Consider the following 108,088-nt stretch of genomic DNA (forward strand, 5'->3'; position numbering starts at 1 on the left):
TGTCAGCACGTACCGTACGGCGACGGGCCGGTATGGGCCGCGACAAGGCCGGATGGGCTGTGGGCGCCGTGGAAGGGACAGCTCCGTGAGCACGTACGCACGGCAGACGGGACGCACGGTGACGCTGCCCGCCTCGCTCGACGAGGCGGTGGCGGCGCTCGCCGCGCTGCCCACGGCCGTGCCGGTGGCCGGTGGCACCGATCTGATGGTCGCCGTCAACTCCGGTCTGCTGCGCCCCGCGGGACTCGTCGGACTGGGCCGGATCAGCGAGATCCGCGGCTGGCAGTACGCCGACGGGCACGCCCTGCTCGGCGCCGGACTCACCCATGCCCGCATGGGACGGCCCGACTTCGCCGCGCTCATCCCCGCCCTCGCCGCCGCGGCGCGCGCCGCCGGTCCGCCGCAGATCCGCAACGCCGGGACGCTGGGCGGCAACATCGCCACCGCCGCGCCGACCGGTGACGCGCTGCCGGTGCTCGCCGCGCTGGAGGCCAGTGTCGTCCTGGCCGGTCCGAGCGGCACCCGGGAGGTCCCGGTAAGCCACCTGCTGACCGGAATGGATCCGCTGCGCCCCGGTGAACTCCTGGCGTTCGTAAGGGCTCCGCTGCTGCACGCCCCGCAGGTCTTCCTGAAGGCGACCGCGCGCACCGGCCCCGGCCGGGCCATGGCGTCGGTCGCCTTGGTGCTCGACCCGGCGCGCCGCGGGGTGCGGTGCGCGGTCGGCGCGGTGGCGCCGATGCCGCTGCGCCCGTTGGAGGCCGAGCGGTGGGTGGCCTCGCTGATCGACTGGGACGGCGCACGCACCCTGGACCCGCGGGTGTGCACCGCGTTCGGCGATTATGTGGCCATGGCCTGCATCCCGGACCCGGCGGGCGACCCGGCGGATCCGGCGGGTCAGGACGCGGGCGCGCTGCCGCCCGCGGTCGCGCATCTGCGGCGTACGGTGGCCGCACTGGCCCGTCGGGCACTGGGGAGGGCACTTTCGTGAGCGATGACGGGACGACGGGTGCGGGCATGAACGGACAGCCCGAGCACGGCTTCGCGCCGGGGGACGGCGTGTGGCAGCCGCTGGCGCCCGGCGGTGAGTACGACGCCGACGCGACCATGCACGTCTCGTTCGCCGAGCGGTTCCACGACCTGGCGGCCACACCGTCCGGCACGGATCCGCTGGCCGCCCCCGGCCACGGCTACGTTCCGCCGCAGGAGGCGGCCGGTTGGGCCGCGCCCACGGACGTCACCGGTCCCACCGGGTCCGGTGAGTGGCCGATGCCGTTCGCGCCGGACGCCGGACAGGGCGCCGCCGACCCGGTCGCCACCCAGCAGTGGACGATCCCGTTCGCGGACGACCCCGGTGACGAGTCCGGCGAGTACTCGGTCGGGCAGATGGTGGCCACCCCGCGCGAGCCCGCACACGTCGCGCTCGACGAGTGGCCCGACCAGACCACCACGGAGGAGGCGGAAACCGGCCCGGTCCCGGCGGCAGTTGACGCTCCGGCCGAGCCGCACACCGCGCCGGAGGCCGAGGCGTACACCGCGCCGGAGGCCGAGGCAGCGCCGCCCGCCGCCGAGGCAGACCCGCACAGCGAACACCCCGTCACCTCCTACGTGCTGCGGGTCAACGGCGCCGACCGGCCGGTCACCGACGCCTGGCTCGGCGAGTCCCTGCTGTACGTGCTGCGCGAACGGCTCGGCCTCGCCGGCGCCAAGGACGGCTGCGAGCAGGGTGAGTGCGGCGCCTGCTCGGTACAGGTCGACGGACGGCTGGTCGCCTCCTGTCTGATGCCCGCGGCCACCGCCGCCGGCTGCGATGTGCGCACCGTCGAGGGTCTGGCCCGGGACGGCCGGCTCTCCGACGTACAGCAGGCGTTGGCCGACTGCGGCGCGGTGCAGTGCGGCTTCTGCGTTCCCGGCCTCGCGATGACCCTGCACGACCTGCTCGCGGGCAACCACCGGCCGACCGAACTGGAGACCCGGCAGGCGCTCAGCGGCAACCTGTGCCGCTGCTCGGGCTACCAGGGCGTGCTCGACGCCGTGCGGCAGGTGGTCGCCGCCCGCGCCGCGGCGGACGAGGACGAGGAGAGCCCGGCCCCGGCGCCGGAGAACGTGACTCCGCTGATCCCGCACCAGGCCTCTGGCGCGGCGGACGACGGAGGACTGGTATGACGCCCGCCAGCGGCAGCGGCGAGATCGGAGACAAGTCATGACAGCGGCGCGTGGCGCCTCCGTTGAGGGTGGTGGTGGGCGACAGGAGGGAATGAGCGGCGTGCGTGGCACCTCCGCCGGGGACGCGGCGACCGGACCCGGCGCGGCGACCGCGCTGCCCACCGTGGCCGTTCCGTCCATCACCGTGGAGAGCCAGCACGGCCTCGGCGCCTCCCTGCTGCCGGCCGACGCGGCGGCGAAGACCCAGGGTGTCTTCCCGTACGCCGCCGACCTGTGGGCCGAGGGCCTGCTGTGGGCCGCGGTACTGCGCTCCCCGCACCCGCACGCCCGCATCGTCTCGATCGACACCACGCACGCCGCCGAGATGCCCGGCGTCCGCGCGGTCATCACGCACGCGGACGTGCCGGGCGACGCCATGCACGGCCGCCGGGTCGCCGACCGCCCGGTCTTCGCGCACGACATCGTCCGCCACCACGGCGAGCCGATCGCCGCGGTGGCCGCCGACCACCCCGACACCGCGCGGCTGGCCGCCGCCGCGATCACCGTCGAGTACGAGGTGCTGGAACCGGTCACCGACCCCGAGAAGGCGTTCGCGGCACCGCCGTTGCACCCGGACGGCAATCTGATCCGGCACATCCCGCTGCGCTTCGGCGACCCCGCGGCGTCCGGCGAGGTGGTGGTCGAGGGTGTCTACCGGGTCGGCCGCCAGGACCCGGCCCCGATCGGCGCCGAGGCCGGACTCGCCGTGCCTCGCCCGGACGGCGGGGTCGAGCTGTACGTGGCCTCCACCGACCCGCACGCCGACCGGGACATGGCCGCCGCCTGCTTCGGACTTGAGACCGACCGGGTCAAGGTGGTGGTCACCGGGGTGCCCGGTGCGATGGCCGACCGGGAGGATCCCGGCTTCCAACTGCCGCTCGGACTGCTGGCGTTGAGGACCGGCCACCCGGTCAAGCTGGTCGCCACCCGGGAGGAGTCCTTCCTCGGGCACGCCCACCGGCATCCGGCGCTGCTGCGCTACCGGCACCACGCCGACGCCGAGGGCAGGCTCGTCAAGGTCGAGGCGCAGTTGCTGCTGGACGCGGGCGCCTACGCGGACGCCTCGTCCGACGCGCTGGCCGCCGCGGTGGCGTTCGCCGCCGGTCCCTATGTCGTCCCGCACGTCTTCGTCGAGGGCTGGGCGGTGCGCACCAACAACCCGCCGTCCGGGCATGTGCGCGGTGAGGGCGCGATGCAGGTGTGCGCCGCTTACGAGGGACAGATGGACAAGCTCGCCGCCAAGCTCGGCCTCGACCCGGCCGAACTGCGGATGCGCAACGTCATGGCCACCGGCGATCTGCTGCCCACCGGTCAGACCGTGACCTGCCCGGCACCGGTGGCCGAACTGCTCAAGGCGGTACGGGACGCCGAGCTGCCGCCGCTGCCGTCCGCCGAGGACGAGGCGGAGTGGCTGCTGCCGGGCGGCCCGGAGGGCGCGGGTGAGCCGGGCGCGGTGCGCCGCGGGGTCGGTTACGCGCTGGGCATGGTGCACATGCTGGGCGCCGAGGGGCACGACGAGGTGTCCACGGCGACGGTCCGGGTGCAGGACGGCGTCGCGACAGTGATCTGCTCGGCGGTGGAGACCGGCCAGGGCTTCGCCACCCTCGCCCGGCAGATCGTGCAGGAGGTGCTCGGGGTGGAGGAGGTGGCGGTGCTGCCCGCCGACACCGACCAGCCGCCCGCCGGACCGTCCGCCCGCGGTCGGCACACCTGGGTGTCCGGCGGCGCGGTGGAGCGCGCCGCGAAGATGGTCCGCACCCAGCTGCTGCAGCCGCTGGCCGCCACGTTCGGGATGTCGGTGGAGCTGCTGACCATCGCCGACGGCAAGATCACCTCGTACGACGGGGTGCTCAGCACCACTGTCGCCGAGACACTGCAGGGCAAGGAACTGTGGGCCACCGCACAGTGCCGCCCGCACCCCACGGAGAAGCTGGACGAGACCGGCCAGGGGGACGCCTTCGTCGGACTGGCCTTCGCGGCGATCCGGGCCGTGGTGGACGTCGACATCGAGCTGGGCACTGTCCGGGTGGTGGACATGGCCGTCGCCCAGGACGTGGGCCGGGTGCTCAACCCCCGGCAGGTCGCGGCCCGCATCGAGGCGGGGGTCACACAGGGCGTTGGCATGGCGCTCATGGAGGACCTGCGCACCGCTCAGGGCGCGGTCAGGCGGCCGTCGCTCACCGGCTACGCGCTGCCCACCGCGCTGGACGCGCCGCCGGTGCGGATCGTGAAGCTGGTCGAGGAGCGGGACGTGGTGGCGCCCTTCGGGGCGAAGGCGGTGAGCGCGGTACCCGTGGTGGTCTCGCCCGCGGCGGTCGCGGCGGCGGTACGGGCCGCCACCGGCCGGCCGGTGGGACGGCTGCCGATCCGCCCGCAGACGGCGGCGGCCCGGCAGGCGTGAGAGCGGCCGTCGGACTTGGTCCGGTTTGCCCGCCGGGGCCCTGAAATGCGTCATGGTCGTGATACTGACGGTGACGAGCGGGTGCCCCGCGTGTGAGCCTCCGCATAGGGCGCAGGTCACTTACGAAGGCGTGTAGTGGACGCATAAAGGTGCCGTCAACAGGGCCGCCACGGGCTGTGGCGGCCCTTTTCGCGCCCGCTGGCCGACCCCGTTTCCACTAGTGCGGATAGTAGGTCACATCTTTGCCAGCGGATTTTCCGGTCGCTAAGAATTGCCGAGCCGCAGGGCGCCGTGGGACATGAACGCGGCGCCTATCGCCGAAAAAGCGAAGGCGTCGCCCGGACTATGTGCCGGACGGGCGACTGCGGCTCAGCGACCTGGAAGAGGAACCAACTCAGCCATGCCCATGCCCGCCTTTCCCGCTCTCAACCGCATGACCCGGACGACCCTGACGCACCTCGACGGCCTGACCCGGAAGCACAAGCTCTCCGCGGCCGGTGTCGCCGTTGCCGGCGCCTCAGTCCTGGCCTTCACGGTCGCTCCGGGATCGGCGCACGCAGCCAACCTCAGCAACCCGGTGATGTCCGCCGCCATGGCGTTCAGCACGTCGGACGCCGGCTCCGCCCCCCAGAGCCAGCAGGCCAGCATCTCGCAGCAGGTCGCCGAGGCCGTCAAGCCGGTCAAGGACCACGCCTCGGCCCAGCACCAGGCCGCGCGGAACAAGGCCGACGAGGCCCGGCGCAACGAGCCGCAGGCCGCGAACCGCTCGGAGTCCCGCCCGGCCGCCCCGGCGCAGGCCGCTCCGGCCCAGCCCGCCCCGGTGTCGTACCCGAACAACCTGGACGGCTGGATCCGGCAGGCGCTGGACATCATGCACAAGAACGGCATCCCGGGTACCTACGACGGCATCAAGCGCAACATCCTGCGCGAGTCCAGCGGTGACCCGAACGCCATCAACAACTGGGACATCAACGCCCGGAACGGGATCCCGTCCAAGGGCCTGCTCCAGGTGATCGACCCGACGTTCAACGCGTACCACGTCGCCGGAACCTCCCACAACATCTGGGACCCGGTCGCCAACATCGTGGCCGCGTGCAATTACGCCGCGAACCGCTACGGCTCGATGGACAACGTGAACTCGGCCTACTGACGGGTCCCATGGCGCCAATAAACGCGGTGCCGGTAGTGAATTCACTACCGGCACCGCGTTCTCCGCTTTTCGCGGGGATTGCTCCAGCCGCTTCCCCGGCCGCATTTCACGGAGGCCGTGGCGGGAATCGAACCCGCGTAACTCGCTTTGCAGGCGAGCCCCTGAACCACTCGGGCACACGGCCGTGTTGATGCCCTAGACCATAGGCCCGCGCCCCGGGGCGGGGTCAACGGTCGCGCGCGGGGCGCAACGTGACCGCCACACCGCGTTCACGAACCGGCGGCGGGCCTACGACGATCGGACGACGAGGAACCCGACCACGGCCAGGCGCCGCCGAGCCCCTGGCGACCTACGCTGCCGCCATGACCGCGCTGAACGGACCTCTCAACGAGCAACGCACACCGCCCATATCGGGCACCGACGACCGGGCGGAGACGGTGCTGAGCCGCCGCTACCGCGCGTTGACGCTGGGGATCGTCTCGGTCGTGCTGCTGGTCGCCTTCGAGGCGACCGCCGTCGGCACCGCGATGCCGGTCGCCGCCCGCGATCTGCACGGGCTGTCGCTGTACGGCTTCGGCTTCTCCGGCTACTTCACCACCAGCCTGTTCGCGATGGTGGTCTCCGGCCAGTGGTGCGACCGGTCAGGACCGCTGGCACCACTGAGCACCGGTATCGCCTGTTTCGCCGGCGGACTGGTGGTCTCCGGCACCGCGCGGGCCATGTGGCCGTTCATCGCCGGGCGGGCCGTCCAGGGCGTCGGAGGCGGGCTGTTGATCGTCGCGCTGTACGTGGTGGTCGGCGGTGCCTATCCGGAGCGGCTGCGGCCGTCGGTGCTGGCCGCGTTCGCCGCGTCCTGGGTGGTGCCGTCCATCGTCGGGCCGCTGGTCTCCGGCGCGGTGACCGAACAGCTGGGCTGGCGCTGGGTGTTCCTCGGCATCCCGGTCCTGGTGGCCCTGCCGGTCTCGGTGGCGCTGCCCGCCCTGCGCCGGGCGGCGGTCGCGCGGCACCCGGACGCCGCGGCCGCGCCGCGCGACCGGCGCCGCGTCCCGCTGGCGCTGGGCATCTCGGCGGGCGTGGCGCTGCTCCAGTACGCGGGCCAGGACGTACGCAGCTGGTGGTCGCTGCTGCCCGCGGTCGCGGGGGCGGCGCTGCTGGTGCCGTCGGCGGTGCGGCTGCTGCCCAGGGGGACGTTCCGGGCCGGGCGCGGGCTGCCGTCGGTGGTGCTGCTGCGCGGTATCGCGGCCGGGTCGTTCCTGGCCGCCGAGAGCTTCGTGCCGCTGATGCTGGTGACCCGGCGCCAGCTCTCCCCGACACTGGCCGGTCTGTCGCTCGCCAGCGGCGGCGTGACCTGGGCGCTGGGCAGCTATCTGCAGTCCCGGCCGCGCCTGGAGCCGTACCGGGAGCGGTTGGTGCGGGCCGGGATGGGGCTGGTGGTCACGGCGGTGGTCGGCGCGGCGCTGGCGCTGGCACCGGTGGTGCCGGCGTGGATCGTGGCGGTCGCGTGGTGCGTGGGCGGGCTCGGCATGGGGATCGTGATCGCCTCGATGAGTGTGCTGCTGCTGAGGTACTCGCCGCCGCGGGAGGCGGGCGCCAACTCGGCGGCCCTCCAGGTGTGCGACGCGCTTTCCAACGTGGTGCTGGTGGCTGCCGGGGGAGTGCTGTTCGCCGCGCTGGGCGGCGGTACGGTCGCCGCCACCGGTGGCCCGGCGGCCGGCGCCCATTCCCATCCGGCGGCCTTCGCGGCGGTGTTCTGCCTGGCGGCGGTGGTCGCGCTGGCCGGTGTCGGGGTGGCGGGCAGGCTGCGTCCCGAGCGGTAACGGCCGTTATCGGTACCGGACTTGGCGCGGGGGGCGGCAGCCGGGCCCCGGGAGCGGAGAGCGGCGGGGCGTGCTGTGAGGTGTGTCGCACCCCGGCGTGGACTCGCCGCGTTCGGCGCGGGGCGGTGAGGAGGCGCCGGTAAGCTGTCACGGTTTTCGTATCCGACCGACGTGACCGACAGATCCGACGGACCCGCCCGGAGACCGTGACTACCACCGCCTCGCACCACCTCTCACCCGCCTTCCCCGGCCGTGCCCCGTGGGGTACGGCCGGGAAGCTGCGTGCCTGGCAGCAGGCCGCACTCGACGCGTACATCCAGTCCCAGCCGCGTGACTTCCTCGCCGTGGCGACGCCGGGCGCGGGCAAGACCACGTTCGCGCTGACCCTCGCCTCGTACCTGCTGCACAACCATGTGGTGCAGCAGGTCACGGTGGTCGCGCCCACCGAGCACCTGAAGAAGCAGTGGGCCGAGGCGGCGGCGCGGATAGGCATCAAGCTGGATCCCGACTACAGCGCGGGCCCGGTGTCGAAGGAGTACCACGGCGTCGCGGTGACCTACGCGGGCGTCGGGGTGCGGCCGATGCTGCACCGCAACCGCTGCGAGCAGCGCAAGACGCTGGTCATCCTGGACGAGATCCACCACGCCGGCGACAGCAAGTCCTGGGGCGAGGCGTGCTTCGAGGCGTTCGAACCGGCCGCCCGGCGGCTGGCGCTCACCGGTACGCCGTTTCGTTCGGACACCAATCCGATCCCGTTCGTCTCCTATGCGGAGGGCACGGACGGCATCCGGCGCTCGGTGGCCGACTACACCTACGGGTACGGCAACGCGCTCGCCGACGGTGTGGTGCGGCCGGTCATCTTCCTCTCCTACAGCGGCAACATGCGCTGGCGCACCAAGGCGGGCGACGAGATCGCCGCCCGGCTCGGCGACCCGATGACCAAGGACGCCATCGGCCAGGCCTGGCGGACCGCGCTGGCGCCGACCGGTGAGTGGATCCCCAACGTGCTGCGCGCGGCCGATCTGCGGCTGACCGAGGTCAGAAAGAGCATCCCGGACGCGGGCGGTCTGGTGATCGCCTCCGACCAGGACGCGGCCCGCGCCTACGCCAAGCTGATCCGGGAGATCACCGGGACCAAGGCGACGGTGGTGCTCTCCGACGACACCGGCGCGTCCAAGCGGATCGACGACTTCAGCAACTCGGAGGACCGCTGGATGGTCGCGGTCCGCATGGTGTCCGAGGGGGTGGACGTACCGCGGCTGGCGGTGGGCGTCTACGCGACGACGATCTCGACGCCGCTGTTCTTCGCGCAGGCGGTCGGGCGTTTCGTACGGTCCCGGCGGCGCGGGGAGACGGCGTCGGTCTTCCTGCCCACCATCCCGATGCTGCTCGGCTTCGCCAACGAGATGGAGGTCGAGCGCGACCACGTGCTCGACAAGCCGAAGAAGTCGGGCGAGGACGACATCTACGCGGAGGAGGACAAGCTCCTCGCGGAGGCCGAGAAGACGCAGGACGAGGTCACCGAGGAGCAACTGCCGTTCGAGGCACTGGAGTCGGACGCGGTCTTCGACCGGGTGCTGTACGACGGCGCCGAGTTCGGCATGCAGGCGCACCCCGGCAGCGAGGAGGAGCAGGACTACCTGGGCATTCCGGGACTGCTCGAACCGGACCAGGTGCAGTTGCTGTTGCAGCGGCGGCAGGCCCGGCAGATCGCGCACAGCCGCAGGAAGCCGGACGCCGAGGCGGACCTGGTGGAGCTCCCGGCCGAGCGGCGCCCGGTGGTCAGCCACAAGGAACTGCTTGAGCTGCGCAAGCGGCTCAACACCATGGTCTCCGCCTACAACCACCAGAGCGGCAAGCCGCACGGGGTGATCCACAACGAACTCCGCCGCGCCTGCGGCGGTCCGCCGAGCGCGGAGGCGACGGCGGGCCAGATCCAGGAGCGGATCAAGAAGGTCCAGGAGTGGGCCACCCGCCTGCGCTGACCTCGCGCTGGGCGTTCGGCGCAAGGGCCCTTCCCGGGTGTGGCCCGGCCCGCGCCCGGGGGTTTACGGAAGTCAAGGTTCCGCATCTGCAATGCGCGTAAAACTCCGCGATCCGGCGTAGCCGATCGGGGAAAGGTAAAGAGCTGTGCCCGGATTGTGGACGAGCTCTTTCGCTGAGCGGTACCGCTCGCTACTGTCCCGCTCACGCACGCGCCGTGGCAACGCCGCCGCGGAGCGCAGCCGGGTTCCACGCGACCGGCGGCCTCTGCGCGCGCTGCCGCGCCGTCGGCAGTGGTTCCGTCGCGCCGGGCCGCCACTCACCTGAGGAGGGGGCGTCGTGACCGCGGAGACCTCACAGACGCTCGACCGGGGACTGCGGGTCCTCAAACTGCTGGCCGACACCGACCACGGGCTCACCGTCACCGAGCTCGCGGCAAAGCTCGGCGTCAACCGCACCGTGGTGTACCGGCTGCTCGCCACGCTCGAACAGCACGCCCTCGTGCGCCGCGACCTGGGCGGCCGGGCCAGGGTCGGGCTGGGCGTGCTGCGGCTGGCGCACCAGGTGCATCCGCTGCTGCGCGAGGCCGCGCTGCCCGCGCTGCGCTCGCTCGCCGAGGAGATCGGCGCCACCGCGCACCTGACGCTGGTCGACGGCAACGAGGCGCTGGCCGTCGCCGTGGTGGAGCCGAGCTGGACCGACTACCACGTCGCGTACCGCACCGGCTTCCGCCACCCGCTGGACCGCGGCGCGGCGGGCAAGGCGATCCTGGAGGGCCGACTGTGGAACGCCGCCCGCCGCAACGTACCCGCCCCCGCCTGCGCCGGCGGCCCGGCGCCGCAGGCGGAGCAGAACGGGGCGCCCGGCTACGTCCTCACCCACAGCGAACTGGAGGCGGGCGCCAGCGGCGCCGCCGCGCCGCTGCTCGGCGTCACCGGCATCGAGGGCAGCGTCGGCGTGGTGATGCTCGCGGACTCCGTACCGGAACGCGTCGGCCAGCGCGTGGTGGCCGCGGCGCGGGAGGTCTCGGAGGCACTGCGGTAACGGCTGGGGAACCGGAGACGGCGGGACACCGCAGAAGTGTTGTAATGCCAGTGTGTCTTCTCGCGCCAAGATCCTCGCCGTCTGCTCCGCCGTCGTCGTCGCGCTGCTCGCGGTGGCACTGTTCGCCCCGCTGCCGATCACGATCGCCTATCCGGGCATGACCGCGAACGTCCTGGGCGCGAACAACGGACAGTCGGTGATCACCGTGACCGGTACGAAGACCCGTCCCACCAGCGGACAGCTGCGGATGGTCACCATCGCCGCCACCGCGCCCAACGCGGACGTGCACTTCAGCGACGTGTGGAAGGCGTGGTGGTCCAGGAGCGAGGCGGCGATGCCGCGCAGCGCCGTCTACCCGGGCGGGGGCAGCGTCCAGCAGGTCACCCAGCAGAACCTCAACGAGATGAAGCAGTCCCAGCAGGCGGCCACCGCCGCCGCCCTCAAGCACATGGGACTGTCGCCCTCGCAGGTGAAGGTGGACCTCAAGCTCGCGGACGTCGGCGGCCCAAGCGCCGGACTGATGTTCACCCTGGGCATCATCGACCGTGTCCAGGGCGACGGAAAGGGCAACGACCTCACCGGTGGCCGCACCATCGCCGGCACCGGAACCATCGACCAGAGCGGCGCGGTCGGCGCGGTCGGCGGGGTACCGCTCAAGGAGCAGGCGGCCAAGCGCGACGGCGCCACCGTCTTCCTCACCCCCAAGGACGAGTGCTCCGACGCCAAGGCGGAACTCCCGGCGGGCCTGAAGCTGATCCCGGTCAACACCCTGGACGACGCGCTCAGCTCCCTGGCGGCGCTGCGCTCCGGCGCACCGCTGCCGAGCTGCTGACCCCAACAGGGCCATGTTCAACCGGACTTGATGAACCCCTCGCGAACCAGCCAGTCCTTGGCGACCTCGCGCGGGTCCTGGCCGTCCACGTCCACCTTGGCGTTGAGCCGCCGCTGGTTCTCGGTGGTGAGCTTGGCCGTGATGGGTTCGAGCACGGTGGCGATCGCCGGATGGGAGCGCAGCGAGCGGCTGTTGATCTCCGGGGCCGCGTTGTAGTCGGGGAAGAAGTGCCGGTCGTCCGCGAGCACCCGCAGGTGCCTGGCGGCTATCCGGCCGTCGGTGGTGAACACCTCGCCCAGCGCGCAGGAGGTGCCCTGGGAGACCTGGGTGTAGACGATTCCGCTGTCCATGATCCGGATGTTCCTGACCGGGATGCGCATGCCGTACGCCTTCTCCATGCCGGGCAGGCCGTCGTCACGCACGTCGAACTCGTTCTCCACGCAGAGGGTGACCACGCCCGGGTCCGACCGCGACAGTGCGGCCACGTCGGACAGCGTGGAGTAGCCGTACCGCCTCTGGTTGGCCTGGTTCGACGCCAGCGCGTAGGTGTTGTCGAGGGTGGCAGGCGGCAGCCAGGTCAGGCCGTTGCGGGCGTCCTGGTCGCGTACCGCCTGCCACTGGGCGTGCGGGTCGGTGATGGGTCGGGTGTGTCCGAGGTAGGTGATCCAGGCGGTGCCGGTGTACTCGTACATGGCGTCCGCCGTGCCCTTGAGCACCGCCTGGCGGGCGCCGATGGAGCCCTGGATGTTGGTCTTGTCGATGACCGTGGCGCCCGCCGCCTTGAGCGCCAGGCCCATCATCTCGCCGAGGATGATCTGTTCGCTGAAGTTCTTGGAGGTGACCGTCAGCGTCACTCCCCTGAGTGGTTTCCCCTGGCCGATCGAGCCGGGCTGCACCGGGTCGGCGATGGCCTGGCCGCTCCTGAGCCCGCAGCCGCAGAGCGCGGCCGTGCCGCACAGGGCGAGGGCCGCGCAGAGCGCCACCGCGCGCACCGCGTTCACCGGCGCAGGAAGCCCTGGTCGATCAGCCATGACCTCGCCACCTCCCGCGGGTCCTTGCCCTCCACGTCGACCTCGGCGCCCAGCCTGCGCGCCTCCTCGGTGGTGAGCCTGGCGGTCACCGGGCCGAGCAGCCCGGCGAGTTGGGGGTAGCGCCGCAGCGTTGCGCCGTAGACGACCGGGGCCGCGTTGTAGTCGGGGAAGAAGTGCCGGTCGTCGGTGAGCACGGTCAGCCGGTCCGCCTCGATCCGTCCGTCGGTGGCGTACACGTCGCCGATCAGGCAGGGACTTCCCGCCGCGATCTGGGTGTAGATCAGCCCGGCGTCCATCGTCATGATCCGTGATTTCGGCACCGAGACGCCGTATGCCCGCAGCACGCCGGGCAGCCCGTCGTCGCGCACCGCGAACTCGTTGTCCGCGCAGATGGTCAGGGCCGACGGCGAGCGCCGGGCCAGCGCCGCCACGTCGGAGAGCGTCCGCAGCTTGTAGCGCGCGGCGTTGTCCCGGTTGACGGCGAACGCGTAGGTGTTGTTCAGCCGCGCCATCGGCAGCCAGGCCAGTCCGTTGCGGGCGTCCTGGTCGCGTACCGCCCGCCACTGGGCGTGCGGGTCGGTGATGGGTCGGGTGTGGCCGAGGTAGGTGATCCAGGCGGTGCCGGTGTAGTCGTACATCGCGTCCGCCGCCCCGCTGAGCATCGACTGGCGGGCGCCGATCGAGCCGCTGATGCCGGTGTGGTCCCGTACCGTGGCGCCCGCCGCCTTGAGCACCAGGCCGGTGATCTGGCCCAGGATGCGCTGCTCGGTGTCCTGCTTGGAGGCGACCGTCAACCGTGCGCCGGACAGCGGGCGGCCCGCGCCGACGGAACCCGGCCTGACGGTGTCCGCGATCTGCCCGCCGCTGTGCAGCCCGCACCCGGAAAGCGCCCCCAGCAGGGCCAGCACGGCGCACAGCGGACGGCTCACCCCGCCTCCAGCCCGTGCGGGGTCATCCGCAGCTCGGCCAGTGACGCCAGCCAGTCCACCAGCAGCGCCAGCGCCACCGCGAGCACCGAGCCGACGATCAGCACCCGGGTGCGCTGGGTGACGATGCCGTTGGTGATGATCGTGCCCAGCCCGCCGCCGCTGACGAACCCGGCGAGCGTGCCGGTGCCCACGTTGAGCACCAGCGCGTTGCGCACCCCGGCGAGGATCAGCGGTACCGCCAGCGGCAGTTCGACCTTGCGCAGCACGCCCCAGCCGGACATGCCGATGCCGCGCGCCGCGTCCACCAGGCTCGGGTCGATGGCCCGCAGCCCGCTCATGGTGTTGCTGAGCACCGGCAGCACCGCGTACGCCACCATGCCGACCAGCGCGGTGTGCGGGCCGATGCCCAGCCAGAAGGTGAGCAGCGCCAGCAGGCCGATGGACGGGATGGACTGGCCGAGGTTGGCGACGGCGGTGGCCAACGGGGCGGCGCCGCGAAGTCGTTGACGGGTGAGCGCGATGCCCAGCGGGATGGCGATCACCAGCACGAAGAAGGTGGAGTACGCGACCAGCTTGATCTGCTGCCACAGCGCCTGGCGGACCGCGCCGCCGTTCAGCGAGTTGCGTTCGATGGAGTCCAGCTGGATGTTGCTGATCCACAGATAGGTGGCGACCAGCGCCAGTGCGACCACGATCGGGGTGAGCACCAGCCGCTTGGCCGAGACCCTGCGGCCGGGGGTGCTGGGCAGCATTGAGACGACCGGCTGTTCCGGCTCGCCGCCCGGGTCCTGCCGTTCGGCCAGCCGCTCGTGCTTCTCCGGGCCGCCGGTCATGGCCGCTCGCCCCCGGCGAAGCCGGTCTCCAGCCGCTGCTGGGTCTGGTGGGCGCGCGCCTCCTCCAGGTCGTGCCGGTGCTCAAGGGCGGCCATCCGGTCGGCCTCCAGCAACCGGTGCACCGAGTTCAGCAGCGTCTCCATGTCGACCACACCGACGTACTCCCCGCGCCGCCCGGTGACCGGCACCCGGCCCGCGCTGTCGGTGAGCACCGCCTCCAGCGCGTCCCGCAGCGTGGCGTCCCGGGTGACGTGGTGGGTGACCAGCGTGCCCGCCCTGGCCAGCGAGCCCTTGGCGCGCATCAGGTCGCCGCGCCGCAGCCACTTGTACGGGCGCTGCCGCCGGTCGAGCAGCAGCAGTTCGTTGCCGCCGCGCTCGCGCAGCTTGTCGAAGATCTCCTGGAGCGGGTCGTCCATGGTGACGGTGGGGACGTCCTCGATCGTCACGTCGCGCACCCGGGTCAGGTTGAGCCGCTTGAGCGCCGCGCCCGCGCCGACGAAGCCGGAGACGAAGTCGTCCGAGGGGTTGGTGAGGATCGCCTCCGGGGTGTCGAACTGGGCGATGTGCGACTGCTCGCGCAGCACCGCGATGCGGTCGCCGAGCTTGATCGCCTCGTCGAAGTCATGGGTGACGAAGACGATCGTCTTGTGCAACTCGTGCTGCAACCTGATCAGTTCGTCCTGCAGGTGGTCGCGGGTGATCGGGTCGACCGCGCCGAACGGTTCGTCCATCAGCAGCACCGGCGGATCGGCGGCCAGCGCCCTGGCGACCCCGACGCGCTGCTGCTGGCCGCCGGAGAGCTGGCGCGGGTAGCGGTGGTGGAACTCGCGTGGGTCGAGTCCGACCAGGTCCAGCATCTCCTCGACCCGCTCCCTGATCCGCGCCTTGGGCCAGCCGATCATCTTCGGCACCTGCGCGATGTTCTCCGCGACCGTCATGTGCGGGAAGAGACCGGAGGACTGGATGGCGTAGCCGATCCGGCGGCGCAGCCGCACCGGGTCGATGTCGGTGACGTCCTCGCCGTCGATCCTGATCCGGCCGGAGCTGGGCTCTATCAGCCGGTTGATCATCCGCAGTGTGGTGGACTTGCCGCAGCCGGACGGGCCGACCAGGATCACCGTCTCACCGGCGGCGATCTCCATGTTGACGCCGTCCACCGCGGGCTGCTGGCTGCCCGGGTAGCGCTTGGTGAGGTCGTCCAGCTCTATCACCGCGCCGGTGACGGCCCGCTGGCGGTCAACCACGGATCCCCCTTGAGGTGGTCAGCCGTCCGATCAGCGCCAGGGCGAAGTCGAACAGCAGGGCCAGTACGACGATGCCGAGCGTTCCGGCCAGCACCTGGTTGAGCGCGTTGGCGCTGCCCAGGCTGGAGATGCCGTTGAAGATCTCGTTGCCCAGGCCGGGGCCCGAGGCGTAGGCGGCGACGGCGGCGATGCCCATCAGCATCTGGGTGGCCACCCGGATGCCGGTGAGGATGGACGGCCAGGCCAGTGGCAGTTCGACCTTGAGGATCTGGGCGGTCCGGCTCATCCCGATGCCCCGGGCGGCGTCCACCAGCGTGGGGTCGACTCCGCGCAGCCCCACGATGGCGTTGCGCAGGATGGGCAGCAGCGCGTAGAGCACCAGCGCCGTCACGGTGGGCGGCACGCCCAGGCCCAGTACCGGGATCAGCAGGCCGAGCAGCGCGTACGACGGCACGGTCATGATCGTCACGGTGGTGGCGATGGCCAGCCGTCCGGCCCGGTCGTTGCGGTACGTCAGCACGCCGATGCCGATGCCGACCGCGGAGGCGACCACCATGCACTGGAACACCGCGCTGGCGTGCTGGTACGTGTCCGTCAGCAACTGCTGACGCCGGTCGCTGACGAAACTCCAGAAGTCCACGTCGGCCTCCTGACGCATCACCGTACTGACGGCCACACAAAGGCGTCTACCAGGCGTCTACGCCCCGTCCCGCGCTGTTCCGTCCTGCGATGCCTGCTCCACCAGCGGGATGATCCGGTACGGAACCGGATTTTCCATGACGATCGCCGTGGAAGCTCGCACGATGCCATCAAAACCCACGACCCGGTCGATCACACGTTGGAGATCGGCGTTCGAGCGGGCCACCAGACGGCACAGCATGTCCCCGTGCCCGGTGGTGGTGTGCAGTTCCAGCACCTCGGGCACGGTCGCCAAGTGGGCCCGTACGTCCGGGCCTTGGCCCTGCTTGATCTCCAGCGTGGCGAAGGCGGTGACCGGGTAGCCGAGCGCCGCTGGATCCACCTGGGGGCCGAAGCCCCGGATCACCCCTTTGGCCCGCATGCGGTCGAGCCGCGCCTGGACCGTGCCGCGCGCCACCCCCAGCCGTCGGGACGCCTCCAGTACCCCTATCCTCGGCTCCCGCTCCAGCAGCTTGATCAGCCGCCCGTCGAGCGGATCGATGCCCATAGCGCCTCCTCGATGGTCATCATGCACAGATTGACCGGTGAATCCGGGCTAGTGCTGCACAGCATGTCCAGTGATTTCGCAAACTATTGCGCACTATGAAGCGTGGCGGGAGGCTTTCGCCATGACTGAGACCCAGGACAAGACCAAGGACGCATTCCCGGTCAAGGGCATGGACGCCGTCGTCTTCGCGGTCGGCAACGCCAAGCAGGCCGCGCACTACTACTCCACCGCCTTCGGGATGAAGCTCGTCGCCTACTCGGGCCCGGAGAACGGCAGCCGTGAGACCGCCAGTTACGTCCTGGAGTCCGGCGGCGCCCGCTTCGTGTTCACCTCCGTCATCAAGGCGGAGACCGACCGCGGCCACTTCCTCAGCGAGCACGTCGCCGAGCACGGCGACGGTGTCGTGGACCTGGCGATCGAGGTGCCGGACGCCCGCGCCGCGTACGAGCACGCCGTGGCGCACGGCGCCACCGGCCTCGACGAGCCGTACGAGCTGAAGGACGAGCACGGCACGGTCGTGGTCGCCGCCATCGCCACCTACGGCCAGACCCGCCACACCCTCGTCGAGCGCACCGGCTACGACGGCCCCTACCTGCCCGGCTTCGTGGCCGCCAAGCCGATGGTCGAACCCGGCGCCCGCCGCTTCCAGGCCATCGACCACTGCGTCGGCAACGTCGAGCTGGGCAAGATGGACGAGTGGGTGGCCTTCTACAACAAGGTCATGGGCTTCACCAACATGAAGGAGTTCGTCGGCGACGACATCGCCACCGAGTACTCGGCGCTGATGTCCAAGGTGGTCGCCGACGGCACCCGCAAGGTGAAGTTCCCGCTCAACGAGCCCGCCATCGCCAAGAAGAAGTCCCAGATCGACGAGTACCTGGAGTTCTACGGCGGCCCCGGCGTGCAGCACATCGCGCTGGCGACCAACGACATCGTCTCCACGGTGCGGGCGATGCGGGCGGCCGGTGTGGAGTTCCTCGACACGCCCGACTCGTACTACGACACCCTCGGCGAGTGGGTCGGCGAGACCCGGGTACCGATCGACACACTGCGCGAGCTGAAGATCCTCGCCGACCGCGACGAGGACGGCTACCTGCTGCAGATCTTCACCAAGCCGGTGCAGGACCGGCCGACGGTCTTCTTCGAGATGATCGAGCGGCACGGCTCCATGGGCTTCGGCAAGGGGAACTTCAAGGCCCTCTTCGAGGCCATCGAGCGCGAGCAGGAGCGCCGCGGCAACCTGTGAGCCGGGGTCCGGGGCGTCGCCCCGAAGATCCTCCGCCCTCGGCCGGCGGCCGCGTGCTTTCGCTCGCGGCCGCTCGGTGCGACGCTGAGGGCATGACGGATCTTGTGGAACGGCTGCGTGCGGGACTGCCGGACGAGGCGGTGCTGACCGACCAGGACGTCACCACCTCGTACGCCCGGGACATGGCGAGCTTCTGCGATGCCGGGGCACCGGCTGTCGTCGTGCTGCCGCGCACGGTGGAGCAGGTGCAGCACGTCATGCGCACCGCGACCGAACTGCGCGTCCCGGTCGTCCCGCAGGGCGCCCGCACCGGCCTGTCCGGAGCGGCCAACGCCAGCGAGGGCTGTGTGCTGCTCTCCCTGGTCAGGATGGACCGCATCCTGGAGATCGACACCGTCAACCGCATCGCGGTGGTCGAACCGGGCGTGGTCAACGCGGTGCTCTCCCGTGCCGTCAGCGAGCAGGGCCTGTACTACCCACCGGATCCGTCGAGTTGGGAGCAGTGCACCATCGGCGGCAACATCGGCACCGGCTCCGGCGGGCTGTGCTGTGTGAAGTACGGGGTCACCGCCGAGTACGTGCTCGGCCTCGAAGTCGTCCTGGCCGACGGGCGGTTGCTGCGCACCGGGCGGCGCACCGCCAAGGGCGTCGCCGGCTACGACCTCACCCGGCTGTTCGTCGGCTCCGAGGGCAGTCTGGGCGTCGTCGTCAAGGCGGTGCTGGCGCTCAGGCCCACCCCGCCACGGCAGTTGGCGCTGGCGGCCGAGTTCCCGTCGAACGCCACCGCGTGCGAGGCGATCTGCGCGATCATGTCGGCCGGACACGTGCCGTCGCTGCTCGAACTGATGGACCGCACCACCATCCGGGCGGTCAACGAGATGGCGCGGATGGGGCTGCCGGAGACCACCGAGGCGCTGCTGCTGGCCGCCTTCGACACCCCCGACCCGGCGGCCGACCTGGCCGCGGTCGGCGAACTGTGCACGGCCGCCGGGGCGACCACGGTGGTGCCCGCAGAGGACCCGGCCGAATCCGAACTCCTCCTGCAGGCCCGGCGGATGTCGCTGCCCGCCCTGGAGCGGATGACCGGCACCACCATGATCGACGACGTGGCGGTACCGCGCTCCCGGCTGGCCGCGATGCTGGACGGGGTCGCCGCCATCGCCGACCGGCACGACCTGGTGATCGGGGTGTGCGCGCACGCGGGAGACGGCAACACCCACCCCGTGGTCTGCTTCGACGCGGCCGACCCCGACGCCACCCGGCGGGCCCGCGCCTCCTTCGACGAGATCATGGCGCTCGGCCTGGAGCTGGGCGGAACGATCACCGGCGAACACGGCGTCGGGGTCCTGAAGAAGGACTGGCTGGCCCGCGAACTCGGCCCGGTGGGCGTGGAGTTGCAACGCGGCATCAAGCAGGTCTTCGACCCGCTGGGCCTGCTCAATCCCGGCAAGCTGTTCTGAACCACGGCGGCGCTAGGCCCCCGCCTCCGGGCTGTCGTCGCCCGGCCAACCCCCGTGCGGCCACAGGTCGTCCAGCGTGGTGGGGGCGAGCAGCCGGCTCAGTTCGTCCTCCATACCCAGCTGTTCGTGCTCGGTGCCCGGCGGGACCACACGCAGCGTGCGCTCCAGCCAGGCGGCCATCGGAGACGACGGTGCCTCCAACAGCGCGCTGCCGTCCGGGGAGTTGAGCGCCAGGCAGATCACACTGCGGCCCTCCACCTTCGTCGGCCAGATCCGCACATCGCCGTGGCCGGACGGCCGGAACACCCCCTCGACCAGCAGCTCCCGGGCGAACGTCCAGTTCACCGGCGAGTCGGAGCCGATATGGAAGGTGATGTGCACGGCGAACGGATCGTCGGTCCGGTAGGCCAGCCGGGCCGGTACGCAGACGCTGCGCTCGGGCGACAGCACCAGGGTCAGTTCCAGTTCGCGTTCCACGACGGTGCGCATGAAGACGACGTCCTTTCCTCGGCAGCCCCTGGCGGAGTGACGCAGCGGGCGCTGCGGGGGGCCGCACCGGGAGAGAGCGCATACCTCCCACACCATTACGCGACTTCGGGCCGCGATGTTGGGATTTTCCGGAACGGCTGCCCTCGTGGGCCCCGAGCGGCTAAAGAAGACCGGTGAGCGGGGTGCGTCCGCACGGACGTGCGTCGCACGTGTTCGCGGTGTTCGGGCCCGTGTCCACGGGCGTCTTCCGAGGTCCGGGTTCTTCGTTAGTGTCTTCGCTAGTGTCCTTCCCGGGGGTCTCGCACCCGGGCACGTCGGCCAGGATGGGAGTTGGGGGCTGTGGTGTCCTCCGGTGGCGGTGGTGAGCAGGTGCCGCGCGAAGGCTATTACCCAGACCCGTCGATTCCGGGATACGTCCGGTACTGGAACGGTGCGGCGTGGGTCCCCGGAACCAGCCGCCCTGCGCCCGCGCCGGGCGAGACGCTCGCCCCGCCTCCTACCGCCGCGACGGCCGTGCCGCCCTCGGTCACCCCGCAGGCCCCGCCGCGCACCCCGGCGATCGACGAGTCCGGGCCGATGTTCCTCGACGAGGATCCGGGCGCGCCGGTGGCGGAGACGTCGGGGGCCTCCGGGATGTCCTGGAAGGCGGATCCGGCCCGGCAGGCCGGGGTCGGCGAGGCAGCCCGCAAGGTGAGGTGGGGGTCGGAGGGAGACGCCGCCGGGGCGGACGCGGCTGGTTCCGGGACCGACAACCCTCGGGACGCGGCCGTCGCCGGTACGGGTGGTTCCGGCGCGCCGGGACCGGGGGCCGGTGCTCCCGCGGGTGCGGGCGGTTTCGGCCCGCCGGGGTCGGGGGCGCCGGCGGCGGAGTTCGGTGTGCCGGGCTTCGGGGCGGCCCCCGCTGTGCCGGGTACGGCTGCCAGCGGCACGCCGGGCGCCGCTTCGGCTGTCCCGGGTGCGCCGCACGCGTCCGGGGGTCACCCGTACCCCCAGGGCGCCGCGAACGGCGCTCCGGCCGCCCCCGGCCAGGCCGCCTACGCCTATCCGCCGCAGGCCCCCGTGCCGGGCGGCTACGGGTTCCCCCCGCCGGGCGGCGAACCGCTGCCGGGCGGCTACGGCTACCCCCAGGCGGGCGGCGACCCCGTGCCGTGGCAGCGGCAGGTGCAGGAGCTGGCCGGTGACAGCGGCGCCGCCGGGCCCGCCCTGCCGTGGCGCCCGCCGGTCGCCAACCCCTTCCTCCAGGCGCAGGAGCAGGCCCGCCCGGCCGGTACCGGACGCCGCCTGGCCGCCCGGCTCATCGACAGCGTGCTGGTCCTCGCGGCGGTCGCGGCGGGCGCCTTCCCCCTGGTCAGCGCCTCGGTACGACACATCCAGGACAAGATCGACGCCGCTCGGCAGAGCGGTGAGAACGTCCAGGTCTGGCTGATCGACGGCACCACCGGCCTGTACCTGGGCATCGTGCTGGCCGCGCTGCTGCTGGCCGGGCTGCTCTACGAGGTGCTGCCCACCGCCAAGTGGGGCCGGACCCTGGGCAAGAAGCTGCTCAAGCTGCGGGTGCTCGACATCGAGTCGCAGCTCACCCCCGGCTTCGGCCAGGCGCTGCGCCGCATGCTGGTGCGCCAGCTGCTCGACTTCGTCGTGGTGGGCGTCGTCAACGCCCTGTGGTGCCTGTTCGACCGTCCTTGGCGGCAGTGCTGGCACGACAAGGCAGCCCGTACCTTCGTCGCGGGCGGCAGCTGAGCCCGTACCCTGGCGTCGCCCGAACGGGTGCGACCAGGGGCGCGCGGCGGGTGGCCGGGTTTGACTCGGTCTATGAGTACCGATCAGCCGACGCCCGGCTCCGGCGAGGAGCCCCCGGAGGGACCGTCCCAGCCGCGCGAGGACGATCCGTTCCGGAAGCGCCCGCCGCATCCCACGCCGCCCGGCGGCTCCGGTGAGCCCAGCGCCGCTTCCGGTGGTGAGCCCGGCCGCCCGTTCGGCGAGCCCAGCGGCGCCGGCGGCGAGCCGCCCTACGGCCGGATGCCGCCACCGCCGGCCGGCGGCCGTGCCGGGAGCGATCCGCTCGCCGGGATGCCGCCGCTGGCCAACCGGTTCAAGCGGCTGGTCGCGAGGATCATCGACGCGCTGATCGTCGGCATCCCGCTCGGCATCATCCTGGGCTTCGCCTTCGGCGGCTACAACTACAACCGGGCGGGCCGCAGCTTCTGGCAGGAACTCATCTACGCCCTGGTGTACTTCGCCTACGACGGCTACATGCTCACCACCCGCGGCCAGACCTTCGGCAAGCAGTTCATGAAGATCCGCGTCGCGATGCTCGACAACGGCGCGCTACCGGCCGGTCAGCCGGGCTGGACCCGCGCGGCCGTCTACGCGCTGCCGCCGATCGTGCCGTGCTGCGGTTCGCTGTTCTGGCTGGTCAACGTCCTGTGGCTGCTCTGGGACAAGCCGTACCAGCAGGCGCTGCACGACAAGGCCGCGAAGACCGTGGTGGTCGCCGCGCAGTGACCGGAGGTGTCCGCGTTCAGTGGCGCAGCGAGTGATCGCTGAGCACCGGCTCGGCCGCACGGCCGGTACGGGCGCGGGGCACCCGGTGCGGACGCGCCGGGGCGGCCGGCCGGGCCGGTCGGGACTGCCGGGTGGTGTGCGCTCCCCAGGGCAGGGTGAAGGTCAGTGCGACGAGCACCCCGAGCGCCAGCCCGGCGAGCGCGATCACGATGACTCCCGCACCCGAACTGGCCCGGGAGAGCAGCAGCATGGCGATGGTGGAGAAGACGACGGTGGCCGAACCATAGGCGAGCTGTGCGGGGGTCGGGCGCGGCATGTCGGAATCCGTCCTCGATGCGGGGTACGTCAGTCGGTCGGGCGTTGTCCGTTCTCAGTCGTTCGCGTGTTTGATGTGTCGCTCAATGACTCTACGAGTCCGCATGCCCGATGGGAACGTCCGGTAAGCGTGACCTAACCGACCGTACGGAGCACAGGGGGCGCACGGATTTCACAGTGCGCCTCTCGGAACCGGTCGTACAGGTGTCGCGCCGGACAGTGTCAGATGACCCGCGAGTGGGACCACCGCCATCTGGCGGAGGCACACCCTTCGGCCTGATCATCGTTCTTGTCGGTATGTCCCACCCGTGAGGAGGTGTCGTGGCCGCCGGTGGTTTCGCCAAGCTGCCCAATGGCAACGTTGTCGTGGCGCTGACCCTGCCCCGCCCGGGCGATGGGCACGCGGGGGCCGCCGTGCGGGTGCTGGTACACGCGGTCAACCGGCAGCGCGCCCTCACCAGGGTCCGGAACCTTGGCTTCCGCGCGGTTCGGCTGAGCGGCAACGCGGAGCCGCCCACCCCGGACGAGATCAGCGCCGTGCTCCACCATCCGGACGGCCTGGTCTGGCGGTCCCGGCACGCCGATGACACCGAGCTGTGGCATCCGCTGCGGGCGTTGCGCAGACTCGGCGCGGTCGGCTGAGCCTCAGTCCGTCACCACCGGCTTGCCGCCCGCCATCGGCGTTCCGCGCAGCTGCACCCCGGCGTGCCGCATCTCCTCCAGGGCCCGCTCGGTGGTCTCCGGCAGCACGCCCGCCGTCAGATCGAGCAGCACCCGGGTGGTGAAGCCCTCGCGCGCCGCGTCCAGCGCGGTGGCCCGCACGCAGTGGTCGGTGGCGAGGCCGACGATGTCGACCTCGCCGACGCCCCGGTCGCGCAGCCACGCCGCGAGGCCCATCCCGTTCTCGTCCACGCCCTCGAAGCCGCTGTACGCGCCCGAGTACGCGCCCTTGTCGAAGACCGCGTCGATCGCGCCGGAGGCCACCGCCGGTGCGAAGTTCGGATGGAAGCCCACGCCCTCGGTGCCCGCCACACAGTGCGGGGGCCAGGTCGCCCGGAAGTCGGGGTGGTCGGAGAAGTGGTCTCCGGCGGCGATGTGGCAGTCCCGGGTGGCCGCCACGTGCCGGTACACGCTTCCGGCGGCGCCCACCAGATCGGTGATCGCGGCGGCCACGTCGGCGCCGCCCTCCACCGCCAGGCTGCCGCCCTCACAGAAGTCGTTCTGTACGTCAACGACGATCAGTGCCCGGTGCATTGTGCACGCCTTTCGTAAGGCCCCAAGCGTAGTACCGGATCGGGGTGTTGCCCCATCTGTCAGTACCCACCGGGTTATCCGTCACACGAACTCGGTGGGCAGTACGGGCTCGCCGCGCGACAACTGGGTTGCCGACAGCGGCAGTCCGGCCCGGGCCTGGATGTGCCGGGTGCGCGCCGCGTCCAGCGGCTCGCGGGCCACCACCTCGCCGCGCAGTACCAGCGGGGCCAGCAACTGCCGGTCGGCCAGCTCGGGCGGCACCGGCCCGGTGCCGACCACCTCGGCCTCGGCGACGCCGTCCGCGTCCAGTCGGCGCGCCGCCCACTTGCGGCCGCCGGTGCTGGCCTTGCCGCCCAGCGACTTCTTCGCCACCGGCACCAGCGGGCTGTCCGGGGCGTCGGCGTCGTGCCGGGCGCGGGCGACCAGCTTGTAGACCATCGAGCAGGTCGGATGGCCGCTGCCGGTGACCAGCGAGGTGCCCACGCCGTACGCGTCGACGGGGGCGGCGGCCAGCGAGGCGATGGCGTACTCGTCGAGGTCGGAGGTGACCACGATCTTGGTGTTCTTCGCGCCCAGCGAGTCGAGTTGCTGGCGGACCCGGTGGGCGTGCAGCAGCAGGTCGCCCGAGTCGATCCGGACCGCGCCCAGCTCGGGGCCGGCGACCTCGACGGCGGTGCGTACCGCCTCGGTCAGGTCGTAGGTGTCGACCAGAAGGGTCGTTTCGGCGCCGAGGGCGTCCACCTGGGCGGTGAACGCGTCGCGCTCGGTGTCGTGCAGCAGGGTGAAGGCGTGGGCGCTGGTGCCGACGGTGGGGATGTTGTAGCGGAAGCCCGTGGCCAGGTCCGAGGTGGTGGCGAAGCCGCCCACGTACGCGGCGCGGGCCGCGGCCACCGCGGCCAGTTCATGGGTGCGGCGGGCGCCCATCTCGATCAGCGGGCGGCTGCCCGCGGCGACCGCCATCCGGGACGCGGCGGCGGCGACCGCCGAGTCGTGGTTGAGGATCGACAGGACCAGCGTCTCCAGCAGGATGGCCTCGCCGAACGTGCCCTCGACCCGCAGGATCGGCGAGCCCGGGAAGTAGACCTCGCCCTCGGGGTAGCCGTGGATGTCGCCGGTGAAGCGGAAGTCGGCCAGCCAGTCCAGGGTGGCGCGGTCCACGACCTTCTCCCGGGCCAGGAAGCTCAGTACGTCGGCGTCGAACCGGAAGTTCTCCACGGCGTCCAGTACGCGGCCGGTGCCCGCGACGACGCCGTAGCGGCGGCCCTCCGGCAGGCGGCGGGTGAAGACCTCGAAGACCGAGTGTCGACGGGCCGCGCCGCTGCGCAGGGCGGCCTGCAGCATCGTCAGCTCGTACCGGTCGGTGAACAGGGCGGTCGACGGCACCGCCACCGGCAGCCCGAGAGCCGACCCGGCCAACATCGCTGGAGTGTCCATGACTCGGATGCTACCCCGTAATCGTCATCTTGACGATTACCAGTGACGTGATCTCCGTCGCTCCCGCGCCGGACCTCCGGCCCGCCCGCCGGGTCCCCGGCGACTCGCCGCCGTCGAACGGCCGGTCCTCGGCACGCCGCCGGAACCCGGCGGTGCCGCACGACCCCTCAGCGGCCTCCACCGCGGGCGCCGCGTCCGTAACTCCGGACACACCGTCACTGGTGGAACCGACCGCCTCGGGGCGTCCGGTCCGCGCGGCGAGACGCGCACCCCGGCCAGGGGTGCGCCGCGCCCGGGGTGGGCGCCCCCCGGCGCGAGTTGGGGGGCGGGAAGTGGCAGCATGGGAAGGGTGAGTGTCGCACCCGTGGAGATCGAGCGGACCGAGTCGAGCGAGGCGGTATCCGAGGAGCCCAAACCCGACGTCCCCTGGGTGACGATCGTCCACAACGACCCGGTCAACCTGATGAGCTACGTGACCTACGTCTTCCAGGCCTACTTCGGCTATCCGAAGGACAAGGCCAAGAGGCTGATGCTGGACGTCCACCACAAGGGCCGCGCCGTTGTCTCCAGCGGCACCCGCGAGGAGATGGAGCGCGACGTACAGGCCATGCACGGCTACGGTCTGTGGGCCACGCTCAGCCAGGACCGCTGACCCCCCTTCGACTACCCGGAGACATACGGGCCTCATGGCCGGATACTTCGAAGCCGCCCCCGACGGCGGAGCCGCGATCGCCCTCGACGAGGTGGAGATCTCCATTCTCCGCAGCCTCGCCGTCCAGCTCCTCGAACTGATCGGCCCCGGACCCGGCGGGTCCGCGGACGACAGCGACCCGCTGGCCGCACTGCTCGCCGACGGCCCCACCCAACCGCCGTCCGATCCCGCGCTCGCCCGGCTGTTCCCCAACGCCTACTGCGACCCGAACAAGGCGTCGGACGCCGCGGCCGAGGCGGCCTCCGCCGAGTTCCGCCGCTACACCGAGAACGACCTGCGGTCCCGCAAGCGCGAGGACGCGCTCGCCGTGGTGCACGCGCTCGACGCGCTCACCCCGGCCGGTGACCGGGGCGCGGTGCTCAGGGTGGACGGTGACCAGGCGCAGCGCTGGCTCGGCACGCTCAACGACCTGCGGCTGACCATCGGCACCCGGCTGGGGGTGGACGAGGATCCGGACAGCGAGTTGTACCGGCTGCCGGACGAGGATCCGCGCAAGCCGTTGATGATGGCGTACATGTGGCTCGGCGGCCTCCAGGAGTCGCTGATCGAAACCCTGCTGCCGTAGCGCCGTACCTGGCTGTTCGCCGGGTGTTCGCTCAGCGGACGCTCAATTCCGCATAACGATCGCGTTACCCGCGATACGCGTTTCGTCCGTAAGTGCACCTTTTTGCGGCAGTTTTCCGTGATCTAGGCCACATTCGTATGCGCGGATCATCCTCGCACTCGTGATAGGAATCCACGACCAGCCGTAGGACGCCACCCATGTCCACGCGGCGGCGCTGTGCCGACCGATCGTCGGCGTGCGACTCCATCCGGGGGAATCGGTACCCGGCCCGGTCACGTAGTGCCGGCCGGGCGTGCAGACGTGGAGAAAGGCGCACACCACCATGGCCTCAGAGCAGGTCAAATCAGTGATCGACGGCGGCGCGGAGGAATCCTCGGAAGAGGGTTACCACCGGGGACTGGGAAACCGTCAGATCCAGATGATCGCAATTGGCGGCGCGATCGGCACCGGTCTTTTCCTCGGTGCCGGCAAGGCGATTTCCAAGGCCGGTCCGAGTCTCATCCTGGCGTATGCCGTCGTCGGCATCATCATCTTCCTCATCATGCGGGCGCTGGGCGAACTGCTCATGTACCGCCCGGTGTCCGGAAGCTTCTCCGAGTACGCCCGGGAGTTCCTCGGCCCGTTCTTCGGGTATGTCACCGGCTGGACCTACTGGCTTTTCTGGGTGGTCACCGGCATCACCGAGGTGACGGCCGCCGCCAGCTACGTCCAGTACTGGTGGCCCGGTGTTCCGCAGTGGACGTCCGCGCTGGTCTTCACCGTCGCCCTGTACTTCGTGAACCTCATCTCCGTGAAACTCTTCGGTGAGTTGGAGTTCTGGTTCTCGATGGTCAAGGTGACGGCGATCATCGGCATGATCCTGATCGGCATCGGGGTGCTCACCCTCGGCTTCTCCAAGGCCGGTGACACCGCGTCGATCAGCCACCTCTGGAATGACGGCGGATTCTTCCCGAAGGGAATCGGCGGCACGCTGATGACCCTACAGATCGTGATGTTCGCCTTCCTCGCCGTGGAGTTGGTGGGCGTCACCGCGGGTGAGTCCAAGGACCCGAAGACCGTGCTGCCGAAGGCCATCAACACGGTGCCGTGGCGCATCGGCCTCTTCTACGTCGGCGCGCTCGTCATCATCATGGCGCTGGTGCCGTGGACCGAATTCCAGCCCGGCGTAAGCCCGTTCGTCGCCGCCTTCGCGAAGGTCGGTCTGCCGCTCGGCGCCGGAATCGTCAACTTCGTCGTGCTCAGCGCCGCGTTGTCGTCCTGCAACTCCGGCATGTACTCGACCGGCCGTATGCTGCGCGACCTCGCGCTCAACGGCCAGGGCCCGAAGGCCTTCACCAAGCTCACCCGCAACGGCACACCGCTGCTGGGCACCACCGTCTCCGGCGCTTTCATGCTCGTCGGTGTGTGGATCAACTACCAGTGGCCGTCGAACGCGTTCAACTACGTGGTCTCGTTCGCGACCATCTCCGGTATGTGGGCCTGGATCATGATCCTCTGCTCCCATCTGCGGTACCGCCGGGCGGTGCGCCTCGGCCGTCTGCCCGCCTCCGACTTCCGGATGCCGGGTTCGCCGTGGACCAGTTGGATCGCGCTCGCCTTCATCGGCCTGGTGGTCGTGGAGATGGGCATCGACAAGGACGCCCGGGTCTCGCTCTACTGCGCCCCGGTCTGGGCGGTGATCATGATCGTCTCGTACTTCGGGATCCGGGCCCGCCGTCCGGAGGTCTTCGCGAAGAAGGACGTCGCGGTCGAGCGTCAGGCCGAGCGCGTCAAGGCGTGAGGGTGTGAAGAGGGCCGCTCCGACTGCTCGGGGCGGCCCTTTTCCTGTCCTCTGCGCTCTCCCGCCGCCCGCCGCCACCCTCGAACGAGGTCCTCCGGGCCACTCTTATGCTTCTTGCCATGCTCACCATCACCCAGGCCCTTTACGACGAGATCGTCGCCCACGCGCGGGCCGACCACCCCGACGAGGCGTGCGGGGTCGTCGCGGGACCGGCCGGGGCCGGCCGCGCCGAGCGGTTCATCCCGATGCTGAACGCGGCCCGCTCGCCCACGTTCTACGAGTTCGACTCCACGGACCTGCTGAAGCTCTACCGCGAGATGGACGACCGGGACGAGGAGCCGGTCGTGATCTACCACTCGCACACCGCGACCGAGGCCTATCCGTCCCGTACCGACATCTCGTACGCCAACGAGCCGGGCGCCCACTACGTCCTGGTTTCCACTGCCGAGTGCGGCAATGACGAGGGGCCGGTCTCGTTCCGCTCGTTCCGCATTGTGGATGGCGAGGTCACCGAGGAACCGGTGGAAATCGTGACAAGCTACCCGGCGTAGCCTGTGTGCGCCCCTGGTGACCACACCCATGTCCGCATGCTGGGACGGCGCGCTGGGGCTGAGGAGGGGAATCGATACCATGTCCGCATGGTTGTCCACGACGTGAGCGACAGCGAGAAGGCGCCGGGCACACTGCTCGTCGCGCGGCTGCACGTCGACCTGTGCCGTCTTGCCAGCGCCATGTGTACCCGCGCGGCGCATCGTCCGGCCTGAGCCCGTACAGCTCCGCCGCACCCTGCTCAGCCCGCTGCCCGGCGCGGCCCCGCGGCCGTGCGTCCCCTGTCGTCCTTCCGCACTGGAGTGCATCCATGGCCATCGAGGTCCGTATCCCGACCATCCTCCGCACCTACACCGGCGGCGAGAAGTCCGTCGAGGGCACCGGTGAGACCCTCGCCGAGCTGTTCTCCGACCTCGACACCCGGTACGCGGGCATCCGCGAGCGCGTGGTGGACGGCGAGCAGCTGCGCCGGTTCGTCAACGTCTACCTCAACGACGAGGACGTGCGGTTCCTCGACGGCATCCAGACGAAGCTGTCGGACGGCGACAACGTGACGATCCTTCCTGCCGTGGCGGGCGGCGCCCGCTGATGCGGTACGACAGCCCGCTCGCCGCGGTCGGCAACACCCCGCTGGTACGGCTGGCACGCCTGTCCCCGTCGGACAACGTGACGCTCTGGGCCAAGCTGGAGGACCGCAACCCCACCGGTTCGATCAAGGACCGCCCCGCGCTCCACATGATCGAACAGGCCGAGCGGGACGGGACGTTGACTCCCGGTTGCACCATCCTGGAGCCGACGTCCGGCAACACCGGCATCTCGCTGGCGATGGCGGCCCGGCTCAAGGGCTACCGCATCGTCTGCGTGATGCCGGAGAACACCTCGCGGGAGCGCCGCGAACTGCTGGCGATGTGGGGCGCGGAGATCATCTCCTCGCCCGCCGCGGGCGGCTCCAACACCGCGGTACGGGTCGCCAAGGAACTGAGCGCCGAGCACCCGGACTGGGTGATGCTCTACCAGTACGGCAACCCCGCCAACACCGCGGCGCACTACGCCACCACCGGCCCCGAGATCCTCGCCGACCTGCCGACCATCACCCACTTCGTGGCGGGCCTGGGCACCACCGGCACGCTGATGGGAGTCGGCCGCTACCTGCGGGAGAAGGTGCCCGGCGTGCAGATCGTCGCCGCCGAGCCGCGCTACGACGACGTGGTCTACGGCCTGCGCAACCTCGACGAGGGGTTCGTCCCCGAGCTGTACGACGAGTCGGTGCTGACCACCCGCTACTCGGTCGGCAGCGAGGACGCGGTGCGCCGCACCCGTGAACTCCTGCGCGAGGAGGGCCTCTTCGCGGGCATCTCCACCGGTGCGGCGCTGCACGCCGCCCTGGGCGTGGCCAACAAGGCGCTGCGCGTCGGCGAGAGCGCCGACGTGGTCTTCGTGGTCGCCGACGGCGGCTGGAAGTACCTGTCCACGGGCATCTACACCGCCCCCTCCACCGAGGCCGCGATCGAGGCGCTGCACGGCCAACTCTGGGCGTAGCGCCACCGCGCCGACGGAATCAGGAGCGGCTCGGCCGGCAACCGGCTTGGCGGAACACGGACTGGTGATTCCGCCCACAACCGCGCCTGGCTAAGGCGCGCCGACGGTCACCCCGCCTTACCCTCGACTGCACAATGGCGGGCTATGGAAATCCGCACCACGCACCCGGCGGCGCGCTCACGACGACGTGACGCCTCCGGGTGGGTGACCGTACGCGACCGCGCAAGACTCCCGGACGCAACCCTGGAGGCTCCTGCATGAAGCTCACCGTCGTCGGCTGCTCGGGGTCGTTCCCGTCCGCGGACTCGGCCTGTTCGAGCTACCTCGTCGAAGCCGACGGCTTCCGGCTGCTCCTCGACATGGGCAACGGCGCCCTTGGCGAACTGCAGCGCCACATCGGCCTGTACGACCTGGACGCGGTCCTGCTGAGCCATCTGCACGCGGACCACTGCGTCGACATGTGCGCCTACTTCGTCGCCCGCTACTACCGCTACGACGGCGGCATGCCGGACCCGATCCCGGTCTACGGACCCGAGGGCACCGAGACCCGGCTGGCCACCGCGTACGGCGAGGAGCCGGACGACAAGTCCATGAGCGAGGTCTTCGACTTCCGCACGCTCACCCCGGGGACGTTCGGCGTCGGCCCGTTCACCGTGCGCACCGACCGGGTCAGCCATCCGGTGGAGGCCTTCGCGTTCCGGGTGGAGCACGGCGGCCGGTCGCTGACGTACTCCGGGGACACCGGGCCGTGCGAATCGCTGCTCGGGCTCGCCGAAGGCGTCGACCTGTTCCTGTGCGAGTCGTCGTTCACCTACGGCAAGGAGGACGTGCCCGGGCTGCACCTGAACGGCCGCGAGGCGGGCGAGCACGCCGCCCGCGCGGGGGTCCACCGCCTGGTGCTCACCCACATCCCCCCGTGGACCGACCCCCAGGTCAGCCTGGTCGACGCGCGCGCCACGTACTCCGGCCCGGTGGAACTGGCCCGCAGCGGCGCGGTGTACGAGCTGTAGGCCCGCGAAACGCGGAAGTGCCCCCGGAACCGCGGTTCCGGGGGCACTTCGCTCGCGGCTACGCCTTGGTGAGGTCCTCGACCTCTTCCTCGGGCTCGCGTCCCGGGGTGGGAATGTTGAACTTGGTGATCGCGAAGCGGAAGACCACGTAGTAGACGGCCGCGAAGCACAGGCCGATCGGGATGATCAGCCACGGCTTGGTGGCCAGGTTCCAGTTGAGCAGGTAGTCGATCAGACCGGCCGAGAACCCGAAGCCGTCGTGTACGCCCAGGCCCCAGGTGACGGCCATGGATATACCGGTGAGCACCGCGTGAATGGCGTACAGCGCCGGGGCGATGAACAGGAAGGTGAACTCGATCGGCTCGGTGACACCGGTGACGAAGGCGGTCAGCGCGACCGAGATCATCATGCCCATGACCGCCTTCCGGCGCTCCGGACGTGCGCAGTGCGCGATCGCGATCGCGGCGGCGGGCAGGCCGAACATCATGATCGGGAAGAAGCCGGACATGAACTGGCCGGCGGTCGGGTCGCCGGCGAAGAACCGCGGGATGTCACCGTGGAAGACCTTCCCGGCGTGCGTGTAGGTACCGACCTGCTGCTGGAAGAAGGTGTTCAGGAACTGGTGCATGCCGACCGGGATCAGCGCCCGGTTGAAGACGCCGTAGATACCGGCGCCCGCCGCGCCCAGACCGGTCAGCCAGTCGCTGAAGTGACCGAGGCCGGTGCCGATCGGGCCCCACAGCAGACCGAACAGCACACCGAAGCCGGTCCCGATGAAGGCCATCAGGATCGGCACCAGACGGCGGCCGTTGAAGAAGCCCAGCCAGTCCACCAGCTTGGTGCGGTGGAAGCGCTGCCAGACGATGGCGCTCACCAGGCCGATGACGATGCCGCCGAGTACTCCCGGGTTCTGTGGGGTGCCCTGCGGAAGCGCCTGGGTGACGGAACCGGCCACCGGGAACGCGGTCAGTACGTTGTGGTAGACCAGATAACCGACGAGAGCGGCCAGTGCGGTGGAACCGTCGGCCTTCTTCGCGTAGCCGATGGCGACACCGATGCAGAACAGCAGCGGCAGGTTGTCGAAGAGGGCACCGCCCGCGGTGGCGAAGACCGTGGCGACCTTGCCCCACTGCAGTCCGGTCTTGCCGAACACGTCGTCCTGGCCGAGCCGGAGCAGGATGGCGGCGGCGGGCAGGACGGCGACGGGCAGCTGCAGGCTGCGGCCGACCTTCTGCATACCCTGCATGAAGCCGGCGCCCCGCTTTTTCGCGGGCGCGGGCGCCGCCGAAGCGGTGGCCGTACTCATCAGATTCCTCCTGGTGAGAGGCGGGCTCTGAAGGGGGGACGGCCCGCGGCTCTGGTCTACACCACCCAGTGGTGTAGACCTGTTGTAACACGTCGGAGCCGCATAAAGGAATCCATGATTTCAGGCAACGCCGACACGCCGCCAATCCGTTATGACACCCGCCATGCCCCCAGGTTCTAAGCCTTGGTGGTGTCCTCCACGTCCTCCTCCGGTTCGCGGCCCGGGGTCGGGAGGTTGAACTTGGTGATCGCGAAGCGGAAGACCACGTAGTAGACGGCCGCGAAGCACAGCCCGATCGGGATGATCAGCCAAGGCCTCGTCGCCAGGCTCCAGTTGATCACGTAGTCGATCAGTCCGGCCGAGAAACTGAAGCCGTCGTGCACGCCAAGACCCCAGGTGACCGCCATCGAGACACCGGTGAGCACCGCGTGCACCGCGTACAGCAGCGGCGCGATGAACAGGAACGAGTACTCGATCGGCTCGGTGATGCCGGTGACGAACGAGGTCAGACCGACCGAGAGCATCATGCCGCCGATGTCCTTGCGCCGGTGCGGTCTGGCGCAGTGCGTGATCGCCAGCGCCGCGGCGGGCAGCGCGAACATCATGATCGGGAAGAACCCGGAGGTGAACTGCCCGGCCGTGGGGTCGCCCGCCAGGAAACGGTTGATGTCACCGTGCACCACCGTCCCGTCCGGCTTGGTGTAGCTGCCGAACTGGAACCACACGAAGGTGTTCAGAAACTGGTGCAGCCCGATCACCAGCAGCGCCCGGTTGGCCACCCCGAACACCCCCGACCCGATCGCGCCCAGATCGCTGATCCACTTGCTGAACGTGGTCAAACCGGCACCCACCGGCGGCCAGACCCACAGACACAGCACCGCGAAGACCAGCGCCACGAACGACATCACGATCGGCACCAGACGGCGGCCGTTGAAGAAGCCCAGCCAGTCCACCAGCCGCACCCGGTGGTAACGCTGCCAGAAGAAGGCGGTCAGCAGCCCGAGCACGATGCCGCCGAAGACGCCCGGGTTCTGGTACGTGGGCACGGTGGCGTTGGCCCCGGCCAGGCAACTCGCCGCGGTGAACCTCGCGCCCGCCGGGCACTGCGGGAACTGGTGCAGGATGCCGAAGTAGACGAGGAACCCGGCGACCGCGGCGAGCGCCGTGGAGCCGTCCGCCTTCTTCGCCATCCCGATCGCCACGCCGACACAGAACAGCAGCGGCAGCCCCAGCGAGGAGTCCAGCAGCGCGCCGCCCGCGCCCGCGAACACCTTGGCCACCGGGGTCCAGCCGAGTCCGCTGCGGCCGAACACGTCGTCCTGGCCGAGCCGGTTGAGGATGCCCGCCGCGGGCAGCACGGCGATCGGCAACTGAAGGCTGCGGCCCATCTTCTGGGCGCCCTGGAACAGCGACACCGTCCACTTCCGACCCGGCGCCCGACCGGTGGCGCTCTCCGCACTCATCGGCGACCTCCTGGTGGGCTGTTGCCAGGTTTGGCGGGCACCGCAAAATGGTGTAGACCAGTCACAGTGCGGGTGTTGGACTGCCCCAGCGGGTGCGGCACCAGTGATCGTCATCATTGGGCAGAAGGCTGGCGACCGCTCGCGAAGGTGGGCCAAACGTGCGTTAACGTGTGGATTCCTCACGGCGCGCGCGGTACGCGAACGCGGGCTGCCGATGGCCTGAGACAACAGGAGTGGACATGGCCAGCAAGGCTGAGAAGATCGTCGCCGGGCTCGGCGGGCTTGACAACATCGAAGAGGTCGAGGGCTGCATCACGCGGCTGCGCACCGAGGTCAACGACGCCTCCCTGGTCGACGAGGCCGCCCTCAAGGCCGCCGGCGCGCACGGCGTGGTGAAGATGGGCACCGCGATCCAGGTCGTCATCGGCACCGACGCCGACCCGATCGCCGCCGAGATCGAGGACATGATGTAAGGCGCCGCAAAGCGCCTGCGCGGGGTCCGTTCCACACCCGGAGCGGACCCCGTCCGCTTTGTCGATAGGGTCGTGCGCATGTCTCGTATCGACGGCCGCACCCCAGAACAGCTCCGCCCGGTCACCATCGAACGTGGATGGAGCAAGCACGCGGAAGGCTCCGTACTGGTCTCCTTCGGCGACACCCGCGTGCTGTGCACCGCCAGCGTCACCGAGGGCGTACCGCGCTGGCGCAAGGGCAGCGGCGAGGGCTGGGTCACCGCCGAGTACGCGATGCTGCCACGCGCCACCAACACCCGCGGCGACCGCGAGTCCGTCAAGGGCCGCATCGGCGGGCGCACCCATGAGATCTCCCGCCTCATCGGCCGCTCCCTGCGCGCCGTCATCGACTACAAGGCGCTCGGCGAGAACACCGTGGTGCTCGACTGCGACGTACTCCAGGCCGACGGCGGCACCCGCACCGCGGCCATCACCGGCGCCTACGTCGCACTGGCCGACGCCATCGGCTGGGCCCAGGAGAAGAAGCTGGTCAAGGCCAAGGCGCAGCCACTCACCGGCGCCGTCAGCGCCGTCAGCGTCGGCATCGTCGACGGCGTCCCGCTGCTCGACCTGTGCTACGAGGAGGACGTGCGCGCCGAGACCGACATGAACGTCGTCTGCACTGGCGACGGCCGCTTCGTGGAGGTCCAGGGCACCGCCGAGGGCGCCCCCTTCGACCGCACCGAGCTGAACGCCCTGCTCGACCTCGCCGCCGCCGGCGCCGCCCAGCTCGACGGCATCCAGCGCGCCGCGCTCGCCCAGCTCCGGGGCTGACGCACATGCGTACCGCGCTGACCGCCACCGCCACCGCCGCCCTGGCCCTCGCGCTGCTCACCGGCTGCGGCGGCCAGAGCGGCAAGCACGACTGCGCCTCGGTCGCGGACGCGGTCAACGGGAACGTCAAGGACCTGCGCGCCGCCGTCGCCAAGGGCACCGGCAACCCGCGCGACGCCGCCACCGCGCTGCGCAAGCTCCAGCTCAACCTCGACCAGCTCACCAGCGGCGGCAACAGCTCCGCCACCAGCAAGGCGGTGGCCGACCTGTCGCTGGCCGCCTCCAACGCGAAGAACTCGCTCGACAAGGGGGAACCCGTCGACCTCCGCCCGGTCACCACGGCGGCGGGCGCGCTCACCTCCTCGTGCGGAAAGGGATGATCCAGACCATGCAGCGGCTCGTGCTCGCCACCCGCAACGCCCACAAGGTCTCCGAACTGCGGGCCATCCTCGCCGACGCCGGACTGGACGTGGAACTGGTCGGCGCCGACGCCTTCCCGGAGGTCCCGGACACCAAGGAGACCGGCGTCAGCTTCGCCGAGAACGCGTCGCTCAAGGCGCACGCCCTCGCCCAGGCCACCGGACTGCCCGCCATCGCCGACGACTCCGGCCTGTGCGTGGACGTGCTCGGCGGCGCCCCCGGCATCTTCTCCGCCCGCTGGGCCGGACGGCACGGCGACGACCGGGCCAACCTCGACCTGCTGCTGGCCCAACTCGCCGACATCGACAGCGAACACCGCGCCGCCCACTTCGCCTGCGCCGCCGCCCTGGCCATGCCGGACGGCACCGAGCACGTGGTGGAGGGCCGCCTGGACGGCACGCTGCGGCACGCCCCCGAGGGCGACGGCGGCTTCGGCTACGACCCGATCCTGCAGCCCGAGGGTGAGACCCGCACCTGCGCCCAGCTGACGCCTCAGGAGAAGAACGCCATCAGCCACCGCGGAAGGGCGTTCCGCGCGCTGGTGCCGGTGATTCGGGAGGCGCTGGGGTGAACCGAGAACGCAGGAAGGCCCGCCCCGTCCGGGGGCGGGCCTTCCTGCGTTGGTGCGGCCGGAGGGACTCGAACCCTCAAGGGATTTCTCCCACAGCATCCTAAGTGCTGCGCGTAGGCCAATTCCGCCACGGCCGCTAGCCGCCCACCATGGTAGCGGGTGCCGTCGCCGAACGCGCGGGCGCATGGACGCGGGATCTTGGCCTGCCACCTCTACACCAAGTGGACGTGATGGCATGACAGTTGGGGCACAGTAGCCGCAGATTGGTAGGCCGGTCGTCGAGAGCGTCGCCGTTGACGTGATCGATCTCCAGCGTCATGGGATTCCCGAGCCACTGGGGGCCTGTTCCACACTCCGCGCACTCTTCGGGTACGCCGATTTCACGCAAGGCTCTGCGTAATACGACGGTCTTCGTGCGGCGGCCGCTCTCGCGTTTGACGAGCACTTCTTGTGCGGGTTTCTTCTGCGCGCTCTGCTTGCCGCGCCCGTGCCTTTGGCCCAGGAAGTGGGACGTATCGATCCCATCCTCAGCTATCCACCGGCGGAACAGGGCGCGAGTGCGGGTCCTGTCGGGCACATGCAGATTCCGCAGTGCACTCGCGATGGAAGTGGATTCCGCTACTGCGCTGAGCAGCTCCTTTCGCGTCGGGCGGGGAATGGCTCCTCGCCGTACTCTGCACGGAAAGTGCGACACGTCGATTCCGAAGTGAGCGAATCGCTTGAGCAGATAGGCGGGTAAGCGCGAATAGGGGCGCGTACCGAGGAACGCGGCGACCTCCTCGATGTCCGCGCATCGAGCCGCCGCTTCAGCCAGTACTTCGTGCGTGTACCGCTGTGTCTCGCTCATCGGCGTACCAACTGCTGTGGAATGGCCTGGCTGTTGTGGGGGCGTCCTTTGGCGCGACCCCGGTAGGTGTCAGTAGCCGAATGGCAGTTGGGACAGAGAAGTCGCAGGTTGTCCAGGCGGTTCCTCCGCCAGTTGCCATCGATGTGATCCACCTCAAGAGGTAGTGGCTTACCGCGCCACCAGGGCCCGGTGCCGCACAGCGCGCATCTGTCGGCCACTCCGAGTTTGAACATCGCCCGCTTGAGCCGCTCGCTGGGGACCCGGCGGGCTTGATCCGGTGCTTGATCGACCAGCAGTTCCTCTGAGGTCCTGCGGCGGCGGTTGCTGGGAGCACCTCTGCCGCGTGCTGTCCCTTCGAAGTGGGATGTGTCGATGCCCAACTCCCTGATGCGGCGGGTGATATGGGCATGGTGGCCCCCAACAGCATCAAGTCCGAGATACCGCAGCACCTCGCACATGTTCGTCGAAGCCGCCACCGCCTCGGTGAGCACGTCCCGCGTCCACCGGATGCCTTCACGCTCGAAGTGTGAGATGTCCACCCCGAGTTTCTTCATGCGCTCGCGCACATACCGCCGGCTCGAACTTCTCGGATCCACCCCAAGCTTCGTCAGTGCCTCCGACAACGTGCGCGAAGTTGTCGCTGCTTCCCCCAGACGCTGGCGGGTGTACGGACTTGGCACGATTCCCCCTCCCCGATCCGGTCAATCGTTGCGACCTCGTACAGACGAACGATGCAAACGGGTGAGCGGTTACGCGGGGCGGAGGAAAAAGTGAGGTCCCGCGTCGGATGACGCGGGACCTCGCGAGAAAAACAGCCGTTCAGATCCCCAGATCCTTGATGATCTTGGCGACGTGGCCGGTCGCCTTGACGTTGTACAGGGCGCGCTCCACCTTGCCCTGCTCGTCCACGACGACGGTGGAGCGGATCACGCCGGTCACCGTCTTCCCGTAGAGCTTCTTCTCGCCGAAGGCGCCGTACGCCTCCAGTACCTTCTTGTCCGGGTCGGCGACCAGGGTGACCTTGAGGCTCTCCTTGTCCCGGAACTTCGCCAGCTTCTCCGGCTGGTCGGGGGAGACGCCGATGACGTCGTATCCGGCGCCCGCGAGCAGGTCGAGGTTGTCGGTGAAGTCGCAGGCCTGCTTGGTGCAGCCGGGGGTGAGGGCGGCAGGGTAGAAGTAGACGATGACCTTGCGGCCCCGGCGGTCGGCGAGGGAGATCTGGTTGCCGTCCGCGTCCGGCAGGGTGAAGTCGGGGGCGGTGTCGCCGGGCGTCAGGCGCTCGCTCATGGCTGGGGCTCCTCGTCGTGTGCGGCTCGGTATCGCTACTCGACGAGCCTAATCGGGGTGCCAAGCGGCGCGTCGTAAGGGGAGCTGACAAACTGATCGGCAAGGAATGTCGGTTCTATCGGCCTAGGTGACGGAGGCAGCGCGGTGTCGGAGGGCAGGACTCCCGCTCAGATCGAGGCGGACATCGTCCGCAGGCGGCAGGAGCTCGCCGTGACGCTGGACGAGATCGGGGTGCGGGTGCATCCGAAGACCATCGTCGGCAACGCGTCGGCTTCGGTGCGTCAGACGGTGGACCGCACCGCCGGACGCGCCTACGTGGCGGTGAACCGGGCGGTGACGAGTGTTCGCGGCGAGCTGTTCTCCGCGGACGGCGCACCCCGGATGGAGCGCATCGTGCCGGTGGCGGTCGCGGCGGTGGCGTTGGTCGTGGTGTTGTCCGGCCGGTCGTCCAAGCGCAAGGGCAAGCGGAAGTAGCGTGCTTTGGCCCGTCCTGTGCGTTACGTAGCGGTGTATCACGGGCGCCGGGGAGCGACATCCCCCGGACGCCAGGTAACGTCGTGCCCGTGAGCTCGAATACGTCCCTCGACGGCGGCGCCGCGCACGACGCGCGTACGCACGACAAGCTGCCCATCCGCATGCTGCATGACCGGGTGCTGGTGCGCACCGACATCCCGGAGGGTGAGCGCCGCTCGTCCGGCGGCATCCTCATCCCGGCGACGGCGGCCGTGGGCCGTCGGCTGGCCTGGGCCGAGGTGGTCGCGGTCGGGCAGAACGTACGGACCGTGGAGGTCGGTGACCGGGTGCTGTTCGACCCGGAGGACCGGGCGGAGGTCGAGGTGCGCGGTGTGGGGTACGTGCTGATGCGTGAGCGCGATCTGCACGCGGTGGCCGCTGAGCGGCTCCAGGGCTCGGAGGACTCCACGGGCCTGTACCTGTAGAGGTGTTTCGCGGGGAAGCGGGCGGTGATCCGGGTCACCGCCCGCTTCCGTGCGTTTTGCTACGGTCGGCGGTACCCGACGAGACGCGCCGTACCGGGATCCGCAAAGACGACGCACCCCGTAGAGACATCCGCCACGGAGGTGCCGTCATGGCCTGGGTCCTGTTGTCGTTGGCCGGTCTGCTGGAGATCGCCTGGTCGATCGGCATGAAGTTCAGCGAGGGGTTCACCCGGCTGTGGCCGAGCCTGTGCACGGTGGCCGGGATCGTGCTGAGCATGGTCCTGCTCTCGCTCGCGGTGCGCCGGCTGCCGATCGGCACCGCCTACGGGGTCTGGGTGGGCATAGGCGCGGTGGGCACCGCGGTGCTGGGCATGGTGCTGTTCCACGAGCCGGTCACCCCTGCCCGGATCCTCTTCGTCTGCCTGCTGGTCGTCGCCGTACTGGGTCTGGAGGCCACGTCCGGTCACTGAGCGGCTACGGCGTGAAGGTCCCCGGCGGCCCGCTGGTCGCCCCCGGCCCGCCGCTCGGTGTCCCGCTCGTGCCGCCCCCGGCAGCGCCCGGCCCTGAGCCGCCGGATCCGGCGCCGTCCGAGGTGCCGGCCGACGTGCCGCCCGCCGCGCCCGTCGACGTACCGCCGGAGCTGGGGCTGCCCGTGCCGCCGCTGGGGCCGCCGTTGCCCGTGCCGCCGTCCGGGCCGCCGATGGTGCCCTGGTCGAGGCCGCCGTTGAGGCCGCCGGTGACGGGGCTCATCTGCGGCGGTGAGGGGGGCGGGGAGTCAGGCGGGCTGCTGTCCGGCGGTCCGCTGTCGGGCGGTGAGCTGCTCTCCTGGGGCGGGGCGCTGGAGTCCGGCGGCGAGTCGCTGGGTGACGGGCTGGCGCCGCTTTGCAGTTGCAGGTCGAAGTCCGGTACGGAGTCGCCGTGTTCGGCCGCCGCGGTGTACTGCGCCCAGATCTGTGCCGGGAAGCCGCCGCCGTTGACCCGGTCCAGGCCGGTGGCTCCGTAGAGCTTCATCTGCTGTCCGGTGTCGGAGTTCTGGCCCATGACGGCGACCACGGTGACGAGTTTCGGGGTGTAGCCCGCGAACCAGGCGGCCTTGTCCTCCTCCGCGGTACCGGTCTTGCCCGCGGAGGGCACCCCTGAGGCCTGCGCGGCGGTGCCGGTGCCGTCGGGGGCGTTGACCACGTTCTGCAGCATGGAGGTGGTGGTGTCGGCGGCCTCCCGGGGGACCGCCTGGCGGTGGTCGCGTCCCGGCAGCGGCACCGGGTTGCCGCCCTTGACCACATTGCTCACCAGTGTGTACGGGATGTACGTGCCGTGGTTGTCCAGCGTCGCGTACGCCTGCGCCATGTCCAGTGGGCTGGCGGTGGCCACGCCCAGCGCGATGGACGGGTACGCGCTCAAGTCCGGTGTGGTGGACGGGAGTCCGAGGCTTGTGGCGGTGGCCTTCACCTTGTCCGGGCCGACGTCCTCGGCCATCTGCGCGTAGACGGCGTTGACCGACTTGTTGGTCGCGGTGGAGACGTTGATCTCCCCGTAGTCGACGTCGTCCTCGTTGGCGGGCGCGTAGTTCACCGGGCCGTCCGGCCCCTGTACCGGGCGGTGGTTGGTGCCGTCGTAGACGGTGTTCGGGGTGATCTGCTGGCCGTCCTGGGTGGTGGAGTTGTTCTGCACCGCCGATGCGAACACGAACGGCTTGAAGGTGGAGCCCACTTGGTAGTCGCGCCGGGTCGCGTTGTTGACGTACTGCTTGGTGAAGTCGAGGCCGCCGTACATCGCCACCACGTCGCCGGTGGCCGGGTCGACGGAGACGCCGCCGGCCCGTACGTACTTGTCGGTGGGGTTGGCGGACGGGTCCAGTCTGCTGATGAGTTGGTCCTGGGCGGCCTTGACCAGGGCGTCCTCCTTGCCCTTGTCGATGGTGGTGGTGATCCGGTAGCCGCCCGAGGCCAGCGTCTGCTCGTCGAGGATCTTGTTCTCGGTGAGGTAGTTCTTCACCGCCTCCACCAGGTAGCCGCGCTGCCCGGAGAGGCCGGAGCTGGCCTTGACCTTGCCGGGTGTCGGGAAGGACATCCTCGCCCGTTCCGACTGGGTCAGCCAGTGCTCCTTGACCATGCCGTCCAGCACGTAGTTCCAGCGGGCCACTGCCCGGTCCTTGTTCTGGGGGTCGGCCACCACGTCGAAGGCGCTGGGCGCGTTGAGCAGTGAGGCCAGGTAGGCGCCCTCGGCGGTGCTCAGTCTGCTGGCGTCCTTGCCGTAGTACGCCTGGGCGGCGGCCTGGATGCCGTAGGCGTTGCGGCCGAAGTAACTGGTGTTCAGGTAGCCTTCGAGGATCTCGTCCTTGGACTGCTCGCGATCAAGTTTGATCGCGATGAAGAACTCCTTGACCTTCCTGCTGACCGTCTGTGCCTGGTTGAGGTAGTAGTTCTTCACGTACTGCTGGGTGATGGTGGAACCGGACTGCGTGCCCTTGCCGCTGACGGTGTTCCAGGCGGCCCGCACCATCGCCTGCGGGTCGACCGCCGACTCGTGGTAGAAGCCGCGGTCCTCGGCGGCCAGCACCGCGTGCTGGGTGCTGCGCGGCACCTGGCTGAGCGGGATCTCCTCCCGGTTGACCGTGCCGCTGCGGGCCAGTTCGGTCTTGCCGTCCGAGTAGAGGAGGACGTTGCTCTGCGCGGTCGCCATGGTGTTCGCGGCCGGAATCCGCACCAGCAGGTACCCGGCGATGAACGCGCCGCACACCGCGATCAGGAACACCAGCACCGCACCGAGCGTGAAGCGCCAGGTGGGGACGAGACGGCGCCAACCGGTCCGCTGGGGGCGCGCCGCCCCGTCCCCCATGCCGCGTCCCTGACGCTCCGGCTGCTCGTCGCTCATGTCTGTACGGACTCCTCGGCCGCCATGGGGGTTGTGCCGCGGCGCGACGCGGCGGAAAGGCGATGTCCCGCGGGACACTCTCGCACCATCGGGTACCCCGCCCACGGCGGGCGCACCCTGACGACCGTCCCACGGCCCGAACGGCTGTGTCGTTCCACTGGAACGGATGACAAAACCTGTGGCAGCGGTTCGATCTGCGCCCGTACACTGCGGAATTTCCGCCGCGCGGCGAATCGCGGGTGGTCGAACCGGTAGTGGCCGAGGAGCGGGCGATGGGGGTGCGTGGGGGCGCGCGGTTGTACGCGGCGGTCGCGGTGCGCGGCTTCCGCCGCTACGCGACCTACCGGGTGGCCACCCTGGCCGGGGTGTTCACCAACACCGTCTTCGGCTTCGTCGTCGCCTACACCTACACCGCGCTGTGGAGCGTACGGCCCCGGTTGGGCGGCTACGACCTGCCGCAGGCGGTGACCTTCGTCTGGCTCGGGCAGGGGCTGCTGATGGCCACCGCGCTGCTCGGCGGCGGGAACGAGTCCGAACTCGTGGAGCGCATCAGGTCCGGTGACGTCGCCATCGACCTGTGCCGTCCAGCGAACCTGCAACTGTGGTGGCTGGCCACCGACCTCGGCCGGGCGGCCTTCCACCTGGTCGGGCGGGGCGTGCTGCCGATGGCCGCCGCCTCGCTGGTGTTCCGGCTCGCCTGGCCCTCCGGGGTGGCGGCATGGGGCTGTTTCCTGGTCTCCGTCGCGCTCGGTGTGGTGGTCAGCTTCGCCATCCGCTACCTGGTGGCGCTCACCAGCTTCTGGCTGCTGGACGGCGCGGGAGTGCTGCTGATGGCCGCCCTGCTGGCGACGTTCTTCTCCGGGATGGTGCTGCCGCTGACCGTCTTCCCGGGCTGGCTCGGCACGCTGGCCCGGGCGCTGCCGTGGTCCGCCCAGCTCCAGGTGCCGGCCGACGTCTTCCTCGGCCGGCACCGCGGCACCGGGGTGCTGTGGGCGCTGGCGTTCCAGGCGGGGTGGGCGGTGGTGCTGCTGGGCGCCGGGCAGCTGGTGCAGTCGGTGGCGACCCGCAAGGTGGTGGTGCAGGGTGGCTGACGCCGGACGGCTGGCTGGTTTCGAACGCCGGGGGCGGACCGCCGTGGCGATCGACGGGCTGCGCGCGTACCTGCTGATCGCGGGGATGTGGATCCGCTCGACGATGGTCTACCGCACCTCCTTCGTCCTGATGGCGGTCGGCAACTTCGCCATGACCGCGCTGGACTTCGCGGCGGTGGCGATCATCTTCGGCCACACCAGGGTGCTCGGCGGCTTCACGCTCACCGAAACGGCGTTCCTGTACGGGAGTTCGGGTGTCGCCCTGGGCCTGGCCGACCTGGTGGTCGGCAACCTGGACCAGCTCGGGCGGCGGGTGCGGGACGGCACGATGGACACCCTGCTGGTGCGCCCGGTCCCGGTCTACGCCCAGGCCACCGCGGACCGCTTCGCGCTGCGCCGGCTCGGCCGGCTCACCCAGGCGGCGGTGGTGCTCGGCTGGTCGATGACCCGGATCGATGTGGCGTGGACGGCGGTCGACGTGCTGCTCGTCCCGGTGATGCTGGTCAGCGGTGCCGCGATCTTCGCCGCCGTCTACACCATCGGCGCCGCCTTCCAGTTCTGGGCCAACGACGCGGCGGAGGTGCAGAATTCGTTCACCTACGGCGGTAACGCGCTCACCCAGTACCCGCCGACGGTGTTCGCCAAGGACCTGGTGCGCGGCGCCACCTTCGTCGTGCCGCTCGCCTTCGTCAACTGGATGCCCGCACTGCACATCCTGGGCCGGGGCAATCCGCTGCGGCTGCCCGGCTGGGTGGACTTCTGCTCGCCGCTGGTGGCGCTGGCGACGTGCGCGCTGGCCGGCTTCGCCTGGCGGACCGGACTGCGGTCCTACCGATCGACGGGGAGCTGAGCGATGGACGCGTTGATCCAACTCGACGGGGTGCGCAAGGAGTTCGAGGTGCGCCGCAGAGCCGGGCTGCTGCGCCGCGAACGCCGCACGGTGCGTGCCGTGGACGGGCTGAGTTTCGAGGTGGCGCGCGGTGAGATGGTCGGCTACATCGGGCCCAACGGCGCGGGGAAGTCCACCACGATCAAGATGCTCACCGGGATCCTCGTGCCCAGCGGTGGGCGGCTGAGCGTCGCGGGCGTCGACCCGTCCCGCGAACGCACCCGGCTGGCCCGCCGCATCGGCGTGGTCTTCGGGCAGCGCACCACGTTGTGGTGGGACCTGCCGCTGCGCGACTCCTACGAACTCGTCCGGCGCATCTACCGGATCGCGCGCGACCGTTACACCGCCAACCTGGAGGCCTGCGTCGAACTCCTGGACCTGGCCGAGCTGTTGGACGTGCCGGTACGCCAACTCTCCCTCGGCCAGCGGATGCGCGCCGACATCGCCGCGGCGCTGCTGCACGACCCCGAGGTGCTCTACCTCGACGAGCCCACCATCGGCCTTGACGTGGTCAGCAAGGCCAAGGTCCGCGAGTTCCTGCGCCAGGTCAACACCGAGCGCGCCACCACCGTGCTGCTGACCACGCATGACCTCACCGACATCGAGCAGCTGTGCCGGCGCGTGATGGTCATCGACCACGGGCGGCTGGTCTACGACGGCGGCCTCGACGGCCTGCACGCGGTGGGGGAGAGCGAACGCACCCTGGTGGTCGACTTCGAGCGCGAACTGCCCCCGGTGAACATCGACGGCGCCCGCGCCGTCCGCACCGAGGGCCCCCGCCAGTGGCTGGCCTTCCCGGCCGCCGCCAGCGCGGCCCCCCTCGTGGCCGAACTGGCCGCCCGCTACCCCCTGGTGGACCTCTCGATCCGCGAGCCCGCCATCGAGGACGTCATCGCGAGGATGTACGGGGGCCGGGATGAGGCTTCGCGGCTTCCCGGGTGACTTCCCGCTGAGCGGGAGGCATTCCGCGGCGGCGTCGGCGCGACCGCGACGGCGCGGACCGGCGGTGCCGGCCAACCGCCGGGCGGAGCGCCCGTCACACGGTGGCCGGGGCGGAGCCCAGCAGCGTGGACAGGTCGACCGCGTCGGCCATGGCCTGGTAGCCCGCGTCGTTGGGGTGCAGATGGTCGCCCGAGTCGTACACCGGGCGCAGCCGGGTCGGGTGCTGCGGGTCGCGCAGTGCCAGATCGAAGTCGACCACGCCGTCGAAGACCCGGCCGGCGCGGATCGCCGCGTTGACCTGTTCCCGGACGGCGTCGAACTGCGGCTGGTAACCGCGTTCGCCCTCGAACGGCGTCAGCGTCCCGCCGACCACCCGGATGCCGTGCGCGTGTGCCTCGCGGGTGATCTCCTGCAGCCCCGCGACGATGGCGTTCGCGTCGCTCTGGTGCGGCGACAGGATGATGTCGTTGATGCCGAGTTCGACGATGAGCGTCTTGGCGCCGGTCCTGGACAGCGCGTCACGGTTGACCCGCTGCAGCGCGCTGGGGCCGTTGCCCGCCAGGTTCGGCGGGGCGTCCAGCAGCACCCGGTTGCCGCTGATGCCCTCGTTGAGCACGCCCAGCCGCGGCCCCTGCGGGCTGCCGTCGAGCCGCTCGGCGAGGTAGTCGGTCCAGCGGTGGTTGGCGCCGACGGTGGAGGTGAAGCCGTCCGTGATGGAGTCGCCGAGGGCGACGACCGCGCCCTTGGCCTGGTCGGTCCACACGTCGACCGCGGTCACGTAGCGCCAGTACGGGCTCTGCTCGGTGAAGGCGGTCCCGTCGGGGTCCGCCGTGTGGTCACCCTGCGCCAGGTAGGACGTCTGACGGGCGTGCGGGTGGTAGGTGACGGCGCCGGAGGCGTACGGGCTGAAGGTGGTGACCAGCAGGTCGGTCGCGCCCGGTACCCGCAGCCGCACCGGATCGCTGAGCACGCTCTCGCCCACCGGCACCGTCACCGCGGCACGCCCCCCGAAGGACAGCGCGGCCAGTGTGCCGGGCAGCGCGTCGGGCCCGCCGGTGCCGTCCGCGACCGCCAGCGTGGTGTGCGTCAGGACGAGCGGCGCGCTGCCGAACAGGTTGGACAACTGCACCCGGGCGGCGGTGCCGCCCACACTGGTGTGCAGCACGTTCCGGATCGACATGTCGGGGTAGCCGTGCGGCGTGTTCGGCTCCGCGGCGGCGGGTGCGGTGGCCCATGTGCCCACCCAGGCTCCGGCGGCGGCCTGGGCGGCCGCGGTCGACCGGGGCTGGGGCGCCGTCGTCGTGTCATCGGTGTGCGTGCCGCCGACGCTCACGAATATCGCGGCGCACACCACGGCCACCACCGACGCCAGCGTGGCCAGCAGGGCATAACCGGACTTCCTGGTCACGCGGTGCTTCTCCTCGGTCCTTGGGCGGCGGTACCGCGCGCCGCGCCCCATGATCATATGGGGCGCTCCGGCACTCCGCGCCGAACCGCGGGTGCCGCCCGTAGAGACGACGGGAACCTGCCGATCGTTCCTCAGACGGATGTGACGGAGACAATCACGGGGTGGAACGGATGGATGTGGTGGCGAAGACCGCTGCGGGGCGGCCCGGTGGCGGGTTCTCGTACGGTCCCGCGGACGAGGAGCGACGGCGCGGCGTCCGCAGGATGAAGCTGGTCGCGACCGGCTTCCTGGCGGTCGCGACGTTGGCGTACGGGCTCGCCAAATGGGCGGAGGTGGCTGGGGCCGGCGCCTGGGCGGGATACGTGGCGGCGGCGGCCGAGGCCGGGATGGTCGGCGCGCTGGCCGACTGGTTCGCGGTGACGGCGCTGTTCAAACGGCCGTTGGGGCTGCCCATTCCGCACACCGCGATCATCCCGACGAAGAAGGACGTCCTGGGCCGCTCGCTGGGCGACTTCGTCGGTGAGAACTTCCTGTCCGAGCAGGTGGTGCGGACCAGACTCAGGGCGGTCGGCATCGGTTCCCGGCTGGGCGGCTGGCTGGCCGATCCGGAGCACGCCGACCGGGTCACCGAGCAGGCGGCGGCCGCGCTGCGCGGTGCGCTGCGGGTGCTGCGGGACTCCGACGTGCAGGCGGTGGTCGGCGAGGCGGTCACCCGCCGGGCGGACGCCATGGACGTGGCGCCGGGTCTGGGCCGGATGCTGGAGCGGGTGGTCGGCGAGGGCGGCCACCGGCGGGTGGTGGACCTGGTGTGCGTAAGGGCCCACGACTGGCTGGTCTTGCACGGCGACTCGGTGATGGGCGCGGTGCAGAACGGGGCGCCCGGCTGGACGCCGCGCTTCGTGGACCGGCGGGTCGGCGAGCGGGTCTACAAGGAACTGCTGCGCTTCGTCGGTGAGATGCGGGACATGCCGGACCATCCGGCGCGGGGTGCGCTTGACCGCTTCCTGTCGGACTTCGCGCGGGAGTTGCAGTCCGACCCGGACACCCGGGAGCGGGTGGAGCGGTTGAAGCGTGACCTGCTGGCGCGCGGCGAGGTGCAGGATCTGATCGAGTCGACGTGGAACGCGGTGCGGTCGATGGTGGTCGCGGCCGCCGCCGACGAGCGCAGTGAACTGCGGTTGCGCACAAGGGCGTCACTGCTGTCCCTGGGCGCCCGGATGGCGTCCGACCGGCGCCTCCAGGCGAAGGTGGACGGCTGGCTGGAGGACGCGGCGACGTATGTGGTGACCACCTACCGGGACGAGATCACCGCGTTGATCACCGAAACCGTGGCGAGTTGGGACGCCGAACAGACCTCCCGCAAGATCGAGGCGCATGTCGGTCGCGACCTCCAGTTCATCCGCATCAACGGCACGGTGGTGGGCGCCCTGGCGGGCCTGCTGATCTACACCGTGTCGAGGGTGGTGGGCGGTTGACCGGTGAGGCCCGCGAGTCCGTGCGGCGGTCACGCTAGGGTCAATGAGTGTCAACACCACTCAAACGCCGCCGTTCACTTCTCTGGCTGCTCGTTCCGTATGTGTTCTTCCTGGCGGCCCTACCGCTGGTGAACCGGGTCCACCCGGTGGTGCTGGGCATTCCGTTCCTGTTCTTCTGGATGCTGCTGGCGACCGCCGTGACGCCGCTGGCGGTATGGCGGGCGCACCGTGGTGACAGGGGCGTGCGGTCGTGAACGCGGCGGTGGCGACCTCGGTGTTCGGGGTCTTCATGGTGCTCACGGTGGCGCTGGGGCTGCTCGCGGTGCGCGGCCGCGGCGCCTCGGGCGGACTCACCGACTGGTCGGTGGGCGGCCGGAGCATGGGCACCCTCTTCATCTGGCTGCTGATGGCGGGCGAGAGCTACACGAGCTTCAGCTATCTGGGCGCGGCGGGCTGGGGTTACAACTATGGCGCACCGGTGCTCTATGTCATCGCGTACCTTTCCTGCGGCTACGCGGTGGGTTATGTCGTCGGGCCGATGCTGTGGAGTTACGCCCGCAGGCACGGCCTGGTCTCGATCACCGATCTGGTCGCGTACCGGTTCGCCAGCCCCTGGCTGGGCGCGGCGGTCGCGGTGCTGGCCACGGTCTGCCTGCTGCCGTACATCCAGCTCCAGATCACCGGCATGGGGGTGGTGGTCGCCACCATCTCGCACGGGGCGATCAGCCTCAACTGGGCTTATCTCATCGCCTTCCTGGTGACCACATGCTTCGTGGTGGTCAGTGGGCTGCGCGGCAGCGCCTGGGTGTCGGTGCTCAAGGACGCACTGGTCATCGGCACGTTGGGGTTCCTGGCGGTGTACGTGCCGTTCCACTACTTCGGCGGGTACGGGGAGTTGCTCGGCCGGCTGGTGGCGCACAGGGCGCAGTGGCTGACGTTCCCCGGGCACGCCTCCGGCGGTCTGGGGCAGACCTGGTTCATCACCACCACGGTGCTCAACTCGCTGACGATCACGGTCTTCCCGACCACCGTCGCGGGCTACCTGGGCGCCCGGGACGCGGAGGTGCTGCGGCGCAACGCGATCTGGCTGCCGTGTTACCAGGTGCTGCTGTTCGTGCCCGTACTGCTGGGCATGGCCGCGCTGTTCGTGGTCCCGGGGCTGACCGGCGCGGGTTCGAACCTGGCCCTGTTCCGGCTGGTGGTCGACTCGCTGCCCGGCTGGCTGGTGGGCCTGGTAGGGGCGGCGGCGGCGCTCTCCTCGATCGTGCCGATGGCGGTGTTCATGCTGGTCATCGGCACGATGTGGGGGCGCAGCGTGCTCGGCGCGGTGCCGCGGCTGGCGGACCGGCAGAAGCTGTGGTCCCAACTGGTCGTGGTGGCGGCGGGGGTACTGGCGCTGCTGATGACGTACGAGGCGCCGAACACCCTGGTGCGGCTGTCGCTGATCTCCTACGAGGGCATGGCGCAGCTGGTGCCGATGGTGCTGCTCGGGCTGCTCTGGCGCCGGTTGACGCTCCCCGGCGCGCTGAGCGGGCTGGTGGCCGGGTTCACGGTGGTCTGTCTGCTGGTCTTCTCCGACCGCGATCCGCTGTGGGGGGTGAACGCCGGGCTGCTGGCGCTGGGGGTGAACGTGCTGGTCACGCTGGTGGTGACGTACGCGGGTCCGCGCCCGGCGGACCCGCGACCGGACGAGGAGGTGCTGGCCGAGGAGGCGTTGTCGGCGGGGCGGTCTAGTATCTGAAGGCAGGGAGGGGGTGCTGAGATGTTCCGTGGTGTTGACGCGCTGCGCGCCTACCTCGGCACGCTGATCCTGCTGCTGGCCGGGTTGTTGCTGACCCACGCCCAGCTGACCACCGCGGTCGCGGCCGTGGCGGCCACCGCCGCGGCGGTGCTGCTGTGCCGTGCCTTCGTCGACGCGGTGGCGGCACGGCCGGTACCACCGGGCCGAATACGCACCGCCATCCGCGACCGTGAACGCCGCACGGCCTTCCTCCCGCAACGCGACCCGGACGCGTCGGGCCGCCCCCGCCCCCGAGCACCAGGCCGTCTCCGCGGGACGGCCACGTAGCGTCTTTTCGGTGGATTCGGCGGTCGGACCGTACCCGGTTCGGCACCGCCGGGTCACGCCCTCGCGGTTGCTCACCACCGCGGCGGTTCCGCACCGACCGCAACCCCATCGCATGGACCGCACGGAAAGCGCTGCACGGACCGTCCCCTGCCGGATTCCAGATCCCGCCAGGACGATCCCGTGGAGCCCAACCATGTCCGTTTTCACCCCACTTACCGCACTGCTTTCCCAACTCGCCGACGGCTTGGCGCCGCTGGCCGGCGATTCGGCGATGGCCGCCGCGATCGTCGTGTTCACCCTGTGCGTACGCCTCGCGCTCCACCCGCTGGCGCGGGCCGCCGCACGCGGTGAGCGGGTCCGCACCCGGTTGGCGCCGCGTGTCGCGGAGCTGAACGCCAGGTACAAGGGCGACCCGCAGCGCATGCGGCAGGCGGTGACCGAGCTGTACGCGAAGGAGGGAGTGTCGCCCATCACCGGTTGTCTGCCGTCGCTGCTCCAACTCCCGGTCTTCGCCGTGATGTACCACCTGTTCTCGGGCAGCGGCGGCGCACTCCGCCAGCACGCCCTGGCGGGCGCACCGCTCGGCGGCCACTGGCTGGACGCGGTTCGCGCCGGTGGGGTGTGCGGGCCGCAGGGGTTGGTCTATCTCGCCGTCTTCGCGGTGATCGCCGCGGTCGCGGCCTGGACGTACCGGCGTGCCCGCGGGACGGCCGCGCAGGCCGCCCCGCTACCGGACGCACCGGGCGCGGCCGGACTCGCGAAGTTCCTTCCGCTGCTGTCCTTCGGCACGCTCGTCACCGCAGCCCTCCTCCCGCTCGCCACCGGGCTCTACCTGGCGACCACCACGACCTGGACCGCCGTGGAGCGGGCACTGCTGCAGCGGACGCCGAACGAGGCCGTCCCGGCACCCGGCACCGTGGCGTCCACGAAGTGAGCCGGTCTTGCGGAGTGGGCGGTCGTGATTGGAGGATCGGACAAGTCATCCGATGACCGTCCTCGTCGGTTGCGTGGTGCCGCAGGGCCGCCAGCCCTGCGGCACAGCGTGTCCATCCTCGACCACGGGAGACTTTGAATGAGGCTGCTGCGTGTCGGACCGGCGGGAGCGGAGCGTCCGGCGTTGCTGGACGGCGACGGGAACCTGCGTGATCTTTCGGGCCTGGTGCCCGACATCGACGGTGCGCTGCTCGCCGACGAGTCCGCGCTGGCGGGCGTACGCCGTGCCGCGCGGGGCGGTGCGCTGCCCGTCCTCGACCGGCCGGAGCAGCGGGTCGGCCCGCCGCTCGGCCGGATCGGCAAGATCGTCTGCATCGGGCTCAACTACCACGACCACGCCGCCGAGACGGGGGCGGAGGTTCCGGCCGAGCCGGTGGTGTTCATGAAGGCGCCGGACACGGTGGTGGGTCCGCAGGACACCGTGCTCATCCCCAAGGGCAGCGTGAAGACCGACTGGGAGGTCGAGTTGGCGGTCGTCATCGGCCGCACCGCGCGCTGGCTGGAGACCGACGCGGAGGCGTTGGCGGCCGTCGCCGGGTACACGATCGCGCACGACGTGTCAGAGCGCGAGTTCCAGATCGAGCGCGGCGGCCAGTGGGACAAGGGCAAGAACTGCGAGACGTTCAACCCGCTCGGCCCCTGGCTGGTCACCGCCGACGAGATCGCCGACCCGCAGGATCTGGCGCTGCGGTTGTGGGTCAACGGCGAGCTGCGGCAGGACGGTTCGACGGCGGACCAGATCTTCCCGGTCGCCCATGTCGTGCGGTACCTCAGCCGCTTCATGACCCTCTACCCCGGCGACATCATCAACACCGGCACGCCGGCGGGCGTGGCCCTCGGCCAACCGGAGCCCAAGCCGTACCTACGAGCAGGCGACGTGGTCGAACTGGAAATCACCGGCCTGGGCCGCCAGCGCCAGGTCCTGAAGAACGCGTAAGGGGCCCTTCCGGCGGGGTTCCGCCGTCGGGGTTGCGATGGGTTCGGCACCGCCGGTCCGCACCGCCAGGATCGCTCGCCGCTTCGGCGGTCCGGACCGCCGGGGCAAGCGCCCGGCGGTCCGGACCGAACCGCCAACTCCTCGGTGGCATCGGAGGTTTGCGAGGGAAAGGCCCGCCGGGACGGCGCCGAACCGAGCGCGACCCCGGACGAGAGCCGTCCCGTTCAGGCGACGAAGCGCTCCAGCGCGGTGGCCACCAGAGCGTGGTCGTCGGCCTGCCGCAGGCCGGAGACGGCGGCCGCGCCGATGACGCCGACGCCCCGTACACGCAGGGGAAACGCGCCGCCGTGTGCCGCGTAGCGGGAGGGGTCCAGGCGGGCGGACTCCTCGAACGTGGTGCCCTTGGCGCGGAACCGCGTTCCGACCAGGTAGGAGCTTTCCGCGTACCGCTCCACCACCCGGCACTTGCGCGCCAGCCACTCGTCGTTGTCCGCGGACGAGCCGGGCAGCGCGCAGTGGAAGAGTCGCTGCGGCCCGCGCAGCACGGTGATCGCCACCGGCGCCCGGCGCTCCACGGCCAGTTCCCGCAGCAGCCCGCCCAGCCGCCAGGCGTCGTCATGCGTGAACTGCCCCAGGATGAGCCGTTGTTCCTGCTCCTCCAGCACCGGCACCAGTGCCAGCGCCTCCTGTCGCTCCATCGTCACCGCCCCGCCAGCTCGACCGTGCGCCGCTCCGCCGCCGACGCCCGCGCCGCCTCGAGTACCGTCAGCGCGGCCACCGCCTCACGTGCGGTCACCGGTGGCGCGGTGCCGTCGCGCAGAGCGGCCGCGATCGCCGCGTAGTAGGCGGGGTAGTCCCCGGGCAGCGTCGGCACCGCGGCGCCCCCGCCGGTCAGCGGCGACTCACCGGCACCGAGCCGACCCCATGCCTCCTGCGGCTCCGTACCCCAGCCCGACCCGGGCCGCAGGCCCTCCCGTAGCGCCGCCTCCTGGGGATCGAGCCCGTACTTCACATAGCCCGCGACCGACCCCGAGACCCGGAAGCGCGGCCCGAGTTGGGGGACCACCGCGCTCGCCCACAGATGGGAGCGGACGCCGTTCACATGCTCCAGGGCGATGAACGTGTCGTCGTCCGCCTCGGCTTCCGGGCGCCGTACATCGGACTCGGCGAACACGGTGCGCACCGGCCCGAAGAGGGTGAGCGCCTGGTCCACCAGATGGCTGCCCAGGTCGTACAGCAGCCCGCCGAACTCCGCCGGGTCGCCGGACTCGCGCCAGCCGCCCTTGGGGCGCGGGCGCCACCGCTCGAAGCGCGACTCGAAGCGGCGCACCTCGCCGAGCTCGCCGGTGTCGATGAGGTGGCGCACGGTGCGGAAGTCGCCGTCCCAGCGGCGGTTCTGGAACACCGAGAGCAGCAGGCCGCGTTCCTCGGCGAGGTCGGCGAGCGCCGCGGCCTGCGCCGCGGTACCGGCCACCGGCTTGTCCACCACGACGGGCAGCCCGGCCCGCAGCGCGTCGGTCGCCAGCGGGACGTGGGTGCGGTTCGGGGACGCGATGACGACCAGGTCCAGCTGGTCCGCACGGCTCCACAGCTCCTCGGCCGAGGCCACCGTGCGTACCTGCGGATGTTCGGCCTTGGCCTGCGCCTGCCGCTCGGGGTTCGAGGTGACCACGGTGTCCAGCAGCAGGCCCTCGGTGGCGGCGATCAGCGGTGCGTGGAAGACGGAACCGGCCAGGCCGTAGCCGATGAGGCCGACGCGGAGCGGAGAGTTCACAGGCATGCCGACCACTAAAGCAACGCTGTTGCGAAAGTGCAAGCGTCAGCGACAATGGGAGCGTGAACAGGGGTAACTCCGGGGCCAACCTGCCCGTACTGCGCGACCACAACGCCGCACTCGTGCTGGACCTGCTGCGTTCCGCCACCGCGGGCGGCGGCGCCGGGATCAGCCGCCTGGAGCTGGCAGAGCGCACCGGCCTCACCCCGCAGGCGGTCAGCAAGATCGTGGCGCGTCTGCGCGCCGAGGGCCTGGCGACGGAGGCGGGCCGCCGCGCCTCCACCGGCGGCAAGCCCCGCACCCTGCTGCGGCTGGTGCCCAGCGCGCGGTACGCGATCGGGCTGCACCTGGACCGGGACGAGATGACGGCGGTACTGGTCGACCTGACCGGAGAGCGGGTGGCGGTACGCACCGCGCCGTTCGACCTCGGCGCGGACCCGGCGGCGGTGCTGGACGCGGTCGCCGCGCGGGTGCGCGAACTGCTCACCGGGGTCGACGGCCGGGCGGTGCTGGGAGCCGGGGTCGCCGTCCCCGGCCCGCTCGACCACCGGTCCGGTGTGCTGCGCCGGGTCACCCGCTTCCCGCACTGGGACGGCTTCCCGCTGGGGGACGCGCTCGCCGACCGGCTCGGCCTGCCGGTCACCGTGGACAAGGACACCAACGCGGCTGCGCTGGCCGTACTGGGGCTTCGCGACGCCCCGCCGGAGAGCCGCCCCGCCGAGGGCGCGGACGCGGCGCCCTCCCAACCCGCCGACCCCGCAGGCTCGTTCGCCTATCTCCACCTGGGCACCGGCCTGGGCGCCGGACTCGTGCTGGACGGTGCCGTCTACCGGGGGCCACGCACCGGGGCCGGGGAGTTCGGGCACCAGGTGGTGCGGTTGGACGGGCCGCCCTGCGGGTGCGGCAAGCGGGGTTGCCTGGAGGCCCTCTGCCTGGCGGCACTGAGCCGCGCCGACACCGTGACGGCGGCGCGTCTGCTCGGTGTGGGCGCCGCCAACCTGGTCGCGCTGCTCGACATCGACCGGGTCGTACTGGGCGGCCGTGCGGTGCTCGCCGCCCGCGAGACCTTCGCCGTGGGCGTCGCCGCCGTGCTCGCCGAGCAGTCCGCCCACCCGGTCCCGGTCACCGTCGCCCCCGCCGACCGGCCGACCGTCGCCGACGGCGCGGCCCGGTTGGTGCTGGCCCCGGTCTTCGGCCGCGAGGCACTCGGCTGAACCGCTGCGCCGTCCGGGCGCATACCGGGCCGCGCGACGGCGGGCCGCCGCCGGGCGAGCGGGCGGCGCCGGGTCTGATGGAAACACCAAGGCCGCCCCGCACCAGACCCGGCACGGTGATCCCGTACCGGCGAGACAGACAGCGAAGGTCCGACCCATGCACCTGGGCAGTGCGCCGCTTCGCGGCGCCCTTGTCATCTCCGCCGCCACGATCGTTCCACTGCTCGGGCCCACCCTCGCGGCGGCGGCCCCGCAGGATTCCGATCCGGCGCCGCCCGCCTGCGGCAGCCCGGACTGCCGCGAGGCCCGTCCCACGGCCTTACTGGCCGACCGGCAACGGAAGTTGACCGGACTGCACCGCGCCTCCCGGGGCCACGACAGCGGTTCCACGGTCTTTCCGATGCTGCTGGTCGGCGCCGCCCTGATGGCGGGGGCGCGCCGCACCGTCCCCTGGCGCGGCAGGTTCTGAACCCCTGGTCGTGGCGCCTCCACCGCTCTGCGAGGATCGCGGCGTGAACGACCCGCGCGACACCCAAGGCAGCGACGCCCCGAGCGGCGGCACCCCCGGCGCACCCGTACGGTCCGGGATCCCCGAGCACGGCCGCATCCCCAAGTACTACGCAGTGAAGACTCAGTTGGAGTCGTTGCTGGACGAACTGGGCGAGGGCGGCGCTCTGCCCACCGAGCGCGACCTCGCCGCGCGTTTCGGGGTGGCCAGGGAAACCGTGCGGCAGGCCGTGCGGGAACTGCTGATCCAGGGCCGGGTGCGGCGCAAGGGGCGCGGCACGGTGGCGGCCGGACCCAAGCTGGAGCAGCCGCTCTCCCTGGTCTCGTACACCGAGGGGGTGCGCCGCCAGGGCAAGGTGCCCGGCCGCAGCCTGATCGGGCTGGACCGGGTGCCCGCCGGTGCGCAGCTCGCGGAACAACTGGACATCGGCGCCAACGATCCGGTGTGGCATCTGGAACGGGTGCTGCTCGCCGACGACGAGCGGGTGGGCCTGGAGAGCACGTATGTCTCGGTGGACCGGTTCCCGTACCTGGAACGGGACTTCGACCCCGACTCGTCGTTCTACGCGTTCCTGCGCGACCAGCTCGGCGTGCGGTTCGCCGCCGCGGAGGAGCGGATCGAGACGGTGCTGGCCACCCCGCGCGAGGCGCTGCTCATCGGCACCCCGCCCGCGCTGCCGATGCTGCTGCTCAACCGGGTCTCCCGGGACACCGACGGCCGCCCGGTGGAGCGCGTGCGCTCCCTCTACCGCGGCGACCGTTTCAGTTTCACCACACATCTGACCGGGGCCTGACGTCCCCCGCCGTGCGCTTGGTAGCGTACGGCCATGTCACGAATAGATAACGGGTCTAGCCCAAACGTGATGGGCTGTTCATCGTCGATTCATCACTCCGACGCGACCACTCAAGCCCCGGCACACAAGCTCCGGGGCATGAGAGTCGTCATCGTCGGCGCCGGGGCACTCGGCACCATGCACGCCTGGCACGCGGTCGCCCGCGGGCACGAAGTCGTCCACATCGAGCGGGAGCGCGACGCGCGCGGTGCCTCGGTGCGCAACTTCGGGCTCGTCTGGGTCGGCGGCCGGGCAACCGGAGCGGAGCTGGAGACCGCGCTGCGGGCGCGCGAACTGTGGCAGGAGATCGGCGCCCGGGTACCCGGCGTCGGCTTCCGGCCCAACGGCTCGCTGACCGCCGTGCGCACCGAGGCCGAACGCGCCGTGGCCGACGAGGTGCTGTCCCGCTCCGACGCGGACGTGCGCGGCCTGAAGTGGCTGGACGCCGCCGAGACCCGGGCGCTCAACCCGGCGCTGCGCGGCGAACTGCTCGGCGCCCTGTGGTGCGAGCGGGACGCCGCGGTGGAGCCCCGGCTCACCCAGCGCGCGCTGCGCGAACACCTCACCGCCTCCGGCCGCTACACCTTCCTGGGCGGCCGGGAGGTCCGCGAGGTCGGCCCCGAGAAGGTCGTCGACGACCACGGCCAGGCCCATCACGCCGACGCCGTCGTACTGTGCACCGGCGCCTGGCTGTCCGGTCTGGTGCGGGAGCTGGCCCCCGAACTGCCGGTCCGCAAGGTGCGGTTGCAGATGATGCAGACCGATCCGCTGGGCGAACCGCTCACCACCTCGGTCGCCGACGCGGACAGCTTCCGCTACTACCCGGCGTACGCGGGCGGCGCGCTGGACGCGCTGAACGACGGACAGCCGCAGGCGGACACCGCCGCCGAGCACCGGATGCAACTGCTCATGGTGCAGCGCCTGGACGGCGGACTGACCATCGGGGACACCCACGAGTACGCCGAACCGTTCGGCTTCGACGTGGTCGAGGAGCCGTACGAGCACCTGAGCGACGTCGCCGAGGCGCTGCTCGGCCGCCCGTTGCCGCGCATCCGGCACCGCTGGGCCGGGGTGTACGCGCAGTGCGTGGACACCGCGCGGGTGGTGCACCGCGAGCAGGTGGCGGACGGGGTCTGGCTGGTCACCGGCCCCGGCGGGCGCGGCATGACCTGCTCGCCCGCGATCGGCGAGGCGACCGCGAACGAGCTGGGCTGGTAAGGAAGTTGGTAAGGGAAATGACGGAAATGCCGGAACGCGATATCAAACTGATCGTCCTGGACATGGCGGGTACCACCGTCGCCGACGGCGGCCTGGTCGAGCAGGCCTTCACCCGGGCCGCCGAACGGCTGGGCGTGGAGCCGGACCTGGAGTACGTCCGGGCCACCATGGGCGAGTCGAAGATCTCCGTCTTCCGCGCCCTGTTCGGTGACGAGGACTTCGCCCAGCGCGCCAACACCGAGTTCGAGCGGGCCTACGGCGAACTGGTCGACGGCGGCAGGGTCACCGCGCTGCCCGGCGCGGCCGAGGCCATCGCCGAACTGCGCGCCGAGGGCCGCAAGGTCGTGCTGACCACCGGGTTCGCCCGGGTCACCCAGGACGCCATCCTGGACGCACTCGGCTGGCGGGACATCGCCGACCTCACCCTCTGCCCGGCGGACGCCGGCCGCGGACGCCCGTACCCGGACATGGTGCTCACCGCGCTGCTGCGCACCGGCACCGACGACGTACGGCGTATCGCGGTCGCCGGGGACACCTCGTACGACATGCTCACCGGCGTCCGCTCCGGCGCCGGGATCGTGGCGGGCGTGCTCACCGGTGCGCACGACGAGCCGCGGCTGGCCGCCGCCGGTGCCACGCACGTCATCGGGTCGGTCGCTGAACTTCCCGCGCTGGTACGGGAGTTCTGAGATGGGCATCCGGTTCGACTCGGTCACCGTCCGGTACGGGGACAACACCGTCCTTGACTCCCTCGACCTGACCGTGGAACCCGGCGAAGTCATGGCACTGCTCGGCCCCTCGGGGTCGGGCAAGACCACCGCGCTGCGGGCCGTCGCCGGGTTCGTCACCCCGGCGTCCGGGCGGGTGCTGATCGGTGGCCGCGATGTCACCGCGCTGCCCCCGTACCGGCGCGGCATCGGCATGGTGGTCCAGCAGTACGCGCTCTTTCCGCACCTGCGGGTGGAACAGAACGTCGCCTTCGGCCTGAAGGCGCGGAAGGTGCCTCGCGCACGGATCACGGAGCGCGTCACCGAGGCGCTGCGGATGACCGGCATGGAGGGCTACGCCCGCCGGTATCCGCGGGAGCTGTCCGGCGGCCAGCAGCAACGGGTGGCGATCGCCCGCGCGCTGGCCATCCGGCCCGAGGTGCTGCTGCTGGACGAACCGCTGTCCGCGCTGGACGCGCAGCTGCGCTCCGGGATGCTCGCCGAACTCGCCAGGTTGCACCGAGAGTTGCCGGATGTCTCCATCCTCTACGTCACCCACGACCAGATCGAGGCGCTGACCCTCGCCGACCGGATCGCGGTCATGGACCGGGCGCGGCTGCGGGACTGCGGCACCCCGCAGGACCTCTACCGCAGGCCGCGCACCGAGTTCACCGCCTCCTTCGTCGGCAACGCCAATCTGCTGCCGGTCACGGTGGACGGTGGCGCGGTCCGCTTCGGCGCCACGGAACTGAAGGTTCCGGTGGACGGTGTGGCGCCGGGCGCGACCGCGACACTGTGTGTACGGCCGCACCTGGTCGGCCTGGGGGAGGGGCCCAACGCGCTGCGCGGCACGGTCGCCGAGGTGCAGTGGCGGGGTGCCACCCACCGGGTGCTGGTGGACGTGGACGGCCACCAGATCAAGGCGGACGTAAGGGAGTTGCGCACCCCGCCCGCGCTCGGCGAGCCGGTGTCCGTGCACTTCGCGGCCGAGGACGCGGTGCTGCTGGCGGCGGGGGTGGCCGATGGCTAGCCTCGCCCTCGCCGCCCCGCGGCGGGTTCCCCGCTGGCTGTGGGCGGTGCCGCCGCTGGCCGGGCTCGGACTGGTCTTCCTCTATCCGATGGCCCTGGTGGTGTGGCAGTCGGTCTCGCCGGACAGCGGCGGCCACGACCTGTCGGGGTACGGCACGGTGCTGTCCTCCGCCGGATTCCGCACCGCGCTGCTCAACACCGTGTGGATCGCGGCCGGTTCGACGCTCGGCTGCCTGGTGCTGGGCTTCGTCCTGGCCCTGGTGATCGCCTTCGTGCCGTTCCCCGGCGGCCGGGTGCTCAGCCGGTTCATCGACATCTTCCTGGCCTTCCCGTCCTTCCTGATCACACTGGCGCTGCTGTTCCTCTACGGGACGGTCGGCATCGTCAACGGCATCTGGACCGACGCCACCGGCGCCGCGCAGGGGCCGCTGGACTTCCTGCACACCCCGTGGGGCGTGCTGCTCGCCGAGGTCACCTACTTCACGCCGTTCGTGATGCGGCCACTGCTGGCCGCCTTCTCGCAGCTGGATACCGCCCAGATCGAGGCGGCGGCCTCGCTGGGCGCCCGGGCGCCGCGCATCGTACGGCAGGTGATCTGGCCGGAGGCACTGCCGTCACTGGCCGCGGGCGGCTCCCTGGTGCTGGTGATGTGCCTCAACGAGTTCGGAATCATCCTGTTCACCGGCGCCAAGGGCGTCACCACGCTGCCGATGCTCGTCTACAGCAAGGCGATCCTGGACGGTGACTACCCGGGGGCGTGTGTGGTCGCGGTGGTCAACATCGCGCTGTCGGTGGCGCTGTACGGCCTGTACCGGGTGGTCCTGGCCCGTGGCACTGGAGGTGCCCGTCGTGCTGGTGCATAGCCGAGGCGGCCGATGGGCCGTGTGGACCGTGTTCTTCGCCCTGTTCCTGCCGGTGTTCGCGCTGCCGTTCCTGGTCATCCTGGTGGCGTCCTTCGCCAGCGGCTGGAGCGGTGCCTTCCCCTCCGGGATGACGCTCGGCCACTACCAGGAGATCGCCCACGGCGACTCCCCGCACGCGCTGGTCACCAGCCTGGTCACCGCGCTGGTGGCCAGCCTGGCCGCGCTGGCCGTCGGCACGTGGGCGGCGCTCGCCGCGCAGGCGCTGCGGCGGCGCGGACGGCGGGTGATGGACGCGCTGTTCATGCTGCCGGTCGCGGTGCCGTCGGTGGTGGTCGGGCTGTCCCTGCTGGTGGCGTTCTCCAAGCCGCCGCTGCTGCTCAACGGCACCCCGGCCATCGTGATCGTGGCGCACACGGTGCTGGTGACGGCCTTCGCCTACCAGTCGGTCGGCGCCGCCCTCGCCCGCCTCGACCCGGCGTACGAGCAGAGCGCGGCGAGCCTTGGCGCGCGGCCGTCCTACGTGCTGTGGCGGGTGAAGCTGCCGCTGCTGCTGCCGTCGCTGACCGCCGCCGCCGCACTGTGCTTCGCCCTGTCCATGGGCGAGTTGAGCGCCACGATGATGCTCTATCCGCCGAACTGGGTGCCGCTTCCGGTGAGTGTCTTCGGCGCCACCGACCGCGGCGCCCTCTTCTCAGGGGCGGCGCTGGCGGTGGTTCTCATGGCCGCGACGCTGGCCGTCCTCCTCGCGGTCTCCCGCATCCGCACCAAAGCCACCTACCGGTAGCGGTGGGTGGGTTCACCGGGGGGCAAGCCCCCAGACCCCCAAAGGAGTTCCCCATGTCCGCCACGTCCGCCTTCTCCGTCAGAAGCGTCACCGCCGCCGTCGCCGTGCTCACCCTCGGCGCCTCCCTCACCGGCTGCGCCGGGTCCTCGTCCGGCGGCGGGCAGCAGATCACCGTCTACAGCGCCGACGGACTGAAGTCCGAGACCGGGGACGGCTTCTACGACAAGGTCTTCAAGGACTTCCAGTCCCAGACCGGCATCAAGGTCAACTACGTCGAGGGCGGCTCCGGGGAGATGGTGCAGCGCCTGATCCGTGAGCGCTCCAACACCCAGGCGGACGTGGTGGTCACGCTGCCGCCGTTCATCCAACAGGCCGAGCAGAAGGGGCTGTTGGCCAAGTACGCTCCGGCGGGTTCCGACCAGGTCTCGGACATCGACAAGGACGCGAACGGCGAGTGGACCTCCATCGTCAACAACTACCTGTGCTTCATCTACAACAAGAAGCAGCTGCCGCAGCCCCCGAAGACCTGGAACGACCTGCTGGACGCCAAGTTCAAGGGCAAGCTCCAGTACTCCACGCCGGGTGTCGCGGGTGACGGTACGGCCGTGCTGGTCAAGGCGCTCCACGACTTCCGCGGCCAGCCGGCGGCCATGGCGTTCCTGAAGAAGCTCCAGGCCAACAACGTCGGCCCGTCGAAGTCCACCGGCGCGCTGGCGTCCAAGGTCGACAAGGGCGAGCTGCTGGTCGCCAACGGTGACGTGCAGATGAACTTCGCGGACATGAAGTCCATGCCCAACCAGGGCATCTTCTTCCCGGCCGGGAACGACGGCGGCCAGCCGAGCACCTTCGCCCTGCCGTACGCGGCGGGCCTGGTGAAGAACGCGCCGCACAGCGAGAACGCCAAGAAGTTCCTGGACTTCCTGCTGTCCAAGCAGGTCCAGCAGGAGGTCTCCTCGATCGGCGGTGGCTTCTCGTCGCGCACCGATGTGGACGCAACGGACAAGAACGCCGATGCGCTCAAGCAGATCATGTCGGGCGTCCAGGTCTTCCAGCCGGACTGGAACCAGGTGAACAGCCAGTTGGACAGCTACGTCAGTGCCTGGCAGGCCGCCACCGGCAGCTAGGCTCGGAGGGGACCGGGGCAGCGCGTTCGAGGCGCCGCCCCGATCCCGAGCCGTTCCATCCGTGAAGGAGTCGTCCCCGTGGCAGAGCGCAAGCCGATCGAATCCTGGCTCACCGACATGGACGGCGTGCTCATCCACGAGGGCATCCCGCTCCCCGGGGCGGACGAGTTCATCAAACGGCTGCGGGAGTCCGGCAAGCCGTTCCTCGTGCTGACCAACAACTCCATCTACACCCCGCGCGACCTGCACGCCCGGCTGTCCCGGATGGGCCTGCTGGTGCCGGTGGAGAACATCTGGACCTCGGCGCTGGCCACCGCCAAGTTCCTCGACGACCAGCGGCCCTGCGGCACCGCCTACGTGATCGGCGAGGCGGGGCTGACCACGGCACTGCACGACATCGGCTACATCCTGTCCGACGCCGAGCCGGACTACGTGGTACTGGGGGAGACCCGCACCTACAGCTTTGAGGCGCTGACCAAGGCCATCCGCCTGATCGACGCGGGCGCCCGCTTCATCGCCACCAACCCCGACGAGGTCGGGCCCTCCGCCGAGGGCGCGCTGCCCGCCACCGGCTCGGTCGCCGCCCTGATCACCAAGGCCACCGGCAAGGAACCGTACTTCGTCGGCAAGCCCAACCCCCTGATGATGCGCGCGGGCCTGAACGCCATCGGCGCCCACTCCGAGACCTCCGCCATGATCGGCGACCGCATGGACACGGACGTCCGCGCGGGCATCGAGGCGGGCATGGAGACCTTCCTGGTCCTCTCCGGCCTGACCCAACCCGATGACGTGGAACGCCATCCCTTCCGCCCGTCCCGGGTGGTGAACTCGATCGCGGACCTGGTCGAGTTGGTCTGACACGAGTGACCCTGGCTGCCCGTAGTCTCCCGTTCGCCCGCGCGGCCGGCGGCCCGCTCCCCTCAGGTCCGCCGGCCGGCGGCCCTCACCCTTGGGCGCTTGGACTGCGGGAGGTGTCCGGTGCGGCCGGGTGAGGTTCGGGGGAGTCCGCCGACCGGGGCAGCGGCGTCCGGAAGCGGACCAGCACCGCACCGTCCAGCGCGTGATGCACCTGCACGCCGTCCACGTGCCCGGCCAGCTCATGGCACAGCTCCGCCGTGACATGCGAGGGAGGCGCGTGCAACGCGGCGGTGGCGGGGGCGTCGGGCGGCTGGTCGTAACCGTAGTCGGTGACCGAGACCGTGCAGCGGTTGTCGTCCATGCCGAGCGTGACGCGATATCGCCGGGCGTACCCGTAGTCCAGGACATAGCGGCAGGCGAGGGCGGTCGCCTCGGCGATCTGCGCGCACGGCACGTCATGGGTGCCGATGGTGGTGAGCGCGGCGTGCGTCATGCGCTCCGCGAGGGCGTCACTGCCGTTGGCACGCGCCAGCGAGAACGTACAGCAGACATCCAACGTCGAGCGTCTGGGGTCGGACAGCGGAAGGCGTGCGGAAGCAGTGCCCTTCACCATGGCTGGACCACGTCCTGCGTCGTCGGGGGTATGCGGCTTGGCTCGGATGCGGTGGCGACACGGTGGCCGGGGTCCTGGGCCACACACATACCCTAGAACAGGCCAACGCCCAACGGGTAGAGCGAGTTGACGCCAAGTCAAAACACGGGCACGTACCGCGACGGTTGCCTGGTGCGGGTGCGCGACGGAAGGCCGCCGTCCGGCCGTACCGGCCGAACGACCGGTTTCGCGATTCGTCGCAAATCGCGCTGTGGTGAGGGGTCGTGCGGTCTGCCTCAGTTGTCCCGCAGAGCTTCAGAATCCAGGGATTTGTCCACTATCCGGCGGGCCAGTTCGGACAGTCGCAGCCGATGGGTGCGCGCATGGCGGCGCATGGCGCTGAACGCGGCGTCCATGTCCACCCCCCACCGTTCGGCGAGCATCCCCTTGGCCTGCTCCACCGCGACCCTGCTGTCCAGCGCCGACTGCAACTGGCTGGCGAGCAACTCGCTGCGATTGATGGCCCGTTGCCGCAGCATCCCGATCGTGGCGGCGTCCGCGAGCGCCTGGGCCAGCGCCACATCGCCGTGCGGCACCCCCGGCTCGGTACGGAACAGTTGCAGCGCCCCGATCCCCGTCTCCCGTAGCCGCAGCGGCACCGCGTAGGTGCCGAACACCCCGCGGCCGACCGCCCGTTCGGCGAACAGCGGCCACCGCGCCCCGTCCGTGGCCAGGTCCACCGGTCCGACCAGCGCCGCCGTGCGGAAGCAGTCCAGCGCGGGGCCGCCGTCCCGCTGGAGGTCGAGCAGTCCGGCCGCCTCGCGGACGGCGACGGTGCGCAACTTGCCGTAGCCGTCGGCCAGTAGCAGCCCGGCGCCCGACGCGTCGAGGAACTCCAGGCACCGACTGGCCAGCAGGCGCAGGAGCGCCGTCTCCTCGAAGCCGTCCACCAGGGTGTCGGCAAGCTCGACAAACGTCTCCGCTAACCGCTGCTCCCTCGGGCGTTCCGCCGGGTCCCTGGGGATCGTGCTCATGACACCACTCACATCCGCTTGCCGCGCGGCCCTGGAGGGCGCCGGAATTCTGCCGGAATAGTAGCCGCGCCCGGCGCCGGGGGAGCCCGACGGTCGCGGCGGAACCCGGAGCCGCTACCGCGGACGCGCCAGCAGCAGGAGAACGGAGTCGTCGCCGAGCGTTCCGCCGACATGCCCCAGCAGATCGGCGTAGAGCCGGCCGACCGCCGCCTCCAGATCGCGCGCCGCGCCCGCCACCAGCGTGCCGACCCGCTCGGCGAGCGGATAGAAGCCGCCGTGCCGTGGATCGCGCGCCTCGATGACCCCGTCGGTACACAGCACCAGCACCTCGTCGGCCCCGAGCGGCACCCGCCACGGCTCCGGCGCCCCGCGGACGAATCCGGTCAGCCCGAGCGGCACCCACGGTTCGGGCGGATCGAGCGAGGTCACCCGCCCGTCCGGCGACACCCGCAGCGGCGGTACGTGCCCGTAGTGCAGCAGCTCGATCTCCGCGTCCTCGGCCGCCCGGCGCTGCGCCGGGAACTCCAGGAACAGGGCGGTGGTGAACTCCCCGTCCATCACATGCCGTCGCACACTGGCGTCCACCCGCCGGGCCACCCCCGCCAGCCCGCCCTCGTCGTACGCCGCCTCGCGGAACGCGCCCATCACCACCGCCGAGGTCTGCACCGCCTCAAGGCCCTTGCCGCGTACGTCGCCGACCAGCGCCCGCACTCCGTGCGGGGTGTCCAGCACCGCGTACAGGTCGCCGCCGATCTGTGCCGCGTCCGCCGCGGAGGCGTACCGCACCGCCAGACTGACCCCGCCGACCCGTGGCCCGGGCGGGCGCAGCAGGGCGCGCTGCGCCGCCTCCGCGACCGTGACCACCGCCCGGTACTGCTCGGTGCGCACCTCGCGCCACCATGACGCGTACGCGCTGAACAGCACCACGGTGAGGTAGCTGATGGCCATCCCGGCGAGGATGCGCCGGTCCTGGGTGTCGAGGACCCCGTCGTACGGCATCAGAGCGGCCTGTACCGCACCGCCCAGCAGGCCGATCAGCAGGGTGCGCTTCCAGGCGGTGGTCACCACGGCCAGCGCGGGGGCCATGACCATCATCGGGGCCAGGAAGTGGTTGCGCCCGGCGAGCAGATCGGCGGCGGCCACCGCGGCGATCGCGGTGAGCGGGATCGTCATGCCCTGATGGGCGGAGATGACGGCGCCCAGCGCGTCGACGGCCTTGCGGAATGCTCGGGTCCACACATTCAGAACATATCGGGTTCGAACCTGTGAGATCGTCCCGAGCTGGAACCAATCCATGTCCCGTGGGCGTTCTTGACTGGGATGAACAAGACGATCAGGCGCACAGCGGTCTTCTCCCTCCTGCTGGTCATCGCCCTCATGGTGCGGGTGACCTGGGTGCAGGAGGTCGATGGCAAGGCACTCGCGGACGACCAGTACAACCGACGGAACTTGATCGCGCAGTACGCGAACCCGTTCGGTGACATCATCGTGGGCGGACGGCCCGTGACCGGGTCGACCAAGACCAGCAGCCCTGAGTTCAAGTACAAGCGGACCTACACCGACGGCCCGCTGTACGCGGCGGTCACCGGCCGACTGTCCCAGGTCTACGGCTCGACCCAGCTCGAAGGCATCTACCAGGGCGTGCTCAACGGCACCGACTCCCGCACCAAGAGCCTGCTCAACGTGCTCACCGGCAACAGCGGCAAGCCCGGCGACGTGCTCACCACGATCGACCCGGCCGTGCAGAAGGCCGCGTACAACGGCCTGGGCAGCAAGAACGGCGCCGCCGTCGCCATCGACCCGCAGACCGGCAACGTCCTCGCCATGGTCAGCACCCCCAGCTACGACCCGTCGAAGATCGCCGGTGGTTCCAAGGCCGACGCGCAGGCCTGGAAGCAGTACAGCGACGACAAGAGCCAGCCGATGAGCAACCGGGCGCTGCGCCAGACGTATCCGCCCGGCTCCACCTTCAAGCTGGTCGTCGCGGCCGCCGCGCTCCAGGACGGCCTGTACTCCTCCATCGACCAGCCGACCAGCAGCCCCAACCCGTACACCCTGCCGGGCACGGTCAGCCCGCTCGGCAACGAGAACGCGGCGGCGCCCTGCGAGAACGCCTCGATACGCACCGCGCTGGAGTACTCCTGCAACACGGTCTTCGCCAAGATGGCGGTGGACCTCGGCCAGGACAAGGTCAAGGCGATGGCCGACGCGTTCGGGTTCGACGGCAGCAGCCTCGACATCCCGGTGCGCGCCGCGCAGAGCGTCTACCCGACGAAGATGCCCAAGTCCTCGCTGGCGCAGACCGGCATCGGCCAGTTCGACGTGCGGGCCACCCCGTTGCAGATGGCCATGGTGGTGTCCGCCATCGCCAACGGCGGCAAGCTGATGGCCCCGCACATGGTCTCCAAGGTCACCGACGGCAACGGCAACGCGGTGCAGAACTTCGACCCCAAGCAGATGTCCCAGCCCGTCAGCGAGCACACCGCCCAACAGCTGCAGGACGCGATGGTCTCCGTCATCCAGAAGGGCACCGGCACCAACGCGCAGATCCCCGGCGTCGAGGTCGGCGGCAAGACCGGCACCGCCCAGCACGGTGTGGACAACAGCGGCAACCCGTACGCCTGGTTCGTCTCCTACGCCAAGGCCGGCTCCGGCAAGCAGGTCGCGGTCGCGGTCATGGTCGACGACCCGGACGCGGTGCGCGCCGAGATCAGCGGCAACGGGCTGGCGGGTCCCATCGCCAAGGCGATGATGCAGGCGGCGCTGAAGTCCTCGTGAGCCGATTGGCGTGATTGCGTTGCGCCACATGAACCTTCTGTGTCGACAGCGGCAGGTTCGCTGGCCGCCGCTCACAGGATCTGCATAGCCTGCCAACTGTTCCTTCTCCCGGACCAGTTGGAGGGCCAGTGCTGCGTGACAACGCGCGCAAGAGAACCATCGCCCCGACCGCGACGGCCGCCGCATCCGCACTTACGCTGCTGCTGGCCGTTCCGGCGGCAGCCGCCACACCGACCCCAGGCGCGCCCACCATCGGCGACCCGTACTACCCCACGTACGGCAACGGCGGGTACCACGTGTCCCACTACGACCTGCGCCTGAGGTACCAGCCGAAGACCGACCAGCTCCAGGGCACCGCGACCATCCTGGCGTCCGCCACCCAGGACCTGTCCCGCTTCGACCTGGACTTCTCGCTGGACGTCAGCAGTGTGCTGGTCAACGGGCAGCAGGCCGCCTTCACCGAGAACCCCGGCGCCCACAAACTCCAGATCACCCCCGCCGCGTCACTGCCCAAGGGCAGTGACGCCACGGTCGTGGTGCGCTACTCCGGGGTGCCGTCCAAGGTCACGGTGAACGGCATCAACGCCTGGCTGCGCACCCCGGACGGCGCGGTCGCGGCCGACGAGCCGGAGGCGGCGTGGTGGTGGTTCCCCAGCAACGACCACCCGCTGGACAAGGCCACCTACGACGTGTCGGTGGAGGTTCCCAAGGGCCTCCAGGTGATCAGCAACGGCGTGCCCACCGGCCAGCGCGACACCGCCACCGGCACCCGCTACAGCTGGCGGCAGGACCGGCCGCAGGCCACCTACCTCGCCACGCTCGCCGTCGGGAAGTTCGACATCACCACCGGCAGGACCAAGGACGGCGTCCCCGTCGTCAACGCCTACAGCACGGACCTCGGCGCCAACGCGGCGGCGGCACGGGCCAGCGTCGAGCGGTCGGCGGAGATCATCGACTGGGAGAGCAAGTACTTCGGGAAGTACCCGTTCGACGCGCTGGGCGGCTACGTGCCCAACGTCAAGACCCACTACGCGCTGGAGACCCAGACCCGGCCGTTCTACAGCCCGGCGCAGTTCGCCAGCGGCTCCAACGCCTCGGTGGTGGTGCACGAACTCGCCCACCAGTGGTTCGGTGACGACGTCTCGCTGCAGCGCTGGCAGGACATCTGGCTGAACGAGGGCTTCGCCACCTACGCCCAGTGGCTGTGGTCGGACTACCAGGGCGAGGGCACCCCGCAGCAGCTCGCCGACTACGTCTACGCCCAGCACCCGGCGAGCGACCCGTTCTGGAAGGTCAAGCCCGGTGACCCGGGCGCTGCCCACCAGTTCGACGACGCGGTCTACGACCGGGGCGGCGCCGCCATCCAGGCACTGCGCAACACCGTGGGCGACAAGGCGTTCTTCCGGATCCTCAAGGCGTGGACCACTGAACACGCCTACGGCAACGGCGACTTCGCGCAGTTCCAGGGTCTGGCGGAGCGGATCTCCGGCAAGCCGCTGGCCCAGCTGTTCCAGACCTGGCTGTTCACCCCGGAGCGCCCGGCGGCGCCCGCCGCGGCCAAGGCCGGGGTGCGGGCGCTGGCGGTGACCGCGCAACCGAAGTCCTGGGCGCGGATCCACGCCGCGTACGCCCGCTGATGAGGCGCTGAAAGCCGGACCAGCTAGTCACCCCAAGTGACGGTTTGAGAGGGCGGTGCGGTTATACAGGGCACATGACCGATGCCATGACCGCACCGCCCGAGTCCGTCGAGCTGGACGTGAACCGACACGACCCGGCCTACCGGGCCTGGCTGAGGGAGGCCGTGGGCAAGGTCCAGGCCGATGCCAACCGCTCGGCCGACACCCATCTGCTGTCCGTGCCGCTGCCGGTGGAGTGGGGCGTCGACCTGTATCTGAAGGACGAGTCCACCCATCCCACCGGCAGTCTCAAGCACCGGCTGGCCCGCTCGCTGTTCCTGTACGGGCTGTGCAACGGCTGGATCCGCCCCGGACGCCCGGTGATCGAGGCGTCCAGCGGCTCGACGGCGGTCTCCGAGGCGTACTTCGCCAAGCTCATCGGGGTGCCGTTCATCGCGGTGATGGCTGCCAGCACCAGTCGGGCCAAGATCGAGTTGATCGAGTTCCAGGGCGGCGGTTGCCACCTGGTGGACAACCCCTGTGAGGTCTACGAGGTCGCCGCCCGGCTCGCCGCGGAGACCGGCGGCCACTACATGGACCAGTTCACCTACGCGGAGCGGGCCACCGACTGGCGCGGCAACAACAACATCGCCGAGTCGATCTTCCGGCAGATGGCGTCGGAACGGCACCCGGAGCCGTCCTGGATCGTCGCCACCGCGGGCACCGGCGGCACCTCCGCGACCATCGCCCGCTACGTCCACTACACCCAGCGGGGCACCGGGGTCTGCGTGGCCGACCCGGAGAACTCCGCGTTCTTCGACGGCTGGCGCACCGGCGATCCGTCGGTCACCACCGACCACGGCTCCCGTATCGAGGGCATCGGCCGTCAGCGCGTCGAGCCCAGCTTCATCCCCGGCGCGGTGGACCGCATGACGCGGGTGCCGGACGCCGCCGCGATCGCCACCATCCACCTCCTGGAGCGGCTGCTGGGCCGCAGGACCGGCGCCTCCACCGGCACCGGCACCTGGGCCGCGTTCCGCATCATCGCGGAGATGCGGGCGCGCGGCGAACGGGGCAGCGTGGTGACGCTGCTGTGCGATCCGGGCGAGCGGTACCTGGACAAGTACTACTCGGAGGAATGGCTGGCCGCCCAGGGCATCGACGTCGCGCCGTACGCGGCGCGGCTGGAGCGGTTCCTGGCGGAGGGACGGTTGTAACCCGCGACGGGTCCGGCGCCGCCGGGACGAACGCGCCGTGACCCGCAAGCCGTCAGCCCACGGCCGTCCGCAGTACGAGGTATCCCGCCACCGCCACCGTCAGCGTGGCGAACGCGCGGCGCAACGTGGCGGAGGGGACCCGGGCCGACACCCGGCGGCCGAACAGCGAGCCGAGCACCGCGGCGGCGGTCAGCGGTGCGATGACCTTCCAGTGGAACGTCTCCCCGCCCGCCCGAGCGGCCAGCGAAACCGCCGAGTTGACCGCGATGACCAGCAGCGAGGTGCCCACCGCGACGGGCATCTCGTACCCCAGCGCGCCCACCAGCGCCGGGACGATCACGAAGCCACCGCCCACCCCGAGGAAACCGGTGAGGAACCCGACGGCCAGGCCGGAGGCGACGATCCGCACCACCGGCGTTCCGCCCACCCGCTCCGGCGCCGGTGCCGCACCGCGTCCGCGCCGGAACATGGCCGCCGCCGAGACCACCATCAGCGCGGCGAAGCAGAGCATCAACGCCGTTGGATCCACCGACCTGTTCAGCGCCGTACCCGCGTACGAGGCCGCGATGCCCGCCGCGCCGAATCCGAGGCCGGAGCCCCAGCGCACGTTGCCCGCACGGGCATGGCTCCACGCCCCGCACAGCGCGGTCACTCCGACCACCACCAGCCCCCCCGTGGTGGCCGATCGCGCGTTCTCCCCGAGCGCGTACACCAGCACCGGAACCGTCAGTATCGAGCCACCGCCGCCAAGTGCCCCCAGACACAGGCCGATCAGCCCGCCGAGGAGCACGCCGAGCAGGGTCATATGACGGTTCCGGGCTGGCCGCCGGTACACGTCACCGGCAGCCCGGCCACCGACCAGGCCTGCATCCCGCCGCGCAGGTTGCACGCCGCCCGGCCCGCCGCCCGCAGCCGCTCGACGGCCAGCGCGGACCTGCGGCCCGATCGGCAGACCACGACGAGCAGTTGACTTCCCATCAGTTTCGGGTCCCCGAAGTCGACCGCGGACAGCGGAAGGTGCACGGCCTCCGGCGCGTGCCCGGCCGCCCACTCGTCGTCCTCTCGCACGTCCAGCAGCACCGCCGCGCCGGAGCCGACCAGCCCCCGGGCCTCCAGCGGATCCACTTCCCGCACTGCCTCCAACACCCCGACCCCCAAGGTCACTTCGTCAGGGCGAAGGACCCGGCCCCCGCCAGATCCAGCCGGTAGCCCTTCGCCGAGAACTCGGCGCGGGCGGTGAAGCGGTCGCCGCGCACCAGCGTGTGGCGCCACTCCACCGGGCGGCTGCCCGCGCAGCCGAGCCGGTCCACGGCGAACGCGGCGACGCCCTCGCCGATGCCGAGCAGCCGGCGCTCCGCCGGGGTGGGCACCACCGCCCGCAGCACCTCGCGGCCACCGGTCAGCCGTACGCCGGTGCGGGCTGCCAACTCGTCGTAGAGCGAGGTGTGGGTGAAGTCCGCCTCCAGCAGCGGTGCCGCCAACTCGGCGGGCAGCCACACCCGGTCGACGGCCAGTGATTCGCCGTCGGCCAGTCGCAGCCGCTCCAGGTGCAGCAGCGGTGCGGACTCCTCCAGGCCGAGCCGGGCGGCGAAGACCCCGTCGGCACGGATGTCCAGCACCCGCACCACACTGCGCTGCACCTGGCCCGCTGCCTCCACCGACCGGAACAGGCTGTAGAGCGCGCCCAGCGGCTGCTCTATCTCCGCGGGTACGGCCAGTCGCGGCGGACGGCCGCGCTCGGCGATCACCAGTCCCTCGGCGCGCAGTTGGCGCAGCGCCTCGCGCACCGTGTGGCGGCTGACTCCGTACTCCTCGACCAGCGCCAGCTCGCCGGGGAAGGCGGTGCGGAACGCGCCGGACTCCAGCCTCGCCCGCAGGTCATCGCGGACCTGGGCCCACAGTGGAAGCGGACTGGAGCGGTCCGGCTTGGTTGCTCTACTCGATTGCACGGACCTAATGTACGTACATTCGTGCATTAACGAAAGGGGTGGGCAGATGGTCGAGGTCGAGGTCATCGACACGACGGAACTGGGCAACCGCAGCTACATCGCGCACGACGGCCGGGTCGCGGTCGTCATCGACCCGCAGCGCGACCTGGACCGGGTCGAGGCGGTGCTGGCCAACGCCGGGGTGACCTGCGGGCTGGTCGTGGAGACGCACATCCACAACGACTACGTGACCGGTGGATACGAACTCGCCCGGCGTAACGGCGTGCCGTACGTGCTGTCCGCCGCCGAGTCGGTCTCCTTCGACCGGTATCCGGTGGAGGACGGCGACCGGCTCGCGGTGGGCGGCCTGTCGGTCGAGGCGGTGGCGACCCCCGGCCACACCGACGGCCATCTGTCGTACGTCATCTCCGACGGTGAGGGGCCGCCCGCGGTGTTCACCGGAGGCTCGCTGCTCTACGGCACGGTGGGCCGCACCGACCTGGTGGACCCCGACCGCACCGAGGAGCTGACCCGGGCCCAGTACCGCTCCGCCCGGCGGCTGGCCGCCGAACTCCCCGACGAGGCGGCCGTCTTCCCCACCCACGGCTTCGGCAGCTTCTGCTCCTCGGCACCCACGGCGGCCGGTCCGACCGCCACCATCGCCGACGAGCGCACCCGCAACGACGCGCTCACCGAGCCCGACGAGGACGCCTTCACCGCACGCCTGATCGCCCGCCTCACCGCCTATCCGGCCTACTACGCGCACATGGCACCGCTCAACCGGCAGGGCCCTTCGGCCGCCGACCTCACACCGCCCCAGCCGGTGGACGCGGTAGAGCTGAAGTCCCGGATCGCCGCCGGGGAATGGGTGGTCGACCTGCGCGACCGCACCGCCTACGCGGCCGGGCACATGGCCGGAACGGTCGGCATCGAACTGGGCCGCCAGTTCGCCACGTACCTGGGCTGGCTGCTGCCCTGGGGCAGCCCGGTCACCCTCATCGGCGAGACTGCCGGACAAGTCGCCGATGCCCAGCGGCAGTTGACCCGCATCGGCATCGACCGCCCGGCCGGAGCGGCGGTCGGCCCGGTGCCCGGCGAGTGCTCCTACCGGCGGGTGGTCTTCGCGGACCTGGCCGCGCTCGGGGACGGGCTGCTGCTCGACGTACGCCGCGACGACGAGCGGGCCACCGGCGCCCTGCCCGGCTCACTGCACATCCCGCTGCACCAACTGCTGGACCGGCTGGGCGAACTGCCGTCGCGGCGGACGATCTGGGTGCACTGCGCCAGCGGCTTCCGGGCCAGTGTCGCCGCGTCGCTGCTGGCGCGGGCCGGACACGAAGTGGTGCTGATCGACGACGACTTCGCCCACGCCATGACTGCACAGCGCTGAGGAGGCACGCCATGACACAGCACGCCAAGGTCCTCATCATCGGCGGTGGCACCGCCGGAATCACCGTCGCGGCCCGGCTGCGGCGCGCCGGTACCACCGGCGTCGCCGTGCTCGAACCGAGCGAGACGCACTACTACCAGCCGCTGTGGACCCTGGTCGGCGGCGGCCGGGCAGCGCTGGGCGAGAGCGCCCGCCGCGAGGCGTCCGTCATGCCGCGCGGTACCCGCTGGGTCAAGGGCCGCGCGACGAGCGTCGATCCGGCCGCGCACACGGTGACCACGTCCGACGGTTCCCGGCTGGAGTACGACCGGCTTGTCGTCTGCCCCGGCATCCAGCTCGACTGGCACAAGATCCCAGGCATGGCCGAGGCCGTGCGCACCCCGTACGCGTCCTCCAACTACCTGCCGGAACTGGCGCCCAGGACCTGGCAGTTGATACGCGGACTGCGCAAGGGCACCGCGGTGTTCACCATGCCGTCCGGGCCGATCAAGTGCGGCGGCGCGCCGCAGAAGATCGCCTACCTGGCCGCCGACCACTGGCGGCGCGAGGGCGTGCTCAAGGACATCCGGGTGGTGCTGGTGCTGCCCACGGCGGCGATGTTCGGAGTGCCCGCGTTCTCCGCCGAACTGGCCAGGGTGGCCGCCCGCTACGGCATCGAGGTCCGGCTGAGCAGCGAACTGACCGAGGTCGACGGCTCCGCCCGCAAGGCCGTCATCGTCGACAACACCGACGGAACGAGCGAGTCCATCGGCTACGACCTGCTGCACACCGTGCCCCCGCAGTCGGCTCCCGACTGGATCAAGGAGGGCCCGCTCGCCGACCCCGGCAACCCGGCCGGCTACGTCCAGGTCGACAAGCACACCCTGCGCCACGAACGCCATCCCGACGTCTTCGCGCTGGGGGACGCGGGTTCCACCCCCAACTCCAAGACCGGCGCGGCGGTCCGCAAGCAGGCCCCGGTCGTGGTGCGGAACCTTCTGGCCACGATGGCGGGACGCGAACCCACCGCACGCTACGACGGCTACGCCTCCTGCCCCATCACCACCGCGCAGGACCGGATGCTGCTCGCCGAGTTCGACTACACCATGGCGCACACACCGTCCATCCCGCTGATCGACACCACCCGTGAGCGGCGCGACATGTGGTACCTCAAGCGTTACGGACTGCCGTTGCTGTACTGGCGGTTGATGCTGCGCGGCCTCGCCTGAGGCGGGTGCCGTCGGCGTGCCGTTGCGGGGCGCCGACGGCACGTTGGCCGAGAGTGTCAGCCATGACGACTGATACCAGGGCGGCCGGACAGGAGCCGCGGCGGTGACCGGGGAGTCGACCGGACTGCCGGTCCGCCGGATGACCGCCCGCGACCGGGACGAGGCGCACCGGGCCTCCACACCACTGGAGTTGTTCTTCGACCTGTGTTTCGTGGTCGCGGTGGCACAGGCCGGAGCCCGGCTGGTGCACGCGCTGGTGGCCGGGCACGCGGGCGCGGGCATCGCCGGGTACTTGATGGTGTTTTTCGCCATCTGGTGGGCCTGGATGAATTTTTCGTGGTTCGCCTCGGCTTATGACATCGACGATGTGCCGTACCGGGTCACCACGCTGGTGCAGATCGCGGGAGTGCTGGTGCTCGCCGCCGGGGTGCCGCGGGCCTTCGACCGCGCCGACTTCACCGTGGTCGCCATCGGCTACCTGGTGATGCGGCTGGCTTTGGTCACCCAGTGGCTGCGGGCCGCGTCCGGTGAGCGGGGGGCGGCCCGGCAGACCGCTGTCCGGTACGCGAGCGGAGTGGCGCTGTGCCAGATCGGCTGGTTGGCGCTGCTGCTCCCGCCGGGACGGCTGGCGGTGTGGGCGTTCCTGGTGATGGTGGTGGCCGAGCTGCTGGTGCCGCCGATCGCCGAGTCCGGCGCCCGCACGCAGTGGCATCCGCACCACATCGCCGAGCGCTACGGCCTGTTCACCATCATCGTGCTGGGCGAGACGGTCTCCGCGGCGACGGTCGCCGTGCAGTCGGCGCTCGATGTGCACCGGCCGCACGGCCAACTGCTGATGATCGCGGGCGGTGGGCTGCTGATCGTCTTCTCCGCGTGGTGGATCTACTTCTCGGTGCCGATCCACGAACGCCTGCGCGGCAACCGGGAGGCGTTCTTGTGGGGGTACGGCCACTACCTGGTCTTCGCCTCGGCCGCCGCGATCGGCGCGGGCATCGAGGTGGCCGTCGAGCAGGCGGTGGGTGTGGCGCACATCCCGGCGTCGGCCGGTTCCGCGGCGGTCACCGTGCCGTCGGCGGTGTACCTGTTCACGGTGTGGCTGCTGCACACCCGGTTCCACAAGCGCGGTCTGCTCCATCAGTCAGTGCTGCCCGTCGCGTCGGTGGCGGTACTGGCGTGCACCCTGGCCGGGCACGCGGCGGTGCCGCTGGCCGGAGTGGTGGGGGCGCTCGCGGTGGCACTCGGGGTGATGTTCCGCGCGCGGATCGTGCGCGCGGAGCTCGAAGGGGCGCGCCAGAACGCGTAGTGGCAACCGGTTCCTGGCTCCCAGCCTGGCAGATATCTCGTATGGAGAGCTAAAATTATTGTATGGCGGCAGCGGAGCTACCCGACGCACTGACCGATGTCCTCACCGGCATCCAACGGCTGATCCGGCGCAGGTTGCGGGCCGACATGCCGGCCCCCCGACTGCGCGGCGCGCAGATCGAACTGCTGCGGCTGGTGACCGCCGAGCCCGGAATACGTGTCTCGGCGGCGGCCAAGGAGCTCTATCTGGCGGGCAATTCGGTCTCCACCCTGGTCAACCAGCTGGTGAAGGCAGGGCTGTTGAACCGGGAGACCGACCCGGCCGACCGGCGCTCCACCCGGCTGCTGCCCACCCCGGACGCCGAGGCGCGGCTACGGGACTGGGCGGCGCGCCGTACCGCACTGGTGCGGCGGCAGGCGGAGCGGCTGTCGGAGGAGGACCGGGCGGCGCTGGCCGCCGCGATTCCTGCGCTGCGCAGGCTCGCCGAGGGCCTGCACGAGGAGGTGGGCTGATGAGCGACGACGAGCCGATAGCCGAAGCCCTCGCATGCCGCGGGCTGGCGTACTCCTTCGGGGAGACCAGAGCGGTCGACGGCCTTGACCTGACCGTGGCCGCCGGTGAGGTCTTCGGGCTGCTCGGCCCCAACGGTGCGGGCAAGACCACCGCGATCCGCTGCATCACCACGCTGCTGCCGGTACCCGCCGGAATGGTGCGGGTCTTCGGCCATGACCCGGCGCGGGAGCGGATGGCGGTGCGGCGGCTGCTCGGCTACGTACCGCAGCAGCTCTCCGCGGACGCCTCGCTGACCGGACGGGAGAACGTGGCGCTGTTCGCCCGGGTCTTCGACGTCGGCCGGCGCGAGCGGGCGGACCGGGTGGCGCAGGCTCTGGAAGCGGTCGACCTCACCGAGGCCGCCGACCGGATGGCCGGCACGTACTCCGGGGGCATGATCCGCCGCCTGGAACTCGCCCAGGCACTGGTCAGCGCGCCCCGGCTGCTGATGCTGGACGAGCCGACCATCGGCCTGGACCCGATCGCCCGCACCAGTGTGTGGGACCACATCAACGCCGTCCGTGCGGCGACCGGCATGACGGTGCTGGTGACCACGCACTACATGGACGAGGCCGACCAGTACTGCGACCGCGTCGCCCTGATGCACCGCGGCCGGATCCGCGCCCTGGGTACACCGGAGGCGCTGAAGGCCGATCTCCGTGACCGCCGGGGCGGCACGGGGGCGCCCACCTTGGAGGACGTCTTCCGCGACGTCGCCGGAAGCGGGCTGGACGCCCAGGGAGGAGAGTTCCGCGATGTCCGCCGTACCCGCCGCACCGCGTCCCGCGTCAGCTGACGGCGCCGACCGGGGCCTCGACCTGCTGCTCGTGCCGCCACGGGCGCGCACCGGCTGGCGGGTGGTGCCCGCCCGGATCCTCGCCATGTGCGTGGTCGAGCTGCAGAAGCTGCGGCACGACCGCACCGAGCTGTACACCCGCGCCGTACAGCCCGCGCTGTGGCTGTTGATCTACGGTGAGACCTTCACCCGGATCCGGGCGATCCCCACCGGTGGCATTCCGTATCTGGACTATCTGGCGCCGGGGATCATCGCGCAGTCCGCGATGTTCATCGCGATCTTCTACGGCATCATGATCATCTGGGAGCGGGACTCCGGGATCCTTACCAAGCTGCTGGTCACGCCCACCCCGCGGGCCGCGCTGGTGACCGGGAAGGCCTTCGCGGCGGGGGTGAAGTCGCTGATCCAGGCGGTCGTCGTGGTGGTGATCGCCGCACTGCTCGGCGTCGCGCTGACCTGGAATCCGCTTCGACTGCTGGGTGTGGCCGGGGTGGTGCTGCTGGGCTCGGCGTTCTTCTCCTGCCTGTCCATGACGATCGCGGGCATCGTGCTCACCCGCGACCGGCTGATGGGCATCGGCCAGGCCATCACCATGCCGCTGTTCTTCGGCTCCAACGCCCTGTACCCGGTGTCCGTGATGCCTGGGTGGCTGCGGGTGGTCAGCCGGATCAATCCGCTGAGTTATGAGGTCGACGCGTTGCGCGGGCTGCTCATCCGCACCCCGGCGCATCTGGGGATGGACTTCGGGGTGCTGGCCGTCGCGGCGGCGCTGGGGATCACGGCGGCATCGTCCCTGCTCAGCCGCTTGGCACGGTAAGCAGTAGGGCCCCTCGCGTTACGTGAGGGGCCCTACGTGAAAAGTGCGCCGCCAGGGACTTGAACCCCGAACCCGCTGATTAAGAGTCAGCTGCTCTGCCAGTTGAGCTAGCGGCGCCAGCGGAAGAAATAATACCTGACCACAGCCCATGGCCATGACCATGGCCGCCGTGCTCGCCCGCCCACCCCGGGGCGGGCGGGTGCGGGCCGAGGGTGCAGGTGCAGACCGGCGGACCGGGGTGCAGGCCAGACCCCGGCGGGGGCGCCGGGCAAAGGCCGTCTGGGGGCCGGAGGTGGAGCTTCCGGAGGGGCGCGGGGGCGAGCCCCCATGAGGCCCCAGCCCGGACCACCAAAAGCAGTCAGCCCCACATGCAAGCATGTGGGGCTTTGGTGCGCCGCCAGGGACTTGAACCCCGAACCCGCTGATTAAGAGTCAGCTGCTCTGCCAGTTGAGCTAGCGGCGCTCGCTCAACAGAAACTCTACCGGATCCGGGAGGGTGCTCATGACCAGCCCGATCTATTGACGTGATCGCGTCACGGGTACACCCTGTGGGGCATTGGTCTGTACCACCTCCACCCCCACAGGAGGCAGCACTGTGCCCAGCAGACTCAAGACCCTGGCCGCCGCCGTATCGGCGGCCACCCTCGCCGTCGGTGCCCTGACCACCATGGCGGCCACCAGCCACGCCGCCCCGGCCGACGCCGGCGGGGTCGGCGCCAACTGGTACGCGGCGGCGCCGTACCTGATGCCGCTGGACAACGACCCCCCGGACGCGGGCGCCGTGATGGACGCCACCGGGCTCAAGGCCTTCCAGCTGGCGTTCGTCCTCGCACCGAACGGCGGCGGCTGTTCGGCGACCTGGGGCGGCACCGACGCGGTCTCCTCCGACACCGCCGTGGCGAACGTGATCTCGGGGATCCGCGCCAAGGGTGGCGACGTCTCGGCGTCCGTCGGCGGCTACGGAGGCACCAAGCTCGGCCAGACCTGCGGCACACCGCAGGCCACCGCGGCCGCCTACCAGCAGGTGATCGACAAGTACGGGCTGAAGGCGATCGACTTCGACCTGGAGGAGCCGGAGTACGAGAACTCCGCCGCCATCCACAACGAGATCGGCGCAGCCAAGATCCTTCAGCAGCAGAACCCCGGCATCTACCTCTCGGTGACCACCGCGGGTACCGCGGACGGCACCGGCTGGTTCGGCAAGCAGATGCTGAACGAGGCCAAGTCCCAGGGGTTCACCCCGAACAACTTCTCCATCATGCCGTTCGACGGAGGTTTCAACGGCGCGGCGGCGCAGACCAGCGCGCTGACGAACTTCAACTCCATACTGCAGTCGACCTTCGGCTGGGACGCGGCCACCGCGTACGCGCACGAGGGCATCTCGCAGATGAACGGCCGCAGCGACAGCGGCGAGTACTTCTACCAGTCAGACTTCCAGACGGTGTTGGACTACGCGACCAGCCACCACATGGCGCGCTACACCTTCTGGTCGGTCAACCGGGACCGGCAGTGCACCCCACCGGACAACAACGGCAAGACGTCCGGAACGTGCAGCAGCGTGCCGCAGGGCGCGTACGACTTCACCAAGTACTCGGTGAAGTTCGCCGGTTCGAACCCGCCCACCTCCACGCCGACTCCGCCGCCCACCGGGCCGTGCACCGCGCCCGCGTACAGCAGCACCGCCGTCTACGTCGGCGGTAACGAGGTTTCGTACAACGGCCACACCTGGAAGGCCAAGTGGTGGACGCAGGGCGAGGCGCCCTCCACCGGCGGCTCGGGCGTCTGGCAGGACGAAGGCCCCTGCTAGGGCACGCAATTCCGTAGTGACGGGCCAGGCAGCTGCCTGGCCCGTCACACGTTCTCAGATCGACAGCGACAACAGCACAGGCGCCGCACGCTTGTTGAGCGTGTCCGCCGCCTTGCGCAGATGATGGGCCCGGTCGAGCGGCATCGAGACGGCGAGGCAGCCGACCGACGCGCCGATGCTGATCGGAACCGCGGCGCAGACCGTGCCGACCGCGTACTCCTGCAGGTCCAGCGTGGGCACCGTGGAGGGCTGGTTGTCCAACGTGGTGAACAGCACCCGCTCGTTCGTGATCGTCTTGGACGTGAAGCGCGCCACCTTGTGCCGCGACACATGGTCCCGGCGTCCGTTCACGTCGAGCTGGGTGAGCAGGCACTTGCCGACGGCGCTGGCGTGCGCGGCGTCCCGGAAGTCCACCCACTCGTTGACCTTGGGCGCGGCCGGGCCGTCCGCGTAGTCGATGATGCGGACCTCGCCGTCGTCGTAGCGGCTGAAGTAGACCGCCGCGCCGACCTCGTCGCGCAACCTGGCGAGGATCGCCTTGAGCTTGTCGCTCAGGGCGCGCTGCCGGGTGCTGCTACCGAGCAGGACAGCCGATTCGCCGACCACGTAGGCACCGTCGGGTTGGAGATCGAGGTAGCCCTCGTTCTTCAACATGGAGAGCAGCGGGGCCAGGTAGTCAACGGGCACGCTTATGTCACGGGAAAGCTGGTCGGCCGTCACGCCGCGGCCATGGCGGTCCACGGTCGCCAGTACGCGCATTGCGTACTGGACCGCCGCGTAGGCCGGCGCGGTCTGTCGGTGCTCCAGCGACACGGTGTCCCCCTCGCAGGTGTGACCGCTTTGCGTCATGGTCGCGACTGCCGGGCACCGGCCGAGGAGATCGGCGGACCGGGCCCCGGCAGTGGACCGGCTTCCACGATAGCCCCAACCGGAGTGCCAAGAGCCCTGGTTGCGTACTTCCATGAGGGTTCTCGCGCGTATATGCAGGGACGTATCACTCTGGCATATGCCTAAGTCAAGAACCGTGCCGGTATGGTCCTTCGGATTACCCGGTCGCCCCTTGGGCACCCGCCGGATTGCCGTGGTATCCGGGCAGTTCAGCGGAGTGCCCGGAGGAATTCCAGGCTTCCCGAGTGTTCCGCTGCGCCGGAAATCCCCTTCGGCGCAGCCGACTCGAACACCCGTCGAGGCCCACCGTCTTCAACGGTCCCTTGGCGCGCTCCTCAAGCTCATCCTTGCTCAGTCCGAGCCCACGCAGCGGCGCTTCGGTGACATTACGCGACACCGGCCCGGCGGCCGGGACCTGTTCGAAGCGGGCCAACTCACCGATCCGCGGATGCCAGCGGGCCGCGCAGCGTCAGAGTGGTTGCGGTGAAGCAGCGGTACGGTGCCGCCTTGATTCCCACCAGGCCGCTGGGGCTGTCGTTGCGGTGTCAATCTTGCAGCAGGGGATGTCATGGCTTTTCGTGTTGTTCTGAATCCCGATGCCCCCGGCGGCCACTTCATTGAGGCGTCTGACCTGGAGATGTCCGCATGGTGCGTGGCTTCTTCGGAATTGCCCTTGACGGCGGTCGGTGCCGCACCTGTTTGGTCCGGGCTCGCGGGGGGCACGCGCGTCGAGACCGGTCGGCCCGTGACCGGCGCACGGTCACGGGCCGACCGGTGAGCTGGGGTCAGTGCGCCCGTTCGACCTCGGCTGTGAAGTCCTTGGGGGAGACCGGCCCGGTCTGGGTCAGCACGTTCAGCCGCGCCCCGTTGAGCAGCACCGACGGGGTGCCGCCGATCGGCTTGCCGTCGCGGTCCTTGGCGTCGTTGAACGCCTTGCCGGTCTTCACCGCCCAGGGAACGAACGTTCCGTCGCGGACCTCGCGCTCGAACGTCGGTGTCTTCAGCCCCGGCACCTTTCCGGCCAGGTCCAGCAGGTAGTCGGTGTCCGCGAAGCGGTCGGTCTGCTCGTCGGGCTGGTTCTCGAACAGCACCTTCTTGTACGCCAGGTACTTCGGCAGGCCGCCCTGGTCGAGCGCGGCGCCGAGGGCGGCGAGCGCGGTCTTGGAGCCGCTCTCGTCCTCGGTGCGGTCCAGGAACGTGGCGGAGTGGTACTCGACGCGGTACTTGCCCTGGTCGGCGAGCTTGCGCACCTCGTCGCCGTCGGTCTGCTCGAACATCCTGCAGATCGGGCAGCGCGGATCCTCGTAGACCGCCAGCACCTTGCCGTTGTGCGGGTCGCCGTACGGGACGGTCACGCCGTCGGCGGCCACGTTCCGCGGGGTCTTCAGCGGCTTGGCCGCGGCGTCGGTGGGGACCCGGGCCCAGTCGTCGTGCTCGCCGGAGCCGGAGGCCGAGCTGGCGAACACCACGCCCGCGGCGGCCGCGGCGACCGCGGCGACGGCGACCGCGCCGATGCCGAGGCGGCGGCGCAGCTTGGACCGCCGCGCCTGACGATCCCGTTCGGCCTTCAGCCGCTCACGTGCCGACTGCTTGTTCTGCCAACTGTTCCTGCTGCTCATGAAGGGGGGCTGCTCCTGCTGGTCGCCGTGTCAGTAGATGGTCTCCTTCGAACCTACCCGATAGCCATATAGGTCATAGTTCAACTACAACCATCACTTATCGGTCACCCAAGCGGGCTTTGGGGCCGCGTCCGTACGGGAAGGGGTCCAGGGGACGCACGCTGGAGGTGGAGTTGATGGAACGATTCGTTGAGATCGGGCTCGCCAAGCGGGCGGTGGCCTGCCGGGTACGGCTGTTGGACGACCGCGCGCCGTTGACCTGTGCCGCGGTCTGGGAGGCGCTGCCGTTGGCGGGCGAGGTGTACCACGCCAAGTACGCGCGCAACGAGGTCTACACCCTGCTGCCCGCCTTCGCGGACGGCGAACCACCGCTGGAGAACCCGACGATCACCCCGATCCCGGGGGACCTGATGTACTTCTCGTTCACCGACACCCTGCTGGGCACGGCCAGTTACGGCTACGGCAGCTCGGCGGGGCACGCGGGCCACTCCCGGGTGGTGGACCTGGCGCTGTTCTACGAGCGCAACAACCTGCTGCTCAACGCCGACACCGGTTTCGTGCCCGGCACCGTGTGGGGCACGGTGGTGGACGGCCTGGACCGGATGGCCGCCGCGGCGCACGACCTGTGGCGGGGCGGGGCGCTGGGGGAGACGCTCACCTTCCGTCGGGCGTGAGCGCGTGCGCGGCGCGTAGCACCAGGGCGTCGGCATGCCGGGCGGCCACCAACTGGGCTCCGATGGGCAGCCCTTCGGGGTCCGTGCCGCAGGGGAGCGTGGCCGCCGGCTGCTGGGTCATGTTGAACGGGTAGGTGAACGGGGTCCAACTCGTCCAACGGTGACCGGGCGCGTCCGGCGGCGCCTCCAGGCCCGCCGCGAAGGCGGTGCGCGGCACGGTGGGCGTCAGCAGCAGGTCGTACTTCTGGTGGAAGCCGCCCATGGTCTGGCCGAGCGCCATCCGCACCTGGGCGGCGCGCACGTAGTCCAACGCGCTGTAACGAGCGCCCTGCTCGGCGATCTCGGCCAGTCCGGGGTCCAGCAACTCGCGGTCCTCGGGGTGCAGTTGGGCAACGAGCTGCCCGGCTCCGCTGAACCACAGCACATGGAACGCCTCGACCGGGTCGGTGAACGGCGGATGCGCCTCCTCCACCCGCGCGCCCAGCTCCGCCAACCGGTCAGCCACCCGCCGTACCGCCGCCGCCACCGCGGGTGCCACCGACACCGAACCTCCCAGGTCGGGGCTGTAGGCCACCCGCAACCCGGCCACCCCGCCGGCCAACTCGTCGCGGAAGCAGCCGGTTTGGGGCGGCAGCCCCGACCAGTCGCGCCAGTCCGGGGCGCTGATGACATCCATCATCAGGGCGGCGTCGGCCGCGTCCCGGGTCATCGGCCCCACATGTGCCAGCGTGCCGAACACACTGGCCGGATACAGCGGCACCCGCCCGTAGGTGGGTTTCAGTCCGAAGACGCCACAGAAAGCGGCGGGAATCCGCACCGACCCCCCGCCGTCAGTGCCCAGGCTCAACGGCCCCGCGCCCAGGGCGACCGCCGCCGCACTGCCACCGCTTGAGCCGCCGCAAGTGCGCCGGGGATCATGCGGGTTGCGGGACACGCCGTACAGCGGGCCGTCGGTGACGCCCTTCCAGCCGAACTCCGGGGTGGTCGTCTTGCCGATGAACACCGCGCCGTGCTCGCGCAGCCGGGCCACCGCCGGCGCGTCCTCGTCCCACGGCCCGCCCGCCGGATCCACAGTGCGCGAACCGCGCAGCGTCGGCGCGCCGCGCAGCGGCAGCAGGTCCTTGACCGACACCGGCACCCCGTCCACCAGTCCGGTCGGCTCGCCGCGCCGCCACCTTTCCCTTGACGCCCGGGCGGCCTCCAAAGCTCCGTCGGCGTCCACGCGGCAGAACGCGTTCACGGTCCCGTTGACCGCCTCGACGCGTTCCAGCACCGAACGCACCGCCTCGACGGGCGAGAACGCGCCGGAGCGGTATCCCGCGACGAGTTGGCTGGCAGTCAGTTCGTACAGGTCGGTCATAGCAGAGGGCCTCCTGTCCTTACCGGTCCTTCAGGGCACGGGTACGTAACCCAGCCGCTTGTCCACCACGTTGAACAGTGGCCGTCCGGACGTCCAGCGGTCGAAGTTGTCCAGGAACTGCTCGGCCAGCTCGTCACGCCAGCCGAAGGTGTCACCGCTCATGTGGGGGGAGACCAGCAGACCCGGTACGTCCCACAGCCGGTGGTCGTGGTCGAGCGGCTCGTCCTCGAAGACGTCCAGCACCGCACCGCCGATCCGCCGCTCCAGCAGTGCCTTGACCAGGTCATCGGTGACCACCAGCGGGCCGCGGCCGACGTTCACGAAGCGTGCGGAGCCCTTCATCCGCCCGAAGGCCGCCGCGTCGAACATTCCCCGGGTCTCCTCGGTGAGCGGCGCCGCGCACACCACCCAGTCCGCCTCCGCCAGCAGCGCCTCGAGTTCGGCGCGCCCCCGCACGCGGCCGAACTCCGGGTCGTCCCGCCCGGTGCGGCCTACCAGGTCCAGCCGGACGCCCAGCGCGGCCAGGGTGTGCGCCACCGCTCGCCCGATGGGACCGGCGCCCACCACCACCGCACGGGATCCGGCCACCCGCATCGTCTCCCGGTGGCGCCACCGGCGTTGCCGGTGCAGCTCCCAGGTGCCCTGGAAGTCCTTGGCCAGGGCCAGCACCAGTCCGGTGACGTACTCGGCGATCGGCTGCTCGAAGACGCCCCGGGCGTTGGTCAGCACGGTGCGCGCGGTGATCAGTGCGGGGAAGACCACCCGGTCCACACCCGCGCTCGCGGTGTGCACCCAGGCCGGCACCGGGCCGTGCTCCGGCCATGCCGCACGCAGCGCGTCGGAGGTGAAGTCCCACACCAGGACCACGTCGGCCGAGCCCAGTTGGTCCGTCAGCCGCCGTGGCTCCGCCCGTACGACACGGGTGCCGGACGGCAGCCGCTCCAACTGCGGGGGAGGTTCGTCGCCGAGCACCAGTACCGTGGAAATTCCGCCCACCCGTCCCTTTCCGGGGCCGCCGCCCCAAGTGCCGCTGGTGGAAATCCGCTTGGCGTTCGTTGTCCGGTGGATGGATTGACCACGCTAAGAATCCGTATCTACCGTGTCAACAATCCTCCTGTGCATACCACTTGTCGCGCTTAGCCCCTCATTCCGCCATGCGTCCGCAAAGGGGACCTCCGTTGGACATCGCCTTCCTCGGCGGGCCGTTGCCGCAGCGCGGTGTCGGTGTCGTAGCGCCGTTCGACTTCGCCCTCGACCGCGAGCTGTGGCGCTGGGTGCCGGACGATGTGTCACTGCACCTGACGCGTACCCCGTTCGTACCGGTCGAGGTCAGCCTCGACATGGCCCGGATCGTCAGCGAGCACGAGACGTTGCGCGAGGCGGTACGGGCGCTGCACGCCGTCCAGCCGGAGTCGCTGGCGTACGCGTGCACCTCGGGCAGTTTCGTCGGCGGGGTGGCGGGCGAGCGGGCGATGAGCGCGGCGATGAGCCAGGCGTCGGGGGTGGCGCTGCCCGCGGTGACCACCTCGGGCGCGCTGCTGGCGGCGCTGGGCGAGATCGGCGCCCGCCGGGTCGCGGTGGTCACCCCGTACACCAGGTCGGTGACCGACTCCCTGGAGGCGTTCCTGCGCGAGGCCGGGATCGCGGTCACGGGGCGGGCCTACCTCGGGCTGACCCGGCAGATCTGGCAGGTGCCGTACCGCGATGTGGTGGACATGGCCCGCAGTGCGGTGGTGGGCGCGGCCGACGCGTTGTTCATCAGTTGCACCAACCTGCCGACGTACGACGTGATCCCGCAGTTGGAGGCGGAGCTGCGGCTGCCGGTGCTGTCCGCGAACCAGGTGACGATGTGGGCGGCGCTGCGCCGCATCGGCGCGGCGGCCGTCGGCCCGTACCAGGCGCTGCTGGACAACTCGGCGCGGGCCGGGACCGGGCTGGTGGTGGGGCTGCCGGTGGAGCCGTTCCCGGCGGTGGAGGCCTCGGCGCTGCCCGAAGTCGCCCTGGCCGGGCAGCCGTTCGGGGACGCGGAGGTGTTCGACGCCCTCGATCCACCGCCGCCACCGGAGGATCCGCTCGTCAACTGACGCCGCCGCACCGGCTGGTGTGTCGCCGGAACATGTGGGAAGGGGCGGGGGTATGGCTGTTGGCTTCCTCTATCCCGGCCACTCCGCCGAGGACGACTATCCGCGACTGGAACGGCTGCTCGCCGCGTCGGGACCGCCGGTCCGACTACCGCTGGTGCACACCGACATCGGCGAGGACGCGCACCGTGTCGACGCGCTCCTGGAGATGGGCTCCGCGACCCGACTCGCCGCCGGAGCCCGGCAGTTGGCCGGTACGGGTGTGCGGGCCGTGGTCTGGGCGTGCACCTCCGCCAGCTTCGTCTTCGGCTGGGCGGGCGCGGGCGAGCAGGTACGGGAGCTGTCCCGGGCGGCGGGACTGCCCGCGTCCTCGACCTCGTTCGCCTTCGCGCACGCGGTACGGGCGCTGGGCGTGCGGCGGGTCGCGGTCGCCGCGACGTATCCGCGGGACGTGGCCGAGCGCTTCGCGGCATTCCTCGCCGAGGCCGGGGTCTCGGTGGTGAGCGCCCTGAGCAGCGGCATCGTGACCGCCGCCGAGGTCGGTACGTGGGGGCGCGACGAGGTGCTGCGGCTCGCGCGGGGTGGTGACCACCCGGACGCGGAAGCGGTGCTGCTGCCGGACACCGCGCTGCACACGGCGGCCTGGCTCGGCGACCTGGAGTCCGCGCTCGGCAAGCCGGTGCTCACCGCCAACCAGGTCACCGTCTGGGAGGGCCTGCGGCTGATCGGCGCGGAACGCTCCCGCCCGGGGCTGGGCGCGTTGTTCGCTCCCGTGGGGGCCGGGGACGCCACCGGCCCACGATGAGTTCGGCACCGCCGGGCGCGGCTGCCGCCCGTCGGGGGCTGGCCCTTGCCCCGCCGCCGGAGACGTAGGCGTGGCTGCAGCGGGATCCCGCGGGCCGTGCCGGGGCGGTCCTCGCCCGGACCGCGAACACCGGGAACAAAACACCGGGAATAACCGGAGCCAGCATCCGGTTAGCAGCTCGCAGTAGAGGCAACGCGAGCGGGAGGCACGGCGTCGTGGCTGATGAGCGGCAGAACGGGGACGAGATCCGCGGGACGGTGCGAGGCACCGCGCCCGTGCCGTTGTCCGTGTTGGATCTGGCCACCGTCGGCAGCGGGCTGACCGCCACGCAGGCGCTGCGCACCAGCGCGGCGCTCGCACGGCTGGCCGAGGCCCGTGGCTTTCAGCGGTTCTGGGTCGCCGAGCACCACTCCATGCCGGGAGTCGCCAGTTCCTCCCCGGCCGTGATCCTGGCCAACATCGCCGCGCACACCGACACCATCCGGCTCGGCTCGGGTGGCGTCATGCTGCCCAACCACGCGCCGCTGGTCATCGCCGAGCAGTTCGGCACCCTGGAGGCGCTGGCGCCCGGCCGCGTCGACCTCGGTCTCGGCCGCGCGCCGGGTACGGACGGCGCCACGGCGGCGGCGCTGCGCCGCAGCGACGCGCTGCGCGAGGCCGCCGACGACTTCCCGCGGCAGCTCGCCGAGTTGATCCGCTTCCTGGACGACGACTTCCCCGACGGCCATCCGTACCGGCGGATCCATGCCGTGCCGGGGCCGGTCCAGGGCGGTGTGGCCGGCGGTGTGCAGTCGCCGCACCGGCCGCCGGTGTGGCTGCTGGGGTCCAGTGGGTTCAGCGCACGACTGGCGGGCGAGTTGGGGCTGCCGTTCGCCTTCGCGCACCACTTCTCCGCGCGCAACACGGTTCCGGCACTGGAGCTGTACCGGGAGACCTTCCGCCCGTCGGCGGTACTGGACCGCCCGTACGCGCTGATAGGGGTGCAGGCCTTCGCCGCCGAGGAGGAGAAGGAGGCCCGCCGCCAGGTGCTCACCGGTGCCCTGGCGATGCTGCGGCTGCGCACCGGCCGCCCCGGTCTGGTGCCCACGCCGGAGGAGGCGGACGGGTACCCGTTCAGCCCGATGGAGCGGGAGTTCGTGGACTCGTGGCTGGCGGACGTCGAGTACGGCACGCCCGAGACGGTGCGCGAGGGGTTGAACGAGCTGCGGAAGCGCACCGGCGCCGACGAGTTGATGATCACGTCCAACGCGCACGGCGGTGACGCCCGGCTGCGTTCGCTCGAACTGATCGCCGACGCCTACGAGTTGCCCGCCGCGCGCGGCTGACGCTTCCACGTTCAACGGTGGTCCAGATCGGTGGGTCGCACCCCACCGGCCTGGACCTCTCGCTGCCCGGAAAATGGTCTAGTCCAAGATTAGTCCAGACCATTGACGTGGACCTGACCGGTCGGTATTTCCATAACCAGCCGGTGAAACAGCGGGGGCCATGCCCCCTCCGCCCGGCCTCCACCCTGCCCAGGAGGTCCCCCACGTGCGCTTTTCCCGTAGCCCCAGCAGACCACTGACAGCCGCGCTGTCCGTGCTGGCACTGGCCGCGGCCGGTCTCGGCGTCGCCGCGCAGGCCGACGCGTCGTCAGCCGTCCGGCCCGCGGTGCACGCCGCGACCGCGGCCAACACCACCGGTGCGGCGGCCACCAGCGGCGGCCTGAAGGTCGCGTACTACGACCAGTGGTCGATCTACCAGAACGCCTTCTACCCCAAGAACGTCGACAGCGAGGGGATGGCGGGCAAACTCGACTATCTGATCTACGACTTCGAGAACATCGACCCCACCAACCTCACCTGCTTCGAGACCACCAAGGCCACCGACCCCGATCCAGGCGGTGAGAACGACCCCAACGCCGGTGACGGCGCCGGGGACTCGTTCGCCGACTACCAGAAGTCCTACGGCTCGGACATCAGCGTGGACGGCACCGCCGACACCTGGAACCAGCCGATCGCGGGCAACTTCCACCAGCTCCAGGAGCTCAAGGCGAAGAATCCGCACCTGAAGGTGCTGCTCTCGCTGGGCGGTTGGACGTACTCCAAGTACTTCTCCGACGCGGCGGCCAGCGACGCCTCGCGCAAGAAGCTGGTCTCGTCCTGCATCGACATGTTCATCAAGGGCAACCTGCCCTCGCAGGGCGGCTACGGCGGCCCCGGTACCGCCAAGGGCATCTTCGACGGCTTCGACATCGACTGGGAGTACCCGGGCGGCGGCGGACACGTCGGCAACCACTCCAGCACCGCCGACAAGCAGGACTTCACCGCGCTGCTCGCCGAGTTCCGCTCGGAGCTGGACGCCCAGGGCCAGGCCGACGGCAAGAGCTACGCCCTCAGCGCGGCCATCCCCGCGGGCCAGGACAAGATCACCAATGTGCAGACTGACAAGATCGGCCAGTACCTGACGTTCGGGGACGTCATGACGTACGACATGCACGGCGGTTGGGAGGCCACCGGGCCCACGAACCACGCCGCGCCGGTCTACGACAACCCCAACGACCCCAGCCAGCCCATCGCCCCGGGCACCGAGAAGTACTCCGACGACGCGGCGATCCGGGCCTACACCGTGGGCGACCAGCAGTACGGCATACCCGGCGGCTTCCCGGCCAACAAGCTCAACCTCGGGGTGCCGTTCTACTACCGGGGCTGGACCGGCGTACCGGCGGGCAGCAACCACGGCCTGTTCCAGAGCGCTACCGGACCGGCCGCCGGCGCCGCCGACTCCGGGAACGTACCGGGCATCAGGATGTACAAGGAGCTGGCCGGGATCGTCGACAACCCCGGTGACACCTTCTGGGACCCCGCGGCGCAGGCGGCGTACTTCTACGACGGCAACAACTTCTGGTCCGGCGAGGACGCCCAGTCCATCCAGGCCAAGGCCGACTACCTGCACTGCAACGGGCTCGGCGGCACCATGATGTTCTCGCTCTACGACCTGGACCAGAGCGCGTCGCTGTTCAACGACACCGTCAACGACACCAACGGCTCGGCCGCGTCGTGCAGTTCGAGCCCGACCCCCACCCCGACGCCGACCCCCACCCCGACCCCGACCCCGCCGGGCACCTGCACCGCCGCGCCGTGGGACAAGTCCGCGATCTACACCGCGGGCAACACCGTCTCGTACGGCGGACACAGCTGGAAGGCCAAGTGGTGGACGCAGGGCGAACAGCCCGGCACCACCGGCCAGTGGGGCGTCTGGCAGGACCTCGGCGCCTGCTGAGTCCGCGCCGGACCGCCTTCCCCCCACCCGTGATGCTCGGCGGGCTCCGCCGGTCAACGCCCGCCGAGCATCGCGGAGATGCGCTCCGCCGCGACCGGGCGGGAGTAGAACCACCCCTGACCGGTGTCGCATCCGATCCGCCGCAGCCGCTCGGCCTGCTCCGCGTTCTCCACGCACTCCGCGGTGACGGTCAGGCCGAGCCGGTGCGCCAGCTCCACCAGGGCCACGACGATCGTCTCGTCGGCGGGGTTCGGATGTTCGGGCGAACGGAAGCCCCGCACAAACGATCCATCCAGCTTCAGTGCGGCCACCGGGAGTCGGCTCAGATACGCCAGGTTCGAATAGCCGGTGCCGAAGTCGTCGATGGCGATCCGCACGCCCATCTCACTCAGCGCGTGCAGCGCCTGCAGCGGCTGCCCGGCCGAACCCATCACCGCCGACTCGGTCAGCTCCAACTGGAGCAGTTCCGGGGGAAGTCCGGTCTCGTCCAGGATCTCGGCCACATCGGTCACCAGATCCGAGTCCCACACCTGCCGCACCGCCACGTTGACGCTGACGAACAGCGGCTCGTCCGGGTGGTCCTTCTGCCAGGCCCGGGCCCGCCGGCAGGACTCGGCGAGCACCCAGTGGCCGAGCTGGACGATCGAGCCGTTCTCCTCGGCAAGACCGATGAAGCGATTCGGCGCCAGCCTGCCGAACTGGGGGTGCTCCCAGCGCACCAGCGCCTCCACCCCGCGCAGCGCGCCACCGGACAGCGCGACCAGCGGTTGGTACTCCAGTACGAACTCGCCACGCTCCACCGCCTGCCGCAGCGTGCTGGACAGCGACTGGCGGGTCATCCGGTGTGCGTTGCGCTCCGGGTCGAAAAGCGTCCAGCGCGCCTTGCCGTCCGCCTTGGCCCAGTACAGCGTGGTGTCGGCGGCCTGCATCAGACAGGTCGGCGAGGTGCCCGCGGTGGGCCGCTCGACCACGCCGATGCTCGCCGAGACCGCCAGCCGGTGCCCCTCCAGGTCGAACGGCCGTTGCAGCGCGGACAGCACGGTGTCGGCGAGCGCCACCAACTGCTCGGTGTCCTGCGACTCCTCCACCAGCAGGGCGAACTCGTCGCCGCCGAGCCGGGCGGCCAGATGGCCGCCCTCGGCGACGCAGGCGAGCAGCCGGGTGGCGACCGCGGCCAGCAGCCGGTCGCCGATGGCGTGCCCCAGCGTGTCGTTGACCGCCTTGAAGCCGTCCAGGTCGAGGTAGCAGATCCCGACCCGGCCGCTGGTCGGCGAGCGCAGCGCGGCCGAGAGCCGCTCGAAGAACAGGGCGCGGTTGGGCAGCCGGGTCACCGGGTCGTGCATCTGCAAGTGGCGCAGCCGGGCGGCCAGTTCGCGCTGCTCGGTCACGTCCTCCACGGACAGCAGCGCGCCCGCGGAGCGTGCGCCCTGGTCGCGTTGGCGCAGCGACTCGATGGTGACCTCGGCCCACATCCCGTGGCCGTCACGGCTTTTGAGCCGACAGGTCCTGCGCAGCCGCTCCCGGGCACCGCGCAGTACGTCCTGGTAAGCGTCCCGGGACCGCTCGTCGCCGCCGAGTCCGACGAGTTCGGCGGCCCGGCGGTCGGCCAGTCCGGCCGGGTCGGTGCCGAGCAACGAGCCCAGCGCCGGGTTGGCCGCCAGCAGTCGTCCGTCGCGGTCGACCAACGCCATCGCGGTTCGCGCGGCGTTGAAAGCGGCGTGATAATCGCGGAGCTCCGCGGCGGCGCTTCCAGGGATCGGATTGTCACACTCCGTGACGTCTCTGGAGCACTCCGCGGGCTCGCTTTCCCGGCTGACCAAAGGTCCGCCTTCAGCTTGCTCCCGCATCGCAGTCGTCTCGCACAGGTAGTCGGGGAGGTGTGGAGGGAACCGCCGGAAGCGGTTCCTATGCTGGAAATGTGGCGATCATAGAGGTTCGTAGCGGGCCTGAGCCACTGTCACGGTGGTGATTCTTGGCACGTGAAACAGGGTGGGAAGCGGAGTGACCGTTCCTTCGATATCGATGTACCCCTCCGCGTCGGATGCTGCACCCAAATGATCGAACGGGATCACTGGTTACGGAGTGTAGTTAACTGAGTCTGCCTCAATTGGCTCAGTAGAACAGGGCGTACACCCGCAAACCATCACAGGCTGGATGGGTCAGCGAGGGTGGCCCGACTCCTTCCGGGCCGGATCCGTCCGGGAGGCGGTGTGCGAGATCGCCTACGGCGCGTTCGGAGCCGCCTCCAGCCCCGCACGCACGCCGCGACAAGCCGTCGCACGCCCATTGCGACCGGCGTATCGGCTTCGCCGGATACGCCGGTTGTGCGAGGTCCGCGTGGCGGCGGGGGCGCGGGGGGCGGTACCGGGCGCGCGCGGGGTTCCGGCCTCCCCCCGGCAGGGCGGGCGGCGCGGGCTTCGGTGGGTTGGAGACCGCCGGGTTACGCCGTTCAGGTGGCTCGCCGCTGCGGAGGGCAGAAGGTCTCACCACGGTGGCGGATGGGGGGCGCGGGGTGCGGCGGGGGTGGGCGAGGCGCGGGGAGCACCGCCGGCGAGGGGTGGAACCGGCGGGGGGTGGCCATGGTGGTGGGGTTCGTGGCGCTCGTGGCGTGGAGCCTGGTGGCGGGGCCCGCGGCCGCCGCGCCGATGCGGGGGCCGTGCGCGCTGGAACGCACCGACGTACGGCACTCGGAGGGCGTGGACCGCTGGAACGGCGGCTACCCCCGCCCGTTGGGCGACGTGAACGCCGTCATGGTCTTCCTCTCGTTCCCCGACCACGTCCCCGACGTCGACACGCGGGCACTGACCGCCGATCACTTCCCGGCCACCACCACGTTCCTGACCCGCGCCTCGTACGGGCGCCTCCGGCTCCACCCGCACGTCGTACAGCGCTGGTTCCGCATGCCGCGCCCCTCCACGGCGTACGGCATCCACCGCGACTGGGCCGACGGGCTGCGCGCGCAGTACCTCCAGGACGCGATCTCGACCGTCGGCGGAGCCGTCGACTTCCGGCGCTACCCGGTGATCTACCTCGTCGCCGACCCGGACGCCCGCGGCGTGGACGCCGACGCCACCAAGGTGATCAACCTCGCCCGCCCGATCCACTCCGGCCACGCCACCATCGACCGACTGGTGACCGTCTTCGAACACCACCCGCCGGACCAGAACGTACTGGCCCACGAGACCAACCACGTCTTCGACCTGCCGGACCTGTACTTCCGCCCGCCCCCCGGCAGCAACGACTCCTGGGACACCCGGGTGGGCGACTGGGACCTCATGGGCAGCCAGTTCGCCCTGGCCCCCGACCTGTTCGCCTGGCACCGCTGGAAGTACGGCTGGATAGACCCCGGCCAGGTGGTCTGCGTGGACCATCCGGGTACCACCACGCGCACCCTGTCCCCCGTCGAGGTGCGCGGCGGCACCAAGCTGATCGTGGTCCGCGTCAACGTCACCACGGCACTGGCGATCGAGGCCAGGGAGGCCCGGGGCAACGACGAGCACGCCTGCACCCAGGGCGTACTGCTCTACGAGGTGCACACCGACATCCAGTCCGGCGAGGGGCCGATCACCGTGATGGACGGCCATCCGTGGACCGGCGCCTGCTACGGCACGTCCGTGTACCCGCAGCTCGCCGACGCGCCGCTCGGCGTGGGCGAGTCGTACACGTACCACTTCGGGCGCCTGGCGCAGGACGTGCTGAACATCCATGTCGATCGCCACGGGCACCGCGGCTGGACCGTCACGGCGGACGAGCGATGAGGCGGGCGAAGCGCAGGGAGGGCCACATATGGTGGAAAGCCGCCGCGATGGCCGGTGTCCTGCTGCTCGGCGGCGGCAGCTCCACCCTGATCGGCCCCACCGCGTCCAGCGCGCCCCCGACGTCGGCGACCCCCTCCGGCCGCCCCTGCGCGCTGCGGGCCCACCGGGGCACCGAGATGTCCGAGGGTTTCGCCGCGCTCCGCGACCCCGCCTACGCCAGGTCCACCGGGGAGGTGCGCGCCCTCACCCTGTTCATCGACTTCCCGGACGCGCCCGCCCGGGAGAGCGCGGGCAGCCGCTACGCCGAGTTCTTCCCGTTCGTACCGCGGTGGTACGCCCGCGCCTCGTACGGCAGGCTGCGCTACCACGTCTTCCCGGTGCTGCGGTACTTCCGGATGCCGCGCACGTTCGAGTCGTACGGGATAACGCGCGGCTACGGGTGGTCGGTGCACCGCGCGATGATGCGGGACCTGGCCGCGGTGGTCGGGCGCAGCGTGGACTTCCGCGGCTACGACCTGGTCAACGTGATCGCCACGCCCAACGCGGGGCCGCCCGCGGACGAGACGGTGCTCTCCGTCACATGGACCGGCGGCACCGCCGCGCGCACCGAGGACGGCACCCATCTCGACCGGGTCTCCATGATCTACGGCCACGACCAGGCCGGACCGCGGGTGCTCGCGCACGAGAACGGACACATACTCGGCCTGCCCGACCTCTACGCCGCCGACGACTTCCACCGCACCGACCGGCTGGCCGGCCAGTGGGACATCATGTCCCTGGACTGGGGGCTGCAGAGCGATCCGTTCGCCTGGCACAAGTGGCGCCTGGGCTGGCTGGACGACGCTCAGGTGGGGTGCGTCACCGGACGTGGAGCGCGGATCTTCCAGCTCGCGCCCCTTGAGCTGCCAGGCGGCCGCAAGGCGGTGGTGATCCCGTACGGCCGCAGGGCCGCGTATGTGGTGGAGGCGCGCACGGCGCGGGAGAACGACGCGTCGGCGTGCAGCGAGGGGGTGCTGGTGTACCGGGTGCGCACGGATGTGGACACGGGGGACGGGCCGATCAAGGTCATCGACGCCCATCCGGGCACCAGTGCCTGCGAATTCAGCAGCGGCTCGTTCAACTCCCTCAACGACGCTCCCTACCGCGCGGGGGAGCGGTTCGCCGACCGCGACAAGGGCATAGGGGTCGACGTACTGGCCAGGGACGCCGACGGCGGCTGGACGATAAGGGTGACAAGAACGTAGGCCCCCACGATCACGTGGGGGCCTCCATGGTGCGCCGCCAGGGACTTGAACCCCGAACCCGCTGATTAAGAGTCAGCTGCTCTGCCAGTTGAGCTAGCGGCGCCCGTGCGGGAAATACTACCTGACGAAAGGGCGTGCCCTGACCACCCGGCCCTCCGGCCCGAAGCCCACCGGGCGCGGCCCGTCGGGTCCGGTGACGGAGTTCCGAAGGGGTGGGGGAGCGGAGTCCTCCCGGCGAGGCCCGAGCGCCCGGCGTACCCGCACCGCCACATGCAAAGAGGCCCCACACGCAAGCATGTGGGGCCGTTGTGCGCCGCCAGGGACTTGAACCCCGAACCCGCTGATTAAGAGTCAGCTGCTCTGCCAGTTGAGCTAGCGGCGCCGGTCAACGTCGAAGACCTTAGCACCCTGATCCGGAGGAAGAAAAATCGATAAGTCTTCCCTCCTGGTTCACCTCCCGTCCCGCCCCGAGTGGGCCGCCCGCAGGCAGGCCCAGAGCAGCACGGGCGCGCCCGGCAGCCAGGGGTGCCGGGCGCCCGGCGCCACCAGCCAGCGCGACCTGCTGGCACTGTGCTGTCCGTCACACGCCGGCACCAGCGGCGGCACCGTCACCGTCTCGCCCGGCCCGTGGCACATCAGTGGCGGCATCGGCACGCCCCACTCCTCCCAGGCCAGCAGCGCGGGCAGCCGCTCGGCGGTGCCGGGTACGGCGAAGACCAGGATCCGGCCGCGGTGTACCGCCACCGGCCCGCAGCCCGGGCCGGCCGCCCATAACCGGTCCAGGACCCGGCGGCCGAACAGTGCCGGCAGGTTCAGCACGTCGAACGCCGTCCCGCACGGCAGCACACTGGGCGCCGTGGGCCGCGCCGCCCACAGGGCGTGGACACTGCGCGGGAAGGCGCTGGCCGAGGCGAGCCAGTCCGCCCCGTCGACCGTCACGTACTCGGCACGCAGCATGGCGTCCGGCTCCCAGGTATCCGTCATGGCAGACAGATCTACCGGCGCTGTGCACTCCGTTTCGCCGGATCACCGGAATCCGGGACGCCCCTGGCCGCGCGGCACTACGCTTCTCGCATATGCCACCGGCTTGTGGATCCCGTGCATCAGCACGTGCACAGCGTCATTAACCGGTCGGTGGACGGCGCCTCACTCGCGCGGCGGCTGCCCGTTGAGCAGCTCCAGGCCGAAGTCGACCATCCGCTTCGCGTAGTCCTCGCTCCAATCGGCACGCTCCGCGATCGCGGCGATCGACATCCGGTCGAACCGCCGGGGATCCGCGAGCTGCGCCGCCGCGATCGCCTGGAACTCGGTGGCTCGGTCGGCCGCCGCCCGGAACGCCAGCGCCAGCTCGGTGGAGCGGTCCAGCAGCCGCCCCGGGTCCTCTATCGACTCCAGGTCGAAGAAGTGCTCGGGATCGGAGGCCGCCGCCTCGGGTTCGAAAAGCAGCCGCGCGGGCCGCATCCGGTGCTGGGCTGCGTCTGGCGTCTGCTGAGCCGACTGCGGCTCGGACATCTAGGTACCTCCAGATCGTGGGCCGCCTACCATTGTCCCGCACGAGGCAAGGCTGCCGAGCGCCGTGTTCGTTCGGCCGCTTCGGGCGGCGTGCCGGACTCCGCCCGGCGCCGCCGACGGCCCGGCCGAGCGCTCGTCACCGTCTCCAGCGCACCCGGTGCTCCGACAGCCGTGCCAGCACCGCGTGGTTCGCCTCCCAGCCGTCCGGGAACTTCACCGTCACCCCCAGCTGGACCGGCTCCATCGACGGATGCTCGTCCAGCAGCCCGGCCACCCCCGCCCGGCACACCACCACGCACGCGTGCCGATGGCGCGAGGCCAGCACGCACAGCCGTCCGGTCTCCAGGTGGAACGCGGTCGCGTCCGGCCGCCCGGACAGTGGATGCAGCACGACCGTCACGTCGAACTCCCGTCCCTGCAACCGGTTCGCGGTGTCCACCGCGACGCCGGTCACGCCCAACCGGGCCAGCGCGGCCCGTACCGCGGCGGCCTGGTCGCGGTGCGCCGTGCCCACCGCGACGCGGTCGGCGGTGAGCGGCACCGGCTCCTCGGCCCGCTCGCTCACCGTCACTCCGCCACGGTCCAGCAGCCGCCGCACCACCTGGGCCACCGCCGCGACCGCCTCCGGGTCGGTGCGCGGAGTGTGCCGGGCGGGCAGCTCCAGCAGCCCCCAGCCGGACGCCGCCGCCTCGTCCAGCACCCGGTCGGGCCCGCTGCCGTCCGACGCCACCCCGAACGACAGCGTGCGCTCCCCGTGCCCGGTGCCGCTGCGGAACGGCGTGTACGGGTAGAAGGCGTCCGAGATCAGCGGCGCCGCCGAGGCGGGCAGCCGCCAGGACACCGGCAGCCGGTGCTGCGGCAACCCCGGGTTGTGCGCGAGCAGCGTGACCACCGCGCTCGCCGACGGGTCGTACGACAGCCCCGCCCACTGCTCCGCGCCCACCACGCTGAACGGGTCCAGCTGGCCCGGGTCGCCGACGAACAGCGCCCGCTCGAAGAGGCCCGCGACCCGCAGCAGGGCGTCGGAACGCATCTGGTACGCCTCGTCCACGATCGCGTGCCGCCAGGGCTCGACGCCCCTGACGTAGCCCCACTTCGCGGCGGTCGCGAGCACCACCTGCCGGTCCCGCAGCTCGGCGACCTTGGTCGACCGGGCCACAGACGGATGCCGGTCCAGCACCGGATCGGGCGGCGAGTCACTGCCGTGCAACCGGCCGATCGGCAACCGCGGATCGGCCGTCGCCAGCCGGTCCACCAGATCGTCCACCTGTGAGTTGGTCTGCGCGACGATCATCAACTGCTCGCCCGCGGCGGCCAGTTCCCGTGCGGCGCGCACCACCAGGGTGGACTTCCCCGCGCCGGGCGGGGAGTCCACCACCACCCCGCGGTGCGGGCCGTCGCGGGTGTCGCGCAGGATCGCCTCGGTGACGGCCGCCGCCGCCCGCGCCGGGCCGCCGGAGGCCGGGGACGCTTCGCTCACAGGTAGTCCTCGCTCGTCACGGGGTCGGGGGCCACGGCGCTCGACGGGGGACCGCCGTGGGTCCACGGGGTGTCCTCGGCGTCCGGCAACTCGGGCCCGCCGCGCGGCGCGTGCTCGAACAGCGTCCAGCACACCCGGTCGCCCACCTCCGGCACCGAGCCCCTGTCGGGCACCTTGCCGCGCCCCATCCCGTTCAGCAGTTGCACGACCAGCACCCCGGGCGCCGTCCACCCGGTGAACCGCGCCTCCTGCGTACGGCCGTCCTCCAGCGCCCGGTACACGGTGCCGTCCTCGTCCAGGTGCGGCAGGTCGCCGGTGGCGACCGTCAGCAGCGGGCGCGGCCTCGGCACCCTGCCGTCCGAGTACGCCGGCTCCGTCGCCGTGACCTCGCCCGCGAACGCCTCACCGGACAGTCGCCGTCCGGCCATCACCAGCGGATCGTCCAACGCCTCCTGCGCGTCGAGCCGTACCTGCGCGGTCTCCCGGCCCGCGAGCTTCCGCGCCGCGGCGACCGCGTCGTCCACCCTGGGCTGCGGCGGCTCGCCCGCCCGCAGCCGGTCGCGGTGGCCGGTGTACGACCAGCGGTCACCCTTCCAGCGGTCCGCGACATGCCCGCCCGGTGCCAGGGTGCGCAGCAGGTCGATGCCTCGCCACACGTCGTCCCAGGTCGGACGCAACTGGCCGGCCAGCAGCGCACGGATCTCCCGCTCCGCCGGGCCGGTGTCCGCTCCCGCGGAACGCGCCGCGTCGTAGCGGTCCATGGCCGGGGCGAGTGCGGTGTTGTCGAAGACCGGGTCGGTGGCGGGTCCGGCGGGCGGGCAGCACAGCAGTCCGTCCGCTCCCCTGTCGACCTGGGCGCCCAGCGCCGCCCGCGCGCCGTCCATGCCCGCCGGTGGGTCTATCCAGGCCAGCAGCCCGCCCAGGTGCTGGTCCTCAAGGCCGCTCTGGCCGGTGGCCCAGTGCCTGGCCAGCAGCTCGGTCATGGCGAGCAGCAGCGCGCTGCCGGGCGTACGCGCCCGCTCGCCGTAGTGCGTCAACCACCGGCCGAGCAACGGGACCTGGGACGGCGCCGGGTACGGTTCCGCCGGATCCTCCTCGGCGGTCCGCCGGAACCGGGTGGCCCGGCCCAACAGCCGTACGTACTCCACCCCGGCCGGGTTGGGCACGATCAACTGCGGTGCGTCCTCGCACAGTTCGCGCTCGACGGCGACCTTCTTCCCGGTCTCCGGGTCGGTCTCCTTGCCCGGCTCCATGACGGTCCGGTCCTCGTACGAGGCGAGGTACGGCAGCATCTCGTCCGCCAGCTCGGCCAGGAAGGCGGAGCGCAGATCGCGGTCGCGCGGCTGCGGTACGGCCAGCAGGCGCGGCGCGTCCCGCTCGGTGCCGACGAGGGCGCCGAGCGGCGCGCCCACCTCGCCGGCCGTGGTCAGCGGTACGAACACCAGCGGCCGGTCGGAGAGCCACCGGTGCCGCACGGTCGCCAACGGCTGCGCCCGCCCGGCCGCCACGGCCTGGGCCTTGGCCAGTGTCTCCATCAGCGGCATCCGGCCTCCTGGAGTGCTTCGGCGCGCAGCGCCGCCGCCCGGCGAAGTGCGGTGGCGGCCGGGTCGTCGTCCCCGGCCGGGCCGGTCGCGGCGGACAGGATCCGCTCGATCGTGGTCAGCGTGCCGAGTTCACCGCGCAGCGAGCGGCCGAGCGACTGCACGGCGCCGTCGGCGCGGGACTTCTCCCGGCAGTGGTAGGCGAGTTCGCAGCTGTCCAGGCACTCGGGCGCGTACGTGGCGGGTACGGCGGCCACGGAGTCGGCCAGCCGCTCGCCGGTCACGTCGAACGTCGTGCCGTCCGGCAGTGCGGCGGCGATCTCCTCGATCCGGGTGAGCCGGGCCAACTGGCGGCGAGTGACGGACAGTTGCTTGCGTACGTCGACCGTGCGGGCGGTCGGCACGTTGGAGAAGTCCCTGGGGCAGACCAGCAGCACCTCGTGCCGGGGCGGCGTGGCCAGGGCTTCCAGCGCCAGTACGTAGCATGCGGCCTGGCGGGCCGCGGCGCCCACCTTCACCGCGTCGGCGCTGCCGTCCAGGATCGGGAACGACTTGACCTCGATCACCGTCGCCGAGCCGTCCGGACGCACCGCGATCGCGTCCGGCTCCAGGAGGGTGGGGGCGCCCGCCACATCGAGGGCCAGCAGCGGGTGGTCGAGCAGTGTCCAGCCGCCCGCCGCGGCCGCCTCCTTGAGCGCCAGCCGGGTACGGGCCAGGCGGCCCTCCGGGCCTGGGGCGGACAGGTCCGGCAACGCGGCGTCGTCGGCGCCGAGCAGACGCAGCAACTCGGCGCAGCCGTCGGCCTTGACGCGTGCCTCGAACGCGTTGCCGCGGGTGAAGGCGAAGCGGGACTGGCCGAAGCGGGTGGGGGCGCCGAGGGCTTGTGCGACGGACGTCTTGTCCACGCCCGCCGCGTCCAGTAGTGCGCGGCGCGCGCAGCCGGGGTTGGCCGCCAGCGCGGCCAGCGCTCTGGCGTCCAACGCCTTCGGCTGGACGCCGGGGCCGCGCAGTGCCGCGAGGGTGGCGGCCAGCGGGGCGGTGGTACTGGTGCGGTCACTCACGCCCCGCAGTCTCCCATCCGCCCACGTGTTCCGGCGGCGCGCCCGCCGGGCTGGGGGTGGTGGGCTGCTGCGCGCGGGTGCGCGAATCGGGGGCGTGCCCGTCCGCCCGCCCGTTCGCCGTCGGCCCTCGCCTGCCGTTGCGCGCGGCGGGTCGCGGGGCGCAGGTGTGGCGCGGTGTCTCCTGGATCCGGTCGGTGTTCACGGTCGCGATCGTCGCGGGGTGCTGCGGGACACCCGGCGCGCGCCTTCCGCGGTGCCCTGCGAAGAGGGCGGGCGGGGGTGAGACCCCGAATCCCAGCGGGAGCGCAGGGTCAGCGGCGCTGTGCCAGCAGGGCGCCCAGGCCCATCACGGCCGCGCCTGCTAGGGCGTCAAGGAGATAGTGGTTGGCGGTGCCCAGTACGACCAGCGCGATGACCACCGGGTACGCGGCCCCGACCGCCCGCACCCAGGGAGTGCGCGCATAGCGCCACAGGGCGAACCCGCACCACAGCGCCCACCCCACATGCAGGCTGGGCATCGCCGCGTACTGGTTGGTCAACCCACCGAGCCCCTGCGGCGCACTCGCGTCCCCGCCCCACCAGCCGAAGGACGCGTACTGCGCGAGGGTGTCGTGGAAGCCGGTGGCCGCTGGTAGCAGCCGGGGCGGCGCGGTCGGCAGCAGGGTGAAGCCGACCAGCCCTATCAACGTGGAGACCATCAGCCACGTCCGCATGAACAGGTACCGGTCACTGTGCCGCCGCCACAGCCACACCAGCACGCCCGGCGTCACGAGGTAATGCAGCGTCGCGTAGCAGAAGCACGCCGGTATCCCGAGCCACGCCGCATGGGTGAACACCCCGTTGAGCACATGCTCAGGAGCGGCGTGCAACGCCCGCTCTATTCGCAGAATCGTTTCTCCGTGCGCAACCGCACGCCCGGTGTCCCCCGCCACCAGCAATCGTCCGGCCGAGTACGCCGCGTAGACGAGGGCGATGAGCGACAGCTCCGCCCACCAACGGGGCCTGCTCCTGGGTACCGCCCCGGCGCGGGCCGCGGTGCTCGACATCGGTGGGAATCTCCGTCTCTGCGCGTACGGTGGTTGCGAGCGCTCTACCGTACGCCGTACGTTATGCACTCCGCGCACCGCCCCCGGCGCCGTGCCGTTCGGCCGGTGTTCACTCGCCCGCGACCGGGTACGCCGTAGGACGCCGAGCGGCAACCCCGGGGTTGCCGTAACACCAACAACATCCGTCACACAGATCGCTGCCCATGACGAACCCACAGCCCGCCCGCCGCCGCGTCCCGCGCAACACGCTCAACCGGGAACGCGTCCTCGGCGCCGCCGTCGACCTGCTGGACCACGCCGGTCCCGACGCCTTCACGATGCGGGCGCTCGCCCAGCGGCTGGGCGTCGGAACCATGGCCGTCTACAGCCACTTCAAGGGCAAGGACGAGATCATCGACGCCGTCCGCGAACGACTGCTCGCCGAGGTCGAGTTGCCCCCGGCGGGCAGCGGCCGTACCCCGCGCGAGGAACTGCGCGAGCTGTGCGGGGCCGTCTACCGGCTGCTCTCCGACCACCCCTCGGTTCTCCACCTGCTCACCGTCCGCCCGGTGCACGGCGATGAGGGCACCGCCGTCGTGGAGCGCATCGTCGGCCTGCTGCTGGCCACCGGACTCGACCGGCCCGCGGCGGCCCGCGCGCAGACCGCGCTGATGCAGTACACCGTCGGCGCCGCCCTGTGGACCGCGCGTGGCCGCCAGCGCGCGGGCGGCCACGAGGACCCGGGCGCCGCCCTGCGTACCCGGTTCGCCGAACTGCCCGCAGAGCGCTATCCGCACCTGGTCGACCTCGCCCCCGAGCTGGCGGCGGCCCAGGACGGCCTGCCCCAGTACGAGCACGGCCTGGACGCCCTGCTCGGCGGCCTGCTCGCCGGGTACTGAACGCGGTGGGCGATGATGGTCTGCGGGTCCCCGCCCAGCAGGGCGGTCGGCCCTCGTAAGCAATCGGCCGGGGGGCCCGGGGTTTCTCCCCCGGGATACGCAGTCTGAAAGGCCCTTCCTCGGTATGGCACCGCGCATGTTCCTCGTCCGGCACGGTCAGACCGAGTGGTCGGTCACCGGCCGCCACACCGGCCGCACCGACATCCCGCTCACCGAGGAGGGGCGGCGCACCGCGCGGCTGCTCGGCGACCGGTTGAGCCGCGCGCCCTGGCACGGCCTGCCGGACGTCGAGGTGCGCACCAGCCCGTTGTCCCGCGCCCGGGAAACCTGTGAGCTGGCCGGATTCGGCGCCCGCGGCAAGGAGTGGGAGACGCTCATGGAGTGGGACTACGGCGCCTACGAGGGCCTGACCCCGGCCGGGATACGGGCGGGCCGCCCGGACTGGCTGGTGTGGCGGGACGGCGCCGAGCGCGGTGAGACGGTCGCGGAGATGACCGCGCGGGCCGACGAGACCGTGGCATGGGCGCGCTCCGCGGACCGTGATGTGCTGGTGTTCGCGCACGGCCACTTCCTGCGCGCGCTCGGCGCGCGCTGGCTCGGCCACGACCTCGCCTTCGGCGCGACGATCAAGTTGGACCCGGCGTCCCTGTCGGTGCTGGGCTGGGCCTACGGTGCCCCGGCCATCGAGCGCTGGAACGACACGGGCCACCTCGACTGACCTCTCGGTGGAGGGCTCGCCTTGGTTATTCGGGGGCGCACCCCCAAGCCCCCAAGGAAAGCGCCTGCGTGTCCGCGTAGGACGGTAGGCCGGGGTCCGCCGCGGCCGGGTCCGCGATGGCGCACGCAGTGCGGAGCGCGCTGTGCAGGGCGACACGGAACAGCAGGGAGCCCGTGCTCACCCGCGCCACGCCCGATTCGGCGAGCCGCTCGTAGCTGAGCCCCGGCGCGTACAGCACGTTGAGTGGCGCGTCGAGGTCGCGGACCAGGCCCGCGATGGTGTCCTCGTCCGTAAGCCCCGGCACGAACACCCCGTCCGCGCCCGCGCGTTGGTACGCCTCGGCGCGGCGGAGCGTCTGGCCGGTCGGCGCGTCGGCCAGCCAGTACGTGTCCGTCCTGGCGTTGACGAACAGCCGCGGCGCGGCCTGCTTCGCGGCCTCGATCACCTCGCACTGATGGCCCACCGGCACCAGGCGGCCGTCCGCGCGGCCGTCCTCGATATTCACCCCGGCCACCCCGGCCCTCGCCAACTCGGCGGCGAGTTCGGCGACCTGCCCGGGGTCCTCGCTGAACCCGCCCTCGATGTCCACGGTGACCGGCACCGGCAGCCGGGCCAACCCCCGGGCCAGCGCCAGCGTTTGCTCTCGGGTGGCCCCGGTGCCGTCGGGCAGTCCGGCCGCCGCGGCGACCCCCAGGCTGGTGGTGCCGATCGCGGCGAACCCGCGATCCACCAACGCCGCCGCCGAGGCGTGGTCCCAGGCGTTCGGCAGCAGTAGCGGCCGGTCGGCGTGGTGCAGCCGACGGAAGTGCGCGAACCGGTCGTCGTCCATGGCACCGACGCTAGTGCCGGTTCACTTCGGCCGCCGTCGAACCGTCGTCGACCGAGCGCGCCCTCACACCGCGTGCTTGGCGACGTACCCGTCGAGGAACGTGGACACCGCCGACCTGCGCCGGTACGGGCGCAGCGCGCGTGCCGCCACGTCCAACATCCCCTGGATGCGCGAGGACTTGACCCGCTCGCCCAGCAACTCCAGTGCCCGGCAGCCCGCCTTCGCGGCCTCGTCGGGTTCCCCGCTGGCGGCCAGGTCGCCGGCGAGCTCCGCACTGTAGAGCGCGATGTTCCGGGTGAAATGGGAGTCTTGGAGCGCGACGCCCCGGCGGGCGTGCGCTGCCGCGCGCCGGTAGTCGCCCAGCCGTGACCAGCACTGTGCCTCAAGGCCCTCCATCTCTGCCTCACCGTAGAACGTCATCCACTCCGGATCGCAGTCGGCCGGGCCGCGTCCGTACAGCCGTTGCGCCCGCAGCAGTGCCCGCTCGCAGGCGACCCGGTCACCGAGCCCGGCCCAGCCGCCCGCCTCGCGCAGCGCGAGCAGTGACAGCAGCCGGGACGAGCCGAGTCTGGTCGCCGCCCGCTGGGCCGCCTGCGCGGCCCGTACCGCCTCCCGCGGCCGGTCGGCGTCGCGGGCCAGGAACGAGGTGTTGCAGAAGGCGTGCGCCTCCAGCGCCGCATCGCCCGCCATCCGCGCTGTGGCCAGCGCCTCCGCGTAGTACGAGCGGGCCTCGTCGTGCCGCCCCGAGTCATGCGCCAACCAACCGACGGAGATGGCGAGTTCACCGGAGCCGCTGTGCAACCGGTCGGCCACCGGCTGGCTGTACGCGCCCTCTTCGAGCATCGCGTAGGCGCTGCGCAGCCAGTGCCCGGCGCGCGCGTAGAGTCCGTCCGCGCCGTGCCGGTCGTCGAGCAACCGGATCTGGCGCACCGCCTCCTCGACGGTCCGCACCTCGGGGCGGCCGATCCGGCGGGGCGCGGCCGAGGCGGAGCCGCCCGGCAGCGTCGCCGCCAGCGCGGCGGCCGGGCCGCTGGTCATGAATGCGCGACGTAGCACGTCGCTCTCCTCGTCACTGTGGGTGTGTTCATCGCGTGCGCCGAACCCGTACGCCTGTGGGCCGCTACCGGCCCCGGCAGCGGCCCGGCGGGCCTCGCGCGCCCGCCGTCCGCGCACCGTGTCGCGCGGCGCGAACCCCAGTTCCGCGAGCGAATATCCGGGGAACATGTGCTTGAACACCCGCTCGTACGCGTAGTTGGGGCATCGGATCTCGCCGGACTCCACGCGCCCGATGTACCGGGCGTCGCAGCTCACTCGCTCGCCGATCTCGCGAGCCGCCCGCCGTACCGCCGCCGAGAACTCGCCCGGCGAGAGGTCGCCGCGGATCCGGCGGAAGGCGGTGTTGGGCCCGGAACGGTCCGGTGTGGGTGAGGGTGCCATGGCGGGGCCTCCCCTGGTCATGCGCTCGTGTGCTGGTGGCTGATTCGGCGGGCACGACCGTACCCGCTGTGATCGGCCAACCACCCATTGTTTGGCTACAAAACGGATATCTCATCCGGCATTCGCCATTAAGTGCCATCCTTTGCGGCGGCACACGCCCGTAGCGGTTGACGGCGCGCCGCGTTGTGCATGGTGTACGGACGAAGGCAGTTGCGCTCCCGACTGCGAGGAGGGTTCCCCTTGTTGGACACCGGTGGGGCACACAGGTCGTATGCGGCAGCGCGCGCCGACGGGCTCGCGGCTGCCCCCGGCGGTGGTGACCGTCCGCCTGCCGCCCCCGCCTGGGACCTGGTCACCGTGCCCTCCCGGCAGGGCCTGGAAGCGGTGGACATCCTGCGGCTGCGCACCGGTGTCGGCCCGGTGCTGCACGACGCCTCCGGTGACACCCTCGGTTTCCTGGTGCCCGCCGGTACCGCCGCCGACTGGGACCTGCCGGGCAGCGCCTGCATCCAGACGCACCGCCGGGTCCGTGCCGCCGCGGGCGATCCGCCCGTCGCGGGCACCCGCTGGCTGGTCGCCCCGGAACACAGCAACCCGGTCAACGACCCGACGCTGCTGCGGCTGGCGCTCGGCGAGGCCACCCGTACCATCCGGGCCGCCGAGGGCATCCAGGCCGCTGACGGCCGGTAGCCCGGCGGTGACCGCCGCGCCCCCCGGTCCTCGCCGATACTGGTGAGGTGGCAGGCAAGAGGCAGGGCAGGTCGCGCACCCCGGAGCCGGTGCGCGAGAAGGTCGACGGCGGCGTGGCGGAGCTGGTGCCCGACCGTGAGCGGCCGCGTGCCTGGTCACTGCTGATCGACGGCGCCCCGCAGTCCCACGTGGACCTCGACGACCCCACACGGCTCGAATTCGCCTACCAGCGGCGGCTCGGCCATGTCGTGGACCTGGTGAGCCCGCCCGGCCAGCCGCTGCACGTGGTGCATCTCGGCGGCGGGGCGCTGACCCTGCCGCGCTATGTCGCCGCCACCCGTCCCCGGTCCACCCAGCAGGTCATCGAGAACGACGCCGCCCTGGTCCAACTGGTACGCAGGGAGCTGCCGTTGGACCGCTCCTGGCGGATCCGGGTACGCGGCGGCGACGCCCGCGAGGGTCTGGCCAAACTCCCGGACCACTGGGCGCACCTGATCATCGCCGACGTCTTCACCGGTGCCCGCACCCCCGCCCATCTGACCAGCACCGAGTTCCTCGCCGAGGCCGCCCGGGTGCTAAGGCCCAGCGGTTGGTACGCGGCCAACCTCACCGACGGCGGCCGGCTGGACTTCCTGCGCTCCCAGGTCGCCACCGTACGGGCCTGCTTCCCCGAGTGCCTGCTCGCCGCCGACCCGGCCGTACTGCGCGGGCGCCGCTTCGGCAACGCGCTGCTGCTGGGCACCGCGGGCGAGCTCCCGGTCGCCGACCTGACCCGCCGCATCGCCACCGACCCGCACCCCGGCCGGGTCGAACACGGCCGCGTCCTGGCCGACTTCACGGCGGGCGCGGTGGCGGTCACTGACGCGACCGCCAAGTCGTCTCCGGCCCCGCCGGACGACATCTTCCGCTAGGGAGAGTCCCTTTGGGGGGCAAGCCCCAAAGAGGATTCCTG

The 108,088-nt window shown here is 71.2% G+C and carries 107 protein-coding genes, 6 tRNA genes, 1 pseudogene and 1 riboswitch; of the genes and pseudogenes, 68 read left to right on the forward strand and 46 right to left on the reverse strand.

The annotated features are described in order from the left end of the window. The first annotated feature begins 52 nt into the window (after positions 1-52). From O5O46_RS24350 to O5O46_RS24365, 4 genes are all read left to right on the forward strand, one after another. Positions 53-988, forward strand: a complete 936-nt coding sequence (locus O5O46_RS24350) for an FAD binding domain-containing protein (RefSeq protein ID WP_269857691.1) — start codon at positions 53-55, stop codon at positions 986-988. Then, positions 985-2,163 carry a (2Fe-2S)-binding protein gene (locus O5O46_RS24355; protein WP_269857692.1) on the forward strand — a complete coding sequence of 393 codons (1,179 nt, stop codon included), beginning with the start codon at positions 985-987 and terminating at the stop codon, positions 2,161-2,163. Before O5O46_RS24350 ends, O5O46_RS24355 begins: the two co-directional genes overlap by 4 nt. Positions 2,164-2,254: 91 nt before the next feature. Beyond that, positions 2,255-4,603 carry a xanthine dehydrogenase family protein molybdopterin-binding subunit gene (locus O5O46_RS24360; RefSeq protein WP_269857693.1) on the forward strand — a complete coding sequence of 783 codons (2,349 nt, stop codon included), beginning with the start codon at positions 2,255-2,257 and terminating at the stop codon, positions 4,601-4,603. Between the two features lie 433 nt (positions 4,604-5,036). Further along, positions 5,037-5,753 (forward strand): transglycosylase SLT domain-containing protein, encoded by a 717-nt coding sequence (locus O5O46_RS24365; protein ID WP_269857694.1) that lies wholly within the window; start codon positions 5,037-5,039, stop codon positions 5,751-5,753. A gap of 112 nt (positions 5,754-5,865) precedes the next feature. Here O5O46_RS24365 and O5O46_RS24370 read toward each other — a convergent pair. Beyond that, a tRNA-Cys gene (locus O5O46_RS24370) sits at positions 5,866-5,937 on the reverse strand. Between the two features lie 178 nt (positions 5,938-6,115). Here O5O46_RS24370 and O5O46_RS24375 point away from each other — a divergent pair. The 4 genes from O5O46_RS24375 to O5O46_RS24390 all read left to right on the forward strand — a co-directional run bounded on the left by O5O46_RS24375 (position 6,116) and on the right by O5O46_RS24390 (position 11,429). Continuing rightward, positions 6,116-7,570 carry an MFS transporter gene (locus O5O46_RS24375; protein ID WP_269857695.1) on the forward strand — a complete coding sequence of 485 codons (1,455 nt, stop codon included), beginning with the start codon at positions 6,116-6,118 and terminating at the stop codon, positions 7,568-7,570. A gap of 206 nt (positions 7,571-7,776) precedes the next feature. Then, entirely contained in the window at positions 7,777-9,555 is a 1,779-nt protein-coding gene (locus O5O46_RS24380) for a DEAD/DEAH box helicase (RefSeq protein ID WP_269857696.1), read from the forward strand. Positions 9,556-9,892: 337 nt separating this feature from the next. Further along, positions 9,893-10,597, forward strand: coding sequence for an IclR family transcriptional regulator (locus tag O5O46_RS24385; RefSeq protein WP_269857697.1), 705 nt, complete (start codon positions 9,893-9,895; stop codon positions 10,595-10,597). A 52-nt stretch (positions 10,598-10,649) separates the two neighbouring features. After that, positions 10,650-11,429 carry a S16 family serine protease gene (locus O5O46_RS24390; protein WP_269857698.1) on the forward strand — a complete coding sequence of 260 codons (780 nt, stop codon included), beginning with the start codon at positions 10,650-10,652 and terminating at the stop codon, positions 11,427-11,429. Positions 11,430-11,446: 17 nt separating this feature from the next. On the opposite strand, the gene O5O46_RS24395 is transcribed toward O5O46_RS24390, so the two are convergent. Genes O5O46_RS24395 through O5O46_RS24420 form a run of 6 tightly spaced genes read right to left on the reverse strand, consistent with a single transcriptional unit; the run spans position 11,447 to position 16,652 of the window. Further along, positions 11,447-12,460, reverse strand: a complete 1,014-nt coding sequence (locus tag O5O46_RS24395) for a glycine betaine ABC transporter substrate-binding protein (RefSeq protein ID WP_269857699.1) — start codon at positions 12,458-12,460, stop codon at positions 11,447-11,449. Beyond that, positions 12,427-13,389: a glycine betaine ABC transporter substrate-binding protein gene (locus O5O46_RS24400; RefSeq protein ID WP_269857700.1), complete on the reverse strand. Its 963-nt coding sequence runs from the start codon at positions 13,387-13,389 to the stop codon at positions 12,427-12,429. The genes O5O46_RS24395 and O5O46_RS24400 overlap by 34 nt, the downstream gene beginning before the upstream one ends. Continuing rightward, positions 13,386-14,222, reverse strand: a complete 837-nt coding sequence (locus O5O46_RS24405; protein ID WP_269857701.1) for an ABC transporter permease — start codon at positions 14,220-14,222, stop codon at positions 13,386-13,388. Before O5O46_RS24405 ends, O5O46_RS24400 begins: the two co-directional genes overlap by 4 nt. Further along, a complete protein-coding gene (locus O5O46_RS24410; protein WP_269857702.1) occupies positions 14,219-15,466 on the reverse strand; it encodes a betaine/proline/choline family ABC transporter ATP-binding protein in 1,248 nt (415 codons plus the stop codon). Before O5O46_RS24410 ends, O5O46_RS24405 begins: the two co-directional genes overlap by 4 nt. After that, positions 15,459-16,106, reverse strand: coding sequence for an ABC transporter permease (locus tag O5O46_RS24415; protein ID WP_269857787.1), 648 nt, complete (start codon positions 16,104-16,106; stop codon positions 15,459-15,461). The genes O5O46_RS24410 and O5O46_RS24415 overlap by 8 nt, the downstream gene beginning before the upstream one ends. A 57-nt stretch (positions 16,107-16,163) precedes the next feature. After that, a complete protein-coding gene (locus O5O46_RS24420) occupies positions 16,164-16,652 on the reverse strand; it encodes an Lrp/AsnC family transcriptional regulator (protein WP_269857703.1) in 489 nt (162 codons plus the stop codon). A gap of 121 nt (positions 16,653-16,773) precedes the next feature. Between O5O46_RS24420 and hppD the strand changes: the two genes are divergently transcribed. Continuing rightward, on the forward strand, positions 16,774-17,898 hold the full coding sequence (hppD, locus tag O5O46_RS24425; protein WP_269857704.1) for a 4-hydroxyphenylpyruvate dioxygenase: 1,125 nt from the start codon (positions 16,774-16,776) through the stop codon (positions 17,896-17,898). Between the two features lie 92 nt (positions 17,899-17,990). Beyond that, the gene (locus O5O46_RS24430; RefSeq protein ID WP_269857705.1) at positions 17,991-19,358 is read left to right on the forward strand and encodes an FAD-binding oxidoreductase; all 1,368 of its coding nucleotides are present in this window, start codon (positions 17,991-17,993) and stop codon (positions 19,356-19,358) included. Positions 19,359-19,370: 12 nt separating this feature from the next. Here O5O46_RS24430 and O5O46_RS24435 read toward each other — a convergent pair whose 3' ends face one another. Beyond that, positions 19,371-19,847 carry an SsgA family sporulation/cell division regulator gene (locus tag O5O46_RS24435; protein WP_269857706.1) on the reverse strand — a complete coding sequence of 159 codons (477 nt, stop codon included), beginning with the start codon at positions 19,845-19,847 and terminating at the stop codon, positions 19,371-19,373. 339 nt (positions 19,848-20,186) lie between these two features. Here O5O46_RS24435 and O5O46_RS24440 point away from each other — a divergent pair, with 339 nt between their 5' ends. Both O5O46_RS24440 and O5O46_RS24445 read left to right on the forward strand, forming a co-directional pair. Next, entirely contained in the window at positions 20,187-21,587 is a 1,401-nt protein-coding gene (locus tag O5O46_RS24440) for an RDD family protein (RefSeq protein WP_443072616.1), read from the forward strand. 72 nt (positions 21,588-21,659) lie between these two features. Next, positions 21,660-22,352, forward strand: a complete 693-nt coding sequence (locus O5O46_RS24445) for an RDD family protein (protein WP_269857708.1) — start codon at positions 21,660-21,662, stop codon at positions 22,350-22,352. 16 nt (positions 22,353-22,368) lie between these two features. On the opposite strand, the gene O5O46_RS24450 is transcribed toward O5O46_RS24445, so the two are convergent. Continuing rightward, positions 22,369-22,668, reverse strand: a complete 300-nt coding sequence (locus tag O5O46_RS24450) for a hypothetical protein (protein ID WP_269857709.1) — start codon at positions 22,666-22,668, stop codon at positions 22,369-22,371. A 320-nt stretch (positions 22,669-22,988) separates the two neighbouring features. Between O5O46_RS24450 and O5O46_RS24455 the strand changes: the two genes are divergently transcribed. Next, the gene (locus O5O46_RS24455; RefSeq protein ID WP_269857710.1) at positions 22,989-23,309 is read left to right on the forward strand and encodes a hypothetical protein; all 321 of its coding nucleotides are present in this window, start codon (positions 22,989-22,991) and stop codon (positions 23,307-23,309) included. A gap of 3 nt (positions 23,310-23,312) precedes the next feature. On the opposite strand, the gene O5O46_RS24460 is transcribed toward O5O46_RS24455, so the two are convergent. The 3 genes from O5O46_RS24460 to O5O46_RS24470 form a co-directional block, all read right to left on the reverse strand. Beyond that, a complete protein-coding gene (locus tag O5O46_RS24460; RefSeq protein WP_269857711.1) occupies positions 23,313-23,921 on the reverse strand; it encodes an isochorismatase family protein in 609 nt (202 codons plus the stop codon). Between the two features lie 81 nt (positions 23,922-24,002). Continuing rightward, positions 24,003-25,355 (reverse strand): nicotinate phosphoribosyltransferase, encoded by a 1,353-nt coding sequence (locus O5O46_RS24465; protein ID WP_443072612.1) that lies wholly within the window; start codon positions 25,353-25,355, stop codon positions 24,003-24,005. A gap of 10 nt (positions 25,356-25,365) precedes the next feature. Next, positions 25,366-25,566 carry a hypothetical protein gene (locus O5O46_RS24470; RefSeq protein ID WP_269857712.1) on the reverse strand — a complete coding sequence of 67 codons (201 nt, stop codon included), beginning with the start codon at positions 25,564-25,566 and terminating at the stop codon, positions 25,366-25,368. A 129-nt stretch (positions 25,567-25,695) separates the two neighbouring features. On the opposite strand from O5O46_RS24470, the gene clpS reads away from it, so the two are divergent. From clpS to O5O46_RS24510, 8 genes are all read left to right on the forward strand, one after another. Continuing rightward, a complete protein-coding gene (clpS, locus tag O5O46_RS24475; RefSeq protein WP_269857713.1) occupies positions 25,696-26,007 on the forward strand; it encodes an ATP-dependent Clp protease adapter ClpS in 312 nt (103 codons plus the stop codon). Between the two features lie 34 nt (positions 26,008-26,041). Then, positions 26,042-26,632, forward strand: a complete 591-nt coding sequence (locus O5O46_RS24480) for a DUF2017 domain-containing protein (protein WP_269857714.1) — start codon at positions 26,042-26,044, stop codon at positions 26,630-26,632. A gap of 322 nt (positions 26,633-26,954) precedes the next feature. Further along, the gene (locus O5O46_RS24485) at positions 26,955-28,412 is read left to right on the forward strand and encodes an amino acid permease (protein ID WP_269857715.1); all 1,458 of its coding nucleotides are present in this window, start codon (positions 26,955-26,957) and stop codon (positions 28,410-28,412) included. 119 nt (positions 28,413-28,531) lie between these two features. Further along, complete coding sequence (locus tag O5O46_RS24490) at positions 28,532-28,963, forward strand: M67 family metallopeptidase (RefSeq protein ID WP_269857716.1); 432 nt, start codon at positions 28,532-28,534, stop codon at positions 28,961-28,963. Between the two features lie 87 nt (positions 28,964-29,050). After that, the gene (locus O5O46_RS24495; protein ID WP_269857797.1) at positions 29,051-29,176 is read left to right on the forward strand and encodes a putative leader peptide; all 126 of its coding nucleotides are present in this window, start codon (positions 29,051-29,053) and stop codon (positions 29,174-29,176) included. A 95-nt stretch (positions 29,177-29,271) separates the two neighbouring features. Then, positions 29,272-29,550 carry a MoaD family protein gene (locus tag O5O46_RS24500; RefSeq protein ID WP_269857717.1) on the forward strand — a complete coding sequence of 93 codons (279 nt, stop codon included), beginning with the start codon at positions 29,272-29,274 and terminating at the stop codon, positions 29,548-29,550. After that, entirely contained in the window at positions 29,550-30,500 is a 951-nt protein-coding gene (locus O5O46_RS24505) for a PLP-dependent cysteine synthase family protein (RefSeq protein ID WP_269857718.1), read from the forward strand. The genes O5O46_RS24500 and O5O46_RS24505 overlap by 1 nt, the downstream gene beginning before the upstream one ends. Before the next feature lie 257 nt (positions 30,501-30,757). Next, positions 30,758-31,510, forward strand: a complete 753-nt coding sequence (locus O5O46_RS24510) for an MBL fold metallo-hydrolase (RefSeq protein ID WP_269857719.1) — start codon at positions 30,758-30,760, stop codon at positions 31,508-31,510. A gap of 58 nt (positions 31,511-31,568) precedes the next feature. Here O5O46_RS24510 and O5O46_RS24515 read toward each other — a convergent pair whose 3' ends face one another. Together O5O46_RS24515 and O5O46_RS24520 are read right to left on the reverse strand one after the other, a co-directional pair. Next, on the reverse strand, positions 31,569-32,816 hold the full coding sequence (locus O5O46_RS24515; RefSeq protein WP_269857720.1) for a PTS transporter subunit EIIC: 1,248 nt from the start codon (positions 32,814-32,816) through the stop codon (positions 31,569-31,571). Between the two features lie 176 nt (positions 32,817-32,992). Beyond that, positions 32,993-34,279 carry a PTS transporter subunit EIIC gene (locus tag O5O46_RS24520; RefSeq protein ID WP_269857721.1) on the reverse strand — a complete coding sequence of 429 codons (1,287 nt, stop codon included), beginning with the start codon at positions 34,277-34,279 and terminating at the stop codon, positions 32,993-32,995. A gap of 233 nt (positions 34,280-34,512) precedes the next feature. Here O5O46_RS24520 and O5O46_RS24525 point away from each other — a divergent pair, with 233 nt between their 5' ends. The 4 genes from O5O46_RS24525 (at position 34,513) to rdgB (ending at position 36,556) form a co-directional block, all read left to right on the forward strand. Further along, the gene (locus tag O5O46_RS24525; RefSeq protein ID WP_078970859.1) at positions 34,513-34,752 is read left to right on the forward strand and encodes a glucose PTS transporter subunit EIIB; all 240 of its coding nucleotides are present in this window, start codon (positions 34,513-34,515) and stop codon (positions 34,750-34,752) included. A 78-nt stretch (positions 34,753-34,830) separates the two neighbouring features. Next, positions 34,831-35,565 carry a ribonuclease PH gene (gene rph, locus O5O46_RS24530; protein ID WP_269857722.1) on the forward strand — a complete coding sequence of 245 codons (735 nt, stop codon included), beginning with the start codon at positions 34,831-34,833 and terminating at the stop codon, positions 35,563-35,565. Between the two features lie 5 nt (positions 35,566-35,570). Further along, the gene (locus O5O46_RS24535; RefSeq protein ID WP_269857723.1) at positions 35,571-35,945 is read left to right on the forward strand and encodes a hypothetical protein; all 375 of its coding nucleotides are present in this window, start codon (positions 35,571-35,573) and stop codon (positions 35,943-35,945) included. An 8-nt stretch (positions 35,946-35,953) separates the two neighbouring features. Then, positions 35,954-36,556, forward strand: coding sequence for an RdgB/HAM1 family non-canonical purine NTP pyrophosphatase (gene rdgB, locus O5O46_RS24540; RefSeq protein WP_269857724.1), 603 nt, complete (start codon positions 35,954-35,956; stop codon positions 36,554-36,556). Positions 36,557-36,606: 50 nt separating this feature from the next. Here rdgB and O5O46_RS24545 read toward each other — a convergent pair. The 3 genes from O5O46_RS24545 to bcp all read right to left on the reverse strand — a co-directional run bounded on the left by O5O46_RS24545 (position 36,607) and on the right by bcp (position 38,690). Further along, positions 36,607-36,693 (reverse strand) — tRNA-Leu (locus tag O5O46_RS24545). Positions 36,694-37,399: 706 nt separating this feature from the next. Beyond that, complete coding sequence (locus tag O5O46_RS24555) at positions 37,400-38,086, reverse strand: HNH endonuclease signature motif containing protein (protein WP_269857789.1); 687 nt, start codon at positions 38,084-38,086, stop codon at positions 37,400-37,402. A 136-nt stretch (positions 38,087-38,222) separates the two neighbouring features. Continuing rightward, positions 38,223-38,690 (reverse strand): thioredoxin-dependent thiol peroxidase, encoded by a 468-nt coding sequence (bcp, locus tag O5O46_RS24560; protein WP_269857726.1) that lies wholly within the window; start codon positions 38,688-38,690, stop codon positions 38,223-38,225. A gap of 144 nt (positions 38,691-38,834) precedes the next feature. Between bcp and O5O46_RS24565 the strand changes: the two genes are divergently transcribed. The 3 genes from O5O46_RS24565 to O5O46_RS24575 all read left to right on the forward strand — a co-directional run bounded on the left by O5O46_RS24565 (position 38,835) and on the right by O5O46_RS24575 (position 40,098). After that, entirely contained in the window at positions 38,835-39,164 is a 330-nt protein-coding gene (locus tag O5O46_RS24565) for a DUF3618 domain-containing protein (RefSeq protein ID WP_269857727.1), read from the forward strand. A 161-nt stretch (positions 39,165-39,325) separates the two neighbouring features. Then, the gene (locus O5O46_RS24570) at positions 39,326-39,628 is read left to right on the forward strand and encodes a GroES family chaperonin (protein WP_269857790.1); all 303 of its coding nucleotides are present in this window, start codon (positions 39,326-39,328) and stop codon (positions 39,626-39,628) included. A 53-nt stretch (positions 39,629-39,681) separates the two neighbouring features. Next, a riboswitch (guanidine-III (ykkC-III) riboswitch) is annotated at positions 39,682-39,746 on the forward strand. Between the two features lie 31 nt (positions 39,747-39,777). Then, positions 39,778-40,098, forward strand: coding sequence for a DMT family transporter (locus tag O5O46_RS24575; RefSeq protein WP_269857728.1), 321 nt, complete (start codon positions 39,778-39,780; stop codon positions 40,096-40,098). A 4-nt stretch (positions 40,099-40,102) separates the two neighbouring features. Here the strand turns inward: O5O46_RS24575 and O5O46_RS24580 are convergent, their stop codons facing one another. Further along, positions 40,103-42,502 (reverse strand): transglycosylase domain-containing protein, encoded by a 2,400-nt coding sequence (locus O5O46_RS24580; protein ID WP_269857729.1) that lies wholly within the window; start codon positions 42,500-42,502, stop codon positions 40,103-40,105. Positions 42,503-42,774: 272 nt separating this feature from the next. Between O5O46_RS24580 and O5O46_RS24585 the strand changes: the two genes are divergently transcribed. From O5O46_RS24585 to O5O46_RS24595, 3 genes are all read left to right on the forward strand, one after another. Next, positions 42,775-43,593, forward strand: coding sequence for an ABC transporter permease (locus O5O46_RS24585; RefSeq protein WP_269857730.1), 819 nt, complete (start codon positions 42,775-42,777; stop codon positions 43,591-43,593). An 85-nt stretch (positions 43,594-43,678) separates the two neighbouring features. Continuing rightward, positions 43,679-44,443 carry an ABC transporter permease gene (locus O5O46_RS24590; RefSeq protein WP_269857791.1) on the forward strand — a complete coding sequence of 255 codons (765 nt, stop codon included), beginning with the start codon at positions 43,679-43,681 and terminating at the stop codon, positions 44,441-44,443. A gap of 3 nt (positions 44,444-44,446) precedes the next feature. Further along, on the forward strand, positions 44,447-45,424 hold the full coding sequence (locus tag O5O46_RS24595) for an ABC transporter ATP-binding protein (RefSeq protein ID WP_269857731.1): 978 nt from the start codon (positions 44,447-44,449) through the stop codon (positions 45,422-45,424). A gap of 94 nt (positions 45,425-45,518) precedes the next feature. Here the strand turns inward: O5O46_RS24595 and O5O46_RS24600 are convergent, their stop codons facing one another. Further along, on the reverse strand, positions 45,519-46,832 hold the full coding sequence (locus O5O46_RS24600; RefSeq protein ID WP_269857732.1) for an SGNH/GDSL hydrolase family protein: 1,314 nt from the start codon (positions 46,830-46,832) through the stop codon (positions 45,519-45,521). 170 nt (positions 46,833-47,002) lie between these two features. Between O5O46_RS24600 and O5O46_RS24605 the strand changes: the two genes are divergently transcribed. From O5O46_RS24605 to O5O46_RS24630, 6 genes are all read left to right on the forward strand, one after another. Next, entirely contained in the window at positions 47,003-48,307 is a 1,305-nt protein-coding gene (locus O5O46_RS24605) for a DUF445 domain-containing protein (protein ID WP_269857792.1), read from the forward strand. A gap of 47 nt (positions 48,308-48,354) precedes the next feature. Then, the gene (locus O5O46_RS24610) at positions 48,355-48,561 is read left to right on the forward strand and encodes a DUF3311 domain-containing protein (RefSeq protein ID WP_269857733.1); all 207 of its coding nucleotides are present in this window, start codon (positions 48,355-48,357) and stop codon (positions 48,559-48,561) included. Then, complete coding sequence (locus tag O5O46_RS24615; RefSeq protein ID WP_269857734.1) at positions 48,558-50,048, forward strand: sodium:solute symporter family protein; 1,491 nt, start codon at positions 48,558-48,560, stop codon at positions 50,046-50,048. Before O5O46_RS24610 ends, O5O46_RS24615 begins: the two co-directional genes overlap by 4 nt. A gap of 21 nt (positions 50,049-50,069) precedes the next feature. After that, positions 50,070-50,375, forward strand: coding sequence for a DUF6412 domain-containing protein (locus O5O46_RS24620; RefSeq protein WP_269857735.1), 306 nt, complete (start codon positions 50,070-50,072; stop codon positions 50,373-50,375). 193 nt (positions 50,376-50,568) lie between these two features. Continuing rightward, on the forward strand, positions 50,569-51,309 hold the full coding sequence (locus O5O46_RS24625) for a YidC/Oxa1 family membrane protein insertase (protein WP_269857736.1): 741 nt from the start codon (positions 50,569-50,571) through the stop codon (positions 51,307-51,309). A 138-nt stretch (positions 51,310-51,447) separates the two neighbouring features. Continuing rightward, the gene (locus O5O46_RS24630) at positions 51,448-52,305 is read left to right on the forward strand and encodes a fumarylacetoacetate hydrolase family protein (RefSeq protein ID WP_269857737.1); all 858 of its coding nucleotides are present in this window, start codon (positions 51,448-51,450) and stop codon (positions 52,303-52,305) included. A gap of 224 nt (positions 52,306-52,529) precedes the next feature. Here the strand turns inward: O5O46_RS24630 and O5O46_RS24635 are convergent, their stop codons facing one another. Together O5O46_RS24635 and O5O46_RS24640 are read right to left on the reverse strand one after the other, a co-directional pair. After that, positions 52,530-53,003 carry a heme-degrading domain-containing protein gene (locus O5O46_RS24635; RefSeq protein ID WP_269857738.1) on the reverse strand — a complete coding sequence of 158 codons (474 nt, stop codon included), beginning with the start codon at positions 53,001-53,003 and terminating at the stop codon, positions 52,530-52,532. A 2-nt stretch (positions 53,004-53,005) separates the two neighbouring features. After that, entirely contained in the window at positions 53,006-54,085 is a 1,080-nt protein-coding gene (locus O5O46_RS24640) for a Gfo/Idh/MocA family oxidoreductase (protein WP_269857739.1), read from the reverse strand. A 56-nt stretch (positions 54,086-54,141) separates the two neighbouring features. Between O5O46_RS24640 and O5O46_RS24645 the strand changes: the two genes are divergently transcribed. The 10 genes from O5O46_RS24645 to O5O46_RS24690 all read left to right on the forward strand — a co-directional run bounded on the left by O5O46_RS24645 (position 54,142) and on the right by O5O46_RS24690 (position 63,216). Next, positions 54,142-55,293, forward strand: a complete 1,152-nt coding sequence (locus O5O46_RS24645) for an ROK family transcriptional regulator (RefSeq protein WP_269857740.1) — start codon at positions 54,142-54,144, stop codon at positions 55,291-55,293. 157 nt (positions 55,294-55,450) lie between these two features. After that, positions 55,451-55,762 (forward strand): hypothetical protein, encoded by a 312-nt coding sequence (locus tag O5O46_RS24650; protein WP_269857741.1) that lies wholly within the window; start codon positions 55,451-55,453, stop codon positions 55,760-55,762. A 43-nt stretch (positions 55,763-55,805) separates the two neighbouring features. Beyond that, positions 55,806-56,594: a GntR family transcriptional regulator gene (locus O5O46_RS24655; protein ID WP_269857742.1), complete on the forward strand. Its 789-nt coding sequence runs from the start codon at positions 55,806-55,808 to the stop codon at positions 56,592-56,594. Positions 56,595-56,732: 138 nt separating this feature from the next. Next, positions 56,733-57,851 (forward strand): TIGR03364 family FAD-dependent oxidoreductase, encoded by a 1,119-nt coding sequence (locus tag O5O46_RS24660; RefSeq protein ID WP_269857743.1) that lies wholly within the window; start codon positions 56,733-56,735, stop codon positions 57,849-57,851. Between the two features lie 17 nt (positions 57,852-57,868). After that, positions 57,869-58,540 carry a phosphonatase-like hydrolase gene (locus O5O46_RS24665; RefSeq protein ID WP_269857744.1) on the forward strand — a complete coding sequence of 224 codons (672 nt, stop codon included), beginning with the start codon at positions 57,869-57,871 and terminating at the stop codon, positions 58,538-58,540. 1 nt (position 58,541) lies between these two features. Beyond that, complete coding sequence (locus O5O46_RS24670) at positions 58,542-59,588, forward strand: ABC transporter ATP-binding protein (RefSeq protein WP_269857745.1); 1,047 nt, start codon at positions 58,542-58,544, stop codon at positions 59,586-59,588. Further along, positions 59,581-60,450, forward strand: coding sequence for a 2-aminoethylphosphonate ABC transporter permease subunit (locus O5O46_RS24675; RefSeq protein ID WP_269857746.1), 870 nt, complete (start codon positions 59,581-59,583; stop codon positions 60,448-60,450). Before O5O46_RS24670 ends, O5O46_RS24675 begins: the two co-directional genes overlap by 8 nt. Further along, the gene (locus O5O46_RS24680; RefSeq protein WP_269857747.1) at positions 60,437-61,234 is read left to right on the forward strand and encodes an ABC transporter permease; all 798 of its coding nucleotides are present in this window, start codon (positions 60,437-60,439) and stop codon (positions 61,232-61,234) included. The genes O5O46_RS24675 and O5O46_RS24680 overlap by 14 nt, the downstream gene beginning before the upstream one ends. 53 nt (positions 61,235-61,287) lie before the next feature. Next, positions 61,288-62,358 carry a 2-aminoethylphosphonate ABC transporter substrate-binding protein gene (locus tag O5O46_RS24685; RefSeq protein ID WP_269857748.1) on the forward strand — a complete coding sequence of 357 codons (1,071 nt, stop codon included), beginning with the start codon at positions 61,288-61,290 and terminating at the stop codon, positions 62,356-62,358. Between the two features lie 78 nt (positions 62,359-62,436). Beyond that, complete coding sequence (locus O5O46_RS24690; protein WP_269857749.1) at positions 62,437-63,216, forward strand: HAD-IIA family hydrolase; 780 nt, start codon at positions 62,437-62,439, stop codon at positions 63,214-63,216. Between the two features lie 85 nt (positions 63,217-63,301). Here the strand turns inward: O5O46_RS24690 and O5O46_RS24695 are convergent, their stop codons facing one another. From O5O46_RS24695 to O5O46_RS24705, 3 genes are all read right to left on the reverse strand, one after another. Then, positions 63,302-63,829 carry a hypothetical protein gene (locus O5O46_RS24695; RefSeq protein WP_269857750.1) on the reverse strand — a complete coding sequence of 176 codons (528 nt, stop codon included), beginning with the start codon at positions 63,827-63,829 and terminating at the stop codon, positions 63,302-63,304. Between the two features lie 275 nt (positions 63,830-64,104). Beyond that, a complete protein-coding gene (locus O5O46_RS24700) occupies positions 64,105-64,842 on the reverse strand; it encodes an ANTAR domain-containing protein (protein ID WP_269857751.1) in 738 nt (245 codons plus the stop codon). 114 nt (positions 64,843-64,956) lie between these two features. Beyond that, positions 64,957-66,081 (reverse strand): PP2C family protein-serine/threonine phosphatase, encoded by a 1,125-nt coding sequence (locus O5O46_RS24705; protein WP_269857752.1) that lies wholly within the window; start codon positions 66,079-66,081, stop codon positions 64,957-64,959. Between the two features lie 81 nt (positions 66,082-66,162). Here O5O46_RS24705 and O5O46_RS24710 point away from each other — a divergent pair, with 81 nt between their 5' ends. The 3 genes from O5O46_RS24710 (at position 66,163) to O5O46_RS24720 (ending at position 70,453) form a co-directional block, all read left to right on the forward strand. Next, a complete protein-coding gene (locus O5O46_RS24710) occupies positions 66,163-67,620 on the forward strand; it encodes a peptidoglycan D,D-transpeptidase FtsI family protein (RefSeq protein ID WP_269857753.1) in 1,458 nt (485 codons plus the stop codon). 128 nt (positions 67,621-67,748) lie between these two features. Next, entirely contained in the window at positions 67,749-69,257 is a 1,509-nt protein-coding gene (locus tag O5O46_RS24715) for a M1 family metallopeptidase (protein ID WP_269857754.1), read from the forward strand. Positions 69,258-69,331: 74 nt separating this feature from the next. Next, the gene (locus tag O5O46_RS24720) at positions 69,332-70,453 is read left to right on the forward strand and encodes a PLP-dependent cysteine synthase family protein (RefSeq protein WP_443072613.1); all 1,122 of its coding nucleotides are present in this window, start codon (positions 69,332-69,334) and stop codon (positions 70,451-70,453) included. 52 nt (positions 70,454-70,505) lie between these two features. Here O5O46_RS24720 and O5O46_RS24725 read toward each other — a convergent pair whose 3' ends face one another. Genes O5O46_RS24725 through O5O46_RS24735 form a run of 3 tightly spaced genes read right to left on the reverse strand, consistent with a single transcriptional unit; the run spans position 70,506 to position 72,402 of the window. Next, positions 70,506-71,258 (reverse strand): sulfite exporter TauE/SafE family protein, encoded by a 753-nt coding sequence (locus tag O5O46_RS24725; protein ID WP_269857755.1) that lies wholly within the window; start codon positions 71,256-71,258, stop codon positions 70,506-70,508. Continuing rightward, positions 71,255-71,617, reverse strand: a complete 363-nt coding sequence (locus tag O5O46_RS24730) for a rhodanese-like domain-containing protein (RefSeq protein ID WP_269857756.1) — start codon at positions 71,615-71,617, stop codon at positions 71,255-71,257. The genes O5O46_RS24725 and O5O46_RS24730 overlap by 4 nt, the downstream gene beginning before the upstream one ends. Then, positions 71,614-72,402, reverse strand: a complete 789-nt coding sequence (locus O5O46_RS24735) for a GntR family transcriptional regulator (protein ID WP_269857757.1) — start codon at positions 72,400-72,402, stop codon at positions 71,614-71,616. The genes O5O46_RS24730 and O5O46_RS24735 overlap by 4 nt, the downstream gene beginning before the upstream one ends. A gap of 46 nt (positions 72,403-72,448) precedes the next feature. Here O5O46_RS24735 and O5O46_RS24740 point away from each other — a divergent pair, with 46 nt between their 5' ends. The 6 genes from O5O46_RS24740 to O5O46_RS24765 all read left to right on the forward strand — a co-directional run bounded on the left by O5O46_RS24740 (position 72,449) and on the right by O5O46_RS24765 (position 78,447). Continuing rightward, positions 72,449-73,771, forward strand: a complete 1,323-nt coding sequence (locus O5O46_RS24740) for an MBL fold metallo-hydrolase (protein WP_269857758.1) — start codon at positions 72,449-72,451, stop codon at positions 73,769-73,771. Positions 73,772-73,782: 11 nt separating this feature from the next. Then, a complete protein-coding gene (locus O5O46_RS24745; protein WP_269857759.1) occupies positions 73,783-74,979 on the forward strand; it encodes an NAD(P)/FAD-dependent oxidoreductase in 1,197 nt (398 codons plus the stop codon). Positions 74,980-75,118: 139 nt separating this feature from the next. Further along, the gene (locus O5O46_RS24750) at positions 75,119-76,282 is read left to right on the forward strand and encodes a low temperature requirement protein A (protein WP_269857794.1); all 1,164 of its coding nucleotides are present in this window, start codon (positions 75,119-75,121) and stop codon (positions 76,280-76,282) included. A gap of 62 nt (positions 76,283-76,344) precedes the next feature. After that, a complete protein-coding gene (locus tag O5O46_RS24755) occupies positions 76,345-76,794 on the forward strand; it encodes a MarR family winged helix-turn-helix transcriptional regulator (RefSeq protein WP_269857760.1) in 450 nt (149 codons plus the stop codon). Beyond that, the gene (locus O5O46_RS24760; protein ID WP_269857761.1) at positions 76,794-77,630 is read left to right on the forward strand and encodes an ABC transporter ATP-binding protein; all 837 of its coding nucleotides are present in this window, start codon (positions 76,794-76,796) and stop codon (positions 77,628-77,630) included. Before O5O46_RS24755 ends, O5O46_RS24760 begins: the two co-directional genes overlap by 1 nt. Continuing rightward, positions 77,590-78,447, forward strand: coding sequence for an ABC transporter permease (locus O5O46_RS24765; protein WP_269857762.1), 858 nt, complete (start codon positions 77,590-77,592; stop codon positions 78,445-78,447). The genes O5O46_RS24760 and O5O46_RS24765 overlap by 41 nt, the downstream gene beginning before the upstream one ends. Before the next feature lie 44 nt (positions 78,448-78,491). Here the strand turns inward: O5O46_RS24765 and O5O46_RS24770 are convergent. Then, a tRNA-Lys gene (locus O5O46_RS24770) sits at positions 78,492-78,564 on the reverse strand. A gap of 270 nt (positions 78,565-78,834) precedes the next feature. After that, positions 78,835-78,910, reverse strand: a tRNA-Lys gene (locus O5O46_RS24775). A 204-nt stretch (positions 78,911-79,114) separates the two neighbouring features. On the opposite strand from O5O46_RS24775, the gene O5O46_RS24780 reads away from it, so the two are divergent. Beyond that, positions 79,115-80,254, forward strand: a complete 1,140-nt coding sequence (locus O5O46_RS24780; RefSeq protein ID WP_269857795.1) for a carbohydrate-binding protein — start codon at positions 79,115-79,117, stop codon at positions 80,252-80,254. A gap of 54 nt (positions 80,255-80,308) precedes the next feature. Here O5O46_RS24780 and O5O46_RS24785 read toward each other — a convergent pair whose 3' ends face one another. The 3 genes and pseudogenes from O5O46_RS24785 to O5O46_RS24795 form a co-directional block, all read right to left on the reverse strand. Beyond that, the gene (locus O5O46_RS24785) at positions 80,309-81,067 is read right to left on the reverse strand and encodes an IclR family transcriptional regulator (RefSeq protein ID WP_269857796.1); all 759 of its coding nucleotides are present in this window, start codon (positions 81,065-81,067) and stop codon (positions 80,309-80,311) included. Positions 81,068-81,422: 355 nt separating this feature from the next. Next, positions 81,423-81,539, reverse strand: a pseudogene (locus tag O5O46_RS24790) (L-cystine ABC transporter ATP-binding protein YecC); the annotation flags it as partial. 388 nt (positions 81,540-81,927) lie between these two features. Next, entirely contained in the window at positions 81,928-82,761 is an 834-nt protein-coding gene (locus O5O46_RS24795; protein WP_269857763.1) for a DsbA family protein, read from the reverse strand. 173 nt (positions 82,762-82,934) lie between these two features. Between O5O46_RS24795 and O5O46_RS24800 the strand changes: the two genes are divergently transcribed. Next, the gene (locus O5O46_RS24800; protein ID WP_269857764.1) at positions 82,935-83,435 is read left to right on the forward strand and encodes a DUF3830 family protein; all 501 of its coding nucleotides are present in this window, start codon (positions 82,935-82,937) and stop codon (positions 83,433-83,435) included. Here O5O46_RS24800 and O5O46_RS24805 read toward each other — a convergent pair. Together O5O46_RS24805 and O5O46_RS24810 are read right to left on the reverse strand one after the other, a co-directional pair. Then, the gene (locus tag O5O46_RS24805; protein WP_269857765.1) at positions 83,416-84,795 is read right to left on the reverse strand and encodes an amidase; all 1,380 of its coding nucleotides are present in this window, start codon (positions 84,793-84,795) and stop codon (positions 83,416-83,418) included. The genes O5O46_RS24800 and O5O46_RS24805 overlap by 20 nt on opposite strands. Before the next feature lie 30 nt (positions 84,796-84,825). Beyond that, positions 84,826-85,791, reverse strand: a complete 966-nt coding sequence (locus O5O46_RS24810) for a D-2-hydroxyacid dehydrogenase (protein WP_269857766.1) — start codon at positions 85,789-85,791, stop codon at positions 84,826-84,828. 182 nt (positions 85,792-85,973) lie between these two features. Between O5O46_RS24810 and O5O46_RS24815 the strand changes: the two genes are divergently transcribed. The 4 genes from O5O46_RS24815 to O5O46_RS24830 all read left to right on the forward strand — a co-directional run bounded on the left by O5O46_RS24815 (position 85,974) and on the right by O5O46_RS24830 (position 90,942). Then, the gene (locus O5O46_RS24815) at positions 85,974-86,879 is read left to right on the forward strand and encodes a maleate cis-trans isomerase family protein (RefSeq protein WP_269857767.1); all 906 of its coding nucleotides are present in this window, start codon (positions 85,974-85,976) and stop codon (positions 86,877-86,879) included. 52 nt (positions 86,880-86,931) lie between these two features. Continuing rightward, on the forward strand, positions 86,932-87,681 hold the full coding sequence (locus tag O5O46_RS24820; protein ID WP_269857768.1) for a maleate cis-trans isomerase family protein: 750 nt from the start codon (positions 86,932-86,934) through the stop codon (positions 87,679-87,681). A gap of 215 nt (positions 87,682-87,896) precedes the next feature. Further along, the gene (locus O5O46_RS24825; RefSeq protein ID WP_269857769.1) at positions 87,897-89,006 is read left to right on the forward strand and encodes an LLM class flavin-dependent oxidoreductase; all 1,110 of its coding nucleotides are present in this window, start codon (positions 87,897-87,899) and stop codon (positions 89,004-89,006) included. Positions 89,007-89,166: 160 nt separating this feature from the next. Beyond that, on the forward strand, positions 89,167-90,942 hold the full coding sequence (locus O5O46_RS24830) for a glycosyl hydrolase family 18 protein (RefSeq protein WP_443072614.1): 1,776 nt from the start codon (positions 89,167-89,169) through the stop codon (positions 90,940-90,942). 53 nt (positions 90,943-90,995) lie between these two features. On the opposite strand, the gene O5O46_RS24835 is transcribed toward O5O46_RS24830, so the two are convergent. Beyond that, positions 90,996-92,789 carry a putative bifunctional diguanylate cyclase/phosphodiesterase gene (locus O5O46_RS24835; protein ID WP_269857771.1) on the reverse strand — a complete coding sequence of 598 codons (1,794 nt, stop codon included), beginning with the start codon at positions 92,787-92,789 and terminating at the stop codon, positions 90,996-90,998. 732 nt (positions 92,790-93,521) lie between these two features. On the opposite strand from O5O46_RS24835, the gene O5O46_RS24840 reads away from it, so the two are divergent. Both O5O46_RS24840 and O5O46_RS24845 read left to right on the forward strand, forming a co-directional pair. Further along, positions 93,522-94,700, forward strand: coding sequence for a M6 family metalloprotease domain-containing protein (locus O5O46_RS24840; RefSeq protein ID WP_269857772.1), 1,179 nt, complete (start codon positions 93,522-93,524; stop codon positions 94,698-94,700). Beyond that, positions 94,697-95,944, forward strand: a complete 1,248-nt coding sequence (locus O5O46_RS24845) for a M6 family metalloprotease domain-containing protein (protein WP_269857773.1) — start codon at positions 94,697-94,699, stop codon at positions 95,942-95,944. Before O5O46_RS24840 ends, O5O46_RS24845 begins: the two co-directional genes overlap by 4 nt. A 27-nt stretch (positions 95,945-95,971) precedes the next feature. Here the strand turns inward: O5O46_RS24845 and O5O46_RS24850 are convergent. The 9 genes from O5O46_RS24850 to O5O46_RS24890 all read right to left on the reverse strand — a co-directional run bounded on the left by O5O46_RS24850 (position 95,972) and on the right by O5O46_RS24890 (position 102,584). Then, a tRNA-Lys gene (locus O5O46_RS24850) sits at positions 95,972-96,047 on the reverse strand. A gap of 206 nt (positions 96,048-96,253) precedes the next feature. After that, positions 96,254-96,326 (reverse strand) — tRNA-Lys (locus O5O46_RS24855). Positions 96,327-96,394: 68 nt separating this feature from the next. Then, a complete protein-coding gene (locus tag O5O46_RS24860; RefSeq protein ID WP_269857774.1) occupies positions 96,395-96,928 on the reverse strand; it encodes a bifunctional DNA primase/polymerase in 534 nt (177 codons plus the stop codon). A gap of 162 nt (positions 96,929-97,090) precedes the next feature. Next, entirely contained in the window at positions 97,091-97,456 is a 366-nt protein-coding gene (locus O5O46_RS24865; RefSeq protein ID WP_269857775.1) for a hypothetical protein, read from the reverse strand. A gap of 136 nt (positions 97,457-97,592) precedes the next feature. Next, positions 97,593-98,936: an AAA domain-containing protein gene (locus tag O5O46_RS24870; RefSeq protein WP_269857776.1), complete on the reverse strand. Its 1,344-nt coding sequence runs from the start codon at positions 98,934-98,936 to the stop codon at positions 97,593-97,595. After that, entirely contained in the window at positions 98,933-100,480 is a 1,548-nt protein-coding gene (locus O5O46_RS24875; RefSeq protein WP_269857777.1) for a hypothetical protein, read from the reverse strand. Before O5O46_RS24875 ends, O5O46_RS24870 begins: the two co-directional genes overlap by 4 nt. After that, on the reverse strand, positions 100,471-101,547 hold the full coding sequence (locus O5O46_RS24880; protein ID WP_443072617.1) for a hypothetical protein: 1,077 nt from the start codon (positions 101,545-101,547) through the stop codon (positions 100,471-100,473). The genes O5O46_RS24875 and O5O46_RS24880 overlap by 10 nt, the downstream gene beginning before the upstream one ends. Continuing rightward, positions 101,531-101,740, reverse strand: a complete 210-nt coding sequence (locus O5O46_RS24885; protein ID WP_269857779.1) for a hypothetical protein — start codon at positions 101,738-101,740, stop codon at positions 101,531-101,533. Before O5O46_RS24885 ends, O5O46_RS24880 begins: the two co-directional genes overlap by 17 nt. A gap of 109 nt (positions 101,741-101,849) precedes the next feature. After that, on the reverse strand, positions 101,850-102,584 hold the full coding sequence (locus tag O5O46_RS24890) for a phosphatase PAP2 family protein (protein ID WP_443072615.1): 735 nt from the start codon (positions 102,582-102,584) through the stop codon (positions 101,850-101,852). Positions 102,585-102,787: 203 nt separating this feature from the next. Between O5O46_RS24890 and O5O46_RS24895 the strand changes: the two genes are divergently transcribed. Beyond that, positions 102,788-103,462, forward strand: a complete 675-nt coding sequence (locus O5O46_RS24895) for a TetR/AcrR family transcriptional regulator (protein WP_269857780.1) — start codon at positions 102,788-102,790, stop codon at positions 103,460-103,462. A 124-nt stretch (positions 103,463-103,586) separates the two neighbouring features. Next, on the forward strand, positions 103,587-104,180 hold the full coding sequence (locus O5O46_RS24900; protein ID WP_269857781.1) for a histidine phosphatase family protein: 594 nt from the start codon (positions 103,587-103,589) through the stop codon (positions 104,178-104,180). A 25-nt stretch (positions 104,181-104,205) separates the two neighbouring features. Here the strand turns inward: O5O46_RS24900 and O5O46_RS24905 are convergent, their stop codons facing one another. Together O5O46_RS24905 and O5O46_RS24910 are read right to left on the reverse strand one after the other, a co-directional pair. Beyond that, positions 104,206-105,009 carry an isocitrate lyase/PEP mutase family protein gene (locus O5O46_RS24905; protein WP_269857782.1) on the reverse strand — a complete coding sequence of 268 codons (804 nt, stop codon included), beginning with the start codon at positions 105,007-105,009 and terminating at the stop codon, positions 104,206-104,208. Between the two features lie 63 nt (positions 105,010-105,072). Further along, the gene (locus O5O46_RS24910) at positions 105,073-106,446 is read right to left on the reverse strand and encodes a tetratricopeptide repeat protein (RefSeq protein ID WP_269857783.1); all 1,374 of its coding nucleotides are present in this window, start codon (positions 106,444-106,446) and stop codon (positions 105,073-105,075) included. 240 nt (positions 106,447-106,686) lie between these two features. Between O5O46_RS24910 and O5O46_RS24915 the strand changes: the two genes are divergently transcribed. Together O5O46_RS24915 and O5O46_RS24920 are read left to right on the forward strand one after the other, a co-directional pair. Continuing rightward, entirely contained in the window at positions 106,687-107,136 is a 450-nt protein-coding gene (locus O5O46_RS24915) for a hypothetical protein (protein WP_269857784.1), read from the forward strand. Between the two features lie 47 nt (positions 107,137-107,183). Further along, entirely contained in the window at positions 107,184-108,047 is an 864-nt protein-coding gene (locus O5O46_RS24920; protein WP_269857785.1) for a spermidine synthase, read from the forward strand. Positions 108,048-108,088 lie beyond the last annotated feature (41 nt).

The sequence above is a fragment of the Streptomyces sp. RPT161 genome, from assembly GCF_027533845.1.
Lineage (GTDB): Bacteria > Actinomycetota > Actinomycetes > Streptomycetales > Streptomycetaceae > Streptantibioticus_A > Streptantibioticus_A silvisoli_A.

Bases quoted from the DNA above. Each gene is read 5' to 3' on its own strand.
- O5O46_RS24395 (WP_269857699.1), bottom strand. From the start codon at position 12,460: ATGGCTGATCGACCAGGGCTTCCTGCGCCGGTGAACGCGGTGCGCGCG.
- O5O46_RS24515 (WP_269857720.1), bottom strand. From the start codon at position 32,816: ATGAGTACGGCCACCGCTTCGGCGGCGCCCGCGCCCGCGAAAAAGCGG.
- O5O46_RS24905 (WP_269857782.1), bottom strand. From the start codon at position 105,009: ATGGACGACGACCGGTTCGCGCACTTCCGTCGGCTGCACCACGCCGAC.
- O5O46_RS24580 (WP_269857729.1), bottom strand. From the start codon at position 42,502: ATGAGCGACGAGCAGCCGGAGCGTCAGGGACGCGGCATGGGGGACGGG.
- O5O46_RS24860 (WP_269857774.1), bottom strand. From the start codon at position 96,928: ATGACGGATACCTGGGAGCCGGACGCCATGCTGCGTGCCGAGTACGTG.
- clpS (WP_269857713.1), top strand. From the start codon at position 25,696: ATGGGAAGGGTGAGTGTCGCACCCGTGGAGATCGAGCGGACCGAGTCG.
- O5O46_RS24890 (WP_443072615.1), bottom strand. From the start codon at position 102,584: ATGTCGAGCACCGCGGCCCGCGCCGGGGCGGTACCCAGGAGCAGGCCC.
- O5O46_RS24575 (WP_269857728.1), top strand. From the start codon at position 39,778: ATGGCCTGGGTCCTGTTGTCGTTGGCCGGTCTGCTGGAGATCGCCTGG.
- O5O46_RS24695 (WP_269857750.1), bottom strand. From the start codon at position 63,829: ATGGTGAAGGGCACTGCTTCCGCACGCCTTCCGCTGTCCGACCCCAGA.
- O5O46_RS24430 (WP_269857705.1), top strand. From the start codon at position 17,991: ATGACGGATCTTGTGGAACGGCTGCGTGCGGGACTGCCGGACGAGGCG.
- O5O46_RS24805 (WP_269857765.1), bottom strand. From the start codon at position 84,795: ATGACCGACCTGTACGAACTGACTGCCAGCCAACTCGTCGCGGGATAC.
- hppD (WP_269857704.1), top strand. From the start codon at position 16,774: ATGACTGAGACCCAGGACAAGACCAAGGACGCATTCCCGGTCAAGGGC.
- O5O46_RS24765 (WP_269857762.1), top strand. From the start codon at position 77,590: ATGTCCGCCGTACCCGCCGCACCGCGTCCCGCGTCAGCTGACGGCGCC.
- O5O46_RS24670 (WP_269857745.1), top strand. From the start codon at position 58,542: ATGGGCATCCGGTTCGACTCGGTCACCGTCCGGTACGGGGACAACACC.
- O5O46_RS24590 (WP_269857791.1), top strand. From the start codon at position 43,679: ATGTGGATCCGCTCGACGATGGTCTACCGCACCTCCTTCGTCCTGATG.
- O5O46_RS24505 (WP_269857718.1), top strand. From the start codon at position 29,550: ATGCGGTACGACAGCCCGCTCGCCGCGGTCGGCAACACCCCGCTGGTA.
- O5O46_RS24755 (WP_269857760.1), top strand. From the start codon at position 76,345: ATGGCGGCAGCGGAGCTACCCGACGCACTGACCGATGTCCTCACCGGC.
- O5O46_RS24665 (WP_269857744.1), top strand. From the start codon at position 57,869: ATGACGGAAATGCCGGAACGCGATATCAAACTGATCGTCCTGGACATG.
- O5O46_RS24740 (WP_269857758.1), top strand. From the start codon at position 72,449: ATGGTCGAGGTCGAGGTCATCGACACGACGGAACTGGGCAACCGCAGC.
- O5O46_RS24445 (WP_269857708.1), top strand. From the start codon at position 21,660: ATGAGTACCGATCAGCCGACGCCCGGCTCCGGCGAGGAGCCCCCGGAG.
- O5O46_RS24685 (WP_269857748.1), top strand. From the start codon at position 61,288: ATGTCCGCCACGTCCGCCTTCTCCGTCAGAAGCGTCACCGCCGCCGTC.
- O5O46_RS24760 (WP_269857761.1), top strand. From the start codon at position 76,794: ATGAGCGACGACGAGCCGATAGCCGAAGCCCTCGCATGCCGCGGGCTG.
- O5O46_RS24650 (WP_269857741.1), top strand. From the start codon at position 55,451: ATGCACCTGGGCAGTGCGCCGCTTCGCGGCGCCCTTGTCATCTCCGCC.
- O5O46_RS24910 (WP_269857783.1), bottom strand. From the start codon at position 106,446: ATGGCACCCTCACCCACACCGGACCGTTCCGGGCCCAACACCGCCTTC.
- O5O46_RS24405 (WP_269857701.1), bottom strand. From the start codon at position 14,222: ATGACCGGCGGCCCGGAGAAGCACGAGCGGCTGGCCGAACGGCAGGAC.
- O5O46_RS24450 (WP_269857709.1), bottom strand. From the start codon at position 22,668: ATGCCGCGCCCGACCCCCGCACAGCTCGCCTATGGTTCGGCCACCGTC.
- O5O46_RS24485 (WP_269857715.1), top strand. From the start codon at position 26,955: ATGGCCTCAGAGCAGGTCAAATCAGTGATCGACGGCGGCGCGGAGGAA.
- O5O46_RS24490 (WP_269857716.1), top strand. From the start codon at position 28,532: ATGCTCACCATCACCCAGGCCCTTTACGACGAGATCGTCGCCCACGCG.
- O5O46_RS24435 (WP_269857706.1), bottom strand. From the start codon at position 19,847: ATGCGCACCGTCGTGGAACGCGAACTGGAACTGACCCTGGTGCTGTCG.
- O5O46_RS24640 (WP_269857739.1), bottom strand. From the start codon at position 54,085: ATGCCTGTGAACTCTCCGCTCCGCGTCGGCCTCATCGGCTACGGCCTG.
- O5O46_RS24780 (WP_269857795.1), top strand. From the start codon at position 79,115: ATGGCGGCCACCAGCCACGCCGCCCCGGCCGACGCCGGCGGGGTCGGC.
- O5O46_RS24840 (WP_269857772.1), top strand. From the start codon at position 93,522: ATGGTGGTGGGGTTCGTGGCGCTCGTGGCGTGGAGCCTGGTGGCGGGG.
- O5O46_RS24795 (WP_269857763.1), bottom strand. From the start codon at position 82,761: ATGAGCAGCAGGAACAGTTGGCAGAACAAGCAGTCGGCACGTGAGCGG.
- O5O46_RS24630 (WP_269857737.1), top strand. From the start codon at position 51,448: ATGAGGCTGCTGCGTGTCGGACCGGCGGGAGCGGAGCGTCCGGCGTTG.
- O5O46_RS24605 (WP_269857792.1), top strand. From the start codon at position 47,003: ATGGATGTGGTGGCGAAGACCGCTGCGGGGCGGCCCGGTGGCGGGTTC.
- O5O46_RS24510 (WP_269857719.1), top strand. From the start codon at position 30,758: ATGAAGCTCACCGTCGTCGGCTGCTCGGGGTCGTTCCCGTCCGCGGAC.
- O5O46_RS24620 (WP_269857735.1), top strand. From the start codon at position 50,070: ATGTTCCGTGGTGTTGACGCGCTGCGCGCCTACCTCGGCACGCTGATC.
- O5O46_RS24480 (WP_269857714.1), top strand. From the start codon at position 26,042: ATGGCCGGATACTTCGAAGCCGCCCCCGACGGCGGAGCCGCGATCGCC.
- O5O46_RS24350 (WP_269857691.1), top strand. From the start codon at position 53: ATGGGCTGTGGGCGCCGTGGAAGGGACAGCTCCGTGAGCACGTACGCA.
- rdgB (WP_269857724.1), top strand. From the start codon at position 35,954: ATGCAGCGGCTCGTGCTCGCCACCCGCAACGCCCACAAGGTCTCCGAA.
- O5O46_RS24595 (WP_269857731.1), top strand. From the start codon at position 44,447: ATGGACGCGTTGATCCAACTCGACGGGGTGCGCAAGGAGTTCGAGGTG.
- O5O46_RS24820 (WP_269857768.1), top strand. From the start codon at position 86,932: ATGGCTGTTGGCTTCCTCTATCCCGGCCACTCCGCCGAGGACGACTAT.
- O5O46_RS24420 (WP_269857703.1), bottom strand. From the start codon at position 16,652: ATGGGCATCGATCCGCTCGACGGGCGGCTGATCAAGCTGCTGGAGCGG.
- O5O46_RS24520 (WP_269857721.1), bottom strand. From the start codon at position 34,279: ATGAGTGCGGAGAGCGCCACCGGTCGGGCGCCGGGTCGGAAGTGGACG.
- O5O46_RS24845 (WP_269857773.1), top strand. From the start codon at position 94,697: ATGAGGCGGGCGAAGCGCAGGGAGGGCCACATATGGTGGAAAGCCGCC.
- O5O46_RS24750 (WP_269857794.1), top strand. From the start codon at position 75,119: ATGACCGCCCGCGACCGGGACGAGGCGCACCGGGCCTCCACACCACTG.
- O5O46_RS24495 (WP_269857797.1), top strand. From the start codon at position 29,051: ATGGTTGTCCACGACGTGAGCGACAGCGAGAAGGCGCCGGGCACACTG.
- O5O46_RS24535 (WP_269857723.1), top strand. From the start codon at position 35,571: ATGCGTACCGCGCTGACCGCCACCGCCACCGCCGCCCTGGCCCTCGCG.
- O5O46_RS24720 (WP_443072613.1), top strand. From the start codon at position 69,332: ATGACCGATGCCATGACCGCACCGCCCGAGTCCGTCGAGCTGGACGTG.
- O5O46_RS24570 (WP_269857790.1), top strand. From the start codon at position 39,326: ATGCTGCATGACCGGGTGCTGGTGCGCACCGACATCCCGGAGGGTGAG.
- rph (WP_269857722.1), top strand. From the start codon at position 34,831: ATGTCTCGTATCGACGGCCGCACCCCAGAACAGCTCCGCCCGGTCACC.
- O5O46_RS24745 (WP_269857759.1), top strand. From the start codon at position 73,783: ATGACACAGCACGCCAAGGTCCTCATCATCGGCGGTGGCACCGCCGGA.
- O5O46_RS24675 (WP_269857746.1), top strand. From the start codon at position 59,581: ATGGCTAGCCTCGCCCTCGCCGCCCCGCGGCGGGTTCCCCGCTGGCTG.
- O5O46_RS24585 (WP_269857730.1), top strand. From the start codon at position 42,775: ATGGGGGTGCGTGGGGGCGCGCGGTTGTACGCGGCGGTCGCGGTGCGC.
- O5O46_RS24830 (WP_443072614.1), top strand. From the start codon at position 89,167: ATGCCCCCTCCGCCCGGCCTCCACCCTGCCCAGGAGGTCCCCCACGTG.
- O5O46_RS24835 (WP_269857771.1), bottom strand. From the start codon at position 92,789: ATGCGGGAGCAAGCTGAAGGCGGACCTTTGGTCAGCCGGGAAAGCGAG.
- O5O46_RS24895 (WP_269857780.1), top strand. From the start codon at position 102,788: ATGACGAACCCACAGCCCGCCCGCCGCCGCGTCCCGCGCAACACGCTC.
- O5O46_RS24460 (WP_269857711.1), bottom strand. From the start codon at position 23,921: ATGCACCGGGCACTGATCGTCGTTGACGTACAGAACGACTTCTGTGAG.
- O5O46_RS24365 (WP_269857694.1), top strand. From the start codon at position 5,037: ATGACCCGGACGACCCTGACGCACCTCGACGGCCTGACCCGGAAGCAC.
- O5O46_RS24900 (WP_269857781.1), top strand. From the start codon at position 103,587: ATGGCACCGCGCATGTTCCTCGTCCGGCACGGTCAGACCGAGTGGTCG.
- O5O46_RS24500 (WP_269857717.1), top strand. From the start codon at position 29,272: ATGGCCATCGAGGTCCGTATCCCGACCATCCTCCGCACCTACACCGGC.
- O5O46_RS24725 (WP_269857755.1), bottom strand. From the start codon at position 71,258: ATGACCCTGCTCGGCGTGCTCCTCGGCGGGCTGATCGGCCTGTGTCTG.
- O5O46_RS24700 (WP_269857751.1), bottom strand. From the start codon at position 64,842: ATGAGCACGATCCCCAGGGACCCGGCGGAACGCCCGAGGGAGCAGCGG.
- bcp (WP_269857726.1), bottom strand. From the start codon at position 38,690: ATGAGCGAGCGCCTGACGCCCGGCGACACCGCCCCCGACTTCACCCTG.
- O5O46_RS24375 (WP_269857695.1), top strand. From the start codon at position 6,116: ATGACCGCGCTGAACGGACCTCTCAACGAGCAACGCACACCGCCCATA.
- O5O46_RS24875 (WP_269857777.1), bottom strand. From the start codon at position 100,480: ATGCCGCTGATGGAGACACTGGCCAAGGCCCAGGCCGTGGCGGCCGGG.
- O5O46_RS24465 (WP_443072612.1), bottom strand. From the start codon at position 25,355: ATGGACACTCCAGCGATGTTGGCCGGGTCGGCTCTCGGGCTGCCGGTG.
- O5O46_RS24710 (WP_269857753.1), top strand. From the start codon at position 66,163: ATGAACAAGACGATCAGGCGCACAGCGGTCTTCTCCCTCCTGCTGGTC.
- O5O46_RS24625 (WP_269857736.1), top strand. From the start codon at position 50,569: ATGTCCGTTTTCACCCCACTTACCGCACTGCTTTCCCAACTCGCCGAC.
- O5O46_RS24635 (WP_269857738.1), bottom strand. From the start codon at position 53,003: ATGGAGCGACAGGAGGCGCTGGCACTGGTGCCGGTGCTGGAGGAGCAG.
- O5O46_RS24360 (WP_269857693.1), top strand. From the start codon at position 2,255: ATGAGCGGCGTGCGTGGCACCTCCGCCGGGGACGCGGCGACCGGACCC.
- O5O46_RS24660 (WP_269857743.1), top strand. From the start codon at position 56,733: ATGAGAGTCGTCATCGTCGGCGCCGGGGCACTCGGCACCATGCACGCC.
- O5O46_RS24865 (WP_269857775.1), bottom strand. From the start codon at position 97,456: ATGTCCGAGCCGCAGTCGGCTCAGCAGACGCCAGACGCAGCCCAGCAC.